General features: G+C 69.0%; 103 protein-coding genes, 1 tRNA gene and 1 pseudogene (2 of these 105 only partly in view). 57 read left to right on the top strand and 48 right to left on the bottom strand.

The features are described from left to right. From AC07NG_RS08930 to AC07NG_RS08890, 9 genes are all read left to right on the top strand, one after another. Positions 1 to 86, top strand: partial view of a twin-arginine translocase TatA/TatE family subunit gene (locus AC07NG_RS08930; RefSeq protein ID WP_058349436.1) — the 3' end only. It extends 139 nt beyond the left edge of the window; 86 of the gene's 225 nt are visible here — the last part of the coding sequence; its start codon lies beyond the left edge, outside the window; it ends in the stop codon at positions 84 to 86. 104 nt (positions 87 to 190) lie between these two features. Further along, positions 191 to 829, top strand: a complete 639-nt coding sequence (gene tatB / locus AC07NG_RS08925; RefSeq protein ID WP_494593418.1) for a Sec-independent protein translocase protein TatB — start codon at positions 191 to 193, stop codon at positions 827 to 829. Beyond that, a complete protein-coding gene (gene tatC / locus AC07NG_RS08920; protein ID WP_110120911.1) occupies positions 826 to 1,728 on the top strand; it encodes a twin-arginine translocase subunit TatC in 903 nt (300 codons plus the stop codon). The genes tatB and tatC overlap by 4 nt, the downstream gene beginning before the upstream one ends. A 43-nt stretch (positions 1,729 to 1,771) precedes the next feature. Then, entirely contained in the window at positions 1,772 to 2,020 is a 249-nt protein-coding gene (locus AC07NG_RS08915; RefSeq protein WP_494593415.1) for a ribbon-helix-helix domain-containing protein, read from the top strand. Further along, positions 2,010 to 2,303, top strand: a complete 294-nt coding sequence (locus tag AC07NG_RS08910) for a type II toxin-antitoxin system RelE/ParE family toxin (RefSeq protein WP_494593413.1) — start codon at positions 2,010 to 2,012, stop codon at positions 2,301 to 2,303. Before AC07NG_RS08915 ends, AC07NG_RS08910 begins: the two co-directional genes overlap by 11 nt. 81 nt (positions 2,304 to 2,384) lie before the next feature. After that, a complete protein-coding gene (gene serS, locus AC07NG_RS08905; protein ID WP_494593411.1) occupies positions 2,385 to 3,680 on the top strand; it encodes a serine--tRNA ligase in 1,296 nt (431 codons plus the stop codon). After that, complete coding sequence (surE, locus tag AC07NG_RS08900; RefSeq protein ID WP_494593409.1) at positions 3,677 to 4,492, top strand: 5'/3'-nucleotidase SurE; 816 nt, start codon at positions 3,677 to 3,679, stop codon at positions 4,490 to 4,492. Before serS ends, surE begins: the two co-directional genes overlap by 4 nt. Beyond that, positions 4,492 to 5,151 (top strand): protein-L-isoaspartate(D-aspartate) O-methyltransferase, encoded by a 660-nt coding sequence (locus tag AC07NG_RS08895; RefSeq protein WP_494593407.1) that lies wholly within the window; start codon positions 4,492 to 4,494, stop codon positions 5,149 to 5,151. The genes surE and AC07NG_RS08895 overlap by 1 nt, the downstream gene beginning before the upstream one ends. A gap of 105 nt (positions 5,152 to 5,256) precedes the next feature. Next, on the top strand, positions 5,257 to 7,161 hold the full coding sequence (locus AC07NG_RS08890; RefSeq protein ID WP_494593405.1) for a LysM peptidoglycan-binding domain-containing protein: 1,905 nt from the start codon (positions 5,257 to 5,259) through the stop codon (positions 7,159 to 7,161). Positions 7,162 to 7,249: 88 nt separating this feature from the next. Here AC07NG_RS08890 and sodC read toward each other — a convergent pair whose 3' ends face one another. Continuing rightward, complete coding sequence (gene sodC, locus AC07NG_RS08885) at positions 7,250 to 7,774, bottom strand: superoxide dismutase[Cu-Zn] (RefSeq protein ID WP_110120907.1); 525 nt, start codon at positions 7,772 to 7,774, stop codon at positions 7,250 to 7,252. Positions 7,775 to 7,889: 115 nt separating this feature from the next. Between sodC and gyrA the strand changes: the two genes are divergently transcribed. The 6 genes from gyrA (at position 7,890) to AC07NG_RS08855 (ending at position 14,308) form a co-directional block, all read left to right on the top strand. Next, on the top strand, positions 7,890 to 10,646 hold the full coding sequence (gene gyrA / locus AC07NG_RS08880) for a DNA gyrase subunit A (protein WP_494593402.1): 2,757 nt from the start codon (positions 7,890 to 7,892) through the stop codon (positions 10,644 to 10,646). A gap of 22 nt (positions 10,647 to 10,668) precedes the next feature. After that, complete coding sequence (gene coaD / locus AC07NG_RS08875) at positions 10,669 to 11,157, top strand: pantetheine-phosphate adenylyltransferase (RefSeq protein WP_110120905.1); 489 nt, start codon at positions 10,669 to 10,671, stop codon at positions 11,155 to 11,157. Positions 11,158 to 11,393: 236 nt separating this feature from the next. Then, positions 11,394 to 12,251: a peptidylprolyl isomerase gene (locus AC07NG_RS08870; RefSeq protein ID WP_494593400.1), complete on the top strand. Its 858-nt coding sequence runs from the start codon at positions 11,394 to 11,396 to the stop codon at positions 12,249 to 12,251. Between the two features lie 12 nt (positions 12,252 to 12,263). Continuing rightward, positions 12,264 to 13,148: a peptidylprolyl isomerase gene (locus tag AC07NG_RS08865; protein ID WP_492856003.1), complete on the top strand. Its 885-nt coding sequence runs from the start codon at positions 12,264 to 12,266 to the stop codon at positions 13,146 to 13,148. Between the two features lie 68 nt (positions 13,149 to 13,216). Further along, positions 13,217 to 13,684: a peptidylprolyl isomerase gene (locus tag AC07NG_RS08860; RefSeq protein ID WP_110120902.1), complete on the top strand. Its 468-nt coding sequence runs from the start codon at positions 13,217 to 13,219 to the stop codon at positions 13,682 to 13,684. 51 nt (positions 13,685 to 13,735) lie between these two features. Beyond that, positions 13,736 to 14,308: an HD domain-containing protein gene (locus AC07NG_RS08855; RefSeq protein ID WP_494593398.1), complete on the top strand. Its 573-nt coding sequence runs from the start codon at positions 13,736 to 13,738 to the stop codon at positions 14,306 to 14,308. Here AC07NG_RS08855 and AC07NG_RS08850 read toward each other — a convergent pair. Continuing rightward, positions 14,295 to 15,275 carry an endonuclease/exonuclease/phosphatase family protein gene (locus AC07NG_RS08850; protein WP_492856005.1) on the bottom strand — a complete coding sequence of 327 codons (981 nt, stop codon included), beginning with the start codon at positions 15,273 to 15,275 and terminating at the stop codon, positions 14,295 to 14,297. The genes AC07NG_RS08855 and AC07NG_RS08850 overlap by 14 nt on opposite strands. 147 nt (positions 15,276 to 15,422) lie before the next feature. Here AC07NG_RS08850 and queA point away from each other — a divergent pair, with 147 nt between their 5' ends. Both queA and tgt read left to right on the top strand, forming a co-directional pair. Beyond that, positions 15,423 to 16,529, top strand: a complete 1,107-nt coding sequence (gene queA, locus AC07NG_RS08845) for a tRNA preQ1(34) S-adenosylmethionine ribosyltransferase-isomerase QueA (RefSeq protein WP_494593396.1) — start codon at positions 15,423 to 15,425, stop codon at positions 16,527 to 16,529. Then, the gene (gene tgt / locus AC07NG_RS08840; protein ID WP_494593394.1) at positions 16,530 to 17,645 is read left to right on the top strand and encodes a tRNA guanosine(34) transglycosylase Tgt; all 1,116 of its coding nucleotides are present in this window, start codon (positions 16,530 to 16,532) and stop codon (positions 17,643 to 17,645) included. A 777-nt stretch (positions 17,646 to 18,422) separates the two neighbouring features. Here the strand turns inward: tgt and AC07NG_RS08835 are convergent. Together AC07NG_RS08835 and AC07NG_RS08830 are read right to left on the bottom strand one after the other, a co-directional pair. Beyond that, a complete protein-coding gene (locus AC07NG_RS08835; protein WP_494593392.1) occupies positions 18,423 to 19,241 on the bottom strand; it encodes a hypothetical protein in 819 nt (272 codons plus the stop codon). A 183-nt stretch (positions 19,242 to 19,424) separates the two neighbouring features. Further along, positions 19,425 to 19,499, bottom strand: a tRNA-Lys gene (locus tag AC07NG_RS08830). A 227-nt stretch (positions 19,500 to 19,726) separates the two neighbouring features. Between AC07NG_RS08830 and AC07NG_RS08825 the strand changes: the two genes are divergently transcribed. From AC07NG_RS08825 to AC07NG_RS08810, 4 genes are all read left to right on the top strand, one after another. Next, on the top strand, positions 19,727 to 20,977 hold the full coding sequence (locus tag AC07NG_RS08825) for a rhamnogalacturonan acetylesterase (RefSeq protein ID WP_494593390.1): 1,251 nt from the start codon (positions 19,727 to 19,729) through the stop codon (positions 20,975 to 20,977). 8 nt (positions 20,978 to 20,985) lie between these two features. Beyond that, a complete protein-coding gene (locus AC07NG_RS08820; RefSeq protein ID WP_494593388.1) occupies positions 20,986 to 21,960 on the top strand; it encodes an alpha/beta hydrolase in 975 nt (324 codons plus the stop codon). After that, positions 21,957 to 23,399, top strand: a complete 1,443-nt coding sequence (locus AC07NG_RS08815; protein ID WP_494593386.1) for a rhamnogalacturonidase — start codon at positions 21,957 to 21,959, stop codon at positions 23,397 to 23,399. The genes AC07NG_RS08820 and AC07NG_RS08815 overlap by 4 nt, the downstream gene beginning before the upstream one ends. Before the next feature lie 187 nt (positions 23,400 to 23,586). After that, on the top strand, positions 23,587 to 25,410 hold the full coding sequence (locus tag AC07NG_RS08810; protein ID WP_494593384.1) for a hybrid sensor histidine kinase/response regulator: 1,824 nt from the start codon (positions 23,587 to 23,589) through the stop codon (positions 25,408 to 25,410). A 173-nt stretch (positions 25,411 to 25,583) separates the two neighbouring features. On the opposite strand, the gene AC07NG_RS08805 is transcribed toward AC07NG_RS08810, so the two are convergent. The 8 genes from AC07NG_RS08805 to rhmD all read right to left on the bottom strand — a co-directional run bounded on the left by AC07NG_RS08805 (position 25,584) and on the right by rhmD (position 36,501). Continuing rightward, on the bottom strand, positions 25,584 to 27,218 hold the full coding sequence (locus AC07NG_RS08805; RefSeq protein WP_494593382.1) for an MFS transporter: 1,635 nt from the start codon (positions 27,216 to 27,218) through the stop codon (positions 25,584 to 25,586). Between the two features lie 192 nt (positions 27,219 to 27,410). Further along, on the bottom strand, positions 27,411 to 28,520 hold the full coding sequence (gene bglB / locus AC07NG_RS08800; RefSeq protein WP_109099342.1) for a beta-galactosidase BglB: 1,110 nt from the start codon (positions 28,518 to 28,520) through the stop codon (positions 27,411 to 27,413). Positions 28,521 to 28,560: 40 nt separating this feature from the next. After that, positions 28,561 to 32,334 carry a beta-galactosidase gene (locus AC07NG_RS08795; RefSeq protein WP_494593380.1) on the bottom strand — a complete coding sequence of 1,258 codons (3,774 nt, stop codon included), beginning with the start codon at positions 32,332 to 32,334 and terminating at the stop codon, positions 28,561 to 28,563. Between the two features lie 5 nt (positions 32,335 to 32,339). Beyond that, positions 32,340 to 32,675 (bottom strand): L-rhamnose mutarotase, encoded by a 336-nt coding sequence (locus AC07NG_RS08790; protein WP_110122029.1) that lies wholly within the window; start codon positions 32,673 to 32,675, stop codon positions 32,340 to 32,342. A 31-nt stretch (positions 32,676 to 32,706) separates the two neighbouring features. Further along, the gene (locus AC07NG_RS08785; protein ID WP_494593378.1) at positions 32,707 to 33,612 is read right to left on the bottom strand and encodes an amidohydrolase family protein; all 906 of its coding nucleotides are present in this window, start codon (positions 33,610 to 33,612) and stop codon (positions 32,707 to 32,709) included. Positions 33,613 to 33,669: 57 nt separating this feature from the next. Continuing rightward, complete coding sequence (locus AC07NG_RS08780; protein ID WP_487288285.1) at positions 33,670 to 34,419, bottom strand: SDR family NAD(P)-dependent oxidoreductase; 750 nt, start codon at positions 34,417 to 34,419, stop codon at positions 33,670 to 33,672. Further along, positions 34,416 to 35,279 carry a 2,4-didehydro-3-deoxy-L-rhamnonate hydrolase gene (locus AC07NG_RS08775; RefSeq protein ID WP_110122026.1) on the bottom strand — a complete coding sequence of 288 codons (864 nt, stop codon included), beginning with the start codon at positions 35,277 to 35,279 and terminating at the stop codon, positions 34,416 to 34,418. Before AC07NG_RS08775 ends, AC07NG_RS08780 begins: the two co-directional genes overlap by 4 nt. A 43-nt stretch (positions 35,280 to 35,322) precedes the next feature. Continuing rightward, positions 35,323 to 36,501: an L-rhamnonate dehydratase gene (gene rhmD, locus AC07NG_RS08770; protein WP_487288284.1), complete on the bottom strand. Its 1,179-nt coding sequence runs from the start codon at positions 36,499 to 36,501 to the stop codon at positions 35,323 to 35,325. Between the two features lie 212 nt (positions 36,502 to 36,713). On the opposite strand from rhmD, the gene AC07NG_RS08765 reads away from it, so the two are divergent. From AC07NG_RS08765 to AC07NG_RS08730, 8 genes are all read left to right on the top strand, one after another. Continuing rightward, positions 36,714 to 37,547, top strand: a complete 834-nt coding sequence (locus AC07NG_RS08765; RefSeq protein WP_110122024.1) for an IclR family transcriptional regulator — start codon at positions 36,714 to 36,716, stop codon at positions 37,545 to 37,547. Positions 37,548 to 37,579: 32 nt separating this feature from the next. After that, positions 37,580 to 38,341: an L-rhamnose 1-dehydrogenase Lra1 gene (gene lra1 / locus AC07NG_RS08760; RefSeq protein ID WP_494593375.1), complete on the top strand. Its 762-nt coding sequence runs from the start codon at positions 37,580 to 37,582 to the stop codon at positions 38,339 to 38,341. A 4-nt stretch (positions 38,342 to 38,345) separates the two neighbouring features. Further along, complete coding sequence (lldD, locus tag AC07NG_RS08755) at positions 38,346 to 39,485, top strand: FMN-dependent L-lactate dehydrogenase LldD (protein ID WP_492856017.1); 1,140 nt, start codon at positions 38,346 to 38,348, stop codon at positions 39,483 to 39,485. Next, positions 39,485 to 40,279, top strand: coding sequence for a rhamnogalacturonan acetylesterase (locus AC07NG_RS08750; protein WP_494593373.1), 795 nt, complete (start codon positions 39,485 to 39,487; stop codon positions 40,277 to 40,279). The genes lldD and AC07NG_RS08750 overlap by 1 nt, the downstream gene beginning before the upstream one ends. A 322-nt stretch (positions 40,280 to 40,601) precedes the next feature. Beyond that, positions 40,602 to 41,846: an SGNH/GDSL hydrolase family protein gene (locus tag AC07NG_RS08745; RefSeq protein ID WP_492856019.1), complete on the top strand. Its 1,245-nt coding sequence runs from the start codon at positions 40,602 to 40,604 to the stop codon at positions 41,844 to 41,846. Positions 41,847 to 41,922: 76 nt separating this feature from the next. Further along, positions 41,923 to 42,102, top strand: coding sequence for a hypothetical protein (locus AC07NG_RS08740; RefSeq protein ID WP_492856020.1), 180 nt, complete (start codon positions 41,923 to 41,925; stop codon positions 42,100 to 42,102). 322 nt (positions 42,103 to 42,424) lie between these two features. Then, positions 42,425 to 43,687 carry a serine hydrolase domain-containing protein gene (locus tag AC07NG_RS08735; protein WP_494593370.1) on the top strand — a complete coding sequence of 421 codons (1,263 nt, stop codon included), beginning with the start codon at positions 42,425 to 42,427 and terminating at the stop codon, positions 43,685 to 43,687. 31 nt (positions 43,688 to 43,718) lie between these two features. Beyond that, entirely contained in the window at positions 43,719 to 44,486 is a 768-nt protein-coding gene (locus AC07NG_RS08730) for an SDR family oxidoreductase (protein ID WP_494593368.1), read from the top strand. Positions 44,487 to 44,515: 29 nt separating this feature from the next. Here the strand turns inward: AC07NG_RS08730 and AC07NG_RS08725 are convergent, their stop codons facing one another. From AC07NG_RS08725 to AC07NG_RS08715, 3 genes are all read right to left on the bottom strand, one after another. Beyond that, positions 44,516 to 44,932, bottom strand: coding sequence for a hypothetical protein (locus AC07NG_RS08725; RefSeq protein WP_494593366.1), 417 nt, complete (start codon positions 44,930 to 44,932; stop codon positions 44,516 to 44,518). A gap of 117 nt (positions 44,933 to 45,049) precedes the next feature. Continuing rightward, a complete protein-coding gene (locus AC07NG_RS08720) occupies positions 45,050 to 45,895 on the bottom strand; it encodes an arginyltransferase (protein WP_492856024.1) in 846 nt (281 codons plus the stop codon). Positions 45,896 to 46,005: 110 nt separating this feature from the next. Beyond that, positions 46,006 to 46,905 carry a flagellar motor protein MotB gene (locus AC07NG_RS08715; RefSeq protein ID WP_487288271.1) on the bottom strand — a complete coding sequence of 300 codons (900 nt, stop codon included), beginning with the start codon at positions 46,903 to 46,905 and terminating at the stop codon, positions 46,006 to 46,008. Between the two features lie 127 nt (positions 46,906 to 47,032). Between AC07NG_RS08715 and AC07NG_RS08710 the strand changes: the two genes are divergently transcribed. After that, complete coding sequence (locus AC07NG_RS08710) at positions 47,033 to 47,890, top strand: NAD(P)-dependent oxidoreductase (RefSeq protein ID WP_494593363.1); 858 nt, start codon at positions 47,033 to 47,035, stop codon at positions 47,888 to 47,890. 3 nt (positions 47,891 to 47,893) lie between these two features. Continuing rightward, the gene (locus AC07NG_RS08705; RefSeq protein WP_494593361.1) at positions 47,894 to 48,961 is read left to right on the top strand and encodes an alpha/beta fold hydrolase; all 1,068 of its coding nucleotides are present in this window, start codon (positions 47,894 to 47,896) and stop codon (positions 48,959 to 48,961) included. A gap of 480 nt (positions 48,962 to 49,441) precedes the next feature. Here AC07NG_RS08705 and AC07NG_RS08700 read toward each other — a convergent pair whose 3' ends face one another. From AC07NG_RS08700 to AC07NG_RS08680, 5 genes are all read right to left on the bottom strand, one after another. Beyond that, positions 49,442 to 50,332: a 3'-5' exonuclease gene (locus AC07NG_RS08700; protein WP_494593359.1), complete on the bottom strand. Its 891-nt coding sequence runs from the start codon at positions 50,330 to 50,332 to the stop codon at positions 49,442 to 49,444. Continuing rightward, positions 50,308 to 52,656: an NAD-dependent DNA ligase LigA gene (gene ligA, locus AC07NG_RS08695; protein ID WP_494593357.1), complete on the bottom strand. Its 2,349-nt coding sequence runs from the start codon at positions 52,654 to 52,656 to the stop codon at positions 50,308 to 50,310. The genes AC07NG_RS08700 and ligA overlap by 25 nt, the downstream gene beginning before the upstream one ends. A gap of 286 nt (positions 52,657 to 52,942) precedes the next feature. Continuing rightward, positions 52,943 to 53,932: a DUF2891 domain-containing protein gene (locus AC07NG_RS08690; protein WP_494593355.1), complete on the bottom strand. Its 990-nt coding sequence runs from the start codon at positions 53,930 to 53,932 to the stop codon at positions 52,943 to 52,945. Continuing rightward, positions 53,913 to 54,866, bottom strand: a complete 954-nt coding sequence (locus AC07NG_RS08685) for a DUF979 domain-containing protein (protein ID WP_494593353.1) — start codon at positions 54,864 to 54,866, stop codon at positions 53,913 to 53,915. The genes AC07NG_RS08690 and AC07NG_RS08685 overlap by 20 nt, the downstream gene beginning before the upstream one ends. Next, positions 54,863 to 55,531 (bottom strand): DUF969 domain-containing protein, encoded by a 669-nt coding sequence (locus tag AC07NG_RS08680; protein ID WP_494593351.1) that lies wholly within the window; start codon positions 55,529 to 55,531, stop codon positions 54,863 to 54,865. Before AC07NG_RS08680 ends, AC07NG_RS08685 begins: the two co-directional genes overlap by 4 nt. Before the next feature lie 164 nt (positions 55,532 to 55,695). Between AC07NG_RS08680 and AC07NG_RS08675 the strand changes: the two genes are divergently transcribed. The 4 genes from AC07NG_RS08675 to AC07NG_RS08660 all read left to right on the top strand — a co-directional run bounded on the left by AC07NG_RS08675 (position 55,696) and on the right by AC07NG_RS08660 (position 63,286). After that, positions 55,696 to 56,472, top strand: a complete 777-nt coding sequence (locus AC07NG_RS08675; protein ID WP_487288261.1) for a class II aldolase/adducin family protein — start codon at positions 55,696 to 55,698, stop codon at positions 56,470 to 56,472. Between the two features lie 176 nt (positions 56,473 to 56,648). Further along, positions 56,649 to 57,770: an efflux RND transporter periplasmic adaptor subunit gene (locus tag AC07NG_RS08670; RefSeq protein WP_494593349.1), complete on the top strand. Its 1,122-nt coding sequence runs from the start codon at positions 56,649 to 56,651 to the stop codon at positions 57,768 to 57,770. Beyond that, a complete protein-coding gene (locus tag AC07NG_RS08665) occupies positions 57,770 to 60,916 on the top strand; it encodes an efflux RND transporter permease subunit (protein ID WP_492856034.1) in 3,147 nt (1,048 codons plus the stop codon). The genes AC07NG_RS08670 and AC07NG_RS08665 overlap by 1 nt, the downstream gene beginning before the upstream one ends. A 15-nt stretch (positions 60,917 to 60,931) precedes the next feature. After that, positions 60,932 to 63,286, top strand: a complete 2,355-nt coding sequence (locus AC07NG_RS08660) for a thiamine pyrophosphate-binding protein (RefSeq protein WP_494593347.1) — start codon at positions 60,932 to 60,934, stop codon at positions 63,284 to 63,286. Positions 63,287 to 63,417: 131 nt separating this feature from the next. On the opposite strand, the gene AC07NG_RS08655 is transcribed toward AC07NG_RS08660, so the two are convergent. Genes AC07NG_RS08655 through AC07NG_RS08645 form a run of 3 tightly spaced genes read right to left on the bottom strand, consistent with a single transcriptional unit; the run spans position 63,418 to position 64,661 of the window. Continuing rightward, positions 63,418 to 63,780 (bottom strand): nuclear transport factor 2 family protein, encoded by a 363-nt coding sequence (locus tag AC07NG_RS08655; protein ID WP_487288256.1) that lies wholly within the window; start codon positions 63,778 to 63,780, stop codon positions 63,418 to 63,420. A gap of 3 nt (positions 63,781 to 63,783) precedes the next feature. Further along, on the bottom strand, positions 63,784 to 64,146 hold the full coding sequence (locus tag AC07NG_RS08650) for a nuclear transport factor 2 family protein (RefSeq protein ID WP_487288255.1): 363 nt from the start codon (positions 64,144 to 64,146) through the stop codon (positions 63,784 to 63,786). Continuing rightward, complete coding sequence (locus AC07NG_RS08645; protein WP_494593344.1) at positions 64,143 to 64,661, bottom strand: c-type cytochrome; 519 nt, start codon at positions 64,659 to 64,661, stop codon at positions 64,143 to 64,145. The genes AC07NG_RS08650 and AC07NG_RS08645 overlap by 4 nt, the downstream gene beginning before the upstream one ends. A 288-nt stretch (positions 64,662 to 64,949) precedes the next feature. Here AC07NG_RS08645 and AC07NG_RS08640 point away from each other — a divergent pair, with 288 nt between their 5' ends. Both AC07NG_RS08640 and AC07NG_RS08635 read left to right on the top strand, forming a co-directional pair. Further along, positions 64,950 to 65,441: a GcrA family cell cycle regulator gene (locus tag AC07NG_RS08640; protein ID WP_487288251.1), complete on the top strand. Its 492-nt coding sequence runs from the start codon at positions 64,950 to 64,952 to the stop codon at positions 65,439 to 65,441. A gap of 47 nt (positions 65,442 to 65,488) precedes the next feature. Continuing rightward, positions 65,489 to 65,689: a hypothetical protein gene (locus AC07NG_RS08635; RefSeq protein WP_487288250.1), complete on the top strand. Its 201-nt coding sequence runs from the start codon at positions 65,489 to 65,491 to the stop codon at positions 65,687 to 65,689. A 159-nt stretch (positions 65,690 to 65,848) separates the two neighbouring features. Here AC07NG_RS08635 and AC07NG_RS08630 read toward each other — a convergent pair whose 3' ends face one another. From AC07NG_RS08630 to AC07NG_RS08620, 3 genes are all read right to left on the bottom strand, one after another. Then, positions 65,849 to 66,304 carry a hypothetical protein gene (locus tag AC07NG_RS08630; protein WP_494593342.1) on the bottom strand — a complete coding sequence of 152 codons (456 nt, stop codon included), beginning with the start codon at positions 66,302 to 66,304 and terminating at the stop codon, positions 65,849 to 65,851. Positions 66,305 to 66,342: 38 nt separating this feature from the next. Continuing rightward, positions 66,343 to 67,812 (bottom strand): tyrosinase family protein, encoded by a 1,470-nt coding sequence (locus AC07NG_RS08625; RefSeq protein ID WP_494593340.1) that lies wholly within the window; start codon positions 67,810 to 67,812, stop codon positions 66,343 to 66,345. Between the two features lie 64 nt (positions 67,813 to 67,876). Further along, positions 67,877 to 68,521, bottom strand: coding sequence for an alpha/beta hydrolase (locus tag AC07NG_RS08620; RefSeq protein WP_494593339.1), 645 nt, complete (start codon positions 68,519 to 68,521; stop codon positions 67,877 to 67,879). Positions 68,522 to 68,744: 223 nt separating this feature from the next. Here AC07NG_RS08620 and egtB point away from each other — a divergent pair, with 223 nt between their 5' ends. Continuing rightward, positions 68,745 to 70,904 carry an ergothioneine biosynthesis protein EgtB gene (egtB, locus tag AC07NG_RS08615; protein WP_494593337.1) on the top strand — a complete coding sequence of 720 codons (2,160 nt, stop codon included), beginning with the start codon at positions 68,745 to 68,747 and terminating at the stop codon, positions 70,902 to 70,904. Between the two features lie 173 nt (positions 70,905 to 71,077). On the opposite strand, the gene AC07NG_RS08610 is transcribed toward egtB, so the two are convergent. Further along, positions 71,078 to 71,287: a KGG domain-containing protein gene (locus AC07NG_RS08610; RefSeq protein WP_058350544.1), complete on the bottom strand. Its 210-nt coding sequence runs from the start codon at positions 71,285 to 71,287 to the stop codon at positions 71,078 to 71,080. A 402-nt stretch (positions 71,288 to 71,689) separates the two neighbouring features. On the opposite strand from AC07NG_RS08610, the gene AC07NG_RS08605 reads away from it, so the two are divergent. Then, positions 71,690 to 72,256 (top strand): DUF1345 domain-containing protein, encoded by a 567-nt coding sequence (locus AC07NG_RS08605; RefSeq protein ID WP_494593334.1) that lies wholly within the window; start codon positions 71,690 to 71,692, stop codon positions 72,254 to 72,256. Here AC07NG_RS08605 and AC07NG_RS08600 read toward each other — a convergent pair. The 3 genes from AC07NG_RS08600 to AC07NG_RS08590 all read right to left on the bottom strand — a co-directional run bounded on the left by AC07NG_RS08600 (position 72,253) and on the right by AC07NG_RS08590 (position 75,376). After that, on the bottom strand, positions 72,253 to 73,050 hold the full coding sequence (locus tag AC07NG_RS08600; protein ID WP_494593332.1) for an EF-hand domain-containing protein: 798 nt from the start codon (positions 73,048 to 73,050) through the stop codon (positions 72,253 to 72,255). The genes AC07NG_RS08605 and AC07NG_RS08600 overlap by 4 nt on opposite strands. A gap of 71 nt (positions 73,051 to 73,121) precedes the next feature. Next, positions 73,122 to 74,612, bottom strand: a complete 1,491-nt coding sequence (locus AC07NG_RS08595) for an ATP-binding protein (RefSeq protein WP_487288242.1) — start codon at positions 74,610 to 74,612, stop codon at positions 73,122 to 73,124. Further along, complete coding sequence (locus AC07NG_RS08590) at positions 74,609 to 75,376, bottom strand: response regulator (protein ID WP_110121993.1); 768 nt, start codon at positions 75,374 to 75,376, stop codon at positions 74,609 to 74,611. The genes AC07NG_RS08595 and AC07NG_RS08590 overlap by 4 nt, the downstream gene beginning before the upstream one ends. 105 nt (positions 75,377 to 75,481) lie before the next feature. Between AC07NG_RS08590 and AC07NG_RS08585 the strand changes: the two genes are divergently transcribed. After that, complete coding sequence (locus AC07NG_RS08585) at positions 75,482 to 75,943, top strand: EF-hand domain-containing protein (protein WP_494593330.1); 462 nt, start codon at positions 75,482 to 75,484, stop codon at positions 75,941 to 75,943. 6 nt (positions 75,944 to 75,949) lie between these two features. On the opposite strand, the gene AC07NG_RS08580 is transcribed toward AC07NG_RS08585, so the two are convergent. Continuing rightward, the gene (locus AC07NG_RS08580; protein WP_494593328.1) at positions 75,950 to 76,660 is read right to left on the bottom strand and encodes an MBL fold metallo-hydrolase; all 711 of its coding nucleotides are present in this window, start codon (positions 76,658 to 76,660) and stop codon (positions 75,950 to 75,952) included. 75 nt (positions 76,661 to 76,735) lie between these two features. Continuing rightward, on the bottom strand, positions 76,736 to 78,352 hold the full coding sequence (locus AC07NG_RS08575; protein WP_487288239.1) for an amino acid permease: 1,617 nt from the start codon (positions 78,350 to 78,352) through the stop codon (positions 76,736 to 76,738). A 181-nt stretch (positions 78,353 to 78,533) separates the two neighbouring features. Here AC07NG_RS08575 and hrpB point away from each other — a divergent pair, with 181 nt between their 5' ends. Then, positions 78,534 to 80,993, top strand: coding sequence for an ATP-dependent helicase HrpB (gene hrpB, locus AC07NG_RS08570; protein WP_494593321.1), 2,460 nt, complete (start codon positions 78,534 to 78,536; stop codon positions 80,991 to 80,993). Positions 80,994 to 81,034: 41 nt separating this feature from the next. Here the strand turns inward: hrpB and AC07NG_RS08565 are convergent, their stop codons facing one another. Next, entirely contained in the window at positions 81,035 to 81,235 is a 201-nt protein-coding gene (locus AC07NG_RS08565; protein WP_494593319.1) for a hypothetical protein, read from the bottom strand. Between the two features lie 219 nt (positions 81,236 to 81,454). Here AC07NG_RS08565 and AC07NG_RS08560 point away from each other — a divergent pair, with 219 nt between their 5' ends. After that, positions 81,455 to 81,925, top strand: coding sequence for a hypothetical protein (locus AC07NG_RS08560; RefSeq protein WP_492856047.1), 471 nt, complete (start codon positions 81,455 to 81,457; stop codon positions 81,923 to 81,925). Between the two features lie 149 nt (positions 81,926 to 82,074). Next, complete coding sequence (gene gatB / locus AC07NG_RS08555) at positions 82,075 to 83,571, top strand: Asp-tRNA(Asn)/Glu-tRNA(Gln) amidotransferase subunit GatB (protein ID WP_494593317.1); 1,497 nt, start codon at positions 82,075 to 82,077, stop codon at positions 83,569 to 83,571. Between the two features lie 84 nt (positions 83,572 to 83,655). Here the strand turns inward: gatB and AC07NG_RS08550 are convergent, their stop codons facing one another. Both AC07NG_RS08550 and AC07NG_RS08545 read right to left on the bottom strand, forming a co-directional pair. Further along, a complete protein-coding gene (locus AC07NG_RS08550) occupies positions 83,656 to 84,054 on the bottom strand; it encodes a proteophosphoglycan 5 (RefSeq protein WP_494593315.1) in 399 nt (132 codons plus the stop codon). 192 nt (positions 84,055 to 84,246) lie between these two features. Next, positions 84,247 to 84,774 carry an RcnB family protein gene (locus AC07NG_RS08545; RefSeq protein ID WP_487288233.1) on the bottom strand — a complete coding sequence of 176 codons (528 nt, stop codon included), beginning with the start codon at positions 84,772 to 84,774 and terminating at the stop codon, positions 84,247 to 84,249. 179 nt (positions 84,775 to 84,953) lie between these two features. Between AC07NG_RS08545 and AC07NG_RS08540 the strand changes: the two genes are divergently transcribed. Beyond that, positions 84,954 to 85,679 carry a glutathione S-transferase N-terminal domain-containing protein gene (locus AC07NG_RS08540; protein WP_494593312.1) on the top strand — a complete coding sequence of 242 codons (726 nt, stop codon included), beginning with the start codon at positions 84,954 to 84,956 and terminating at the stop codon, positions 85,677 to 85,679. Positions 85,680 to 85,853: 174 nt separating this feature from the next. Continuing rightward, positions 85,854 to 86,132: a sel1 repeat family protein gene (locus AC07NG_RS08535; RefSeq protein WP_487288231.1), complete on the top strand. Its 279-nt coding sequence runs from the start codon at positions 85,854 to 85,856 to the stop codon at positions 86,130 to 86,132. Positions 86,133 to 86,196: 64 nt separating this feature from the next. Here the strand turns inward: AC07NG_RS08535 and AC07NG_RS08530 are convergent, their stop codons facing one another. Then, positions 86,197 to 86,937: a polysaccharide biosynthesis/export family protein gene (locus AC07NG_RS08530; protein ID WP_487288230.1), complete on the bottom strand. Its 741-nt coding sequence runs from the start codon at positions 86,935 to 86,937 to the stop codon at positions 86,197 to 86,199. A gap of 86 nt (positions 86,938 to 87,023) precedes the next feature. Here AC07NG_RS08530 and AC07NG_RS08525 point away from each other — a divergent pair, with 86 nt between their 5' ends. From AC07NG_RS08525 to AC07NG_RS08515, 3 genes are all read left to right on the top strand, one after another. Continuing rightward, positions 87,024 to 88,526, top strand: coding sequence for a GumC family protein (locus AC07NG_RS08525; RefSeq protein ID WP_494593307.1), 1,503 nt, complete (start codon positions 87,024 to 87,026; stop codon positions 88,524 to 88,526). Positions 88,527 to 88,620: 94 nt separating this feature from the next. Then, entirely contained in the window at positions 88,621 to 89,322 is a 702-nt protein-coding gene (locus AC07NG_RS08520) for a P-loop NTPase family protein (protein ID WP_487288228.1), read from the top strand. Continuing rightward, entirely contained in the window at positions 89,319 to 90,581 is a 1,263-nt protein-coding gene (locus AC07NG_RS08515) for an O-antigen ligase family protein (protein WP_110121981.1), read from the top strand. Before AC07NG_RS08520 ends, AC07NG_RS08515 begins: the two co-directional genes overlap by 4 nt. Positions 90,582 to 90,801: 220 nt before the next feature. Here AC07NG_RS08515 and AC07NG_RS08510 read toward each other — a convergent pair whose 3' ends face one another. The 3 genes from AC07NG_RS08510 to crtY are packed head-to-tail and all read right to left on the bottom strand — an operon-like array spanning position 90,802 to position 94,450. Then, the gene (locus AC07NG_RS08510) at positions 90,802 to 91,746 is read right to left on the bottom strand and encodes a phytoene/squalene synthase family protein (RefSeq protein ID WP_494593305.1); all 945 of its coding nucleotides are present in this window, start codon (positions 91,744 to 91,746) and stop codon (positions 90,802 to 90,804) included. After that, positions 91,743 to 93,266, bottom strand: a complete 1,524-nt coding sequence (locus AC07NG_RS08505; RefSeq protein ID WP_492856054.1) for a phytoene desaturase — start codon at positions 93,264 to 93,266, stop codon at positions 91,743 to 91,745. Before AC07NG_RS08505 ends, AC07NG_RS08510 begins: the two co-directional genes overlap by 4 nt. Further along, on the bottom strand, positions 93,263 to 94,450 hold the full coding sequence (gene crtY / locus AC07NG_RS08500; RefSeq protein ID WP_492856055.1) for a lycopene beta-cyclase CrtY: 1,188 nt from the start codon (positions 94,448 to 94,450) through the stop codon (positions 93,263 to 93,265). Before crtY ends, AC07NG_RS08505 begins: the two co-directional genes overlap by 4 nt. A 124-nt stretch (positions 94,451 to 94,574) precedes the next feature. On the opposite strand from crtY, the gene folD reads away from it, so the two are divergent. Beyond that, positions 94,575 to 95,453, top strand: coding sequence for a bifunctional methylenetetrahydrofolate dehydrogenase/methenyltetrahydrofolate cyclohydrolase FolD (gene folD, locus AC07NG_RS08495; RefSeq protein ID WP_110121977.1), 879 nt, complete (start codon positions 94,575 to 94,577; stop codon positions 95,451 to 95,453). A gap of 142 nt (positions 95,454 to 95,595) precedes the next feature. Here the strand turns inward: folD and AC07NG_RS08490 are convergent, their stop codons facing one another. The 6 genes from AC07NG_RS08490 to AC07NG_RS08465 form a co-directional block, all read right to left on the bottom strand. Continuing rightward, on the bottom strand, positions 95,596 to 97,170 hold the full coding sequence (locus tag AC07NG_RS08490; protein WP_494593303.1) for a hypothetical protein: 1,575 nt from the start codon (positions 97,168 to 97,170) through the stop codon (positions 95,596 to 95,598). Next, positions 97,065 to 98,270, bottom strand: coding sequence for a glycosyltransferase (locus AC07NG_RS08485; RefSeq protein WP_494593301.1), 1,206 nt, complete (start codon positions 98,268 to 98,270; stop codon positions 97,065 to 97,067). The genes AC07NG_RS08490 and AC07NG_RS08485 overlap by 106 nt, the downstream gene beginning before the upstream one ends. Positions 98,271 to 98,396: 126 nt before the next feature. Next, entirely contained in the window at positions 98,397 to 98,873 is a 477-nt protein-coding gene (locus tag AC07NG_RS08480) for an Hpt domain-containing protein (protein ID WP_110121973.1), read from the bottom strand. Between the two features lie 90 nt (positions 98,874 to 98,963). Further along, a complete protein-coding gene (locus tag AC07NG_RS08475) occupies positions 98,964 to 99,743 on the bottom strand; it encodes an NAD kinase (protein ID WP_487288221.1) in 780 nt (259 codons plus the stop codon). Positions 99,744 to 99,802: 59 nt separating this feature from the next. Continuing rightward, positions 99,803 to 100,120 carry a hypothetical protein gene (locus AC07NG_RS08470; protein ID WP_494593298.1) on the bottom strand — a complete coding sequence of 106 codons (318 nt, stop codon included), beginning with the start codon at positions 100,118 to 100,120 and terminating at the stop codon, positions 99,803 to 99,805. Positions 100,121 to 100,125: 5 nt separating this feature from the next. Beyond that, entirely contained in the window at positions 100,126 to 101,247 is a 1,122-nt protein-coding gene (locus AC07NG_RS08465) for a DUF2336 domain-containing protein (RefSeq protein WP_110121971.1), read from the bottom strand. A gap of 143 nt (positions 101,248 to 101,390) precedes the next feature. Here AC07NG_RS08465 and glpK point away from each other — a divergent pair, with 143 nt between their 5' ends. The 5 genes and pseudogenes from glpK to AC07NG_RS08440 all read left to right on the top strand — a co-directional run bounded on the left by glpK (position 101,391) and on the right by AC07NG_RS08440 (position 107,138). Beyond that, a complete protein-coding gene (gene glpK / locus AC07NG_RS08460) occupies positions 101,391 to 102,884 on the top strand; it encodes a glycerol kinase GlpK (protein ID WP_494593296.1) in 1,494 nt (497 codons plus the stop codon). Between the two features lie 181 nt (positions 102,885 to 103,065). Beyond that, positions 103,066 to 104,028, top strand: coding sequence for an SMP-30/gluconolactonase/LRE family protein (locus AC07NG_RS08455; RefSeq protein WP_494593292.1), 963 nt, complete (start codon positions 103,066 to 103,068; stop codon positions 104,026 to 104,028). Continuing rightward, positions 103,935 to 105,154, top strand: a pseudogene (locus tag AC07NG_RS08450) (Gfo/Idh/MocA family protein). The gene AC07NG_RS08455 and the pseudogene AC07NG_RS08450 overlap by 94 nt, the downstream one beginning before the upstream one ends. Further along, positions 105,154 to 105,996, top strand: a complete 843-nt coding sequence (locus tag AC07NG_RS08445; RefSeq protein WP_494593290.1) for an alpha/beta hydrolase — start codon at positions 105,154 to 105,156, stop codon at positions 105,994 to 105,996. The pseudogene AC07NG_RS08450 and the gene AC07NG_RS08445 overlap by 1 nt, the downstream one beginning before the upstream one ends. Before the next feature lie 122 nt (positions 105,997 to 106,118). Then, positions 106,119 to 107,138, top strand: coding sequence for a hypothetical protein (locus tag AC07NG_RS08440; RefSeq protein WP_494593288.1), 1,020 nt, complete (start codon positions 106,119 to 106,121; stop codon positions 107,136 to 107,138). On the opposite strand, the gene AC07NG_RS08435 is transcribed toward AC07NG_RS08440, so the two are convergent. After that, positions 107,135 to 107,809 carry a uracil-DNA glycosylase gene (locus tag AC07NG_RS08435; RefSeq protein ID WP_494593286.1) on the bottom strand — a complete coding sequence of 225 codons (675 nt, stop codon included), beginning with the start codon at positions 107,807 to 107,809 and terminating at the stop codon, positions 107,135 to 107,137. The genes AC07NG_RS08440 and AC07NG_RS08435 overlap by 4 nt on opposite strands. Before the next feature lie 12 nt (positions 107,810 to 107,821). Further along, positions 107,822 to 108,424, bottom strand: coding sequence for a LabA-like NYN domain-containing protein (locus tag AC07NG_RS08430; RefSeq protein ID WP_110121965.1), 603 nt, complete (start codon positions 108,422 to 108,424; stop codon positions 107,822 to 107,824). A 10-nt stretch (positions 108,425 to 108,434) separates the two neighbouring features. Between AC07NG_RS08430 and folK the strand changes: the two genes are divergently transcribed. Next, positions 108,435 to 108,962 (top strand): 2-amino-4-hydroxy-6-hydroxymethyldihydropteridine diphosphokinase, encoded by a 528-nt coding sequence (gene folK, locus AC07NG_RS08425; RefSeq protein ID WP_494593283.1) that lies wholly within the window; start codon positions 108,435 to 108,437, stop codon positions 108,960 to 108,962. Between the two features lie 107 nt (positions 108,963 to 109,069). On the opposite strand, the gene AC07NG_RS08420 is transcribed toward folK, so the two are convergent. Beyond that, positions 109,070 to 109,684, bottom strand: coding sequence for a sulfotransferase family 2 domain-containing protein (locus tag AC07NG_RS08420; RefSeq protein ID WP_494593281.1), 615 nt, complete (start codon positions 109,682 to 109,684; stop codon positions 109,070 to 109,072). Positions 109,685 to 109,913: 229 nt separating this feature from the next. Between AC07NG_RS08420 and rpoZ the strand changes: the two genes are divergently transcribed. Continuing rightward, positions 109,914 to 110,273, top strand: coding sequence for a DNA-directed RNA polymerase subunit omega (gene rpoZ / locus AC07NG_RS08415; protein WP_058350513.1), 360 nt, complete (start codon positions 109,914 to 109,916; stop codon positions 110,271 to 110,273). 80 nt (positions 110,274 to 110,353) lie between these two features. Further along, positions 110,354 to 111,595, top strand: partial view of a RelA/SpoT family protein gene (locus AC07NG_RS08410; protein ID WP_494593278.1) — the 5' portion only. The gene runs 1,014 nt beyond the window's last position; the window shows 1,242 of its 2,256 coding nt (coding positions 1-1,242); its start codon is at positions 110,354 to 110,356; the stop codon falls past the right edge of the window.

Below are 111,595 nucleotides of genomic sequence, written 5' to 3'. Positions count from 1 at the left end.
ACAGCAGCCAGGAAGTCGCCGACAACAAGTCCACGGGCGCGCTGCCGCGCACCGAGGCCGAGAAGGAAGACCTGCGCAAGTCGTAAGGTTTGTTTTCGCCGCGCCTTCCCCGGAGGGCGCGGCTTCGTTTTTCCAAATCTCTCGGCCCAGGTCTCCACGGGGGAGCGCCGGGCCGGTCTGAGGCGCTTTCATGCTTCCTGATATCGGCGGCGCTGAGCTTCTGGTTATCGCCGCGGTCGCGCTGATCGTGGTGGGGCCGAAGGATCTGCCTGTTCTTCTTCGCAAGCTCGGCCAGTTCGTCGGCAAGATCCGCGGCATGGCTGCGGAATTCCGCGCCAGCTTCGACGAGATGGCTCGCCAGTCGGAGCTGGACGAGCTGCGCCGCGAGGTCGAGGCCATGCGCGCCGGCCAGTACGCCAATCCGGTGCAGGCCGCGGTTGACCAAGCCAAGGACGCCACGGTCGACGAGGTGTTCGCCGATATCGACGCCAGCCTCAACAGCGGCGCCGTCCAGGCCCATCCCTACGCCGGGTACAATCCCGAGCCGGTCGCCGAGCCTGAAGCCGCCATCGAGGCCCCGGCCAAGCCTGTCCGCAAGCGCGCCCCCAAGGCTGTCGCCGAGCCGACCGTCGAAATCGTCTCCAAGACCTCGCGCGCCAAGGCCGCGTCCAAGGACGTCGGCGTCGCCGCCAAGGCTCCGGCCAAGAAGGCCGCCGCCCCCAAGGCGGCTAAAGCCGTCGCCGCCGGCGGCACGGCCGCGGCCGTCGTCAAGCCGCCGCGCAAGCGCACCACCAAGACCGCCTCTTCCAGCTCGGACATCGTCTCGTGACCAACTCGATCGGATATGATCCCGAAGAGGAGATCGAGGCCTCGCGCGCGCCGCTGCTCGAGCACCTGACCGAGCTGCGCTCGCGCCTGATCGTCTGCGTGGTGGCGCTGTTCGTCGGTTTCGGCGTCTGCTTCTACTTCTCGAACCAGCTGTTCCTGTTCCTGATCCACCCGTTCGAGGTGGCCGCCGGCATGGTCGCCGCCAGCAAGGCGGGGGGCGCGCATCACAATCCCTTCGACCTGATCATGGTGCTGACGGGCCTGAAGGACGCGCCGGCAGACGTCGCCCACCAGAAGTTCGTGTTCACGGCGCTGCTGGAGCAGTTCTTCACCAAGCTGAAGCTGTCGGCGTTCGGTGCGGTGGTCATCACCTTCCCGGTGCTGGCCTGGCAACTCTACCGCTTCGTCGCGCCCGGTCTCTACAAGAACGAGCGCGGCGCCTTCCTGCCGTTCCTGATCGCTTCGCCGGTGCTGTTCGTCATGGGCGCGGCGCTGGTCTACTACGTCATGCTGCCGTTCATCGTCTGGTTCTCGATGAACCAGCAGATCTTCGGCGACGCCATCTCGGTCGAGCTGCTGCCCAAGGTGTCGGACTACCTGACCCTGGTGACCTCGCTGCTGCTGGCCTTCGGCCTGTGCTTCCAGCTGCCGGTGGTCGTGTCGCTGCTCGGCATGGCCGGGATCATCGACTCCAAGATGCTGCGCGGCGGCCGCCGCTACGCCATCGTCGGCGTGTTCATCGCCGCCGCCGTCCTGACCCCGCCCGATCCGATCAGCCAGCTGACCCTGGCGATTCCCATGTGCCTGCTCTACGAGATCGGCATCTGGTGCGTCTGGATCATCGAGCGCGGCCGCAAGAAGCGCGAAGCCGAAGAGAGCAAGGACGTCGTGGCGGTCTAGGCTGTCGTTTGACAATCCGGTCGGCCGGTCTCAGGCTGAATTCATGGCGACCATGAACGTGCCTCTGTCGGAAGACGCCAAGAACTGGGTCGAGGAACAGGCCCGGTCCGAGCGCTACGACACGCCGGCCGATTACGTGCGGGACCTGATCGAGCGGGATCGTACGCGGCACGCCAAGATCCAGGCCATGCAGACGCTCGTGGACGAGGCCTTGGCCTCAGGCGACAGCGAGCACAGCATGCCGGAAATCCTGGAGATCGCTCGGGCTAGGGCAAAGGTCTTTGGCCTATAGGCTCAGCCAAAGGGCCAGGGACGATCTTGTAGGAATCTATATCGAAGGCGTGCGCGCGTTCGGCGCATCCCAGGCCGAGCGATATCACCTGAGCCTGGAGCGGGCCTTCGACTTTCTCGCCGCCTTCCCGCGAGCCGCTCCGGAACGTTCGGAAATCACGCCGCCCGTTCGCGTTCATCCTCACAAGGCGCACCTCATCGTCTACCGAGTGGATGAGCGGGGCGTGCGCGTGCTCCGCATTCGGCATGCTCACGAGGATTGGGGCGGCGACCCTAACGGCTGACCCAGCGCGAAAAGGTTGGCGCCCTTGGCGACGCGCCTTAGAGAAGGGCGTTTCTTAACGACTTCCTTCCGAGCGCTCCCGATGCACGACATCAAGGCCATCCGCGAAAACACCGAAGCCTATGAAGCCGCCTGGTCGGCCAAGGGCCGTTCGGGCGCGGCGTCGGAAGCCGTCAAGCTCGACGCCCAGCTGCGCGCCGCACAGACCGCCCTGCAGGAAGCCCAGGCCAAGCGCAACGAAAGCTCCAAGCTGATCGGCGCGGCCAAGGCCAAGAAGGACGAGGCCGAAGCCGCCCGCCTGATGGCCGAGGTCGAGGCGCTGAAGGGTCGCATGGCCGAAGCCGGCGAAGAGGAAGCCCTCGTCGGCGCCAAGCTGAAAGACCTGCTGGCCTCGCTGCCGAACATCCCCGCCGCCGAAGTGCCGGAAGGCGATGACGAGACCGGCAATGTCGAGCAGCGCCGCTGGGGCGATCGCTCCAAGCTGCCGGCCGGCCGCCTGAACGCCCCCAAGGACCACGTCGATCTCGGCGCGGCGCTGGGCGGCATGGACTTCGAAGCCGCCGCCCGCATGAGCGGCGCCCGCTTCGTGGTGCTCAAGAAGGAGATCGCCCGCCTGGAGCGGGCGCTCGGCCAGTTCATGCTCGACCTGCAGACGGTCGAGCACGGCTACACCGAGATCAGCCCGCCCGTGCTGGTCAAGGACGAGGCCCTGTTCGGCACCGGCCAACTGCCCAAGTTCGCCGAGGATCTCTTCCGCACCACCGGCGACCACTGGCTGATCCCGACCGCCGAGGTCTCGCTGACCAATATCGTGCGCGAGCAGGTCACCGGCGAGGAAGAGCTGCCGCTGCGCCTGACCGCCCTGACCCACTGCTTCCGTTCGGAAGCCGGGGCCTCGGGCCGCGATACGCGGGGCATGATCCGCCAGCACCAGTTCCAGAAGGTCGAGCTCGTTTCGATCACCACGCCCGATCAGTCCGAGGCCGAGCACGAGCGCATGGTCGAATGCGCCGAGGCGGTGCTGAAGAAGCTGGAGCTGGAATTCCGCACCATGCTGCTGTGCAAGGGCGACATGGGCTTCGGCGCGCGCAAGACCTACGACCTGGAAGTCTGGCTGCCGTCGCAGGCGACCTTCCGCGAGATCAGCTCGTGCTCCAACTGCGGCGACTTCCAGGCCCGCCGCATGGACGCCCGCTTCAAGAAGGCCGGCGAGAAGGGCACGCACTACGTTCACACCCTGAACGGTTCGGGCCTGGCCGTCGGCCGCACCCTGGTGGCCGTGCTGGAGAACTATCAGGACGAGGGCGGTCGCATCCATATCCCGGCCGTGCTGCAACCCTATATGGGCGGCCTGACCCACATCGGGGGCGCGGCTTGAGGATCCTCCTCACCAACGACGACGGCATCCACGCTCCGGGCCTGCAAAGCCTGGAGCGTATCGCCGCGACCCTGTCGGACGACGTCTGGATCGTCGCGCCGGAATACGAGCAGTCGGGCGCCAGCCGGGCCCTGACCCTGTCCGATCCGCTGCGGGTGCGGAAGATCGACACCCGCCGCTTCGCCGTCGAGGGCACGCCCACCGACTGCGTGGCGCTGGCCTTCCAGGAACTGATCGAGGGTGCCAAGCCGGATCTGGTGCTGTCGGGCGTCAATCGCGGCCAGAACCTGGCCGAGGATGTCACCCTGTCGGGCACCGTCGCCGGCGCCATCGAGGGCATGGTCCTGGGCGTTCCGTCGATCGCCCTGTCTCAGGCCATGACCTATTTCCACGACGAGGTCGTCGCCCACTGGGAGACCGCCGAGCACTTCGGGCCGGGCGTCATCCAGCGCCTGCTGGAGATCGGCTGGCCGACCGACGTCGTCATGAACGTCAACTTCCCGCCGCTGCCGCCGGAACGGGTCGATGCCGTGGAAGTGACCCGCCAGGGCTTTCGCGACTCGCACTTGCGGCGCATGGAAAAGCGGACGGACCTGCGCGGTCGCGACTACTACTGGACCGGTTTCACCGTGAAGCCGTCCAATCCGCCGGAGGGCACCGATCTGAAGGCCGTGTACGAAGGGCGCATCTCGGTGACGCCCCTGCATATCGACCTGACGCACAACGCCACCGTCGCCGCCCTCAAGGGCGTGCTGGGCGGAGCGCCGCCGAAGCTTGCCCAAAAGCCGGAGAGCCCGGAGCCCGGCCTGTGATGGCGAGCGCCAAGCGCCCGGAAGCGCCCGAAGCGCTGCTGAAGCGGCTGCTGGATGCGCTGCGCGAGCAGGGGGTGACCGATCCCAACGTGCTGTCGGCGATCGAGAAGACGCCGCGCGACCTTTTTACTCCCGACCTCTTCAAGGAGCGGTCCTGGGAGGACTCGGCCCTGCCGATCGCCTGCGGCCAGACCATCAGCCAGCCGTTCATCGTCGGCCTGATGACCCAGGCCCTGACGGTCGAGCCGCGTTGCCGGGTGCTGGAGATCGGCACGGGCTCGGGCTATCAGACCGCGATCCTTTCCCGGGTGTCGCGCCTCGTCTACACGGTCGAGCGCTATCGCACTCTGATGAAAGAGGCCGAGGCGCGCTTCGCCGTGCTCGGTCTGACCAACGTCATCACCAAGTTCGGCGACGGCTGGGAAGGCTGGCGCGAGCAGGCGCCTTTCGACCGCATTATGGTCACGGCTGCGGCGCAAGAAGAACCTAAGGGGCTCCTGGCCCAGCTCAAGCCCAACGGCGTGCTCGTCGCACCCGTCGGACGTGGGCCGGTCCAGAGCCTTCGCCGCTATGCCGGCGACGGGAAGGGGGGCTTCACGGTCGAAGTCCTGTGCGAAGTGCGTTTCGTCCCGATCCTGGAAGGCGTCGCCCGCGAGTAGTGCGGGTTCGGCGTCCACAGGTTCGGTGACGCCGTGCGTGTTTGGTTAAGGTTTGATTCACCCTTGCGGCGGCGACTTGAAGGCTCCGCGAGGAAAGGAGAGGTCATGAGGCAGTTGTGGACGCAAGCGGCGGTCATCGCCCTGACGGCTGGAACGCTCGCGGCCTGCGAGACGACCGGTGCGCAGTATCCCACCCGCGCCAGCGAGGGCGTCAGCCCGCCCGTCGTCCAGGCTCCGCCGGCCGCCCAGACGCCGCCTCCGACCCAGGCTCCGCCGCCTGAGGACGACGCCCCGCCGGTGACCGCCCCGGTCGGTGCCGGCGCCGTGTCGAGCCAGCCGCTGGCTCCGGTGGCGACCGCCGAGATTCCGCCGCCGCCCCCGCCGCCGGCCGACAGCCGTCCGCTGCCGGCGCCCGTGCAGCACCAGCCGCCCGCCCAGCCCGCCCTGCGCCCGGTCGTGGTCACCACGACGAACGGCAAGGTCGTCGACGTCGGCGGCGCGCCGGAGACCTATGTCGTCAAGTCGGGCGAGGGTCTCGACGCCGTCGGCCGCAAGATGGGCCTGGCGCGCGCCGAGCTGGCCAAGCTGAACGACCTCGATGAGCCCTATCGTCTGAAGCCCGGCCAGAAACTGAAGGGCAAGTCGACCAAGGCGAAAGCCTATGTCGTCGAGAGCGGCGACACCCTGAGCTCGATCTCCCGCCGCTTCAGCGTCACCCCGGCCGCCTTGGCCGAGGAGAACGACCTGTCGTCGGGCGCCTCGATCCGCGCCGGGCAGAAGATCCGCCTGCCGCAGGGTTACAAGGACAAGGGTCCGGCCAAGACCACGGTGATGCAGCCGGTTCCCGGAGGCTCGACCTCGCTGGCCGGCGCCGGGCCCGCGCCGACCTATTCGGCCCCGCCGATCGGTTCTTCGCGTCCGTCCACGCCGCCGCCGTCGCGTCCTGTCGTCGCCGAGCGCGAGCCCGAGCCGACCCCGGCCGCCACGACGACGACGACCGTCTCCATCGCCGGCAAGGTGATCGAGGTGGCCGGCAAGCCCAAGATCCACACGGTGAAGTCCGGCGACGCCATCGACTCCATCGCCCGCGACCTCGGCACCACCCGCAAGGACCTGGTCGAGGACAACGACCTGAAGGCCCCTTACGTCATCCGTCCGGGCCAGAAGCTGAAAGGCCCGGCCACCACCGACAAGGCCTATGTGGCCGAAAGCGGCGACACCCTGGCTGGCGTCGCCAAGCGCTTCAACGTCAGCGTCTCGGCGCTGTCCAAGGAAAACAACCTGCGCGCCGGCGCGTCGCTCAAAAAGGGCCAGAAGGTCGTTCTGCCCGACGGCTACAAGGACCGGGGTCCGATCCGTACGACGGTGACCACGCCCGCGCCGCGTCCCGCCGGTTCGACCACGACGGCCCAGGCGCCGGCCAGCTCGCCGCCGACCACCGGCCTGCCGTCGGCGCCGCGTCCCTACACGCCGTCGGGTTCGACCCCGTCGACCACCTATTCGCGCCCGAGCGCTCCGGTGTCGGCCCTGCCGGTGACGCCGCCGTCGGCTCCGTCGCGCCCGATCATCGAGAGCAGCGCTCCGCCGACCGAGGCCGAGATCGCCGCCGCCGGCCGTGGCCGCTTCGTCTGGCCGCTGCGCGGCGACATGATCAACGCCTACGGTCCCAAGGGCCCGGGTCAGCGCTTCGACGGCCTGGACATCCGCGCCCCGGTCGGCACGCCGGTCAAGGCCGCCGCCGCCGGCGACGTGGTCTATGCCGGCAACCAGGTGCCGGGCTTCGGCAATCTCGTCCTGATCAAGCACGCCGACGGGTGGGTGACGGCCTACGCCCACCTGTCCACGACCAGCGTCAAGATGCGCCAGGCGATCGCCCAGGGCGAACAGCTCGGCACGGTCGGCCAGACGGGCGACGCTCCGGAACCCATGCTGCACTTCGAGGTTCGCTTCGCCCCGACCCCGAAGGACAAGGCCAAGCCGGTCGACCCCGCCTTGGTGCTGCCGCGCTAAGCAGCGGCTTCAAGCCCATACGACAACGGCCTCCGGAGCGATCCGGAGGCCGTTCTTGTTTCCACCCGGGAGCCGGGGGAGGGGAGGTCTACTTCACCACCCCGCAGGCGCTGCGCGCGCCGGCGCCGCCGATCGGCTGGCTGGTGTAGTCGTCGGGGCTGGCGTGGATGACGATGGCCGAGCCGTCGGCGTCCAGCAGGGCCGGGCGGCCGCGCCCGCCCTTCAGCGAGACGAGCTGCGAGAAGAACTCGGCGCTCGCCACGCCATCGGCCCCGGCATGCAGGTTGGGTAGGTCGCCATTGTCGTTGCCTTCGGCGTTCAGCAGGCCGTGGACCACGGTGGTCGCCGCGTGAACGTGGGCGCCGGCCGACTTGAAGTCCGGCGTTCCGCAGTCGCCCTTCTCGTGGAAATGCAGGCCGTGCCAGCCCGGCGTCAGGCCCTTGGCCTCGATGCGCAGCAGCACGCCGCGCGGCCCTTCGGTGAGCGTCGCCGTGCCGATCGACTTGCCATCAGCGCCCTTGATGTCGGCGGTCGCCGTGGCGGGCGCTTCGGCGGCGGAGGCCGCGGTGGCGGCGACGAGGCCGGCGGCCAGGAAAAGGGCGGTCAGACGCATGAAACTGCTCCTGCAATCAAAGGGACGCATGGGGCCGCGAAGGTGGCGCCGTCCGTGGTGGAATGCTAACTGTTTCCGACTGTTCCGTGTTCGATTCTGACGGCGAAAAATCCCCTTGAGCGACGATCAAAACACTCTGCCCCCTGAAGGGCCGCGCGGAGACATCGCCCCGATCAACATCGAGGACGAACTGCGCCGTTCGTATCTCGACTACGCGATGAGCGTGATCGTCAGCCGCGCCCTGCCGGACGCGCGCGACGGCCTCAAGCCGGTGCACCGTCGCGTGCTGTTCTCGATGCACGAGCAGGGCCAGACGCCCGAGCGCCCGTACGTCAAGTCGGCCCGCGTCGTCGGTGACGTCATGGGTAAGTATCACCCGCACGGCGACGCCTCGATCTACTTCACCCTGGTGCGCATGACGCAGTCGTTCTCGATGGGCCTGGTGCTCATCGACGGCCAGGGCAACTTCGGCTCGGTCGACGGCGATATGCCCGCGGCCATGCGATACACCGAGTGCCGCATGGCGCCGCCGGCCATGTCGCTGCTGGCCGACCTCGACAAGAACACCGTCGACTTCGCCGACAACTACGACGGCAAGGAGCAGGAACCCACCGTCCTGCCGTCGCGGATCCCCAACCTGCTGGTCAATGGCGCGGGCGGCATCGCCGTCGGCATGGCCACCAACATCCCGCCGCACAATCTGGGCGAAGTCATAGACGCCTGCCTGCTGCTGATCGACGAGCCGGACGCGACGACCGACCAACTGCTCGATCTCGTGCCGGGTCCGGACTTCCCGACCGGCGGCGAGATCATCGGCCGGGCCGCCCCGCGCCAGGCGCTGCTGACCGGCCGTGGCTCGGTGATCATGCGCGGCGTGGCCTCGGTCGACGAGATCCGCACAGGCCGCGAAGCCATCATCATCACCGAGATCCCGTATCAGGTGAACAAGGCCAACCTCGTCGAGCACATCGCCGAGCTGGTCCGCGACAAGAAGATCGAGGGCGTCTCCGACATCCGCGACGAGTCCAACCGCGACGGCATGCGCATCGTGGTGGAACTGAAGCGCGACGCCTCGGGCGAGGTGATCCTCAACCAGCTCTACCGCTTCACGGCGCTGCAAAGCTCGTTCGGCGTCAACATGCTGGCCCTGAACCGCGGCCGTCCCGAGCAGATGGGCCTGCGCAAGCTGCTCGAGGTGTTTGTCGAGTTCCGCGAGGAAGTCGTTGTCCGCCGCACCAAGTTCGAACTCGGCAAGGCCCGTGACCGCGGCCACGTCTTGGTCGGTCTGGCCATTGCGGTCGCCAATATCGACGAGTTCATCCACATCATCCGCTCGTCGAAGGACCCGGCCGAGGCGCGCGAGCGCCTGGTGGCCAAGGCCTGGCCGGCCGGCGACATGCTGCCCCTGGTCGATCTGATCGCCGACCCGCGCACCGTGCAGGAAGACGGCGGCCTGATCCGCCTGACCGACGAGCAGGCCCGCGCCATTCTCGCGCTGACCCTGTCGCGCCTGACCGGCCTTGGCCGTGACGAGATCGGCAACGAAGCCGCGAGCCTGTCCGACGCCATCCGCGGCTATCTCGAACTGCTCTCCGACCGCGCCAACATCATGGCCGTGGTCCGCGAGGAGCTGGTCGAGGTGAAGGACAGGTTCGCCATTCCGCGCCGCTGCCAGATCGTCGACGGCGACGCCGACATGGAAGACGAGGACCTGATCGTCCGCGAGGACATGGTCATCACCGTCACCATGGGCGGCTACGTCAAGCGCACGCCGCTGGCCAACTACCGCACCCAGCACCGGGGCGGCAAAGGCAAGTCGGGCATGGCGACCAAGGACGAGGACGCCGTCACCCGCGTGTTCTCGGCCTCGACCCACGCGCCGCTGCTGTTCTTCACCTCGGGCGGCAAGGTCTACAAGCTGAAGGTCTGGAGGCTGCCGCTGGGCGCCGCCAACTCGCGCGGCAAGGCGTTCGTGAACCTGCTGCCGATCGAGCCGGGCGAGACCATCACCTCGATCCTGACCCTGCCCGAGGACGAAGCCACCTGGGACGGCCTGGACGTGATGTTCGCCACCCGCTCGGGCAGCGTCCGCCGCAACAAGCTGTCGGACTTCGTCGATGTCCGCCGCAACGGCAAGATCGCCATGAAGCTCGATGACGGCGACGGCATTGTCGGCGTGTCGGTCTGCAACGCCGACCAGGACGTGCTGCTGACCACGGCCGCCGGCCGCTGCATTCGCTTCTCGGTCGAAGAGGTGCGTGTGTTCGCCAGCCGCGATTCCACCGGCGTGCGTGGCGTGAAGCTGGCCGACGGCGACACCGTCATCTCCATGGCCGTGCTGCGCAGCGTCGCGGCCACCCCGGCCGAACGCGCCGCCTATCTCAAGCACCAGCGCGCCCTGCTGCGCGCCGCCTCGGGCGAGGAGGGCGAAGACGCCCCGGCGCCGGAGGAGACCGAGGAAGAGGCCGACGAAACCAGCCTGTCGGTCGAGCGCATCGCCGAACTGGGCGCGGCCGAGGAGATCATCCTGACGATCTCGTCGGAAGGCTATGGCAAGCGCACCAGCGCCTATGACTTCCGTCGCACGGGTCGTGGCGGCCAGGGCCTGGCGGCCCAGGATCTGAGCAAGCGCGGCGGCAAGCTGGTGGGCTCGTTCCCCGTCGAGGAGAGCGACCAAATCCTGCTGGTGACCGACGCCGGTCAACTGATACGGTGCCCCGTCACGCAAATTCGTGTTGCGGCGCGGAATACTCAGGGCGTAACCGTCTTCCGCACGGCGGCAGACGAGCATGTCGTGAGCGTCGAGCGTCTGGCGGAAGCCGGCGGCGACGAAGGGCAAGGCGACGCAAGCGGGGCGGATGAGACCCCGTAAGTCAGAGGACGCAGGGGGTTTCATGCGCATTGGCCTCTATCCCGGGACGTTCGACCCGGTCACCAACGGTCACCTCGACATCATCGGTCGAGCGGTCAAGCTGGTCGACCATCTGGTCATCGGGGTGGCTGTGAACATCGGCAAGAACCCCCTGTTCACGCTCGAAGAGCGGGTCGCCATGCTGCAGCGCGAGACGGCCCATCTGGGCGGCGCGGTGATCGAGGTCCGGCCGTTCGACAGCCTGCTGATCCACTTCGCCCGCGAAGTCGGCGCCCAGATGATCGTCCGCGGCCTGCGGGCGGTGGCCGACTTCGAGTACGAATTCCAGATGACGGCGATGAACCAGCAGATGGATCGCGAGATCGAGACCGTCTTCCTGATGGCCGACCCGCGCCACCAGGCCATCGCCTCCCGCCTGGTCAAGGAGATCGCCTCCCTCGACGGCGAAGTCGGCAAGTTCGTCACGCCCGGCGTGGCGGCCGAACTGATCGGGAAGATCAAGAACCGCTGACGCCCCTCTCCCTGAAGGGGGAGGTGGCCTCGCGGAGCGAGGTCGGGTGAGGGGGCTCTCAGAACCGTCCGCGCGACCCCTCATCCGACGGCCTTCGGCCGCCACCTTCTCCCGCAAGGGGAGAAGGATTGTGGGGCCGCCCACAAGTCGTCGAAATCGTCGGCGCATATCGGCAGCGCTTGTCGTACCGCTTCGCGCGCTTTAACGCGGAGCGGGAGATCTGTTCGGGGAAATCCATGAAGTCTGCGTTCCGCGTTCTCGGCGTCGCCGCCCTGGCGCTCGTTTCGGCCTCGGCCGCGCCCATCGCCGCGTCGGCTCAAGTCGCTGGCCAAGTCGCCGAATGGCGCACGCCCGACCCGCAGAACGTGCTGGTGGTCGAGACCAACAAGGGCCGCATCGTCGCCGAGCTGGTTCCCGAAGCCGCGCCCGGCCACGTCGAACGGGTGCGCGAACTGGCCCGGGCCGGCTTCTACGACGGCCTGACCTTCTTCCGCGTCATCGACACCTTCATGGCCCAGACGGGCGATCCTAAGAACGACGGCACCGGCGGCTCCGACAAGCCGGATCTGACGGCCGAGTTCACCTTCCGCCGCGCCGGCACCGGTGGTTCGTTCGTGCCGGCCGGCAAGCTCGGCTCGCTGGAGACCGGCTTCGTGGGGCCGCTGGCCGTGACCAGCCAGTCGTCGATGCTGGCGGCCATGACCGCCGACGGCAAGGTGCAGGCGTGGGGGAACTTCTGCCCCGGCGTGCTGGGCATGGCCCGCGCCGGCGATCCCAACAGCGCTAACAGCCAGTTCTTCTTCATGCGCCAGCACTACCCGTCGCTGGACAAGACCTACACCGCCTTCGGCCGTATTCTGTCGGGCCTCGACGTGGCGCGGGCCATCAAGGCCGGCGAGCCCGTGGCCGATCCGCAGGACAAGATGATCAGCGTGAAGGTGCTGGCCGACATCCCGGCCGACAAGCGCCCGACCGTGCAGGTGATGGACACCCGCAGCGCTGCCTTCGCCGAAGTGCTGAAGAAACGTCAGGCTGAGCTTGGCGTCGGCTTCAACATCTGCGACGTGGAAGTGCCCGCCAAGGTCAGCAAGTAAGCCGAGGTCCTGATGCGCCTGCCGATCGCCGTCGCCGCCGTCTCCCTGGCCGCCTTCGCGGCGGTCGTCCCGGGGGCGCAGGCCGCGTCCAAGGCCAAGCGGGCCAAGGCGGTCGCGGTCGTGGCGGCTTCCGGTCCCAAGGCCGCCGACTGGCGCGCGCCGGCGCCGGAAACGGTGATGGTGATCGACACCAATCGCGGCCGCATCCTGGTCGAGCTGATCCCCGAGGTCGCGCCCGCCCATGTGGCGCGCCTGCAGGAGCTGACCCGGGCCGGCGTCTATGACCGTCGCACCTTCTTCCGGGTCATCGACCGGTTCATGGCCCAGACCGGCGATCCGGAGGACACCGGGCAGGGCAATACCGACAAGCCCAACCTGAAGGCCGAGTTCACCTTCCGCCGCGACCAGGACCTGCCGTTCGTCGTCGCCGCCTCGCCGGCGGGGACTGAGGTGGGCTTCCTGAAGTCGTTGCCGGTGGTCAGCCAGGGCTGGGCCTGGAGCACCATGACCAGCGACAAGAAGGTCGCCGCCTGGGGCACCTATTGCCCGGGCGTGGTCGGCATGGCCCGCGACGACGCGCCCGACAGCGCCAACAGCCAGTTCTTCCTGATGCGCCAGCCCTATCCGTCGCTGGACAAGCGCTACACGGCCTTCGGCCGGGTGATCTCGGGCCTCGACGTGGTGCGGGCGATCAAGACCGGCGAGCCGGTGGCCGATCCGCAGGACGAGATGACCACGGTGCGGTTGCTGGCCGACATCCCCGAGGCCGAGCGCCCGAAGGTGAAGGTGATCGACCCGAAGGGCGCCTGGTTCCAGGGCCAGATCGCCGCCGTTCGCAAGGCGCGCGGCGCGGATTTCTCGGTCTGCGACCTCGAGGTTCCCGTCGAGGTTCGGTAACCGGCTGGTTCACAGCCGCTGTTCGACGGGCTAAAGAGCGCCCAATATTCCACTCCGAAGGGACGACCATGTCGGCTGACCTCGAAAACACCCTGATCCTGACGCTGGAGACCGGCCCGGTCACCATCACCCTGCGTCCCGACCTGGCGCCCGGCCACGTCGAGCGGATCAAGGAACTGGTCCGCGAGGGCTTCTATGACGGCGTCGTCTTCCACCGCGTGATCCCGGGCTTCATGGCCCAGGGCGGCGACCCGACCGGCACCGGCCGCGGCGGTTCGTCCAAGCCCGACCTGAAGGCCGAGTTCTCGGCCGAGCCGCACGTCCGCGGCGTCTGCTCGATGGCCCGCACGCCGGATCCGAACTCGGCCAACAGCCAGTTCTTCATCGTCTTCGACGACGCCACCTTCCTCGACAAGCAGTACACCGTCTGGGGCGTGGTCAGCGAAGGCATGGAGCACGTCGACAGCCTGCCGAAGGGCGAGCCGCCCCGCGCGCCGGGCAAGATCGTCAGCGCCAAGATCGCCGCCGACGCCTAAGTCAAAGAGGGCCCCTTCGGAAACGGAGGGGCCCTTTTCTTTGGAGGCGGCATGACCGTCTATCCTTCCCTCCCGCGCGAGGCCTACCAGGAGCCTCATCGGCGCTATCACACGCTGGTCCATATCGAGGACTGCCTGGCGAGGCTGGCGGCGCTGCCGGACCTGGATCCGCATGAGCGCGAGCTCCTGGCGCAGGCGATCTGGTGGCACGACGCGGTCTACGACCCGCTTAGACCCGACAACGAGGCCCGGAGCGCCGAGCTGGCGCGCCAGGCCATGGTCGCCACGGGCGTCCCGGAAGCCGACATCGCCGAGATCGAGCGGCTGATCCTGCTGACCAAGGGCCACACGGTCGAGCCCGGTGACCGGCTGGGCGCGCTGTTGGTCTCGATCGACCTGTCGATCCTGGGCGCGTCGCCAAGGGTCTATGCCGACTATGCCCGGGCCATCCGCGAGGAGTACGCCGCCGTGCCCGAAGACCTCTATCGGGCGGGCCGGGCGCGGGTGCTGGAAAGCTTCCTGGCCGCGCCGACACTGTTTCCCGACTCCGGCTTCGCGCAGGCGCTGGACGCCGCGGCCCGCCGCAACCTGGCCGACGAGGTCGCCGCGCTCAGCTCCGCTTGAGCAGGATCACCACCGGCCGGTGGTCCGAACCCAGGTGCGGGCCGCGCTTGACCGAGACCGTCTTCCAGTCCTTGCCCGCATAGACGTGGTCGATGGGCATGAACGGGAAGGGGGCCTTGAACAGCCGGGTGAAGGCGCCAGAGGGCCAGGAGGCCAGGGCCAGGGTCCGCCGCTCCAGGCCGAAAAGCTTGTCCTGGCGGCGCAGGCTCCACGACCAGGGTGTGGAGTTGAAGTCGCCGGCGACGATCATCGCCCGCTTGTCGAAGCCGCCCAGCATCTCGGCCAGGCGACGGGTCTGCACCTGCTGGCGGCCGGCGGGGATCGGCCAGACATAGTGGGTGGCGACCACGGTGAACGGCCCCTTCGGGTCGGCCAGGGTGGCCCAGGCGGCCGAGAACGGCCGGTCGCGGTCATAGACGCCGCCCCGGGCGACCATCTTCTTCTTGCTGAAGATCCAGGTGTCGCAGGGCCGGGTGTTGCCCACGCACGAGACGACGAACGGATAGAGCCGGCGCAGCGGGCCGACCAGGGCCCAGGCGCTGCCGCCGCCCTCCTCGACGAACAGCACGTCGGGATCCTGGGCCAGCACCCATTCGAGGGCCTCGGTCGGGTCGTCGTTGGAGGCCCAGGCGTTGAACTGGACGATCTTCAGCGTCGCGGGACCGGGATCGGCCTTGCGGGTCTGGGCGGCGATCAGTTCGGGCGCCATCAGGCCGCCATGGGCCAGCAGGGCCAGGACGCCCATCGCGACGATGGCCCAGCGCTCGCTTCGCCGCGAGACGACCGCGCCGACCAGGGCGCCGGCCAGGGCCAGCACCAGCCAGATCGGGGCGAAGTGGTTGGAGATGTCCAGGCGGTCGCTGAAGGCGCCGGCCAGCCCCGTCAGGCCCAGCGTCAGGGCCAGCAGGACCAGCATCAGGGCGCCGCCGCGGAAGAAAAGCCGGACGAGGTGCAGGATCAGTTGCATGCCCCATGCCTTAGCATGGCTTGGCGACGGCTGTGTAAGCCGGCCGACGATCCTGGCCTTTGGAAAGGCGGTTGCACGGTCGCCGGGCGCCGTGCGGCGGCCGCGCGCCTTGACCTCGCCGCCCCTTCGTGGCCTTGAAGCCGGCCCATGCGCCTTTCCGACTTCGACTTCGACCTTCCCGACGACAGCATCGCCCTGCGCCCGGCCGAGCCGCGCGACAGCGCGCGCTTTCTCGTCGTGCGTCCGGGGCAGGGGCTGGCGGACCACATCGTCCGCGAGCTGCCCGATTTCCTGCGCCCCGGCGACGCCCTGGTGTTCAACGACACCCGCGTGATCCCGGCCCGTCTGTCGGGCCTGCGCGAGGGACGCACGACCGGCGGGGCCGACGGTACGCCCGTCGCCGTCGAGGCCACCCTGCATCGCCGCATCGCGCCGGACCGTTGGAGCGCCTTTATGCGCCCGGGCAAGCGGTTGAAGGCCGGCGACCGCGTGGCTTTCGCCGCCCAGGGCTCGACGCCCTGCGAGGCCGAGCGGCTGGACGCGACCGTTGTCGAGAAGCACGAGGGCGGCGAGGTCGTGCTGGCCTTCGACCTGTCGGGGCCGGACCTCGACATCGGCATCGCCCGGCATGGGATGATGCCGTTGCCGCCCTACATCGCCGCCAAGCGGGCGGAGGACGACCGCGACCGCGCCGACTACCAGACCGTCTACGCCCGCGAGGACGGCTCGGTGGCCGCGCCGACGGCGGGCCTGCACTTCACGCCAGGCCTGCTGGAAGCGCTGAAGGCCAAGGGCGTCTCGCTGCACTTTGTCACCCTGCACGTGGGCGCGGGCACCTTCCTGCCGGTGAAGACTGACGAGGTTTCGGAGCACAAGATGCACGCCGAATTCGGCGAGGTCTCCGCGCAGACGGCCGACGCCCTGAACGCCGTGCACGCCGCCGGCGGGCGTATCGTCTGCGTGGGCACCACCAGTCTGCGGCTGATCGAGAGCGCCACCGGCGAGGACGGGGTGATCAGGCCGTTCGCCGACGAGACGGCGATCTTCATCACGCCGGGCTACCGCTTCCGGGCGGTTGACGTGCTGATGACCAATTTCCACCTGCCCAAGTCGACCCTGTTCATGCTGGTCAGCGCCTTCGCGGGGCGGCAGGCGATGCGCGCGGCCTATGAGCACGCCATATCGACGGGCTATCGCTTCTATTCCTATGGGGACGGCTCGCTGCTGTTCCGCGCCGAACCAGAGACCGTCTAGATGGCCGCCTTCCCCTTCGAGATCCAAGCCACGGACGGCAAGGCCCGCACGGGCGTGCTGAAGACCCCGCGCGGGGACATCCGCACCCCGGCCTTCATGCCGGTGGGCACGGCCGGCACGGTGAAGGCCCTGACGGTCGACCAGGTCAAGGAAACCGGCGCCGACATCATCCTGGGCAACACCTATCACCTGATGCTGCGGCCGACGGCCGAGCGGGTGAAGCGCCTGGGCGGGCTGCACAAGTTCATGCGCTGGGACAAGCCGATCCTGACCGACAGCGGCGGCTTCCAGGTGATGAGCCTGTCGGGGATCAGCAAGGTCACCGAAGAGGCGGTGACCTTCGCCAGCCATATCGACGGTACCAAGCACGTGCTTTCCCCGGAGCGGTCGATGGAGATCCAGGCCGACCTGCTGGGCAGCGACATCGTCATGCAGCTGGACGAATGCGTGGCCTGGCCGGCGGAAGAGGCCAGGGCGCGCCAGGGCATGGAGCTGTCGGCGCGCTGGGGCCTGCGCTCGAAGACGGCGTTCGGGACGCGCGATACGCAGGCGCTGTTCGGCATCCAGCAGGGCTCGACCTTCGAGAACCTGCGCCGCGAGTCCTCGGAGCGCCTGCAGGAGATCGGCTTCGACGGCTACGCCATCGGCGGTCTGGCAGTGGGCGAGGGCCACGAGGCGATGTGCGAGGTCTTGGACTACGCACCCGGCCTGCTGCCGGTCGACAAGCCGCGCTACCTGATGGGCGTGGGCAAGCCGATCGACCTGGTGGAAGCCGTGGCGCGCGGCGTCGACATGTTCGACTGCGTGCTGCCGACGCGTTCGGGCCGCCACGGCCAGGCCTGGACCTGGGACGGGGCGATCAACATCAAGAACGCCCGCTTCGCCGAGGACGAGAGCCCGCTGGATCCGACCAGCGACTGCCCGGCCAGCCGCGACTACTCCAAGGCCTATCTGCGCCACCTGTTCAAGGCCGAGGAGATCCTCGGCCAGGTGCTGCTGTCGTGGCACAACATCGCCTTCTTCCAGGCCCTGACGGCGGCCATGCGCGCCGCGATCGCCGAAGGGCGGTTCGAGCAGTTCCGCCGCGAGTTCGCGGCGCGGCAGAAGGGCGGCTGACGCCTGGCGGCGGACCCCCCTCCGGCCCTCCGGGCCACCTCCCCCAGAGGGGGAGGATCTGGCCAGCGCGGCGCTCTTCAAGATGCTCCCCCTCTGGGGGAGCTGTCGCGGAGCGACTGAGGGGGTAAGCACGGCGGTTCGTCCTCGCGCTTTCGCTACGAGTTGATCGGAGAGGGCGCGGGGCGTCCGGGCCTCGCCCGGAGCTGATTGTGTAATACCGTTTCGACGAAGCTGGAAGCCCCGCGCGATCGTTGTGCCTCAGGCCGGGGCGCGCGGGCCTCTTCCGCCCTTCACCCCTTCCCCGCGCAAGGCTCCCCCGTTCATGCGGCCAGAAGTGCGTCAGGGCGCGAACCCTTGGACGGGCGGAGGTCCATACCGACGGACCAACCGATAGGCGGGTTTACGTCCCCCGCCTTCTCACCCGCTCGATCGCATCACCGTCGCACGCTTCGGGCCGGATCCTTGCGCCCTCTCCCTGCGACGGGACAGCTCTGATTATGCAGCGGGTTTCAGCGCGTCTGATCCAGAGCGCTGAGAAAGTTGTAAGCGGCTGGATTGGTTGGGGTTTGGTCTGAGGTCACGGGGGATAGACGCCCGACAATCCCCGTCAGCCCTCATCTCCGTAAAATCCCCGCAAAAGCGGGGGCCCAGGCTTTTTCTGAAACCCGCGGCGCTCGACGATAAAACACCTGGGTCCCCGCTTTCGCGGGGATTTTACGGGGGAGAGGGGCGCTCCCCCTCCGCCGCTCCGCGACACCCTCCTAGAGGGGTAGGGTCCTACCCCACCGGTCCCTGCGGACCCGTCGGCGGCGCGGGCTGCACCGGGGTCGGGGCGGCCGGGACCACGGGGTAGCGGGGTTTGCGTTTGGCCTTGGCGGTTTCGGCCGGCGTGGGTTCGGCCGGGGGGGCGTGGACGTCGGGGATGGGCTCGACCGTTGGGCCGACCACCGAGGGCGCCGGCTTGGGCGGCGGGGGCGGGGGAGCGTCATTGCCGCCCATGAACGGGAAGCGGCGCTTCTTGGGCTCGGGCTGGGGCTCGCCGCGGTGCTGGGGCGTGGCCGGCGGCATGCAGCCGCGCGCTTCGCCCAGGCCCTTGAGATAGGCGCGGCGCACGGCGCCTGAGGCCATGGCCGACTGGACGAGGCGGTCGTGCTTTTCGGCGCCGGTCAGCTTGCGGACCCAGCCGCGCATCGGGATCAGGTCCTGGGCGGCGCTGGCCATGGCGCCGAGGGCGGCGTCGCCGGCGGCCTTGCGGCCCCGGTCCATCAGGTCCTCGTCCTCGCCGGGCGGGACCTGGTCCATGTCGATGCCCAGGGCCGCGTCGAGCGGCTTGATCAGGGCGGTCAGCTGGCCGCAGCTGGAGGGCATGGGCCGGGCGTAGGGATCCTGCATGGCCTCCAGCAGGGCGGGCGGGATCTTGGTGCGCATCAGGTTGACGTCGCGCAGGGGCGCGGTCACCGCGCCGCCGATGCCGTCCTTGTTGGCCTCGGACGTGGTCTGGATCTTTTCGGGCGGCGGCTCCGGGGCCGGTTCACGGGTGCTGGCGCAGGCGGCGAGCAGGGGAAGCGCGGCGGCGAGGAGGAGCAGACTTCGCATGACGTGACCCTAACGCGCCTGAAGCCAACTCGTCATCCGCCGTTGAAGACGAATCGAGCGGGGCTTCCGAATGGTTGAGCCGAGTTGGCCTCGAACCAAGGCGCAGTTTGGGCGGGAGGGGCGTCGCGGGCGCCCGGGTCCCCGAAGGGGAAACTCAAAACACGTTGGATTTCAAAGGGAAGGTGGTGGGCCGGCTGGGATTCGAACCCAGGACCATTCGATTAAAAGTCGAATGCTCTACCACTGAGCTACCGGCCCGCTGTCGACACGGGGGTGGCCGTGAGAAGCGGCGCGGAACATAGTCGGGCCTCCCATGCGTCGCAAGCCGCGTTTCGTCGGATCGGTCCGGCGGGTCTCACTATTTATCCCACATATTGGTTTGATGTGGCGGCATGTGAAATATCTTGCGCTGAGCGCCGATATTCGGGAATGGTCCGGCGAAGAACGGCGGCCGTCAGCCGCGCGCGAGGGGGAGACCGACGAGGATGCAGCTGAAGCGACGCAGCGTTCTGGCCGGCCTGATTCTGGCGCCCGCGACCGCCGCCCTGGCGGGAGAGACGCCGATGACCGCCCTCAAATTCGACTTTACCAGCAAGCCGCGCGAGGGCTGGACGGCCGTCGCGGCCGATCGCCTGTACGACCCCGCCGCCGGCTACGGCTTCGAACCGGGGGAGGGGCGCTCGTTCTCGGTCGCGGTTCCGGAAGGCGACTGGCGCGTAACCCTGGAGGTGGACGGCGGCGCCGACCTGACCGTGAAGGCCGAATCCCGCCGGCTGATGGCCGAGCAGATCCGCACCAAGGCCAAGGAGCGTCGCGAGGTGGTGTTCGTCGTGAACACCCGTAACCCCGCCCTGCCGCCGCCGCCCAAGAACGCCCCGGGCGGGACCGAGGTGATCCTCAATCCGCGCGAGAAGGGCACGCCCAACTGGGACGACAGGCTGACCGTCGAGTTCTGCGGCCCGGCCCCCAAGGTGGCGCGGATGAGCGTCGAGCCGGCCAGCGTGCCGCGCGTCTTCCTGCTGGGCGACTCCACGGTCACCGACCAGCCCTTCGAGCCGGCGGCCGGCTGGGGTCAGATGCTGCCCAGGTTCTTCGCCCCGACCGTGTCGGTGGCCAGTCACGCCGAGTCCGGCGAGACGATGAAGTCGTTCCTGATGGAGCACCGGCTGGACAAGGTGCTGAGCCAGACGCGGGCCGGCGACTTCGCGCTGATCCAGTTCGGCCACAACGACCAGAAGGAAAACTGGCCCCAGACCTATGTCGAGGCGGCCACGACCTATCGCGACTACCTCAGGGCCTATGTCGGCGAGTTCCGGCGCAGGAAGGCCACGCCCGTGCTGGTGACCTCGATGCATCGCCGGCGGTTCGACGCCGAGGGGCGGATCATCAACACGCATGGCGACTATCCGGCGGCGGTGCTGGCGGTAGGCCAGGAACTGGGCGTGCCGGTCATTGATCTCGCGGCCATGAGCAAGGTCTTCTACGAGGCCCTGGGGCCGGCGCAGGCGCCCAAGGCCTTCGCCGACGGCGGCAAGGACATCACCCACCACGACAACTACGGCGCCTATGAGCTGGCGCGGTGCATCGTGGAGGGGATCAAGGCGGGCGTTCCTGAGCTGGCGCGCCATCTCAGCGCCGACGTCGGATCGTTCGATCCGGCCAGGCCGACCCCGCCCGACAGCTTCGTCATGGCTCCCAGCGCGGCGCGCAGCAGCGCGGCCCTGCGCGGAAATTGAGGTATCCGATGATCGACCGTCGCTCCCTCCTGGCCCTGGCCGGCGCGACCGCCGCCAGCCCGGCCCTGGCGCAAGGCGCCGCTGAGGCTCCGAAGCCGACCGCCTCGCTGCTGGAGATCCAGCCGATCTGGCCGGGCAACGCCCCGGGCGGCGAGAAGGTCACGGCCAAGGAGCAGGTGATCCTGCGCACGCCGGGCGGCGATCCCAACGACACGGCCTTCCTGCACATCACCGATCCGGTGCTGATGATGCGCCGGCCCAAGAACCCCAATGGCGCGGCGATCCTGATGATCCCGGGCGGCGGCTATGTGCGGGTGGCGGTCAGCAAGGCCGGCGGAGCGATCGACCAGTGGATCGCCGACCAGGGCGTGACCGCCTTCGTCATGACCTATCGCCTGCCGGCCGACGGCTGGGCGGCGGGACCGGACGTGGCCCTGCAGGACGCCCAGCGGGCCATCCGCATCATCCGCTCGCGGGCCGGCGAGCTGGGCCTGGATCCCGAGCGGGTCGGGGTCATGGGCTTCTCGGCCGGCGGTCACTTGGCCGGGCGGCTGTCGACCCAGTTCAAGCGCCAGACCTATGCGCCGATCGACGCCATCGACACGCTGTCGACCCGGCCGTCGGTGGCGGGGCTGTTCTATCCGGTGGTGACCATGCAGCCGCCGTTCGCTCACGGCGGCTCGCTGAAGGAACTGCTGGGCGCCGACGCCTCCGAAGCGCGGCGCAAGGCGATCTCGCTGGAACTGGACGTGCCGGCCGACACGCCGCCGACCTTCATCGCCACCGCCGCCGACGACAAGGTGGTGCCGGCCGACAACAGCTTGCTTCTCTATTCGGCCCTGCGCAAGGCCGGGGTGCCCAGCGAGCTGCACATGTTCGAGAAGGGCGGCCACGGCTTTGGCCTGACCGGTCCCAAGGGCCTGGACATGAGCTGGCCTCAGCTCTTGCCGCCGTTCCTGCGCCGGCACGGCCTCTACACGTGACCTTCGACGTCCGGAGCTTCGGGGCCGTCGGCGACGGGCAGGCGCTGGACACCGACGCGATCAACGCCGCCATCGTGGCGGCGTCCGGAGCCGGCGGCGGGACCGTGCGGCTGCCGGCCGGGCGTTACCTGAGCTTCTCGATCCGGCTGGCCAGCGGTGTGACCCTGCAGCTGGACGAGGGCTGCGTGCTGGTCGCCGCCGATCCGGCGCGACACGGCGGGGCTTATGATCCGCCCGAGGACAATCCGCACGACCTCTACCAGGACTTTGGTCATAGTCATTGGCGCAACAGCCTGATCTGGGGCGAGGACCTGGAGGATGTCGCCATCGTCGGTCCGGGCCGCATCGACGGCGAGGGCCTGACCCGCGAGGGGCCGGGCTCGCGCTGGCGCCAGCAGGCCGGCGAGTTTCCGCTGAGCATGGTGGGTCTCTCGGCCGAAGCCATGGCCGAGCTGGTGCCCGAGCGGGCGGCGATGATCGGCCAGGGCAACAAGTCGATCGCCCTGAAGCGTTGCCGAGGCGTGCGGCTGTCGGGCTTCACGATCCATCGCGGCGGCCATTTCGCGCTGCTGGCGACGGGCTGCGAGGACCTGGCGATCGAGACCCTGTTGATCGACACCAACCGCGACGGGCTCGACATCGACGCCTGCCGGCGGGTGCGGATCGCTCACTGCCGGGTCAACACCCCCAACGACGACGCCATCGTGCTGAAGGCCTCGATGGCCCTGGGCGAGGCCCTGCCGACGGAAGACGTCGAGATCGTGGGCTGCCACGTCTCGGGCTTCGACCTGGGGACGGTGCTGGACGGCAGCCTGGGGCGCACGCAAGCGATCGCGCCGGACCAGGACCGGGTCACCGGCCGCATCAAGATCGGCACCGAGAGCAACGGCGACTTCCGCCGCATCCGGATCAAGGACTGCCTGCTGGAGCGCTCGCGCGGGCTGGCGCTGGAGACGGTCGACGGCGGGACCATCGAGGATGTCGAGATCGAGGACGTGCGGCTGGTCGAGATGACCAGCGCGCCGCTGTTCCTGCGGCTGGGCGCGCGGCTGCGCGGGCCGGAGGGGACGAAGGCCGGGGCGCTGCGCCGGGTGCGGGTGCGCAATCTTTCCGGAGCCGAGGCGCGGGCCGACCTGCCGGTGATCCTGGCTGGCCTACCGGACGCGCCGATCGAGGACGTGCGGCTGGAGGGGTTGGAGCTGTCGTTCCTGGGCGGGGCCAAGGCGGCGGGCGTCGAGCCGCCGGACCTGGCCGACGCCTATCCCGAGCCCAGGATGTTCGGCGATCCGCCGGCCTGGGGCCTGTGGGCGCGGCACGTGAAGGGCCTGTCGATCGACGGCCTGGCGCTGAACGCGAATCTGGACGCCCGCGCGCCGGTGCGGATCGACGGCAAGATCGTGCCGCTGGACGCCTTCGCCCGCGCGGCGGCGGTCGGCTAGCCGACGCCTGGTCGCGAGAGCTTGAGCGCAAGCGCTACCTTGGGTGCGGTCCAGCCTGCGGCCTAGCGTCGCGATGGGCGTTTCGAAGGCTTCCGAGGCTTCGATTTTAGCACCTCGGACTCCTAGATGATGGACAAACGGGGGTGGGTCGAGCCGTTCGATCCGTCGCGCCGTCGATCCTGGGGTCATGTTCAGAGCCAGCATCCTTCGCACCCTCGCCACCATCGCCGTCGTGGCGCTCCTGGCGGTCGGGACGGACTACGTGGTGAACGTGGTGCTGCTGGCGCGGCCGTACATCTTCACGCCGTGGATGACGATGACCATCGTCGCGGTCGCCGGCGGGCCGCTCGTCTATTTCCTTCACCACCAGCGCCTGAACCTGAAGGCGGCCAAGCGCGACCTGTACGAAAGCCTGAGGGTGCAGCGCCAGTCGGCCGAGGAGGCCGAACGGCGGCGGCTGGAGGCCGAGCGCGCCCTGGCGCGGCTGCGCGAGCAGGAGTCGCTGTACGGCATCTTGGCCAACAACCTGACCGACGCCCTGTCGCTGTGGAACCGCGAGGGCAAGCGGCTCTACAACTCGCCCGCCATCGAGCGCCTCACCGGCTACACGCCCGAGGAGTTCCTGGTCGCGCCGAACCTGCTGGGCGTCGATCACGAGGACGGGGCCAAGGCGGTGGCGGCCATCCGCGAGCTGAAGGGGCCGGCCGACACCCGCACGCTCGAATACCGTTTCCGCCGCAAGGACGGGACGCGGATCTGGATCGAGAGCACCTATTCGCTGGTGCCGGCCGAGGACGGCGGCGGCTTCATCGCCACCAGCCGCGACGTCACCGAGCGCAAGCGCCTGGCCGAAGACCTGGCCCAGGCCGCGCACGAGGCCCAGTCGGCCGCCGCCGCCAAGGCCGACTTCCTGGCCAACATGACCCACGAGCTGCGCACGCCGCTGACGGCGATCATCGGCTTTTCGGGCCTGCTGCGGCAGTCGTCGGCCCTGTCGGAGACCGACGCGCGGCAGGTGCGGCTGATCCACGAGGCCAGCAACACCCTGCTGGGCGTGATCAACGACGTGCTGGACTTCTCGCGCCTGGAGGCGGGGCTGGAGTTCGACGCCGAACCCTTCCGCCCCTGCGACATGGCCCGCTCGGCCGCCGCCCTGATCGAGACCCAGGCCCAGGAGAAGGGCCTGCCGGTGCTGGTCGAGTTCGGACCGGGTCTGAAACCCCTGGTCGGCGACGCCGCGCGCCTGAACCAGGTGCTGCTGAACTTCCTGTCCAACGCCGTGAAGTTCACGAGCGAGGGGCGGATCCTGATCTCGGTCAGCCAGGAGACCTCGGCGGTCGGCCAGCGCCTGCGGATGGAGGTGCGCGACACCGGCATCGGCGTGCCGGGCGACATGCACGAGGCGGTGTTCGAGCGCTTTATCCAGGCCGACGCCGGCGTCTCGCGGCGGTTCGGCGGCACGGGCCTGGGCCTGGCGATCTGCAAGCGGATCATCGACGCCATGGGCGGCCGCATCGGCGTGGAGAGCACGCCGGGCAAGGGCTCGACCTTCTGGTTCGAGGTCGACCTGCCGATCACCGAGACGGTCGCCGACATTCCGGTCGCCGCCCAGCCGGCGGCGCTGGAACGGCCGGCCCGGGTGCTGCTGGTCGAGGACAATCCGGCCAACCGCGAGCTGATCGGGGCGCTGCTGGCGCCGTTCGACGTCGAGGTCGAGACGGCCGTCGACGGGGTGGGGGCGGTCGACGCCTTCAAGGCCGGCAAGGCCTATGACCTCGTGCTGATGGACGTGCAGATGCCGGTGATGGACGGCCTGACCGCCACCCGCCGCATCCGCGCCCTGGAGCACGCCGGCCGCCACACGCCGATCGTCGCCATGACCGCCAACGTGCTGCCCGAACAGGTCGCCAACTGCCTGGCCGCCGGCATGGACGACCACCTGGGCAAGCCGATCAACCCGATGCGGTTGCTCGAGACGGTGGCGCGGTGGAGCCAAGCGGAAGCGGCGTAAGTTTCCTTCTCCCCTTGCGGGAGAAGGTGTCGGCGAAGCCGACGGATGAGGGGTCTCTCAAACGGAAAACGCCGCGAAAGCTGATCAGCTTTCGCGGCGTCTTGCTTTTGAGAGACCCCTCACCCGACCTCCTTCGGAGGCCACCCTCTCCCGCAAGGGGAGAGGGCTCTTGGTCAGGTGATGTCCGGGATCTGGTCGCTGGCGACCGCCGGTTTGGCCTTGGCGCCGCGACCCCAGAGGGTCTCGTACTTCCAGCCGGTGAGGTCTTCGACGATGGCCTTGGACTCGGGGCTTTCGGCTTCGACGGCGCCGGCGCGGAGGCGTTCGACTTCGTGGACCAGCACCTCGTGGGTCTTGGCGTTGAGGCGGAACTTCCAGGAGATGACCATGCCGGCGATCATCACGATCAGCGGGCCGCCGACCATGACCAAAACGAGGGCGCGGATGGCTTCCGGCGACTGCTGGACGGGCGGGGCGCCCTTGGCGGCCGAGACGAAGCCGCCCAGGCCGATCAGGCTCGTGGTCAGCAGGATGGCGCCCGACTGGGCGATCTTGCGGACGAAGGTCATGACCCCGGCGAAGATGCCTTCGCGGCGCAGGCCGGTGACGGCCTCGTCGACGTCGGGCAGGTAGTTGTAGACGCCCCAGGGCACGAAGTTCAGCGTGCCGCGGCCCAGGCCCGCCAGGATGATCGGCAGGAACAGCCACAGCAGGACGGTGGGGTTGAAGCCCGCCGCGCCGGGCAGGGCGGTGAAGATGTTGCCGTTCAGCGCCGCCACGCCGGCCGAGAAGCCGGCCGGCTTGACCAGGTAGAAGCCCAGGAACAGCAGCAGGGCCGCGCCGACGAAGCTGATGGCCATGCGGTAGGCGGCGGTCGGGCCGGTCTTGATGATCACGCGGATGGCGACCATCACCGAGATCAGCTGGGCCACGTACATCATGGTCATGGCCTGGGAGATCACCAGGGTCGAGCCGACCATCACCGTGGCCACGAACAGCGGGAAGGCGGTGTTGAAGATGTCCTGGCTGATGTAGCCGCCCAGATAGAGCGACAGGTGCTGGCGGAAGGCCTTCAGCTTCAGGGTCGAGAACAGGTCGCGGAACATGTTGACCGGGATCAGGGCGGCCTTGCTCCAGTCCATGGGTTCGGGCTGGATCAGCTTTTCTTCCTCGGTGTAGGGGCGCTCCCAGGTGAACAGCACCACCAGCAGCACCACCAGGCTGAACAGGCCGCCGAAGATGGCCGCCATGATCAGGAAGGTGTTGGGGCTGTCCTTGCCGCCGAAGTGGTTGATGATCAGGGTCGGCAGGTAGGAAGCCAGGATCGCCGAGGTCTGGGCGACCATCATGCGCACGCCGGCGAACTTGGCCTTCTCCTTGTAATCCTTCGTCATTTCCGCCGCGAGGGTTTCCCACGGGATCAGGAACATCGTGTAGACGAACTCGAAGAAGATGAAGGTCACGAGGTAGTAGAGGAACGGCTTGCCGGTGACGAAGATCAGGGCGAAGGCCGGCAGCAGCGGGATGGTCGCCAGCAGGAAGATCTTCCGCCGCCCGACCTTCCGGCCGATCCAGGTGTGGCGCAGGTTGTCGGAGATGTAGCCGATCAGCGGGCAGGTGATCGCCTCGAGCAGGCGCGGCAGGCCCAGGATCAGGCCGGTCTCGACCGGCGACAGTCCGCAGAAGGTGATGAAGAAGTAGGCCAGCCAGCCGGTGATCACGGCTTGCGCGCCGGCCCCCAGCATGTCGCCGGAGCCCCAGCCCCAATAGGTGACCCAGGACGGTTTGCGGGGGTCTGGCGTGGCCATGTTCGTTTCATTCCCAAGGTATTCAGAAAGGCCTCTGACGGGCCTTAGGCGTTGAGCCGTCCCCTTTTCCGATCATCCCCGCGAAGGCGGGGATCCAAGCTGCGTTTCCAGTGCTTGCCCGGTTGGCTCGGCTTGGGTCCCCGCCTTCGCGGGGACACACGGTGGTTGGGAACGGCCCAGAAGTCGTCAGTCCTAGATGAAGGCGCGCTGGAACTCGCCGAGGGCCAGCATGGCCAGCGACTGGCCGTAGGGCATCGAGGTCAGCGGGATGTCCTTGTAGCCCTGGATCGTGTCGAACACCGGGGTGCCGAACGAGACCTGCTGCAGTTCACCGGCGTCGTCGATATTGGCCAGCACGCCCTTGATGGCGCGGATGGCGACGGCTTCGTATTCCTTGCCGATGTAGCGCTTGCGGACGGCCTTCAGGACGCCGTAGGCGAAGCCGGCCGTGGCCGAGGCTTCCAGGTACGAGGTCTTGTCGTTGATGATCGTGTGCCAGAGGCCGGTTTCCTGGTCCTGGTACTCGGTCAGGGCCTTGATCTGGGCTTCCAGGGCGTCGATCAGGAAGGCGCGCAGGCCGTCGCCCGGCTTCAGGTCGAGCAGCTCGATGAATTCCGGGATGGCGATCGTCACCCAGCAGTTCCCGCGCGCCCACAGGGCGTCGGCGAAGTTGTGACGGCCCTCGAAGGTCCAGCCGTGGAACCACAGGCCGGTCTTGCGGTCGGCCAGATACTTGATGTGGACCATGAACTGGCGCTTGGCCTCCTCGACGAAGTCGGGGCGGTCGAGCAGCAGGCCGATCTTGGCCAGCGGCAGCACGCTCATCATCAGCGTGTCGTCCCACAGCTGCTGCGGGTTCTCGCTGTTGAAGACGATGTGCTGGAAGCCGCCTTCCTCGGTGCGCGGACCCTCGTACATGACGTAGTCGGCCCAGGTCTCGAGATAGGGGATGTAGGTGTGGTCGCCGGTGGCCTCGTACAGATAGGCCAGGGTCAGGAACGGCGAGACCGTGTTGATGTTCTTGGTCGGGGTGCCGGCCTCGAAACGGTCGGCGAACCACTTGGTCATGATGTCGAAGGCGCGCTCGTCGCCGTACATCTCGTACTGCTTCCACAGGCCGTAGAGGCCCACGCCGTGGGTCCATTCCCAGTCGTTCCAGCCCTTGGTGTCGATGACGCGGCCGTCGTCGAGGCGCAGCAGGAACTCGCCCGTCTCGTCGGTGATGTCGACGAGGTTGCTGATCAGAAGGGCGATCTTGGCCTTGACGTCCTTGGCCTCGATGCCGTGTGCGAGATTGGGCACGGTAGTCTCCTAAAGGGTAGGTCTGGCGGTAGGCGGGGGCCTACTGTTTGTAGTTCGGCGCGGGGACGCGGGCGACGGGGGCGCCGCCTTCCACGTTGCGCAGCACTTCGAGTTTGACGGCTTCCAGGGCGTCGCCGGGGGCGCCGTCGCTGGTCACGGCCAGGGCGATGGTGTTCTTGCCGTGCTCATCGATGATGCCGCTCGGCAGGACGAAGGTCCGCTGCGGGCCGACATGGGCGATGAACTGGCCCATGTTCCAGCCATTGACGAAGATCAGCACGCGGTAGCGGCCCGGCGAGCGCGGGGTCTTCGGATCGCCGATCGTCAGGCCCAGGGTCACGTCCTGGTCCTTGGGCAGGGCCAGATCGAAGTTCGTCCGATACCAGGTGGTGCCGGCGTAGGGGACGGTGGCGGCCATGTCGGCCTTGGCCCAGCTCTGGTCGGGGAAGCCCGGCAGGTGCCAGCCGTTCCGCTCGCCGTACTGGCCGCCTTCGTTCAGCGAGCCGCGCACTGGATCGGCGATGTCTTCGCCGCCCTTGTTGCCCTGGATCTTCCAGGCGATCGGCACGGCGAAGCTGTAGCTGGTGGGGCTCGACAGCGAGGCCGAGACCAGGCCGCGGGCTTCCTTGTGGAAGTCGTCGGCGTCGAGGTCCCAGTTGTGGCCGTTGTTGCGCACCATCACCGACAGCACGTGCTCGCCATCGCCGCGCAGGTCGTCGGGCAGCTTGAAAGTCGCCACGCCCGTGGTGATCGGGCGGGGCAGGCCGCCGTCCAGCTCGTGCTGGCCCAGGAACTTGCCGTCCAGCCAGACCTGCAGCAGGCCCGCGCCGCCGGCGCCGTAGTGCAGGGTCAGGGTGTCGATGTCGGCGCGGCCCTTGTAGCGGCCGCGGTACCAGACGTCACCGTTGTGGAAGCCGTGGGTGCTCATGTCGAGCGCCGGCTGGCCGGTGGGCGGACGCACGGTGGAGCCGCCGCGCTTGCCCTCGGCCTTGGCCCAGGCGCTGTCGTCGAAGGCCGGGTCGGACTCGGGCGAGCCGGCGGCGGTCTTCCAGTCGAGCTTGGCGAGGTCGGGAACGTTGACGGCGGCAGGGCCGGGGAGGGCCTTGGACGCCAGCAGCGAGCCGCTGGCCGTGGCCTTGGCGGCGACGGCGGCGCCGTTCCAGCGGACGGACTTGACGCCCTTGGGGGCGAAGACTTCCAGCGGGCTATCGGTCTCGGTGTCGCCGGTCAGGGACAGCACGCCGCCCTTGACGGCGGCGGTGCGGACGAGGCCGGGGCCGCGCTGCAGGGTCGGGCCGGCAGGCGTGTCCTGGCGCCAGAAGGTCTGGCCCGTCGCCTCGTCGGCCAGGAGCAGCACGAGCGGCGGACGGCCGCCGCCGGTGATGCGCACGCGGGCCAGGCCCGTGTGCTGGTAGGTCAGCTTCAGGTCGCCCTTGGCGGCGTTGAAGGCGGACGTGACGTCGCCTTCCAGCACCTCGACCTTGGGGGCCTGCGCGTAGCGCAGCACGGTCTCGCCCGCTTCGCCGGCGCGGCCGTAAAGCAGGGCCAGGTCGCCGCCGTTCCAGGGCAGGTGGGTCTGGATTTCCGAGGTCGAATAGACCAGCCGCTGGCCGCCCAGGTCGTAGCTGGCCATCAGCATCTTGCTGTCCTGGCCCTTGATCCGCGAGGGGACCACGTACTCGCCGTCGCGGGTCTTCAGCTTGAAGGTGAAGCTCTCGTCGCCGGTGGCGCTGCTGGGATTGTGGACCACCACATAGAGGTGGCTGCCGGTCTCGGTGTTGATGTTGTGGTAGACGCGGACCTTGTCGTTCGAGACCGTGACGAACTCGCCCTTGTCCATGCGGGTCAGGTCCGGAACCGCGTTCAGGAACTGGCCCATCTGCTTCATGACGCGGGCCTTGTCGCGGAGGCCGCGGGCCTCGTCGATGGCCGAGCCGTAGTCGTAGGAGCTGAACACCACCGGGGCCGGCAGCCAGCCCCACGAGGTGCCGCCATAGGTCATGTAGAAGCTCTGGATCGTCAGGCCGTTGGCGATGTTGGTTCCGTAGAACACCCGCTGATAGCCGATGCCGCGATGGATGGCGGTGCAGTCGTAGTCGCCGTTGCTGCCCCAGTAGTCGAACCAGCCGCCGCCGAACTCGGCGGCGAAGCCGGGGGTGTTGGGGCTGGCCGAGGCGCCGCCCTTGGCTCCGCCGGCGCCGTAGAGGCCCCAGTCGGGCGCGACACCGGCCGCCGACGGCGTGGAGTCGACCTTGCACGAGCCGCCCGGATAGCCGTCGAAGGCGTAGAGGTCGGTCGGACCTTCCACCGTGCCGGGGACCTTGGAGTCCTTGGGCACCCAGTAGCCGTTGCGGCCCTTGTCGTTGTGGAACAGGGGAACGGTGATGCCGTCGGCGCGGGCCTTGTCGGCCAGCCACTGCATGTAGCGCTGCTGCGGGGCGCCGACGACGTCGAGCTCGTTCTCGATCTGGTGGGCGATGACCGTGCCCTGGCCGGTGGTCAGCTGGTGGCGGGCGATGACCTTGTTGATCTGGCTCAGCCACTCGTCGGCGGCCTGGACGTATTCCGGCGCGTCGGTGCGGGCGCGGGCCTGCTGGTTGACTAGCCAGCCGGGGAAGCCGCCGCGCGTCAGCTCGGCGTTCACATAGGGCCCGGCGCGGGTGATGACGTAGAGGCCTTCTTCCTTGGCCATGGTCAGCACGCGGTCGATGTCGCGCACGCCGCTGAAGTCGTAGACCCCCTGCTTGGGCGAGTGGTAGCCCCAGTCGATGTAGATCGCGACGGTGTTGTAGCCGCTGGCCTTCATCTTCTGGAGGATGTCGCGCCACAGGTCGGGGCTGGGCACGCGGAAGGGGTGGAACTCGCCGCCCCAGGAGTAGATGCGGTTGCCGTCGACCTTCAGGGAGTACTTGTCCCAGGTGATCTTGTGCGCTTCAGCCGGCTTGGCCGCGACCGCCTGGTCGCCGCCTTCCTTGAGGACGGTGAAGTGGCGGACCGTGCCGGAAAGCTCGGGCAGCTCCTGCTTCTTGGTCCAGGTGCGGAAGCCGTCCTTGCTGTCGGAGTACCAGTAGCGCTTGGCCATGTACTCGTCGAAATAGACGCGCCAGGCCCCTTCAGGGGTACGCGTGACGGCGGGGCCTTCGAGGAACTTGCCCCAGCCGGCCCAGTCGCCGCCGCCCTTGACCTGCCAGGGGCCGTCCAGCGACGGGGCGGTCAGCAGCTCGATGTACTTGGTGGTCTCGTTCTTGGCGAAGGCCTGGTACTGCGAGCCTTCGCGCACGACGAAGGCGTCGATGTAGTTGGGGCCCATGCCCGACAGCGGGCGCGGCGCGCTCCAGGCGGTCAGGTCGGCGTCCTGGGCGGTGATCCGGTAGGGCTGGAACTGCCCGCCGATGCCGGTGGTCGAGACCGACAGGATCAGGTGCTCGGAGCCGTCCTGGTCGACGAACCACTCGGGCGCCCAGCTGTTGGTGACGCCGGGCACGTCGATTGTGACGTCGCGCAGGAAGGTCCAGTCGACCAGGTCCTTGCTGCGGGCCAGGCCGATCGTGTTGCCGGTCCAGCCGGTGGTGTAGGCGACGTAGTAGAAGCCGTCCTTGCGCTTGAGCACGCTGGGGTCGCGGATCAGACCCTTGGGCGGGGTGTAGGCCAGCGGCTTCTGCAGGGTGAAGCGCGTGCCGTCGGCCGAGTCGTAGATGCTCATGTTCGACTGGCTGGCGTTGGTGAACGCCGTCATGACGTAGCGCGTCGGCTCGGCCAGAGCCGTCGTGGCGAGCAGGGCGGCGGCGAGGCCGAGGAAAGCGGTGCGCTTCACGGTCTTCAGCCCTCGAAGAAGAAGACGGGCTTCAGCGGCCACTCGACGGGCTTGTTGTCGGGGTGGACCTCCATCAGGTCGGCCATGAAGTCCCACCAGCGCTTCATCACCGGCTGCAGGGGCAGGGCGTCCTTGTTGTTGTCCGGCTTCAGGCGCAGCACGGCGAACAGGCTCATGGTCTCTTCGTCGAGGAAGATCGAATAGTCGTAGATGCCCGCGCCGCGCAGGGCCTCGGCCAGGTCCGGCCACAGCTCGTCGTGACGGCGCTCGTACTCGGCGGCGACGCCGGCCTTCAGCTGCATGCGGAAGGCGATCGGGCGACCTTCGATCTTGCTGCTCATGGGGTGTCCTCCGGGCGTCTTTTTATGGTTGTCAGGCGATGCGGTAGATGTCGGCGGCCGTGCCGGCGAACAGGCGCTGGCGGTCGGCGTCGCTGAAATCGGCCGTGATGGCGTCGTAGGCCAAGTAGAAGGCGTCGAAGCTTCCGTGCACCTTCTCGACCGGGAAGTTGCTGGCGAACATGCTGCGTTCGGGGCCAAAGGCCTCGATCACGTAGAGGACGAACGGGCGCAGGCTTTCCACCGTCCAGGCGCGATCGACCATGGCCAGGCCCGAGATCTTGCACGAGACGTTGGGGCGCTTGGCGAGGTCCGCGAGGCCGGCGCGCCAGAGGGCGAGACCCGCCTCGTCGCGGTCGGTCGGCATGCCGGCGTGATTGACGATCAGCGGGATGTCGGGATGGGCGTCGGCCAGGGCGGCCGCCGTCGCCATCTGCGAGGGATAGAGCTGCAGGTCGAACGACAGGCCATGGTCGGCCAGCAGCGCGAAACCCCGGCGCCACTGGTCGTTCAGCAGCAGGTCGGACGGGCCGTAGGTCTTGGCCGGGTCCTCGTGGAAATTGACGATCTGGCGGATGCCGCGAACGCGCGGGCGCTCGGCGTGGGCTTCCAGCAGCAGCTCGACGTTGGGATCGTCCAGGTTGGCCCCGGCGACGATGGCCCCGATGGGCGCGCCGGCCTCGGCCAGGCCTTCCAACCAGTCGGTCTCGGAGAGCTGCTTGTCTGTCGGCAGGCCGCACTCGACGTGAACCAGGCTCTGGACGCGCCAGGGCAGGGCGTCGGCGGCGTAGTCGGCGGGCAGGTAGTCCTTCCCGGCGATCAGGCTCATGTCGCCGGCCGGATTGTTGGGCAGCGGGTCGTCCTGCAGCCAGGAATAGTAGTGCTTGTCGAGGTCCCACAGGTGCATGTGGGCGTCGATGATCGGACCCGCGTACGCCATGGTTCCTCCCTTTGAACCCGCCCGCCCCGAAGGGCGGACGAGCCCGGATACAAAAGCTTAGAAGGTGGTCCGGCCGCCGGACGTGTCGAAGGTGGCGGCGGTGGTGAAGCTGCACTCTTCGCTGGCCATGAAGCAGACCATGGCGGCGCTTTCCTCGACTTCGCCGAGGCGGCCCATCGGGATCTTCGAGCGCATGTACTCGACCTGGCTGGCGGGCAGCTGTTCGAGGATCGGGCTCTCGAAGGTGGCGGGGGTCAGGGCGTTGGCGATCACGCCCTTGCCGGCCAGTTCCTTGCCCAGCGACTTGGTCAGGCCGATCACGCCGGCCTTCGACGCCGAATAGGCGCTGGCGTTCGGGTTGCCTTCCTTGCCGGCCACCGAGGCGACGTTGACGATGCGGCCGTAGCCGGCCGCCAGCATGTGCGGCACCACCGAACGGCAGCAGTAGAAGAGGCCGTTCAGGTTGATGTCGATGACGCGCTTCCAGCTGTCGAGCGGGAACTCGTGCACCGGCACGGTGGCGCCGGTGATGCCGGCCGAGTTGACCAGCACGTCGATCTTGCCCAGGGCCTCCAGGCTGGCGGCCGTGGCGGCCGCGACCTGGGCTTCGTCGGAGACGTCCAGGGCGTAGGTGAAGGTCGCGCCGATCTCTTCGGCGGCGGCCTTCAGGGCCTCGGCGTTGACGTCCCACAGGGCGACCTTGCCGCCTTCGGCGATCAGGCGGCGGGCGGTTTCCTTGCCCAGGCCCGAGGCGCCGCCGGTGATGACGGCGGCGCGGTTTGCAAAGCGGTTGGCGTAGACGGTCACGAGACGCCTTCCTTGGTCCAGGCGATGACTTCCTGGCGCTGGCTGCCGAGCTTCTCGATGCCCAGCTCCATGACGTCGCCGGCCTTGAGGAAGATCTTTTCCGGCTTCTGGCCTTCGCCGACGCCCGGAGGGGTGCCCGTGGTCAGGATGTCGCCCGGCTCCAGGGTGACGAAGCGGCTCATGTAGGCGATCAGTTCGGCGACGCCGAAGATCATCGTCTTGCTGTTGCCGGTCTGCATGCGCTTGCCGTTGAGGTCGAGCCACATGTCGAGGTTCTGGCAGTCGCCGACCTCATCGGCGGTGACGACCCACGGGCCGACCGGGCCAAAGGTGTCGCAGCCCTTGCCCTTGTCCCACTGGGAGCCGAGCTCCTTCTGGAAGGCGCGCTCGGAGACGTCGTTCACCAGCACGTAGCCGGCGACGTAGTCGAGGGCTTCGGATTGCTCGACATAGCGGGCGCGCTTGCCGATCACGACGCCCAGTTCGACTTCCCAGTCGCCCTTCTCGGCGCCCTTGGGCAGCATGACCTGGTCGTTCGGGCCGTTCAGGCACGAGATCGCCTTGGTGAAGAAGATCGGCTCGGGCGGGGGCTCGAGGCCGGCTTCCTTGGCGTGGTCGGCGAAGTTCAGGCCGATGGCCAGGAACTTGCCGACATTGCCGATCGGCACGCCGTAGCGCGGCGAGCCTTCGACCACCGGCAGGGTGGCCGGGTCGATGGCGGCGATCTTGGCCAGGCCCTCGGGCGACAGCTCGGCGCCGGTGATGTCGGACACGTGGCCCGACAGGTCGCGGATCTTGCCTTCGGCGTCGAGCAGACCGGGCTTTTCGGCGCCCCGCGGGCCGTAACGCAGCAGTTTCATGATCTTCTGGCTCTAGGGGGAAATGGGGGAGGAAAGGCGCGGATTACCGCGGATAGGGACGGTGCAGGGCGATGTCGCGGTTCAGCTCGACGCCGAAGCCGGGCGCGTCGCCGAGCTTGAGCTTGCCGTTGACCGGCACGGGCTCGCCGATCAGCTGCGGATGGAACATCGGCACGACTTCGTCGGCCTTGGGCGCCATCATTAGGAACTCGGCGAACGGGCTGTTATGGCGCGTGATGACGAAGTGGTAGCTGTACACCGACGAGCCGTGCGGGATCATCATCACGCCCTTGCTGTCGGCCAGGTTGGCGATCTTGATCAGTTCGGTGACGCCGCCGCACCAGCCCACGTCCGGCTGGATGATGTCGCAGCATTCCATCTCCAGCAGCATGCGGAAGCCCCAGCGGGTGGCTTCGTGCTCGCCGGTGGTGACCAGCATGCCCTTGGGGGCGTTCTTCTTGAGGTCGCGATAGCCCCAGTAGTCGTCGGGGCTCAGGGCCTCCTCGATCCACTTCAGGCCCAACTCGTGAGCCTTGTGGGCCAGCTTGGTGGCGTAGTTGAGGTCCAGCGACATCCAGCAGTCGAACATCAGCCAGAAGTCCTCGCCCACGCGCTCGCGCATGGTGGCCAGTTCCTGGATGTTCTTGTGCAGGCCTTCCTCGCCCTCGGCCGGGCCGTGGTGCAGGGGCATCTTGCCGCCGATGAACCCCATCTCCTTGGCCAGGTCCGGACGCGCGCCCGTGGCGTAGAAGGTCAGTTCGTCACGGACCTTGCCGCCCAGCAGGGCGTAGACCGGCTCCTGGCGCAGCTTGCCCAGCAGGTCGTAGAGCGCCAGGTCGACGCCCGAGATGGCGTTCACGACCAGGCCCTTGCGGCCGTAGTACTGGGTGGAGAAGTACATCTGGTCCCAGATCTTCTCGACCTCGGTCGGGTCGCGGCCTTCCAGGAAACGGGCCAGGTGCTTTTCGACGATGAAGGCGGCCGGTTCGCCGCCGGTGGTCACCGCGAAGCCGATCGTGCCGTCGACGGCCTCGATCTCGACGACCAGGGTGCCCAGCACGTTGATGCCGAAGCTCTGGCGGCTCTGGCGATATTCCGGATAGCGCGACATCGGGGTGGCGATGTGATCGTCGATCCAGTGGCCTTCGCCCTGGTCGTGATAATCAGCGCCGCCGCCGCGGACCACGAAGGCCCGGACATGCTTGATCAAGGGAAGCGGCATCCTAGTGCTCCAACAACGCCCGGTCGCTCGACCGGATCAACCCCAAACCGGGGGAGGGCGCGCCAGCGGGGCCGCCGAACGGCGCGAACACATGTTCGCGCTACCTCCCCAGAACATCGTATGACACGCTCGCCGCGGTAGATCCGTGACCCGAAGAGTCGCGAAGCGAGCCCTTGTCTTGCGTTCCATATTATGAGAGGTAGTGCTACAAAATGAAACCCAGCACGTCAAGGGGAGCGGAACCAGTGGCTGACGACGAAGGCGCGGCGACCAAGAGCCCAAGCGGCAGCCAGACGCTGTTTCGCGGCCTGGACGTGCTCGACGTGGTGGCCGATGCGGGCGCCATCGGCCTGCCGGCCCTGGCCGCGCGACTCGGCCTGACCCGCAGCACCACCCACCGACTGGCCACGGCGTTGGTCGAACGGCGTATGCTCACCCAAACGCCGCGCGAAGGCTATAGCCTTGGCTCCAAGCTGCTCGAGCTGGGCTATCTGGCCAGCCAGCAGATGGACCTGCCGCGCGTGGCGCGCCCGCACCTGGAAAAGCTGTGGGAAGAGCTTGAAGACACCGTCCACCTGGGCGTGCTCGACGACGACCGCGCTCTTTATCTGGACAAGCTGACCGGCCGCCGCCGCATCAACATCTCCTCGCGCGTGGGCGATCGCCAGCCGATCCGCTCGACCGGCCTGGGCAAGGCCCTGGTGCTGGACGACGAGGAAGCCCGCTGGCGGGCGCTCTATCGCAAGGAAGGCCCGGCCGCCGCCGGCGCGCCCAATGAAGAGCAGTGGATCGCGTGGATGCGCGACTACTCCCAGCGCGGGGTCGCCTTCGACCTTGAAGAGAATGAAGACCGCATCCGCTGCGTGGCCGCGCCCGTGCGCGGGGCGGGCGGTCAGATCGTCGCCGCGATCAGCGTCTCGGGCGCTGCTCAGTACATGGACGACGAACGGATGACCGGCCTGGTGGACGACGTCCGCCTGGCCGCCGACGCGATCAGCCGCGATTTGGGCTGGAACGGTAAGCGGGGTTCGGGCGCCAAGACCTGACGCCTCCCGCGCGTATGTATGACGGAGGAACTATGCTTCTGAAGGACAAGGTGGTGCTGGTGACCGGCGCCTCGGGCGGCATCGGCAAGGCGGCCGCCATCGGCGCCGCGCGTCATGGCGCCGACGTGGCGATCAACTACCACTCCGACGAGGCCGGCGCGGCCGACGCCGTGGCGCAGATCGAGGCCCTGGGCCGTCGCGCCATCGCCGTGAAGGGCGACGTGGCCGAGGTCGCCACGGCCAAGGCCTTCGTCGACGCGGCCGTCGAGGCCTTCGGCAAGGTCGACGTCTTCGTCAACAACGCCGGCATCTGCCCGTTCCACGCCTTCCTCGACATGCCGCCCGAGGTTCTTGAGCGGACCATGAAGGTCAACCTGCACGGCGCCTATTACATGGTGCAGGCGGCGGCCAACCAGATGGTCAAGCAGGGCCACGGCGGTTCGATCATCGCCGTTTCTTCGATCAGCGCCCTGGTCGGCGGCGGCATGCAGACGCACTACACCCCGACCAAGGCCGGCGTGCACAGCCTGATGCAGTCGACCGCCATCGCGCTCGGCAAGTACGGCATTCGCTGCAACTCGGTGCTGCCGGGCACGATCGAGACCGCGATCAACAAGGAAGACCTGGCCGACGTCGCCAAGCGCGAATACATGAGCGGCCGCATCCCGCTGGGCCGCCTGGGCGAGCCCGACGACCTGGCCGGCCCGATCGTGTTCCTGGCCTCAGACCTGGCCAACTATGTCACCGGCGCGGCCCTGCTGGTGGACGGCGGCGCGTTCGTGAACCTGCAGTAGTCCCGTGATCATCTCGTCGACCACCGACTTCCGCGAGGCGGCGCGGCGCAAGCTGCCGCGCTTCCTGTTCGATTACATCGACGGCGGCGCCTATGCCGAGCGGACCCTGGCCCGCAACGTCTCCGACCTCGCCGACCTGGCCCTGCGCCAGCGGGTGCTCAAGGACGTGTCCAGGGTCTCGACGGCGACCAGCCTGTTCGGCGTGGAGCAGTCCATGCCGGTGGTGCTGGCCCCGGTCGGCCTGACGGGCATGTACGCCCGTCGGGGCGAGTGCCAGGCGGTGCGCGCGGCTTCGGCCAAGGGCGTGCCGCTGTGCCTGTCGACGGTGTCGGTGTGCGACGTGGATGAAGTGGCGGCGGCTTCCAGCCGGCCGCTGTGGTTCCAGCTCTATGTGCTGCGGGATCGCGCCTTCATGCGCGACCTCCTGGCGCGGGCGGCGGCGGCGGGGGCGAGCACGCTCGTCTTCACCGTCGACATGCCCGTGCCGGGAGCCCGCTATCGCGACGCCCACTCGGGCATGAGCGGTCCGAACGCTTCGCTCCGCCGGATGCTGCAGGCCGTGGGCCGGCCGCAATGGGCGTGGGACGTCGGCCTGATGGGCCGCCCCCATACCCTGGGCAATGTGGCCCCGGTGCTGAAGGGCAATACCGGCCTGGAGGACTTCATGGGTTGGCTGGGGGCGAACTTCGACCCCTCGATCCAGTGGAAGGACCTGGAATGGATCCGCGAGTCCTGGAAGGGGCCGCTGATCATCAAGGGCGTGCTCGATCCCGAGGACGCCAAGGCCGCCGCCGACATCGGCGCCGACGGGGTGGTGGTGTCCAACCACGGCGGCCGCCAGCTGGACGGGGTGCTGTCCTCGACCAAGGCCCTGCCGGCCATCGCCGAGGCCGTGGGCGACAAGCTGACGGTGCTGGCCGACGGCGGCGTGCGTTCGGGCCTCGACGTGGTGCGGATGCTGGCCCTGGGGGCCAAGGGCGTGCTGCTGGGCCGGGCCGCCGTCTACGCCCTGGCGGCCAACGGGCAGGCGGGGGTGACCCAGCTGCTCGACCTGATGGAGAAGGAGATGCGGGTGGCCATGGCCCTGACCGGCGTCAATTCCGTCTCCGAGATCGATCGTTCCATCCTGGCGGAGACCCGCTGATGAAAACCGCCGCCGCCCTCGCGCTCGCTCTCGTGCTGGGGGCGGCGCCCGCCGCCCTGGCCGATCCGAACCGTATCGTCATCGCCAGCGACTCCACCGCCGCCGACTACAGCGCCCGCAGCTTCCCGCAGATGGGCTGGGGCATGGTGCTGAAGTGCTCGCTGAAGCCGGAGGCGGAGATCGTCAACCTGGCCCGCGGCGGCCGCTCGACCAAGACCTTCCAGGAGGAGGGGCTGTGGGCGGTGCTGATGGCGCAGCTGAAGAAGGACGACACCGTCCTGATCCAGTTCGGCCACAACGACGCCGACACCAAGAAGATCGTCCGCTTCACCGATCCCAACGGGGCCTATGCCGACAACCTGCGCCGGTTCGTGGCCGACGTGCGGACGGCCGGGGCCAAGCCGGTGCTGATCACCCCGATCGCCAAGCTGATCTTCAAGGACGGCCAGATCCAGGACACCCACGGTCCCTATTCGGCGACCGTGCGGCGGGTGGCGGCTGAAACGAAGACCCCGCTGATCGATCTCGACAAGGAAAGCCAGGCCGCCCTGCAAAAGATGGGCGAGGCCGAGGGCGCCAAGCGCTTCATGATCTATTCGGCGGCCGACAAGATCGCCAGCCACCCCGAAGGGATCAACGACACCACCCACCCCAACGAGCTGGGCGCGCGCATGGCGGCCGGCATCGTGGCCAAGGGCCTGCGGGGGGCGAAGGTTCCGGTCTCCAAGCTGGTGCTGCCGGGTGTGGCCGACGCCTCGGCGCGCGGCGAGCCCAGCTGCGCGGGGCGGCCTTAGACGGTTCATCTCCCGTAAAATCCCCGCGAAAGCGGGGACCCAGGCGTTTTATCGTCGAGCGCTGCGGGTTTCAGAAAACGCCTAGGTCCCCGCTTTCGCGGGGATTTCACGGAGTGAATGGGGCCGGGAGCCGTTCAGGCAAAAAGAAAGGAGCGCTGGCCAAGCCGGCGCTCCTGCGACCTCAGGGGGAACGAGGTCAGGCAGAACGGGGAAGGATCGAACTCGATCCAACGATCAATTCTCACAATATGGACAATTGATCGATATATTGAGAATATCACTGAAGTGGCGGACGTCAACCGCCGTTGCGTGGGGAAACGCCGTGAAACGACTTCTTCTGTCCGCCGCCCTGGTTCTGGCCCTGGCCCCGAGCGCGCCGCTGCTGGCCGCCCCCTCGAAAGCTTCGAAAGCCCGTCCCGCCGCCGCCGCCGCGACCGCGCCGGCCTGGCGCAGCGCCTGGGGCAATGCGCCGATCGCGCCGCAGGCCGTGGCCCGGCCGGGGGAGGCGCGGGCCTTCACCGACGTCACGGTGCGCCAGGTCATGCGGCTGAACGCCGGCGGCGACGCGCTGCGGCTGCGGCTGTCCAACGAACTCAATGAGCGCCCGCTGGCGGTGGGGGCGATCACGGTCGCCCCGGCCGACGCCGACGGCAAGATCCTGGGCGCGCCGGTCGCGGTGACCGTGGGCGGCAAGTCCGAGTTCACCCTGGCGCCGGGCGCGCCGCTGCTGACCGATCCGGTCGCCCTGCCGGTCAAGGCCATGGACCGGGTGTCGGTGGCGATCTTCTATGTCGGGACCCAGGCTCCCGCCGGCCACCGCGTGCGCCTGTTCGTGGCCCCGTCCGGCAACCACGTCGCCAAGAGCCTGATCCCGGGCGAGGAGACCCTGCGCGGTCCGGGTCTGGTCAGCGGCGTCGAGGTGCGAGGCGCGGGCGAGGCGCAGGTGCTGGTGGCGATCGGCGACTCGATCACCGAGGGCTCCGGCTCGACCGCCAACGCCGACAAGGGCTATCCCGAGCAGCTGGCCCAGCGGCTGGCCGCGCGCGGCGAGGGCTGGAGCGTCGTCAACATGGGCGTCGGCGGCGGGCGGCTGCTGCGCGAGGTGTCGGGACCCAGCGCCCTGTCGCGTTTCGACCGCGACGTTCTGAGCGTGGCGGGCCTGAAGGCGGTGTTCCTGCTGGAAGGCATCAACGACATCGGCCGTCCGGCCCAGCCGGGCTTCGCCGCCGATGCGGTGACGCCTGAAGACCTGATCGCCGGATACCGCCAGCTGATCGCCCGGGCCCACGCGCGCGGCGTGAAGATCTATGGCGGCGTCATCCCGCCGTTCGAGGGCGCGGCCTATTACCACGAGAAGGGCGAGGCCACGCGCCAGGCGGTCAACGCCTGGATCCGCACCAGCGGCGAGTTCGACGGGATCGTCGACTTCGACGCGGTGCTGCGCGACCCGGCCAAGCCCAGCCAGCTGCGCGTCGAGACCCACGGCGGCGATCACCTGCACCCCAACGACGCAGGCTACGCCCTGATGGCCGAGGCTATCGACAAGGCGCTGTTCTCGGCGAAGTAGAAGTCTGGCGTCGGCTTGTCGCGATGGTGGAAAGCGGGCTAGCTCCCCGCAGTATTCTTGTGAGGGGGCTTTTCCGATGAAGACCATCAAGTCGCTGCTGGCCGGCGCGTTCATCCTGGCGGCGCCGACACTGGCCCATGCGGCCGACGGCGACTCGAAGAAGTCGACGGCGGTGTTCATCGCCCTGTTCGCGGTGTTCTGCGGCGTGGGGACGATGTTCCTGGCCGTGGCCGCGAACGCCAAAAAGAAGAAGTAGGCGGTCTTCCCTTTCTCCCTTCCCCCTTGATGGGGGAAGGGTCGGGGATGGGGGTGACTACTGAATCGGCGGCGGCGAGGCGTTTGACGCCGCACCACCCCCACCCTTGCCCCTCCCCCATCAAGGGGGAGGGGATCGCGGAAAACCTCCGCTCCCCTTCCTGACACCATCCCGCTCTTCCAAGGCGTGATTGCACCTGTCGCAATCCCCGGTAAGGTCGCCTCCAAACGGCTGTTTGGGGTGATGTATGGCGATGCAGGGTTTTGGGCGGCGTTTCGGGTTGGCGACGGCCCTGGCCTTCTCTCTGGCGATGGGTGGGGCGATGGGCGCATCGCCCGTCCTGGCCGCCCCGAAGCCGGCGTTGCCGACCGCCGCGCCGCAGAGCGTCGGCGTCTCGCCCGAACGGCTGAAGAGCCTCGACGCCCTGATGAAGAGCCTGGTCGCCGAGGGGCATCTGCCGGGCGCCAGCACCATGCTCATCCGCCACGGCAAGGTGGTCAGTTTCGAGACCTACGGCGTCCAGGCCTATGACGGGCCGCCGGTGACCAAGGACACGATCTTCCGCATCTATTCCCAGACCAAGCCGGTCACGGGCGTGGCGATGATGATCCTGTTCGAGGAGGGCAGGTGGCGTCTCGACGACCCGGTGACCAAGTACATCCCGGAGTTCGCCAACCTGCGGGTCTACAAGGGCGTCAACGCCGACGGCTCGTTCGTCACCGAGCCCGCCGACCGGCCGCCGACCATGCGCGAGATCATGAGCCACACGGCCGGCTTCGCCTATGGCCTCAACCCCGACAATCCGGTCGACAAGGCCTATGTCTCGACCGGGGTGCTGAGCTCCAAGAGCGGCCAGGAGTTCGTCGAGAAGGTCGCCAAGCTGCCGCTCTACGGCCCGCCGGGCAAGCAGTGGAAGTACAGCGTCGGCGTCGACATCCAGGGCTTCATCGTCGAGAAGCTGTCGGGCCAGAGCCTGCCGGACTTCATGCAGAAGCGCATCTTTACGCCGCTGAAGATGCGGGACACCGGCTTCTCGCTGCCGCCGGAGAAGTTCTACCGCCTGGCCGACCTCTACATGTGGAGCGGCAAGGACAAGAAGATCGTCCCGGCCGAGGGCTTCATGGTGCTGGACATCACCAAGCCGCCGGTCGTGGCCTCGGGCGGCGGCGGGCTGGTCTCGACCTGCACCGACTACGCCCGCTTCGCCCAGATGCTGCTGAACGGCGGCGCGCTGGACGGCGTGCGCATCCTGTCGCCGGCGACGGTGAAGCTGATGGCGTCGGATCACCTGCCCGACGCGATCCTGGACGATCCCAAGGCCGGGTTCTCGAAGGCCACCGGCAAGGGCTTTGGCCTCGACTTCATGGTCGTCACCGATCCGGCCCGGGCCGGGACGCTGGCGGGGAAGGGGACCTACAGCTGGGGCGGCGCGGCCGGCACCTGGTTCTGGATCGACCCGGCCAACGACCTGATCTTCCTGGGCATGATCCACGTGCTGGGCAAGGACGGCGACCCGGCCCTGCGCAATCTCGACGAACGCACGGCGACCCTGGTCTACCAGGCGCTCACCAACCCTGAAAAATAAGCCCGGAAGAACGGGCGCGGAGGAAACGCTAATGCTGGAAATGTTCTCCCTCGAGGGCCGGGTGGCGCTCGTCACCGGCGGGTCGCGCGGCATCGGCCGGATGATCGCCGAGGGCTTCCTGCGCTACGGCGCGGCGAGGGTCTACATCACCGCCCGCAAGGCCGGCGCCTGTGACGCGGCGGCCGAGGAGCTGTCGGAGTTCGGCGAGTGCGTGTCGCTGCCGGGCGACATCTCGACCCTGGAGGGCGTGCAGGGCCTGGCGGCGCGGATCACCGAGCGTGAGAAGAAGCTCGATATCCTGGTGAACAACGCTGGCGCGGCCTGGGGCGCGGCCTTCGACGAGTTTCCCGAGGCCGGCTGGGACAAGACCGTCGACCTCAACATGAAGACCCCGTTTTTCCTCACCCAGGCCCTGATCGGTCCGCTGCGCGAAGCGGCCAAGGCCCGCGTGGCCAAAGTGATCAACATCGCCTCGATCGACGGCCTGTCGGTGACCAAGGAGGAGACCTATCCCTACGGGGCCAGCAAGGCCGGCCTGATCCACATGACCAAGCGCATGGCCCTGCGCCTGGCGGCCGACAACATCGCCGTCTCGGCCATCGCGCCGGGCGCCTTTCCCAGCGACATGAACCGCGTCGCCCGCGACCACGCCGACGCCGTGGCCAAGCACATCCCGGCCGGCCGTATCGGCGAGCCCGAGGACATGGCCGGCGCGGCGATCTACCTGGCTTCGCGGGCGGGGGACTATGTGATGGGGTCGACGATCACGGTCGACGGCGGGGTGGCCTGGTCGCGGTAAAATCACCTCTCCCCAGTTGGGTCCAGGGCTCAGCGGGAGAACCGCTTGTCGAGGCACTTCTCCTCGATGACCTCGTCGATGCTCACCCGGTAGACCGCCACGACGACGGCGCAGAGATCCGGGGCGAGCGGACGGGTCGCGGGTCTGTGCTGGGTCTTGGGCGCGTTCAGCAGGGGCGGCTTGGCGGACAGGGCGACGTAGATCCGGCGTTCGCCGTACTGCGAGTTGCCGTAATAGGTCCGGTCATGAGCTTCGCCGGGAGCGAAGAGCCGCACTGCCTTGAACTTGGGGTCGCTCTGGAACCGCGCCAGCGCCGCGTCGACCTTGGCGATTTGCCGGTCGGTTGGCCGCCAGTCGCTCAGGAGCGTGTTTGACCTAACACGATCGCAGCCCGCCAGGACGGCGAGCGAGGCGAGCAGGGGGATCGTGAGCCGTGAGCAATGCAAGACGTTGACCTCGGGGAACTGGGTGTTCCTCCGATCATGAGGTCGCAACCTGCGCCATGTAAATCCAGGGTGTCGCGCGGATGGGTTTCATCCACCGCCGCGTGAGCCGGAGGAAGGCTAGGGCTTCCCCGCCGCCGGCAGTTCGGTCAGCGGCACGGCGTCCGACAGCTCGACCTCGCGCACGGCAGGCGCGGGGGCGGCCTTGGGCGGGCGGGCGCCGCGTTCGCGGGCCGACATCAGCGACCAGCCGCCGGGCTTGAGGATCTCCAGCGGCGAGAACTTGGCCTTGTAGGCCATCTTCTCCGACCCCGGCACCCAGTAGCCCAGATAGACGTAGGGCAGGCCGGTCAGGCGGGCCTGGACGATGTGGTCGAGGATGATGAAGGAGCCGAGGCTCCGACGGACCTCGGTCGGGTCGTAGAAGCTGTAGACCAGCGACAGGCCGTCGGCGAGCACGTCGACCAGCACGCAGGCCACCAGTTCGCCCGGACCGCGATCGACCGACGGGCGGCGGTATTCGATCAGGTGGGTGCGGACAGCGGTGTCCTCGACCATGGCGACATAGTCGGGCCAGGTCATCTCGGCCATGCCGCCGTCGGCGTGACGGGCGACGAGGTAGCGGCGCAGCAGCTCGAACTGCTCCAGCGTGGCCTCGGCCTCGACCAGGTGGCGAACGAGGTCGCCGTTGCGGCTCAGGGCGCGACGCTCAGAGCGCGAGAATTCGTAGTCGACCGCGGGCGCGCGCGCCGACTGGCAGGCGCGGCAGGTCTCGCAGGCCGGGCGGTAGGCGATGTTCTGGGAGCGGCGGAAGCCGACCTGGGTGAGGCCGTCGTTGACGCCGGGGCCGTCGGACAGGGGCAGGTGCGTGAAGACCTTCCGCTCCTGGCGGCCGGCCAGGTACGGGCATGGGGTCGGCGCCGTCAGGAAGAACCGAAGCTGTCGCGTCGGAAAATGCTGCGTCACGTCGTCCCTGTCCCCTTCCTCCGGCCAGGCCCCCGCCTATGCCTCAAGGGTGATTAGGCGGCATGCCGAGCCGTTGTGCAAGCAGGACAAACGCGTGACGCGTCATACGGTCACAGGTTGTCGGGCAGGACGGGCTTTTCGCGCAACAGGACGATGGAGATCCGGCGGTTGCCGGCCAGGGTGGGATCGTCGGCGTAGAGGGGCTCGGAATTGGCCTTGCCCGACACCTGGTAGATGCGGTCGTCGTCGACGCCGGCCCCGCGCAGGATCTGGCGCGAGGAGTCGGCGCGTTGGGCCGACAGGGACCAGTCGCTGTCGGCCTTGCGGCCGCGGGCGTCGGCGCTGGTGTGGCCCGAGACGGTGATGCGGTTGGGCAGCTGGTTGATGACCTTGGCCACGGCGCGCAGCAGCAGGCGGGCCCGGTCGTTGGGCTCCTTGCTGTTTTCCTTGAACATCGAGCGGCCTTCCTGGTCGATCAGCTGGATGCGCAGGCCTTCCGGGGTCTGGTCGATCATGATCTGCTTCGACAGTTCGGCCAGTTCGGGCATGTCCTGCAGCGACTGGCGCAGCGACTGGGCGGCAGAGGCGAAGCTGTCCTGCTCCTTCTTGGCCAGGGCGTCGCGCAGGGCCTGCTCGCTGGCCGAGTCGAGGCTGGCGGTGGTCGAGGACTGGCCGTCCTGGTTGGTCTGGTCGGGAGCCTCGGGGGCCATCTGCTGGACGACCGACATCTTGCCGTCGGCCTTGGCGCCGTCGTCGCCGAGCGAGGTGCCGCCGAGAATGCCGCCCGAGCCGCTGGTGCTGGACGAGATCGAGGCGGGGGCGAAGTAGTCGGCGATGCCCTGCTTCTGCTCGGGGCTCGTGGTGTTGAGCAGCCACATCAGCAGGAAGAAGGCCATCATCGCCGTCACGAAGTCGGCATACGCAACCTTCCAGGCGCCGCCATGGTGACCATGACCGCCGCCCTTCTTGATCTTCTTGATGATGATCGGCGCTTCGCCGGTCGACGCCATCGTGCTTAAGCCTGCTTAACCCTGTCGGGGCAACCTGAAGGCAGGACGTTAAAATGGCGTTGCGATCGCAGGCCCGAGGGGCCAGACACGGCTCCGAAACCGCAGGGTGCGGCAAGGAGTCTCGCGCATGAAGACGGCGTTCATCGGCCTGGGAGTGATGGGCTTTCCGATGGCGGGCCACCTGCAGGCCGCCGGCCACGACGTGACCGTCTATAACCGCACCGCGCAGAAAGCCGCCCGCTGGGTGGAAAAGCACGGCGGCGGCAGCGATCCGACCATCGCCGGGGCGTCGAAGGGCGCGCAGCTGGTCGCCCTGTGCGTGGGCAACGACGACGACGTCCGCGCCGTGGTGGGCGAGATCCTGCCGGCGCTGGAAGCCGGCGCGATCATCGTCGACCACACCACCACCTCGGCCAAGGTGGCCCGCGAGATGGCGGAGCTTTGCGCCGCCAAGGGCGTGGGCTTCCTCGACGCGCCAGTATCCGGTGGCCAGGCGGGGGCCGAGAACGGCCAGCTGACGATCATGGTCGGCGGCGACGAGGGATCTTACGCGGCGGCCGAGCCGGTGCTCAACGTCTACGCCAAGGCCATGCGCCGCATGGGGCCGTCGGGCGCTGGCCAACTGACCAAGATGTGCAACCAGATCGCCATCGCCGGCGTGGTCCAGGGCGTGGCCGAGGCGCTGCATTTCGCCAAGCGCGCCGGCCTGCCGACCGACGACGTGCTGGCGGCGATCTCCAAGGGCGCGGCCCAGTCCTGGCAGATGGAGAACCGCTGGGGGACGATGTCGCGCGGTGAGTTCGAGTTCGGCTTCGCGGTCGACTGGATGCGCAAGGACCTGGGCATCGCCCTGGACGAGGCGGCCAGCAACGGCGCGACCCTGGAGGTCACCAAGCTGATCGACGGCTTCTACGGCGAGGTGCAGGACCTGGGCGGCAGCCGCTGGGATACGTCGAGCCTCGTGGCCCGGCTGGAGAAGAAGTAAGCCATGCGCCGCCTGCTGCTGACCCTGGCCGCCTGCGCGGCCCTGAGCCCCGTCGCCGCCTTCGCCGCTCCGGCCGTCGCGCCTAAAGACGGCGAGTTCGTCGTGAAGGACTTCAAGTTCCGTTCGGGCGAGACCCTGCCGGAGCTGCGGCTGCACTACACGACGCTGGGCGAGCCCAAGAGGGACGCCCAAGGGCGGGTGACCAATGCGGTGATGGTGCTGCACGGTACGGGCGGGTCCGGAAAGCAGTTCCTGTCGCCGCAGTTCGCCGACGAACTGCTGGTCCCCGGCGGTCTGCTGGATCCGGCGCAGTGGTACGTGATCCTGCCCGACGGCATCGGCCACGGGAAATCGTCCAAGCCCTCGGACGGGCTACGGGCGAAGTTCCCGCACTATGATTACGACGACATGGTCGAGGCTCAGCATCGGCTGCTGGTCGAGGGGCTGAAGGTGGATCGCCTGCGGCTCCTGATGGGCACGTCGATGGGCTGCATGCACGCCTTCGTCTGGGGCGAGGCGTATCCGGGCTTCGCGGCGAAGCTCGCGCCCTTCGCCTGCCAGCCCGTGGCCATCGCCGGCCGCAACCGCATGTGGCGCAAGATGACCATGGACGCCATCAAGGCCGACCCGGCCTGGAACGGCGGCGACTATGTCGACCAACCGAAGCAGGGTCTGCGCACGGCGACCGACTTCCTGATCATCGCCGGCGCCTCGGCCCTGCCCATGCAACTGGCCCTGCCGACCCGCGAAGCCACCGACAAGGCCCTGGAGGCCGACTTCGCCCGCCGCATCGCAGGGCTCGACGCCAACGACCTGCTCTATCAGGTGGATGCGTCGCGCAACTACGACCCATCGGAAGGGCTGGAGAAGATCGAGGTCCCGGTGCTGTGGGTCAACTCGGCCGACGACTTCATCAACCCGCCGGAACTGGGGATCGCCGAGCGCGAGGTGAAGCGGCTGAAGCGCGGGCAGTTCGTGCTGCTGCCGGCCAGCGAGAAGACCAAGGGCCACGGCAGCCACACCTGGGCGGTGCTGTGGAAGGACCGTCTGGCGGCGTTCTTGGCTCAGTGATCCTTCTCCCCTTGCGGGAGAAGGTGGCGGCCAGGAGGCGATGGTGAGGTTCTTAGGGCTCCCACCAAGCCATATATACCGAGTGGATTAAAGCATCTGGATTGGCCGTCGCCTGCCCTGCACTTGGATAGTGGCGCCGGTCGCGTCGATCGGGATCATATTTTCTGTAATTGGTGTGGCGTCGATCTCGCTTAATTGAATCTTGAATTCTTCCTTCAAGCCAAAGCGCGTCCGATCTGTTCAGCTTGTCTTCCAAAATAACCATGTGCTGACACTCAAGATATTTGTATCCGGAGTGTCGGGCCCATCGCTGTTGGGCGGTGAAACCGATGACATAAGAGCCGACATATCTGGACGCTGCGATCGCCCAAATCGTGTCGAGATAAGCGTCAACCCGTCGTGCCTGCATCATTTTCGTCGTCCTGCCTCACGACCATGATACGTATCAGGGGGTGAGGTTGACGGTTCTTCGATGACTAGTCACCCCACCAGCGCTAGCCACTCGTCCTCGCGCATCACTTGCACGCCCATGGCCTCGGCCATGCGCAGCTTGGCGCCCGCGCCAGGGCCGGCGACGACCAGATCGACCTTGCGGCTCACCGAGAGCACGACCCGCGCGCCCATGGCGGCGGCGAGGTCCTGGGCGTCGGGGCGGCTCATGGTGTCGAGCTGCCCGGTGAACACCACCGTGCGGCCGGCCAGCCGGCGCTCGGCGCCGGGCGGCAGGACGGGGCGGGGCGGCGGCGGGGCCTTCCTGGGGAGATGGCGGCTCTGCGAGGGGGCATAGCCGCCCTGGTCCAGCCGGCCGAGCGTCAGGCCGATGCGGCCGGGCAGGGCGTGGATACCGCCCGCGCCGGTCTCGATCGCGGCGGCCAGGGCCACCGCGCCGCAGGCATAGGCGTCGCCGGCCGCGTCGTGGTGCTTGAAGTCGATCCCCAGATGGCGGCCGACCACGTTCAGCTTGTGCGACACGAGATCCGGCCAGACGCTGCGGGCCACCTGCACGGTGCACATGTAGTCGAAGGCCGGCGGGGCCACGCCATAGTGCTCGCAGGTGCGGCGGATGACGCTGATGTCGAAGGCCGCGTTGTGGGCCAGCACCAGGGCGCCGTCGAGGTCCTCGCGCAGCCTGTCGAGCACGGCCGGGAACTCGTCGGCGTCGCGCACATGGTTCGGGCCGATACCGTGGAAGGCGATGTTGAACGGCGCGAACCGCATGTCCCACGGCCGGATGTAGTGGTGATCGACGCGGGCGACCGCGCCGTCCTCGATCCAGGCCAGACCGATCGAGCAGGGGCTCGACCGGGTCTCGTTGGCCGTTTCGAAGTCGATGGCGACGACCTTCATCAGCCGGCGACCAGGGCCAGCCACTCGTCCTCGGTCATCACCTGGATGCCGAGGTCCTGGGCGGTCTTGAGCTTGGAGCCCGCGCCGGGGCCGGCGACGACCAGATGGGTCTTCTTGGAGACTGACGAGGCGACCTTGGCGCCCAGGGCCTCGGCCTGGGCCTTGGCCTCGTCGCGGGTCATCTTCTCCAGCGAACCGGTGAAGACCACGGTCTTGCTGGCCACGGCGGTGTCGGTCTTGGGCTTGGCGACGGCCTGGACGTCGAGCTGGGCCAAGAGGTTCTCGACCTTCTGGCGGTTGTGCTCCTCGGCGAAGAAGCGGGCCAGGGATTGGGCGGCGACTGGGCCGACCCCATCGACGGAGGCCAGGTGCAGGTAGTCCTCGCCCGGCGCGCCCTTGGCGGCCTCGGCCAGGCCTTGCGCGAAGGCGTCCCAGGTTCCGTAGCGCTGGGCAAGGGCGGCGCGGGCCGGCTTGGTCAACTTGGGCACCACCTGGCCGATCTTCAGCTCAAGGTCTTCCGACTGCGGCCAGGGATCGGCGGGCACGCCGGCCCGGCCTGCCTCGACGAGCAGGTCCAGCGCCTTGGGGCCGACGCCGGCGGCCGTCGACAGCTCCAGATAGGTCGCGCCCGGCAGGCCCTTGGCGGCGGCTTCGGAGGCGGCCTGCAGGTCGGCGAACTGGTCGAAGTGGCGCGCCAGCACGGTCGAGGTGGTCTCGCCGATGTCGCGGGCGCCCAGGCCGTAGATCATCCGGTCGAGGCCGATGGTGCGGCGGGCGTCGATGCCGGCGATCAGGTTCTTGACCGAGGTCTCGCCGTAGCCGTCGCGTTCGCGCAGGGCGGCCAGCTTCTCCTCGTCGCGGGCCAGGCGGAAGATGTCGGCCGGCTCGTTGATCCAGCCTTCCTCGAAGAAGGCCTGCAGCTGCTTTTCGCCCAGGCCCTCGATGTCGAAGGCGCGGCGGGAGACGAAGTGGCGCAGGTGCTCGACGCGCTGGAACGGGCAGGCGAACTCGCCGGTGCAGCGACGGACCACGGACTCCACGCCGTTGGCGTTGATCTCCTGGGCCAGGGCCGTCTTCAGCGGGCACTCGCAGACGTGCGGGAACTCGTAGGGGGCCGCGCCTTCCGGACGGGCGGCGACGTCGACCTCGACGATCTGCGGGATCACGTCGCCGGCGCGTTGCAGGACGACGGTGTCGCCGATGCGGACGTCGAGGCGGGCGATCTCGTCGGCGTTGTGCAGGGTGGCGTTGGTCACCGAGACGCCGCCGACGGTGACGGGCTTCAGCCGCGCCACGGGCGTGTGGGCGCCGGTGCGGCCGACCTGGATGTCGATGGCTTCGAGGATCGTCTTGGCGCGCTGGGCCGGGAACTTGCGGGCGATGGCCCAGCGGGGCGAGCGGGAGACGAAGCCCAGTCGGCGCTGCCGCTCAAGGTCGTCGACCTTGTAGACGACGCCGTCGATGTCGAAGGGCAGTTGCGGGCGCAGGGTCTCGAAATGGGCGTAGACGTCGAGCAGGCCTTGCGCGCCCTCGACCTTCTGGGCCGGCGGGGCGGTGGTGACGAAGCCCCATTCCTCGAGCTTTTCCAGCGCTTCCCACTGGCCGGCGGCGAAGGGCTCCGACGCCAGGCCCCAGGCGTAGCCGAAGAAGCGCAGCGGCCGGGTGGCGCTGATCTTCGGGTCGATCTGGCGCAGCGACCCGGCGGCGAAGTTGCGCGGGTTGGCGTAGGTGCGCGAACCGGCTTCCTCGGCGGCCCGGTTGAAGGCGGCGAAGGCCTCGAGCTCGACATAGACCTCGCCGCGGATCTCGATCACGTCAGGCCAGCCCGAGCCCTTCAGCTTGTGGGGGATGTCGGCGATGGTCTTGAGGTTGGCCGTGACGTCCTCGCCGACACGGCCGTCGCCGCGCGTGGCGCCTTGGACCAGCACGCCCTTCTCGTAGCGGATCGATGCCGACAGGCCGTCGATCTTGGGTTCGGCGGTGTAGAACACCGGCTCGTCGGCGCCGATGCGCAGGAAGCGGCGGATGCGGGCGTCGAACTCGGTCGCCTCGTCGTTGGAAAAGGCGTTGTCGAGGCTGAGCATCGGCACGCCGTGCTCGACCGGCGAGAACTGGGCCGAGCGCGCGGCGCCGACCTTCAGCGACGGCGAGTTCTCGCGGACGTGCTGGGGAAAGCGCGCCTCGATGTCGGCGTTGCGGCGCTTGAGCTCGTCGTACCCAGCGTCGTCGATTGTCGGGGCGTCGTCCTGGTAGTAGCGCAGGTCGTGGCCGGCCATCTCGTCGGCGAGACGTTCCAGTTCCTCGACGGCTTGGGCTTCGGTGAGGTCGGCGACGGGGATCTGAGACACGGGCAGGCGAATCCGGTTGCGGGCGGCGGGGCACAGTAGAGGAACCTCCCCCTCTGTGGGAGGTGGCCCGAAGGGCCGGAGGTGGGACGTTTTCAGCCGCCGTGCGATCCCTCTCCCCTTGCGGGAGAGGGTGGCCTGCGAAGCAGGTCGGGTGAGGGGTCTCTCAAACCTTGAAGCTGCGTGCAGCGGTCAGGCCGGGCGGAGCGTCCCACATCTGAGAGACCCCTCATCCGACGGCTTCGCCGCCACCTTCTCCCGCAAGGGGAGAAGGATCGCTGCCGGCCGTTCACCCCTCCAGCATCGCCAGCAGGGCGAAGCTCGCCAGCCAGTGCTCGCCCATGTAGTCGCCAGTGACGTGGGGCAAGGCGGCTTGTAGGTGAAGCTCGGCGGCTTCCAGGGCGACGGCCGCCACGGCCGGAGGCGCATCCTTGGCGACGGCGCGCCAGCACCAGGCGCGGGACAGAGACAGGCCGTCGAGGTGGGCGATCTTGCCGTCGGTGCGGTCGCTGACCGAGGGCGGGGCGAACAGCGTCGCCGGTCGGCGCTGGGCGAGGTCGGGCAGGAAGGCGGCGAACCAGGCGGCGAAGGTTTCGGGGTGGAGGCGGCGCATGGCCAGGGCCTCGACCAGGCCGGGCGACAGGAAGTCGTCCCCGGACGGCTCCCAGGCCTGGCAGGCGCGGTCCTGGCCGTACCAGGCTGCCGCCTTGGCCGCGAGCAGGGCGCGGAAGTCGGCGTCGCCGGTGGCGTCGGCGTAGTCGGCGGCCAGGGCCAGGGCGAAGGCGGTGTTGGAGTGCACGCCGGCCCGGATCGGATAGTCGGCGATCGGCAGGAAGGCGCGGTAGCGGGCGACGAAGGCGTCGGCCAGCGGCTGCATGGCCGCGGCCCAGGGCGCGTCGTGGACGAGGAGCTCGGCTTGCAGCTTCAGCAGCCAGGCCCAGCCGTAGGGGCGCTCGAAGCCGCGGCTTTCGGGGCGGGCGAGATAGGCGACCTCGGCGGCGACCTTGCCCTCCGTGAAGGCGTCATCGAACAGGGCGCGGATGGCCGGGGCCTCGGGCAGGCCCGGATGCAGGCGCAGCAGGGTGGCCAGGGCCCAGTAGCCGTGGACGCAGGAGTGCCAGTCGAAGCTGCCATAGAAGATCGGGTGCAGGGCGTGCGGGCCGAGCACATCGGCGTCGCCGGCCATCACGTGGTCGAGCTTGTTGGGATATTCGCGGACGACGTGGCCCAGCGCGGCCTGGGCGAAGCGGGAGACGGTCTCAGCGGAAGGCGAGGACATACATCAGGACCATGTTGATCAGCAGCATCAGCACCGCCGTCGGCGCCTGGGCGCGGATGACGGCGTAGCGGTTCTTCAGCTGGAGGAGGGCGGCGGGGACGAGGTTGAAGTTGGCGGCCAGGGGCGTCAGCAGGGTGCCGCAGAAGCCCGACAGCATGCCGATGGCGCAGACCACGGCCGGGTCGCCGCCGAAGCGGCCGATCACCAGCGGCAGGCCGATGCCGGCGGTCATCACCGGGAAGGCGGCGAAGGCGTTGCCCATCATCACCGTGAAGATCGCCATGCCGAGGCAATAGGCGACGACCACGGCCAGGCGGCTGTCGACCGGGGTGATGGCCAGGGTGATGTCGCCGATGGTCTGGCCCACGCCGGCCAGGGCGAAGACCGCGCCCAGCGCCGCCAGCATCTGCGGCAGCAGGGCGGCCCAGCCGACCAGGTCCATCAGCCGTCGGCCCTCCTGCAGCGGCGCGCCGGCCGGTTGCCTGAAGAGGCGCTGGGCCAGGATCGCGGCGACCACGGCGGCGACGGCCAGGGAGACCAGGGTGGCCTGCTTGGGATCGACAACGTGTTGGCCCTTCCAGGTCAGGGCCTTGAAAGTGAAGGTGCCGGCCAGGACGATGACCGGGATTAGCAGGGCCGGCAGGAACAGCTTGAGGCCGAAGCGCTGGGCCAGTTCGACGCGTTCTTCGGCGGTGGTGGTCTTGGGCTGGCCCACGCCGAGGCGGCCCGTGCCGGCCAGCAAGGCCAGGGCGACGACGAGGAAGCCGTTGCCGAGATCGCCCAGGCGGTCGCCGAACAGGAAGCTGATCGCGAACAACCCCCAGAAGGCGGCGTTGCCCCAGCGCTTGGGGTTGGCCTTGTCGCCGGCGCTCATGGCCGCGAAGGCCGTGAACATGAAGCCGGCGAGCAGATAGACGAGCGGCAGGCCGATCATGCCTTCACCCCCCGCTTCGAAAGCTTGCGATCGAACAGCAGCAGGCGCGCGCCGTGCACCAGGAAGGCGCAGATCGCCGTCGGTATGGCCCAGACCGACAGGTGCAGCGGCTCGACGATCAGGCCGTTCTGGTCGAGGAAGCCGACGATCAGCAGGATCGAGCCGATGGCCATGAAGATGTCCTCGCCGAAGAAGACGCCGACATTGTCGGTGGCCGCGCTCATCGCCTTGACCTCTTCGCGGGTCGCATCATCGAGCGGCGCCTGGCCTTCGGCGGCGGCCTCGGCCATGGGGGCGACCAGCGGGCGGACGGTCTGGGCGTGGCCGGCGATCGAGATCAGGCCCAGCGCCGCGGTCAGCTGGCGGGCCAGCAGGTAGACGATCAGGATCCGTCCCGCCGTTGCGGCCTTCATCGCTCGGATCGCGGTGCGGGCGCGCTCCTGCAGGCCCGAGCGTTCGAGCACGCCGATGGCCGGCAGGATCACCCAGACGATGCTGACATAACGGTTCTGGTTGAACGCCTTGCCGAAGGCGGCCAGCACCTCCAGCGGGCCAAGGCCGGCGGCCAGGCCCGAGGCCATGGCGGCGCAGACCACCACCAGCAACGGATTGAATCTCAAGGCGAAGCCCAGGACGATCACGCCCACGCCGATCAAGGGCAACATGCCGGCCGTCCCCCGTATACGAATCTGGATGGACCGTCCGACGGGCCGGCGGCGCTGGCAAGTCCGTTCCCGTGGAACACGGGTCGCTTGACCCAATCTCTTGACGGGGGCGCCCGTCGGCGCGACGCTCAACTCAACAATGATAACCTACGGGAGCAAACGTCATGGCCGACGGCGCCGGCGCGATCGCCGCATCGATCAAGGACAAGGTCAGCGAGGCCGAATGGCAGGCCCGGGTCGATCTGGCCGCCCTCTATCGGCTGGTCGCCCTGCACGGCTGGGACGACATGATCTTCACCCACATCTCGGCCCGCATCCCCGGGCCCGAGCATCACTTCCTGATCAACCCGTACGGCATGTTCTTCGGCGAGATGACCGCCTCGTGCCTGGTGAAGGTGGATCTGGAAGGCAACGTGATCGACAAGACGCCCTACTTCATCAATCCGGCGGGCTTCACGATCCATTCGGCGATCCACGCCGCGCGGGAGGACGCCCAGTTCGTCATGCACCTGCACAGCGACCAGGGCGTGGCCGTGGCCGCCCATGCCGAGGGCCTGCTGCCGCTGAGCCAGCACGCCCTGATCGTGACGCCGCAACTGGCCTATCACGACTACGAGGGCATCGCCCTGAACCTCGACGAGCGCGAGCGGCTGGTGGCCGACTTGGGCGACAAGCGGCTGATGCTGCTGCGCAACCACGGCACCCTGTCGACCGGCCGCACGGCGGCCGAATGCTGGCTGGGAATGTTCTTCCTGGAGCGCGCCTGCGCCCAGCAGGTGATGGCGCTCAGCGCAGGACGCGAGCACGTGCTGCTCGCTCCGGAGGCGGCCCAGGCCGAAGTGCGAAGCCAGACCGGCATGGGCCTGGGCATGATCGCGGGCCTGGCCTGGCCGGGGTGCCTGAGGCAGCTGGATCGCGAGTCCCCGGGCTACACGGACTAGCGCGTTCAAGGCGGCGCCTTGGCGACTGGCGTTACGTCAAAGCGCCGCCATGAAAGTGTTGCGTCGATGAAATAAACCGTAATTCTAGTGTCACTAGACGCGGGTCTAGGGTGAGGTCATATGTCGCCGCAACCTAGACTTTGAGGCCCGGTTCAACGGGGCCGGAGCGTACCTTAGTGATCCGCAGGCACTTCTTCCTCATGGCGGCCGGCGTCGCCCTGGTTCTGATGATCGTGGCCGGCGGCGCCAAGCTTCTGCTGGGCGGCAAGGCCGAGGGGCAGGGCGGTCCGGGCGGCCGCGCCACAGCCGTCTCGCAGGTCAAGGTCGACAGCCGTCCGTTCACCGATCGCATCGAGGTGCTGGGCGTGGCCAAGGGCCGCCAGTCGGTGACCATCACCTCGAACACCACCGAGATGATCACCGCCGTCCACTTCCGCGACGGCCAGCAGGTGGTCCGCGGCCAGGTGCTGGTGACGCTGAAGGACGACCAGGAAAACGCGGGCATCGCCGAGGCCCAGGCCAACCTGAACCAGGCCGAGCGCGCCTATCAGCGCTGGAAGACCCTGGCCGACAAGGGCATCGCCCCGCGCGCCACCGCCGAGCAGTACCAGGCCGCCTACGAGACGGCCAAGGCCAGCGTCGCCTCGGCCAAGGCCCAGCGGCTGGACCGCGTGATCCGCGCGCCGTTCGCCGGCCGGGTGGGCATTTCCGACGTCGCGCCGGGCACGCTGATCGCGCCGGGCACGGCCATCGTCAGCCTGGACGACGCCTCGGTCGTGCGCGTCGATTTCGCCGTGCCGGACCGCTACCTCGCCACCCTGCGCGAGGGCCTGCCGATCCAGGCCGCGCCCGACGCCCTACCGGGCGAGACCTTCCAGGGCCGCATCGCCCAGATCGACACCCGCATCGACGAGACCACCCGCGCCATCAAGGCCCGGGCCGAGTTCCCCAACCCCGGCGGCCGGCTGAAGCCGGGCATGCTGGTCAAGGTCGCCATCGACCAGGGCGTGCGCCAGGGCCTGGCCGCGCCGGAGGCGGCCGTGCAGTTCGAAGGCCAGCAGGCCTCGGTGTTCGTCGTCGCCAAGGGCGACAAGGGCCATGTCGCCCGCCGCACCAACGTGACCACGGGCCTGACCGCCGGCGGCTATGTCGAGATCCGCTCGGGCCTCAAGGCCGGCGACGTGATCGTGGCCGACGGCCTCAACCGCGTGCAGGACGGCGGCGCGGTGCGTGACGTCAACAAGCCGGCGGGCCAGCCTGGCCAAGACCACGCCAAGCAAGACCGCAAGGCCGGCTGATGCTTTCCGACATCTCCGTCCGCCGCCCGGTATTCGCCGCCGTCGCGGCGATCATCCTGTGCGTCATCGGCCTGGCCGCGTTCGGCTCGCTGCCGATCCGCGAACTGCCCAATGTCGATCCGCCCGTGGTGTCGATCTCGACCGCCTATCGCGGCGCCTCGGCCGAGGTCATCGAGGAGCGCATCACCCAGGTGATCGAGCGCCAGGTGGCCGGCATCCAGGGCATCGACCGGGTCAACAGCTCCTCGCGCGACGGCCGCTCGCAGATCAGCATCACCTTCCGCCTGGACCGGGACCTGGACGCCGCCGCCAACGACGTTCGCGACGCCGTCAGCCGGGTGTCGGCCAACCTGCCCGACCAGGCCGATCCGCCGCAGATCGCCAAGGCCAACGCCGACAGCTCGCCGATCATCATCCTGAACCTGACCTCGACCACGCTCGATCCGCTGGAGCTGGCCGACTACGCCGACCGCTACCTGGTCGAGCGGATGTCGACCATCGACGGGGTGGCCCAGGCCAACCTGTTCGGGGCCAAGATCTACGCCATGCGCATCTGGCTGAACGCCGACGCCATGGCCGCCCGGGGCGTGACGGTCAGCGACGTCGAGGACGCGCTGAACGCCCAGAACCTGGAACTGCCGGCCGGCTCGCTGGAAAGCAGCGCCAAGGACTTCACGATCCGCGTGGCCCGCGCCTACGCCAAGCCCGAGGACTTCGCGCGCCTGCCGCTGCGGCCCGCCGACGCCAGCGGCTTCGTGCTGCGCCTGTCGGACGTGGCCCGCATCGAGGAAGGGCCGGACGAGCGCCGTCGCCTGTTCCGCGGCAACGACGTCGACCAGGTCGGCATCGGCCTGACCCGCCAGTCGCAGGCCAACGACGTGGCCATCTCCAAGGCCGTGGCCAAGGAAGTCGAGGTCATCAACCAGACCCTGCCGGCCGGCACCAAGTTGGTGGTGGCCGTGGACAACTCGGTGTTCACCGCCGAGGCCATCCACGAGGTGTGGATCACCATGGGCATGTCGGTGGCCCTGGTGGCGCTGGTCAACCTGATCTTCCTGGGCAGCTGGCGCTCGGCGCTGATCCCGTCGATCGTCGCGCCGATCTGCATCCTGTCGACCTTCATCATCCTGGCCCCGCTGGGCTTCTCGCTGAACCTGCTGACCCTGCTGGCCCTGGTGCTCGCCGTGGGCCTGGTGGTCGACGACGCCATCGTCGTGGTCGAGAACATCCAGCGCCGGGTGGACGAGGGCGAGCCGCCGCTGATCGCCGCCCAGCGCGGTTCGCGCCAGGTGTTCTTCGCGGTGGTGGCCACCACCATCGTGCTGATCTCGGTGTTCGCGCCGCTGATGTTCCTGCCGGGCTATATCGGCCGGCTGTTCGTCGAGCTGGCCGTGGCCATCGCCGCGGCCGTGGCCTTCTCGGCGCTGCTGGCGCTGAGCCTGTCGCCGATGATGGCCTCCAAGCTGCTGAAGGGCGCCCACGGCGGCGGCTGGTTCAACAAGCGCATGGACTGGGCGATGGGCAAGCTGCGCGACAGCTACCGCGCCTCGCTGGAAAGCCTGCTGGGCGGGCGCGCCGCCACCTTCGCCGCCGGCGGGGCGGTGATCCTGCTGGCCGGCTTCGCGGCGCTGCTGTTCGTCAGCCTGCCCAAGGAACTAGTGCCGGCCGAGGATCGCGGCCGTGTCGACATCCAGATCAGCGCCCCGGAAGGGGCCGGCTTCGACTACACCTCGGCGATCGGCTCGCGGATCGAGAAGATCATGGGCCGCTATCGCGACGACGGCGTCGCCGAGCGCACCATCCTGACCATCCCGCGTTTCGGCCAGAGCCAGTTCAACTCGGGCAACGGCGTGGTGGTGCTGAAGGGCTGGGGCGAGCGCGACAAGACCGCCGACCAGGTGGCCGCCGAGCTCAACAAGGACCTCTCCAAGATCACCGGCGTGCGGGCCGTGGCCAGCGTGCGCGGCGCCTTCCAGCGCGGCGGTGGCGGCGGCGGCGGTGGCGGCACGAACGTCGACCTGATCGCCGTCGGCAACGACTACGTCCAGCTGGCGAACTGGCTGAAGCCGATCCTCGACGCGGCTCAGGCCAATCCGGGCTTCTCGCGTCCGCGTATCGACTACGAGCCGACCGCGCCGCGCCTGTCGGTGCAGATCGACCTCGACAAGGCCGCCACCCTGGGCGTCTCGGCCCAGGCCGTGGGCCGGGCGCTTGAGACCATGTTCGGCTCGCGCCAGGCGACGACTTACATCAAGAACGGCCAGGAATACGACGTCATCCTGCAGACCGAGCTCGACCAGCGCCGCAGCGTGGCCGACCTCGACAAGCTGCAGGTGCGCACCAACGCCGGCGGTCTGGTGCCGCTGTCGACGGTCGTGAAGACCCAGCTGCGGGGCGACACCCCCGACCGGCCGCGCGTCGATCGCCTGCGCTCGGTGACCCTGACCACCCAGCTGTCGCCCGGATTCACGGTCGAGGACGCGGTGAGCTTCTTCCAGGCCCAGGCCGCGGCCCATCCGACCCCCGGCGTCAGCGTCAAGTGGGGCGGCCAGGCCAAGGACTATCTGGAAGGCTCGGGCGGCATCGCCATCGCCTTCGGCCTGGCCCTGCTGCTGGTGTTCCTGGTGCTGGCCGCGCAGTTCGAAAGCTGGATCCACCCGGCGGTGATCATGCTGACCGTGCCGCTGGCGGTGCTGGGCGGCCTGTTCGGTCTGCTGATGGCCGGCTCGACCATCAACACCTACAGCCAGATCGGCCTGATCATCCTGGTCGGCATCGCCGCCAAGAACGGCATCCTGATCGTCGAGTTCGCCAACCAGCTGCGCGACGAGGGGCTGAAGGTCACCGAGGCGGTGATCGAGGCGGCGGCCCTGCGCCTGCGCCCGATCATCATGACCTCGATCGCCACGGCCATGGGCGCCTTGCCGCTGCTTCTCTGGACAGGAGCGGGGGCGGGAAGCCGCCAGACGATCGGGGCGGTGATCTTCTTCGGCGCCATCGTGGCGACCCTGCTAACCCTGTTCATCGTTCCGGTGTTCTACAACCTGCTCGCCCGCTTCACGAAATCTCCGGAGTGGACGGCGCGGCAGATCGAGGACTATGAAGCGCGCGAAAAGGCGGGCGAGGGGCATACCTCACCCGTATAAAACGGGTGAGGAAGCATGGCTGACGGGTCTCTGACGGCCAGGCGGCAGGAAATAGCGCTGCTGCGGCGTCTCGAGGAACGCATTCTCTGGCTGGCGTCGTGGACGATCCACAACGCCAACCACCTGCGCGAAAGCCGCGACGGGCTGAAGGTGGGCGGCCACCAGGCTTCCTGCGCCTCGATGACCACCCTGATGACGGCGCTCTACATGAAGGCGCTGCGGCCGCAGGACCGGGTGGCGGTCAAGCCGCACGCCAGTCCCGTGTTCCACGCCATCCAGCACCTGTTCGGCCGCCAGAGCCTGGACAAGCTGAAGGCCTTCCGCGCCCTGGGCGGCGCGCAGTCCTATCCCTCGCGCACCAAGGACGTCGACGACGTCGACTTCTCCACGGGGTCGGTGGGCCTGGGCGTGGCGGTGACGGCCTTCGCCTCGCTGGCCCAGGACTATCTGGCCGCGCGCGGCTCGGTGAAGCCCGAGAGCATGGGCCGGATGATCTCGATGCTGGGCGACGCCGAACTGGACGAGGGCAACATCTACGAAGCCCTGATCGAGGCCTGCAAGCACGACCTGCGCAACACCTGGTGGATCGTCGACTACAACCGCCAGAGCCTGGACGCGACGACCAAGGACCGGATGTTCACCCGCTACGGCGAGATCTTCGAGGCCGCCGGCTGGACGGTCGAGACGCTGAAGTGGTCCAAGCGCCAGAGGGAAGCGTTCGAGCGGCCAGGCGGGGCGGCGCTGAAGGCCTGGATCGAGACCGCCCCCAACGACCTTTATTCGGCCCTGACCTACCAGGGCGGGGCGGCCTGGCGCGAGCGCCTGACCGCCGACCTAGCCGGCGAGCCCGACGCTCTGGCCCTGATCGCGGGCTACAAGGACGTCGATCTCGGCGAGCTGATGACCGAGCTGGGCGGCCACTGCCTGGAGACGATCCTGGAGGCCTTCGAGCGGGCCTCGCAGGACGACGCGCCGCGGTTCTTCATCGCTTATACCGTCAAGGGCCTGCGGCTGCCGTTCCAGGGCCACAAGGACAACCACGCCGGCCTGATGAACCCCACCCAGGTCTCCGAGCTGCGCGAGCGGCTGGGCGTGGTCGAGGGCGAGGAGTGGGACGCCCTGTCGGGCCTGTCCGCCGCCGAGCGCACGGCGCTGAAGGGCCTGGTGGCCCGCGCGCCCTTCGCGGCGGCCAACAACCGTCATTACGACGCGCCGAGCGTTGTGACGCCGAGCGCCGACGAGCTGCTGGCGGCGGTTGCGGGCGGCGGCGAGCAGTCCACCCAGGCGGCGTTCGGCAAGGTCATGTTCGACATCGCCGCCCGCAAGGACGAGTTCGCCGGCCGGGTGGTGACCACCTCGCCGGACGTGACGGTGTCGACCAACCTCGGCGGCTTCGTGAACCGGCGTGGTGTCTTCCATCGCCGGGCGCATGAGGACGTCTTCAAGCGTCGCCGCATACCCTCGGCCCAGGTGTGGTCGATGGGCGAGACCGGTCAGCACGTCGAGCTGGGCATCGCCGAGAACAACCTGTTCATCGCCCTGGCGGCCCTGGGCCTGACCGCGCCGCTGTTCGGCGAGCGATTGTTCCCGGTCGGCACCCTCTACGACCCGTTCATCGCCCGCGGGCTCGATGCCCTGAACTACGCCTGCTACCAGGACGCCCGCTTCCTGCTGGTCGCAACGCCGTCCGGCCTGACCCTGGCCCCCGAAGGCGGCGCGCACCAGTCGATCGGGTCGCCCCTCATCGGCATGAGCCAGCCGGGACTGGACGCTTACGAGCCCGCCTTCGCCGACGAGACGGCGGTGCTGATGGCCCACGCCTTCGAGCGCATCCAGGCGGTCGATGGCTGCTCGACCTATCTGCGCCTGTCGACCCGGAGCATCGCCCAGGCCGAGCGTGCGGACGAGGCCTGGCGGACGGGCGTGGTCGAGGGGGCCTACTGGCTCAAGCGCCCGGCGCCCGATACGCGGCTGGCCGTGGTCTATTGCGGGGCTCTGGCCCCCGAAGCCCTGGAAGCCCACGCGGCCCTGCTGGAGGACGAGCCGGGCGCGGGCCTGCTGGCCGTCACCTCGCCCGACGTGCTGCACCGCGACTGGACGGCGGCGGGTCGCTCGCGCTGGACCGACGGCGCGGCGCGGATCTCGACGATCGAGCGGCTGCTGGCCGACCTGCCGCGCGAGGCTGGTCTGGTGACCCTGATCGACGGGGCGCCGGCGGCGCTGTCGTGGCTGGGCTCGGTGCGCGGCCATCGCCTGCGGGCGTTGGGCCTGGAGACCTTCGGCCAGTCGGGGGACTTGCCGGATCTGTATGGCAAGTACCGGCTGGATGCGGAGGCGGTTCTGGACGCCTGCGCGGATCTGCTGGCTTAGGGGAGGACCCCCTCCGGCCCTCCGGGCCACCTCCCCCAGAGGGGGAGGATCTGGCTGGCGCGGCGCTCTTCAAGATGCTCCCCCTCCGGGGGAGTTGTCGCGGAGCGACTGAGGGGGCGCCGAAGGCGCTTCTACCGCGTCCCAGGATCCGGCTGCGGGTCGATGCCCACGATCAGGCCGTCGCGCAGCAGATAGGCGATCACGGCGCTGTTCTGCGACCACAGGCGGCCGTCGGGGCGGCGCAGGGTGATCTCGACGTCGGCGTGGACCCAGCCGTCGGCCTGGGGCCGTACGCGCATCAGGCCGATATCGACGCCGGCCATGGCGAACTGGCGCTGGAAATAGCCGCGCGCGGCCTCGACTCCCACGACGTCGCCGCCTTCCAGGATGTTGGCGAAGGCGATGTCGGGGTGCAGTTGGGCGACGACGGCCTCGAGGTCCCGGCGGCGCGTCGCGTCGAAGTGCCGGGTCAGCAACACTTCAGCCTTTGCCATGCCTCACGCCTCGTCACGCTCTTCGGCGACATCCATGCGCGCCACCCGGCTCGCATGGAAGGTGTAGATATGTCGCACGAGGATGTCGGACCAGAGACGGCCCTGCAGATTGGTGACGATCTGCTTGGCGGCGACCGCCACCCGGTCGTCGTCCAGCGGGATGAAATCGACCGGATTGGCCTCGACCCGCACCATCGCGTCGCGACGGGACCAGAAGTCGCGCATCGCCTCCAGACCCTGCACGCGGCCGCCGCCGATCTGGTCGGGCCAGTCGATCGCGGGGTCGAGCTCGGCGCAGAAGGCCTCGAAGTCCCCGCGGTTGAAGGCCGCGTAGAGCCGGGTCAGGAGGGCGACGCGGTCGTTCATTGAGCGGGAGCGGCCGGGGGCGTCGGTTTGTAGCCCGTCTCGACCTTCAGATAGGCGATCAGGTCGATCCGGTCCTTGGGATTGGCCAGACCCGCGAAGGTCATCTTGGTGCCGGGCAGGGCGGTGCGCGGATTGGCCAGCCAGTGGTCCAGGTGCTCGGCGTCCCAGGTGAAGCCGGCGGCCTTCACGGCGTCGGAATAGGCGTAGCCGGGGTGCGCGCCCGCCTTGCGGCCGAAGACGCCGTAGAGGTTGGGGCCGGTCATGTTGGGACCGCCTTCGGTAATGGTGTGGCAGGAGCGGCAGAGCGCGAACTTGCTCTGGCCGTTCAGCAGGTCGCCGGTGTTGTAGGGGGCGGGGAGGGCGGCCACGGCGGCGGCCTTCTCGGCGTCGGTCGGCGGCGGGGTCGCGGGGGCGGCGGGCGCCGAGGCGGTTTCGCCGGAAGTCTCCCCCTTGGGCGAGCAGGCGGCCAGAGAGACGCAGAGCATGGCCGCGGCCACGACGGTGAGGGTACGCATCACAATCCCCGATAGGCGTTATGTCGCAAGGCTTGCGACGCCGCGCCGCATTCAAATCCAAGCCGGTTTCTGACCCGTGAATTCATCGTGGAACGACGTTATTCGGTCAAGGTCTTGCCGCAGTCTTTTGGGACTCCCTGCGACAACGCACGCTATCTAGCGAGATTCGCAGGGGAAATGTGATTTCGAGAACCGTGGGTATGCACGGAAGAATTTGACCGTTGTTAACCATGATTCTACCCAAGAGAGGCGGGGGCTGATCCCGCGCCCAAAAAAGCGGATAGCGTCATGGACTGGAACGAGGAACGTACCGCCACGCTTAGGAAGCTGTGGCTCGAAGGATTGAGCGCAAGCCAGGTGGCCCGGCAACTCGGCGGCGTCAGCCGCAGCGCCGTCATCGGCAAGATCCACCGCCTGGGCATCACCGCCCGCGAGACCCCGGTCCGGCCGCGCACCGTCGCTGTCCGCGTCTCCCGCCAGGCTCCGCGCGCTCGCGCCGCGGCTCCGGCCCAGGCCCGTCCGGCGCTCCGCCCGCAGACCGCGGTGATGGAAGACCTGACCCCCACCGCCGGCATTCTCGACCTGTCGATGCACTCGTGCCGCTGGCCGATCGGCAATCCGGACGCCGGCGACTTCGGCTTCTGCGGCCGCGAGACCGCCAGCAAGCGCGCCTCCTACTGCCCGGATCACACCCAGGGGGCCTTCCGTCGCTTCCAGTCGCCGTCCGACATCGACGCCTGGACCCGCCAGAGCCTGCCGCAGGAACGCCGCGTCCTCTGACGCGCCTCGACAGCTTCTCACAAACCCTCCCAATTCAGGGACATCCCATGATCCTCATCGAGAACGCCGCCGGCAGCAGCCAGGTGATCACGATCATCGAAGAGTTCGCCGGTCACTCGACCTCGCGCGACCTGCAGCCGGGCGACGCCGCCCGTATCCCGGTCGGCCAGTTCAAGTCGATTGTCGTCCGAGAAACCTATCCGGAAGACTGGATGAGCCGAGTGCGCAGCCGCCAGGCCGCTGCCTAGTGAGATCGCATAACGACCGGATCTTCGCGGAACAGCGCGCTCGCCCGTAGGGAGGCTCGAGCAGGCGCTGAGGATCGCGACCCCGGCCGAAGTATCCGTACCAGTACGAGCCCCGCGAGCCGCTCTGGCTCGCGGGGCTTGTTCGTTTTGGACGTGAGCTCAGCAGCCGCCTTCGGCGATGGCGGCCAGGCGCGCCTCGCCCAGCACCGCGGTTGCGCCGTCGCCGTCGCCCGACACCGCTTCGAGGGTCAGGCGCAGGCGGGCCTTGCCGGCGTCCAGGCCCTGGCGGTCGACGCGGAAGCCGAAGCTCTGGGCCGGATCGCCCTTGCCGGTCGAGAAGGCGGTCTGCGGAAAGACGGCCGTGCGGCCCAGGGTCTGCACGCCCTGGGCGGTGACCAGGGCGAAAACGAGGTCCACCTGGCCCGAGCGGGGCGGGGTGTAGCCGTCGACGCGGGCCACCAATTGCAGGCCGGGACAGCGTTCGGCGGCCGCGTCGCGGGCCAGGGCCGCCTCGGCCGGGCGGCCGACGACGGCCGTGGCGTTGGCGTTCGCCGAGCAGGCGAAGACGCCGAGTGAGACGGCAAGGGTGGGGGCGAGGGCGAGGAAGCGCGACATGATCCTGTCTCCTGCCTCAGCTTCGCCCCCGCCTGTGGTCAAACGATGACGATCTCGACCTTGGCGTTGGCGACGGTCTCGGGGGCCGGCGCGCCCGACTTGGAGTCGACCGCGATCAGCCGGACGCGGATGTCGTCGCCGAGCGTGACGCCCGCGGCGGTCAGGGCCTGCAGGGACGGGGTGAGGTCGGTAGAGGCCGAGATGCCTTCGCCGCCGCCGTGGCCGGCATGGCCCTCGGAGCCGAAGAAGCCGATGGTCGTGACATAGCCGGGATCGCCCTCGCGCGATCCGCCGCCGCTGCCCGGGCCGTCGATATAGACCTTCACCTCGACATTGTCGGACGGCGGGGTCAGGCCGCTGATCAGGGCCAGGACGCGCGAGCCGAGCAGGGCCTGGGGCGTGCCCCCGGTCTGCGGCTTGGTCGCGCCCAGAAACGCCTGGCGGTCGCCGCCGGCCTGGGCGCTGGCCAGGAACTGGGCGCCGGTGTCGGTCGAGCGCTTGCGGGCGGCCAGGGAGCGCACGCCGAGGTCGGAGGCCGCGGCGGCCGAACCGCGGGCGAAGATCTGGGTGATGCGCTTGTCCGAGATCTGGCTCGCCGCGGCCACGCCGAGACGGGTGGGCGTGGCGCCGTAGGTGTAGCCCAGGGCCGTGACCTGCTGCACCTGGTTGGGGGTGGTCGACCACCACGAGCCGTTCGGGGCCAGGTAGTTGTTCTGGAAGACCATGTTCTGCCAGAGACCTTCCTGGGTGTTCTGGCGGCCCAGGCCGTTCCAGCGCCACCAGATGCGGTCGATGTTGCCGTGGTGCATCTGGAAGATCGGATCCATCGGCGAGCGCGTCGTCGGCATCCAGCCGCCCAGCCGCACGTGGACGAGGTTGTGCGGCGTGGATTCGAGCACGCCCTGAGTACCGGTGCGGGTGGTGATCCAGCTGGGGTCGAGGTTGTTCTGGCCGCGCGGGCGCGAGGTGCCGAACACCTCGTAGTTGGTTTCGTTGTAGATCCTGTCCATCACCCCCTGGCCGACGATGTCGTCGGTCAGGACCACGCCGTTGTTGCGCGTCGGCTCGTACAGCGAATTGGTCTGGCCGTTGTAGGTGGGCTCGGAGAAGGCCTGGGGCACCTTGCGGTTGGCCGTCCAGTCCCAGTAGGGCATGGCGAAGCCAAGGTAGCCGGTGACCGAGCGGATCATCCGCTCGTACATGGTCACGTAGCCGCGGTGCCAGGGCAGGAAGTACCAGTTGCCGTGCGGGCACTTGTTGAAGCCGCGGTCGGTGCCATGGATGTTGGCCATGTCGGTCCAGGTCGGACCCTGGCCGGCGGTGCGGGCCTTCAGGATCCGCACCCCGTCGCGCAGGGCCACGACCGTCGGGTCGTTCAGCTTCAGCGAGTTGATTTCCTTGCGCACCGGCAGCGGCGCGGCGAGGGCCGACAGGCCCGGCGCGGTTCCGGCGAAGACGGCGCCGCCGCCAAAGCCGACAAGTTTGAGCATGTTGCGGCGCGTGGCCATGGCCGATCCCCCCGTTTTTGCGGTCGTTGGGTTCGACTATGCCGCAATGTCTCGGAAATGCAATCTATGCGGGATTGTCCCGCGCCTGCGCGCCCGAGTGTCCGGCCGTGGCGCGGATCAGGTCCGACAGCAGGGCGCGGCCGCGCGGCCAGGCGCCGTGGCCTGACTCGACGTTGATGTGGCCCGCCCGGCCCAGATCGACGAAGCGCGAACCCCAGCCGCGGGCGAAGGCCTCGGCGCGGTCGATGGCGACGTAGGGGTCGTCGCGGCTGGCCACCACCAGGCTGGGGAAGGGCAGGCGGCTGCGGGGAATGGGCGAGAAGCCGATCAGCAGGCGGCCCGCCGGCCCCTCGCGATTGACGTCGGCCGGCGCCACGAGCAGGGCGCCTCGCACGCCGCGTCCGCCGGTGACCTGGGCCAGGTGGCCGACCAGGGCGCAGCCCAGGCTGTGGGCCACCAGGATCGCGCCGGGGCGGCTGCGCACGGCCTCGGCCAGGCTGATGGTCCAGTCGCCGAGGGTCGGGCGCTCCCAGTCGGTCTGGTCCACGCGCTCGGCGTTGGGCAAGGCCCGCTCCCAGTGGCTTTGCCAGTGGTCGGGACCGGAATTGTAGAGACCTGGCACGATCAGGATCGGCGGGTCGTCCGAAGCGATGGACGGCGCGTCGCCAGGACGTGGCGGTTGAGGAAAGGGGGGCGAGGCGAAGGACATCGCTAAACTCTTCAAGACGGGGCGCCGCCGGAGCGGGTTTGGTCCGCTTGTCGCTCTCGCAGCCCGCGTGGAGCAATCCAGATCAATTCAATAGGAATTGAGAACTGCTGATGACACCATGCTGGCAGCAGATGGCATTGCCCTCGTCCCGCGGAACGCCCAAGCTCCCGGTTCGTTGTGAACAACTGTCCGCGCCAGCGGAGCGTCTTCGCCAGGAGCGTGCATGAGTCCCGACGACACCCTGGTCCTGTCCGCCGTCGCCGCGACCGCCGACACGCCCCTCGCCCGCTACCGCGCCGTGCGCGAGCGGACCGAGGCCCTGGCCGCGCCGCTGTCGCCCGAGGATCAGGCGGCGCAGTCGATGCCGGACGCCAGCCCGGTCAAATGGCACCGGGGCCATACGACCTGGTTCTTCGAGACCTTCCTGCTGGCGCCGTTCCAGCCGGGCTACAGGCCGTACGACCCGGCCTTCGGCTACATCTTCAACTCCTATTACGAGGCCCTTGGACCGCGTCAGCCGAGACCGCAGCGCGGCCTGATCACCCGTCCGTCCTGCGCCGAGGTCGGGGCCTATCGCCGTCATGTCGACGCGGCCATGGCCCGCCTGCTGTCGGGGCCGCTGTCGCCGGAGATGCTGGAGCGGCTGGAGCTGGGCCTGGCCCACGAGGAGCAGCACCAGGAGCTGCTGCTGATGGACATCCAGCACCTCTTCGCCCAGTCGCCGCTGCAGCCGGCCTATCGCGAGCGGCCCGATCCGCCCCGCCCGGCGGCCAAAAGCCTGGGCTTCGTCGGCTTCGAGGGCGGGCTGGCGACGATCGGCGCCGAGGAGGGCGGCTTCGCCTTCGACAACGAGCGGCCGCGCCACCGGGTGTTCATCGAGCCCTTCCGCCTGGCCGACCGGCTGTCGACCAACGGCGAGTGGCTGGGCTTCATGGAGGACGGCGGCTACGAGCGGCCGGAGTTCTGGCTGTCGGACGGCTGGGCCATGGTCCAGGTCCAGGGCTGGGAGGCGCCGCTCTATTGGCGCCGGGAAGAGGACGGCGACTGGACCGAGTTCGGTCTCTCCGGTCGTCGCCCGGTGGATCTGGCCGCGCCGGTGGCGCATGTCAGCTATTACGAGGCCGCCGCCTTCGCCCTGTGGTCGGGCGCGCGCCTGCCGACCGAGGCCGAGTGGGAACTGGCCGCGCGCTCTGACGAGCGGCTGGAGCAGATGTCGGGGGAGGCCTGGCAGTGGACGGCCAGCGCCTATGCGGCCTATCCGGGCTTCCGACCCGGCGCCGGGGCGCTGGGCGAGTACAATGGCAAGTTCATGGTCGGCCAGATGGTGCTGCGCGGCGGGGCCGCCGGCACGCCGCCGGGCCATGCGCGGGCCAGCTATCGCAATTTCTTCCATCCTGGCCAGCGCTGGATGTTCGCCGGCGTGCGCCTGGCGCGCGACGGGGCCGGCGGGCGTGAGCGGACGATGGACAAGAGCTTTCGAGACGACGTTCTGGCCGGCCTGGGCGCCAGCCCCAAGAGCCTGCCCAGCAAGTACTTCTACGACGCCGAGGGCTCGCGCCTGTTCGAGGCGATCACCGAGCTTCCGGAATACTATCCGACCCGCACCGAGACGGCGCTGCTGCGCGCCATCGCGCCGGAGATCGCTGCCCGCATTCCGCAGGGCGCGGCGATGATCGAGTTCGGCAGCGGGGCCAGCACCAAGACGCGGATCGTGCTGGACGCCGCGCCGCAGCTGGCGGTCTACGCGCCGATGGACATCAGCGCCTCGGCCCTGGACGCCGCCGCCGCCGCCATCCGCACCGACTATCCGGACCTGGAGGTGGCGCCGGCCCTGGGCGACTTCACCCATCCGCTGGGCCTGCCGACGGCGGCGCGAGGACGGCCCACGGTCGGCTTCTTCCCCGGCTCGACGATCGGCAACTTCCCGACGGACGAGGCGGTCGAGTTCCTGAAGGCGGCGCGTGGCCTGCTGGGTCCGGGCGCGCTGTTCGTGGTCGGGGCCGACATCGCCAAGGGGCAGGACGTGCTGATCCCGGCCTATGACGACGCGGCCGGGGTGACGGCGGACTTCAACAAGAACCTGCTGGTCCGGATCAATCGCGAGCTGGGCGGGCGGTTCGACCTCGACGCCTTCGCGCACAAGGCGGTGTGGAACGCCGCCGAAAGCCGGATCGAGATGCATCTGGTCAGCCTGAAGGACCAGACGGTGGAGATCGCCGGACGGTCGATCGCCTTCGAGGCCGGCGAGACCATCCACACCGAGAATTCCTACAAGTACGATCCCGAGGCCTTCGCCGAGATGGCGGGCCGGGCCGGCTGGCGCGTCGAGGCGCGCTGGATCAGCGAGAACCCCGCCTTCGGCGTCTTCGCGCTGCGATCCTGAGGGTTAGCCGGAGAAACGGCCTCACTACGAAAAAATAGCAAACTGCGGCCGGCTGCTGGAGAGCAGACAGCCCAAGAACCCGGATCGGTCAGCCGATCCGGGTTCTAAAATCCTGATACGTGCGCCGCTACGCTCTGCCGCGCCGCCCGTCCCCCCCCTCGGCCGCGGCATTGCTAGAGGTCGCGAGCGCCGAGGCGGCCGCCGCCGCGCGACGAGGAACCGCCCTTGCGGCCGGCGTTAGCGGCCAGGTCGCGGTCCTTGGCGAAGCTGCGTTTCTCGCTGGGGACGCTGGCGCCGCCTTTGCGAGCTATCTCGCGGCGGCGTTCCGGATCCATGGCGGCGAAGCCTCGGCGGCCCCGGGGCCGTTCGCTGTCGAGGTCCATGTCTTGCTCCTAATCGGGACTGGTCACGGGAGGAAACAGGCCCGGTCCGGCGCCGTATGGCCGATCGTCTCCCGGCTGCACCGGAGGCGGCTGCTGCGGGACTTCGTCGGGCGTAGAGCCCGGCGGTTCGTCCGGCGTTTGCGGCTCCAGAGGCGGCGGGGAGTCGGGGTCGGTCATGGCGTCGTTCCGGTGTTCCGGTGAAGTAACCGGTGAAGCCGAGTTCGGTTTCACGTGTCAGGCGAGACAAATGAGGCGTTAAGGACGATTGTCGCGCGAAAAGGCAGGTTGAGAGTGATGAGCAAAGGCGCCTTGAAGGTGAAAAAGACCTCAGTGTTTACAAGGCATTGGAAGCTTCTGGCGGGCTTCCTGGCGGGGCTTTTGGGGTGGGGTTTGGCCCGCCAAATGAATCTGCCCGGAAGCACGCATATTTTGATCGGCTGGGACGTTGGGGCGCTGATCTACGCCGTTTTGCTGTGGCGCCTGTTCCTCACCGCCGACGAGGCGAAGGTTCGCGCCAAGGCCGCGGCCGAGGACGAGGGGCGTTCGATCATGCTGCTGATCGTGCTGTCGGCGATCGCCGCCAGCCTGGCGGCGGTGGTGGCGGCGATGATCGGCGCGCGCTCCGCGGCGGCGTCGGTCAAGGACCTGACGGCGGCCTGCGCGGGGGTGACCCTGCTCTTGTCATGGATCGTGCTGCACTCGGTGTTCGTGCTGCACTACGCCCACCGCCACTTCGGCGGCGGGCCGGGGAAGGGCGGGTTCGGCTTTCCCGGAGAGCCGGCCCGCACCTACAAGGACTTCGTCTATCTGGCCTTCAGCATCGGGGCGACCTTCCAGGTCTCCGACAACGACGTGCGCACCGGGAGCTTGCGCAACCTCGTCACCGCCCACGCGGTGACGGCCTATTTCTACAACACCGCGATCCTGGCGCTGGGGATCAACATCATCGCCGGGGTGGTCAGCGGCTAGCCGCGGGGCGGCGGGCCGCCGCGGCCGCGACCACGACCCTTGCCGCCGCGCTCGTCGCCTTCGCCGTCGAGGATCTTCTGCATCGCGGTCTTGGGCAGTTCGGCCAGGGTCAGGCGGCCGTCGCCGTCCTTGTCGAGCAGCTTGAAGCGCGAGATCGCGGCCTTGGTCGCCTCGTCGCGGGTGATGCGGCGGTTGAAGTCGGCGTCGGCGCCCATCACCGGCTGGGGTTCGGCCAGCAGGGCGAAGGGCGTGGCGCCCAGCAGCATGTTGCCAAGGCCGTTGGGACGCCGGCGCGGGCCGTCGCCGTCCGGACCGCCGCCTTCGCCGCCGCTCGGGGCTTCCATGGCCTGCTGCGGCATGGCCGAGGCCTGGACGATCTCGGGCGCGATGTTGCGCTCGTAGGCCGAGACCTCGAAGCCATCGACGACGCCCGACTTGTCGACGTCGAGCCGGTCGAAGAAGCGCAGGGAGTCGGCGACGAACTCTTCGCGGGTCAGGGCGCCGTCATGGTTGGCGTCGGCGCCGGCGAACCAGGCCGCGACCGGATAGGGCTGGCCGGGATCGGCGCGGAACGGCTCGCCCGCCGGGCTGATGAACACCTGCTTGCCGCCAGGGCCGCCGTTGGGACCGCCCGGGCCGCCGGGACCGCGTCCGTCCTCGCCCGGAGGCGGGCCGAAGCCGGGGCGACCGCCGGGACCGCCATTGGGGCCGCCCGGACCGCCGCCGGGGGGCGCGCTGGCGCAGGCGGCGAGCGACAAGGCGGCGAGGAGAAGAGGCAAGGCGCGTGCGGTCATGGAAGAACTCCTTCCCACCGCTTGAAGCGGCGCCGCGTTGCGCTCTGATGTCGCCGCAGCAATAGTCCAGTCTAGGCGGGCAGGGTGACCTTGGCGCGCAGGCCGCCTTCGGGACGGTTCGACAGCGAGACGTCGCCGCCGTGGGCGCGGGCCAGCGAGCGCACGACGGCCAGGCCAAGGCCGATGCCGCCGGTCTCGCGGTTGCGCGAGGGCTCGCCGCGGAAGAAGGGCTCGAACACCCGCTCCAGCTCAGCGGCCGGCACGCCGGGACCGTCGTCGTCGATCTCGATCACGGCGCAGTCGTTCTCGCGATAGACCCGGCCGCGGGCCGCGCCGCCGTACTTCAGGGCGTTCTCGACCAGGTTGGTGACCAGGCGCTTGAGGGCGATCGGGTCGCCCTCGACGACGATCTTCTCGCCTTCCTCGGCCGTGGCGTTTCCGCCCGTCTCGGCGGTCTCGTCCATGACGCTTTCCAGCAGCGAGGCCAGTTCGAGCTTGGTGCGCTCGGCTTCCCGGCTGGTGTCGCGGACGAAGGCCAGGGTGGCCGAGATCATCGCCTCCATCTGGTCGATGTCGACTTCGAGCTTGTTGCGCACGTCTTCCGGCGCGGCCTCGATGCGGAAGCGCAGGCGGGTGAGCGGCGTGCGCAGGTCGTGGGCGATCGCGCCGATCATGGCGGTGCGGTCCTCGACGTAGCGGCGCAGGCGCTCCTGCATGTTGTTGAAGGCGCTGGAGGCGGCGTTGACCTCGGCCGAGCCGAACAGGCTGAGCGGCGGCGCGCGGGGGTCGCGGCCCAGGCGCTCGGCGGCGGCGGCGAAGGCGGTGATCGGGCCTGCCAGGCGGCGGGCGAACAGCCAGGCCAGCGGCGAGACGGCCAGCACCGACAGGGCCAGGATCAGCAGGATGCGCTGCTGCCAGCTGTCGAAGCGGAAGGTGGGCTTGGGCTCGACCACCATCCAGCGGCCGTCGGCCTGGCGCACGCCCAGCTCGAAGTCGCCGAACAGGAAAGGCTCGTCGCGCATGATCGCCGCCAGGCGTTCGACCGACGAAGACATTCGTGGGGACATGCCGGGCGGGGGACCACCCGGGCCGGGCATGCCGCCCACGCCGTCGGGTCCAGGGCCGGGTCCAGGACCGGGGCCACCGGGACCGCCAGGGCCGCCGCCAGGACCGCCCTGGGGCGGGGGCGACTTCTGCCGCTGGGTGCGCACGAAGAAGCGCGGACCGTTGTCGGTGAGGATCGAGATGCGCTCGACCGGCAGGTTGAGCTCGCGGCCGATGGCGGCCTTGAACTCGGCCCGGCGCGGGGAGTCGTCGTTGTCGAGCTTCATGCCCGAGCGATGACGGATGACCAGGGGGCGTCCGTCGCGCGGGTGCACGATCTGGCCGGTCTTCAGCGCCCGGGTGATCTCGCTGAGGCGATAGAACTCGGGCGGGGGCGGCGGAAGCGTGAAGATGACCCCGATGGCGATCAGCTGCGCCGCCACCAGGGTGACGATCACAAGTCCCAGGGCCTGGGCGAACAGGGGAGCGTCGCGTCGCCCCGGGACTGCGAACTTCATGGCGTGCGAGTGACCTTGGGCGTGAACATATAGCCCTCGCTGCGGATCGTGCGGATCAGTTCGCCGCCGCCGCCGTCGTCCAGCTTGCGCCGCAGACGGCTGATCTGGACGTCGATGGCGCGGTCGTAGGCGTCGCTGTCGCGGCCGCGGGCCAGGTCCAGCAGCTGGTCGCGGGTCAGGACCCGTTGCGGACGCTCGACGAAGGCGCGCAGCAGCGAGAACTCGCCGCTGGACAGGTTCACGACCACCGACTGCGGCGAGCGCAGTTCGCGGCGGACGAGGTCGAGACGCCAGCCGGCGAATTCGCAGGCCGCGCCCATGGTGTCGTCGCTGGAGCGCGGCTCGGCGCGGCGACGCAGGACGGCGCGGACGCGGGCCAGCAGTTCGCGCGGGTTGCACGGCTTGGGCAGGTAGTCGTCGGCGCCGAGTTCGAGGCCGACGATGCGGTCGGTCTCTTCGCCCATGGCCGAGAGCATGATGATGGCGGGGCCGTCCTGCGCCGCGAGGCGGCGGCAGATGGCCAGGCCGTCTTCGCCCGGCAGCATGACGTCGAGCACGACGAGATCGACCGGACCCTTTGCGAGGGCCTGTTCCATCGTGCGGGCGTCCTGGGCGCTGTCGACGACATAGCCATGGCGGACGAGGAAGTCGGACACGACGTCGCGAATGCCCGGATCGTCATCGACGATCAGGATGCGGGCGCCGGCGCCCTTGGTGGTGTCCGCGACAGCGGCGGACTGTGCTGTGGTCGGGGAGGTGTCCATGACGGTCGTCCTTTCATGCCCCTGTCACCGTCAGATTTCACGCTTGCAACAGGCGCGCAACCTGATCGTGACTCCCTAGCGTCAAATCGCCACGGAGCATTTTCCATGAACCGACTCGCTACCGCCGTCTTCGGCTTGTCCCTGCTGGCCGCCGGGGCGGTCCATGCCCAGCCGGGCCAGGGCGGACCTGGGCGCGGCCCGGACGCCGACGGCGACGGCGTCGTCACCGCCGCCGAGTTCGAGGCCTCCGCCCTGCAGCGCTTCGAGCGTCTGGACGCCAACAAGGACGGCGTCGTCGACGCGGCCGAGATCGACGCGCTCAAGAAGCGCTTCGAGGAACGCGAAGGCGGCAATGGCGGCCCGAGCGGGGGTCCGCCCGGGGGCTTCGGCGGCCGGATGCTGGCCCAGTTGGCCGCGCAGGACGCCGACCAGGACGGCAAGATCACCAGGGACGAGGCCCTCGCCGCCGCCCGCGCCCAGTTCGCCAAGGCCGACAACAACCACGACGGCAAGCTGACCGGCGACGAGTACCGCATGGGACCGCCCGGCGGCGCGCCGCGGCAGTAAGAGGCCTCAGCCCGGCGAGCGGTTCACCGGAGCCGCGTAGCCGGGCCCCTTCATGGCGGCGACCGCCCGGTCGCCAACAAAGGGATTGTTGCGGCGCTCGGCGCCGAAGCTCGACATCGGGCCGTGGCCCGGCACGAAGCGCACGTCGTCGCCCAGCGGCCACAGCTTGCCGGTTATGGCGTCGATCAGGTCCTGGTGGTTGCCGCGCGGAAAGTCGGTGCGGCCGATCGAGCCCTGGAACAGCACGTCGCCGACCTGGGCGAACTTGGTCTCGCGGTGGAAGAAGATCACGTGGCCCGGCGTGTGGCCCGGGCAGTGCAGGACCTCGAACTGGGTCTCGCCCAGGGTGACGACGTCGCCGTCCTCAAGCCAGCGGTCGGGCACGAAGATGCGGGCCTCCGGCACGCCGTACATCTCGCCGCTCTCCTGGATGCGGTCGATCCAGAACTGGTCGTCCTTGTGCGGGCCTTCGATCGGGACGCCGGTGCGGACCTTCAACTCGGCCGCGCCGCCGGCGTGGTCCATGTGGCCGTGGGTGATCCAGATCTTCTCCAGCGTCAGGCCCTGGTCGGCCAGGGCGCGCAGCAGGCGGTCGACCTCGCCGCCCGGATCGATGACGGCGGCCTTCTTGGTCTTGGAGCACCAGACGATCGTGCAGTTCTGCTGCAGCGGCGTGACCGGTGCGATGACGGCGCTGATCGGCGACGGGTTGGTCACGGGGGCGGGCTCCAAACGAAAACGGGCGGGACCCGAAGATCCCGCCCGTCTGAACTAGAGACTACTGTCGGCAGATCAAGACCGTTCCTCGGGCGAACCCGGGGCCGGAGCGCCCGGCATCGGCGGAACCGAAGTGCCCGGCGCCTCGGCGGCCAGTTCCGGCACGTCGATCAGGCCGCGGCCCAGGTGGCTCTTGCGGATGCCGTAGGCCAGGTAGATCACCAGGCCCAGCGCGCCCCAGATCGGCAGCACCAGCATCGCTTCCAGCGGCAGGTTGAAGTAGAGCGCCGCGCAGCCGACCATGGCCAGCGGACCCACGACCCAGACCAGCGGCGTCTTGAACGGACGGTGGCGCTTGGGATCCTTCACCCGCAGCACCATCACCGCGATCGCCACCATGAAGAAGGCGAACAGGGTGCCGGAGTTGGAGATGTCGGCCAGCTGGCCGACCGGGAAGAAGGCGGCCGCGATCGCGACGAACACGCCGGTGACCATGGTCACGATGTGCGGGGTCTTGAACTTCGGGTGGATGGCCGCGAGCTTCTCCGGCAGCAGGCCGTCGCGGGCCATGACGAAGAAGATGCGGGTCTGGCCGTAGATCATCATCAGGATGACCGAGGGCAGGGCCAGGTTGGCGGCCAGGCCCAGCAGGTTGCCGACCACGGGCCAGTTGATCTCGCGCAGCACGTGGGCGAGGGCTTCGTTCGAGCAGACCAGGCTGTCCTTGTTGGCGGCCAGCGAGCAGGCGGCCTGGAAGGCGGCCGAGCCGGGCTGGATGGCCGAACCGTCGGCGCCGAGCACGGGCTGGGCGCCGATGGCGCCGATCGCGCCGGAGGCCACCAGCAGGTAGAAGACGGTGCAGAGCGCCAGGCTGCCGATCAGGCCGATCGGGACGTTGCGCTGCGGGTTCTTGGTCTCTTCGGCGGCCGTCGAAACGGCGTCGAAGCCCACATAGGCGAAGAAGATCGAGGCGGCGGCGCCGACGATGCCCATGCCGCTGGTGCCCTCGGGGCCGAACCAGCCGTTGGGGGCGAAGGGCGAGAAGTTGCCGCTCTTGATGGCCGGGATGGTCAGCACGATGAAGGCGGTCAGGGCGGTGACCTTGATGGCCACGAGCACGGCGTTGACGCGGGCGCTTTCGGTGGTGCCGATGACCAGCAGGGCGGTCACGGCCAGGGCCACGACGATGGCCGGGATGTTGACGATGCCGGCGCTGAAGTCGGCGACGGGAATGAAGCCGTGCATCGACCAGGCCGGACCGGCTCTAAGCAGGGCTGGCCACTGGAACCCCAGGGCGTTCTCGATAAGGCCGAGGAAGTAGCCCGACCAGCCGGCCGACACGGCGCTGGCGGCGACGGCGTATTCCAGGATCAGCGCCCAGCCGACCATCCAGGCCAGCGGCTCGCCCATCACGGCGTAGGAGTAGGTGTAGGCCGAGCCCGAGACGGGGACCATCGAGGCCAGTTCGGAGTAGCAGAGCGCGGCGATGGCGCAGACGGCGCCGGCGATCACGAAGCTCCAGATCATCCCGGGGCCCGCCTTCTGGGCGGCCGCAGCGGTCAGAACGAAGATCCCGGTGCCGATGATCGCGCCTACCCCCAGCAGCGTCAGCTGGATCGGTCCGAGCGAGCGATGAAGGGATTTTTTCTCAGCCGTCGCTAGGATCGCATCAAGCGATTTTACGCGCCACATAGTTCCTCCTGGATAGGCAAGACTCCCCCCCGGGGGTCGCCTTTAGAAAATTTTGCGGACGGTGACCCGTTTATGAGCATGGGGTCAAGGCCGCGCCGCCGAAGCGCGTAAATGTTCTCCCGTGGGCAGGCTAGTCCAGTCCTGCTTGGCGTTGATCCCCAGCCCAGCTAAAGCCGGCGCGATGCTGCCCATTTTTCAGGCCATTCCCGCGCTCAAAGGCGCCTTGAGCGACCGCGAGACCGCCGTTCTCGTCGCCCCGCCCGGGGCGGGCAAGACCACGGCCGTTCCCTTGGCGCTGCTGGGGGAATCCTGGGTCGGCGACGGCAAGATCGTCATGCTGGAGCCGCGCCGCCTGGCCGCCCGGGCGGCCGCCGCGCGCATGGCCCAGACCCTGGGCGAGGCCGTCGGCGAGACGGTGGGCTTCCGCGTGCGCCTGCAGTCGAAGGTGTCGGCCAAAACGCGCGTCGAAGTGGTCACCGAGGGCGTCTTCACGCGGATGATTCTCGACGATCCGGGCCTGGACGGCGTGGCCTGCGTGATCTTCGACGAGTTCCACGAGCGCAGCCTCGACGCCGACCTGGGTCTGGCCCTGGCGCGCGACTCCCAAGGCCTGCTGCGCGACGACCTGAAGATCCTGGTGATGTCGGCCACCCTGGACGGCGCCCGCGTCTCGGCCCTGCTGGGCGACGCGCCGGTGGTCGAGAGCCAGGGGCGAATGTTCCCGGTCGAGACCCGCTATCTGGGCCGCGACGACCGCCCCCAAGCAACAAGAATGGGCCTCGAAGAGCGGGTCGGCCGAGCGGTCGAGCGGGCTCTGGCCGAGGAGACCGGCAGCGTGCTGGTCTTCCTGCCGGGCCAGGGCGAGATTCGCCGGGCCGAGAGCTGGCTGGCCGAGCGCCTGCGCCGTCCCGACGTCGATCTGGCGCCGCTCTACGGCGCGCTGGACCCGGCCGAGCAGGATCGCGCCGTGCAGCCGGCCCCGGTCGGCCGCCGCAAGGTGGTGCTGGCCACCTCGATCGCCGAGACCAGCCTGACCATCGAGGGCGTGCGGGTGGTGATCGACGCGGGCCTGTCGCGCGTGCCGCGCTTCGATCCGTCCAGCGGCCTGACCCGGCTGGAGACCGTGCGCGTGGCCCGCGCCGCCGCCGACCAGCGCCGGGGCCGGGCCGGCCGCACCGAGCCGGGCGTCTGCTACCGCCTGTGGGACGAGCCGGAGACCCGCGCCCTGACGCCCTTCGCCCGGCCCGAGATCCTGGAGGCCGACCTGTCGCGCCTGGCCCTCGACCTGGCCCGCTGGGGCGCCAAGGACGCCGAGGGCCTGGCGTTCCTCGACCCGCCGCCGCGCGCGGCCTTCAGCGAGGCGCGGTCGCTGCTGACCCGTCTTCAGGCGCTGGACGCGGCCGGCGGACTGACGGCGCACGGCAAGGCGCTGTCGAACATGCCGCTGGCCCCGCGTCTGGCCCACATGGTCGCCCGCGCCGCCGCTTCCGGACAAGCGCACCGCGCCGCCGAGATCGCCGCCGTGCTCAGCGAGCAGGGCCTGGGCGGGCGCAGCGTGGATCTGCGCCAGCGACTGGAGGGCTTCGGCCGCGACCGCACGCCGAGAGCCCGCGACGCCCGCGCCCTGGCCGAGCGCTGGTCGCGTCAGGCGGGCAGGCCCAGCGGGGCCGATCCCCTGGACGACGCCTTGCTGCTGGCCGAGGCCTATCCGGAGCGGGTGGCCCGGGCGCGCGGCAAGCCGGGCGAATATCAGCTGGCCAGCGGCCGCGGCGTCTATCTGGAGCCGACCGACGCCCTGGCTCGCGAGACCTGGCTGGCCGTGGGCGAGCTGGGCGGCGGCGAGGCCCGCGACCGCATCCTGCTGGCCGCGCCGCTTGATGAAGACGCCTTGCGCGCCGCCTTCGCCGACCGCCTGGTCGCCGAGGACCGGCTGGAAACCAGCGGCGGCGGCAAGCTGCGCGCCAAGCGCCTGCTGCGCCTGGGCAAGCTGGTGGTCGACGAGAAGATCATCGACAGGCCCGACCCGGCCCTGATCGCCGGCGCCCTGGCCGACCAGGTGCGGGCCGACGGCCTGGCGGCCCTGAAGCTGGGCGAGCGGGGCAGGGGGCTGCTCGACCGCGTGGCCTTCCTGAGGGCTAACGATGGAGACGCCTGGCCGGACCTGTCGGAAGCGGCCCTGGTCGCGCGGCTGGACGAATGGCTGGAGCCGCTGCTGGCCGGCCGCTCGTCATTGGCCAGCCTCGACGAGGGCACGCTGGAAGCGGCGATCAAGACGCTGATCCCGTGGGACATGCAGGGCAAGATCGAGGCCCAGGCCCCGGCGCGCTTCACCGCCCCGACCGGCTCCAGCTTCGCCATCGACTACGGCGCCGAGGGCGGCCCGCGCGTCGAGGTGCGGGTGCAGGAACTGTACGGCGTCGCCGAGCATCCGGCCGTCGCCCACGGCAAGGTCCCCCTGACCCTGGCCCTGCTGTCGCCCGCCCACCGCCCGATCCAGATCACCAAGGACCTGCCGGGTTTCTGGAAGGGCTCCTGGCGCGAAGTGAAGGTCGAGATGAAGGGGCGGTATCCGCGCCACGTGTGGCCGGATGATCCGGCCAGCGCCGCGCCGACGACGCGGGCGAAGCCGCGGGGGACGTGAGGCGACGATCGCGCAGGCCTCGGATCGACCTGTAGAACGCTCTATTGCGCTTGATCGACGGTCAGCGTCGTTTTCACGCCAGCCTCCGGAGCGCCGTCCATACGGGCGCGGCGATCGGCCTCCTTTTGCTTGTCCTTCTTGGCTTGATCATGATGCCACTTGATCGAGAAGAACATGCCGACGCCCAGCACGATGATCTTGAGTGGGAAGAAAACGATAGGAAACAGGTTTTCCCAGTCCACGACTTCACTCCACCAAGATTTTTGAAAAATGCTGCGCGTCGCTTTTCTGAAGCGTGGGGTGTCTACCAACTTTGTTCGTTCAGGTGTCGTGGACAAAGTGTCCAACCGCGATAGCCAGCTTGGTGTCGGCTCCCTCCTCGGAGCGAGCGCGGGCTCGACACCACCTTGGGGCGCGCTTATGGCTAAGCTTTCGTGTTCGTGGAGCGTTGGGGGAATTGGATGCGTAGGTTTCTGATGTCGCTGAGCGTCGTGGCGGCGCTGGCCGGAGCTGTGTCTTCGGCCCAGGCCGGCGAGCACAGCGAGGCGATGGGTAAATGCCTGGTCGACTCGACGTCGCCGAAGGATCGCGAGGCGCTGGTCGTGTGGATCTTCGCGGCGATGAGCACGCACCCCTCGGTGGCGGCCTACGCCAATATTACGCCGGAACAGCGGACGGCGATGTCCCAGCGGACCGCGACCATGATGCAGCGGCTGATGCTCGTCGACTGCCGCAAGGAAACCACCCAGGCGCTGCGCGAGGACGGCGCCGACGCGATCGGGCAAGCCTTCGAGGTTCTGGGCGGGACGGCGATGGAAGGGCTGATGAACGACCCCAAGGTCGCTGCGAGCCTGGCGGAGCTGCAGGGCTTCATGGATGAGAAGGCGTTCGAGGGGCTGATCAACGAGGCGGCCAAGCCCGCCGCCAAGTAGTGGTGGCACGGCCGGCGCGAGCAGGAGAATTCCGCTCCGAACCTTGCCTTCAACGACCCCTGCGGTGCATGAGGAACCCCTGACACGGCGAGGCCTGCTTCGCCGCCCGCGCTAACCGGCCTTCCGGCGACGGAGGGAGGATAAGAGACATGACCGAAGCTGCTTCGAAAGTGATCAAGGGTCGCACCGGCGACTGGGAAATCGTGCTGGGCCTCGAGGTCCACGCCCAGGTGGCCAGCAAGTCCAAGCTGTTCTCGGGCGCGGCCGTCGGCTTCGGCGCCGGTCCCAACGAGCAGGTCAGCCTCGTCGACGCGGCCATGCCGGGCATGCTGCCGGTGCTGAACGGCTTCTGCGTCGAGCAGGCGGTGAAGACGGGCCTGGGCCTGAAGGCGCAGATCAACCTGAAGAGCCGCTTCGACCGCAAGAACTACTTCTATCCCGACCTGCCGCAAGGCTATCAGATCAGCCAGTTCGACCAGCCGATCGTCGGCGAGGGCGTGGTCGTGGTCGAGCGTGACGACGGCACGACCTTCGACGTGCGCATCGAGCGCCTGCACCTGGAGCAGGACGCCGGCAAGTCGCTGCACGACCAGGACCCGAACGCCACCTATGTGGACCTGAACCGCGCGGGCACGGCGCTGATGGAGATCGTCTCCAAGCCCGACATGCGCACCTCGGAAGAGGCGGCCGCCTACGTCAAGAAGCTGCGCACGATCCTCGTCTATCTGGGCACCTGCGACGGCGACATGGAGAAGGGCAACCTGCGCGCCGACGTCAACGTGTCGGTCTGCCGCCCCGGCGACTACGAGAAGTTCCGCGAGACCGGCAGCTTCAAGCACCTGGGCACGCGCTGCGAGATCAAGAACGTCAACTCCTACCGCTACATCCAGCAGGCCATCGAGTACGAGGCTCGCCGCCAGATCGAGATCCTGGAAGACGGCGGCGTGATCGACCAGGAAACCCGCCTGTTCGACCCGACCAAGGGCGAGACCCGCTCGATGCGTTCGAAGGAAGAGGCGCACGACTATCGCTACTTCCCCGATCCGGACCTGCTGCCCCTGGTGCTGGACCCGGCCTGGGTCAAGTCGATCGAAGAGACCCTGCCGGAACTGCCGGACGCCAAGAAGGCGCGCCTGCAGAGCCAGTACGGCCTGTCGGCCTACGACGCCGGCGTGCTGATCATCGAGAGCGACCGCGCCGACTACTTCGAGGCGGCCGCCAAGGGCCGCGACGCCAAGCTGGTGTCGAACTGGGTGACCAACGAGCTGCTGTCGAAGCTGTCGTCGGGCGGCCACGAGATCGCCGCTTCGCCGCTGCCGTCGTCGGACATCGCCCAACTGGTCGAGCTGATCGAGAACGGCACGATCTCGTCGAAGATCGCCAAGGAGGTCTTCGAGCACATGTGGGCCGGCGAAGGCCGTCCCGCCGAGATCGTCGAGAAGCGCGGCCTGGTCCAGATCAACGACACCGGCGCCATCGAGGCGGCGATCGACGAGCTGATCGGCGCCAACCCCGACAAGGCCGCGGCAGTGAAGGAAAAGCCCCAGGCCATCGGCTGGTTCGTCGGCCAGGTGATGAAGGCCACCGGCGGCAAGGCCAACCCGGGCACGGTCAACGACCTGCTGAAGGCGAAGCTGGGTCTCTGACCCTCAAGCCTTGCGGACAAAATGAAAGGGCCCGTCGCGCAAGCGGCGGGCCCTTCTCTTTTGGGGGACTCGAACAGCCACGCTCTATTGGGGCGTGGACGGGTCCTGCGGCGTCGCGGACGAGGAGGCGGCCGCGTCGTCGGCCGACTTCTTGTGCTTCTTGGCCTTCTTGGCGGGCTTGGCCGCGTCCTCGGCGGCCGGGGCGGTGGTGGTCGAGGTGTCGCCCGGCGCGGTGGCCGAAGTGGGCGAAGCCGCGCCCGTGGCGCTGTCGGCCTGCGGCGTCGTGCTGTCGGTCGTGGCCGGCACCGTGGTCGAGGCCGACGGGTCGGTGGTCGTGGTGGTCGACGAGCCCCAGCTGCCGGCGCCGGTCGAGGGCGGGGTCTGGGACGACGGATCGGCGGGGGTCTGCTGGGCGAGGGCCGATCCGGCGTAACCGGCGGCGGCGAGGGCGAGGACGGCGGCGGTAATGCGCAAGCTCTTCATCGGTAAGCGCCTTCGTGGCTGCGGCGTCGGACTGTGACGCGGAGCGAACGCTGGGGGCGGCTTGCGGCCGAAATGACCCCGCAATCGGGCTTTGCGGCCGCATGCATGACGCGCGCGCGGCGAGCATGGCGCAAAAACGGCGCCCCAGGTGGAGTTCCCGGGGCGCCGCAAGAGCTTCTAGATACCAGTGATCTAGTTGTTGATGATCTCGAAGATCAGGCCGGTGGCGATGGCCGCCAGCACGTAGTCGTTGCCGGTGCGGTACCAGTAGTAGCCGCGCGGCGGGTGACGCAGGTGATAGCGGCCGTAGTCGTGAACGACGTAGCCGCCGCCGCGATAGTAGGGCGGCAGGTAGCCGCCGCGGCGCCAGGCGCTGTAGCCGGGGCGATAGTCCTGACGGCCGTAGTAGTGGGCCGGCGGGGCGCCGTAGTACCAGCGGTTCTGGTAGTAGTAGCCGTTGTAGCGACGGTCGTCCCAGCCGCGGTTGTCGCGACGGTCGTCACGGCGGTCCCAGCGGCTGTCGCGGCGGTCATCGCGCCTATCGTCGCGGCGATCCCAGCGGCCATCCCTACGATCGTCCCGACGGTCATCGCGGCGGTCGCCGCGGTCGTCATGACGGTCCCAGCCGCCGCGGCCCTGCGCCGAGGCGTCGGTGGCCATGGCGGCCATCGGGCCGGCGACCGAGGCCACAGCGGCGATGGTGAGCAACAGACGTTTCATGTGGACGTCTCCTTGTGGTCAGCGGTCGCCTTCCGGCGGCCAAGTCCCTCGACCTTGATGACCACGATGAGCTCCGCCGTCTGAACCCTCGCTGAACGGTCATGTCAGGATGCGTCTTGGCGTCGCGCGCCCGCATGGCCATGTTGGCGCGCAAGAACAGAGGTTCTCGGGAGACGCGCATGACCAGCCCCATCGAGCTGCACTATTGGCCCACGCCGAACGGCTGGAAGATCTCGATCGCCCTGGAGGAGATGGGGCTGCCCTACGAGATGGTCCCGGTGAACATCGGCACGGGCGAGCAGTTCAAGCCGGAGTTCCTGGCCATCAGCCCCAACAACCGCATGCCGGCCATCGTCGATCCGCAGGGACCCGACGGCCAGCCGCTCTCGATCTTCGAGTCCGGCGCGATCCTGCAGTACCTGGGTCGCAAGACCGGCCAGTTCTATGGCGAGAGCGAGCGCGACCGGGTCGGCATCGACCAGTGGGTGATGTGGCAGATGGGCGGCCTTGGCCCGATGGCCGGCCAGACTCACCATTTCCGCCAATACGCCCCCGCCATCATCGCCGACCAGAGGCAGCTGGCCTATGGCGCGATCCGCTACACCAACGAGACCCACCGCCTGTACGGCGTGCTCAACAAGCAGCTGGCGGGGAAGGATTTCGTCTGCGGCCAATTGTCCATCGCCGACTTCGCGATCTGGCCGTGGGTCGTGCTGTGGAAAAATCAGGGCATCCAGATCGAGGAATTTCCGGATTTGAAGGCCTGGTTCGACCGGGTCGGCGAGCGTGACGCCGTCCAGCGCGGCTTCAAGCTGGGGGCGGAGCTTCGCGCCGGAGGCCTGCAAGCGTCTGGAAAAGCTGCGGAACAGGCCCGCAGTGTTCTGTTTGGCCAGCGGGCTCGTTAACCAACCATATACCGGAGTTTATCAGGCGTAACTTCAATGAACGAGGCGTGTATTCGCGCCTCGATTCATGATCTCTGCGCGCTTAACTATATGTTCAGCGAGCGAGGTTTTCTCTGTGTTCATGGCCGAGCTGAACCACTGGGGTGAGCTCGGGAGGACTGGGGAATTGAAGTCATGATGATGAGCATCGAACCGCCCGCCGCCGTGATGGGCCTGCCGCTGCCGAGCGCCGAGTCGACCGGCGACGAACTGTTCCGCATGGGCATGCTGTATTCGACCGGCCAGGGCGGCGCCCCGCTGGACTACGTCTCGGCGCACATGCTGTTCAACCTGGCTGCCATGCGCGGTTCGGTCGAGGCCAAGGTCTATCGCAAGGAACTGTCGCAAGAGATGGCCAGCGAAGAAGTCGCCGAAGCCCAACGCCAGGCGCGCGAATGGCTGGCTCACGGCTGAACCACGGTTCAGCCGTTCTACCTCTCGGGCCGGACGCCTCTGGATCCGGCCGTGATTTTCTAGACTAGTTGCTTAAGCCGTTGATCGCGTAGCTGAAGCTGATCGGCAGCAGGTCGCGCAGATACTGCTGCATGAAGAGACCCGCCTCGGACGCACCGCTCCGGGGCACGTAGACGATGTCGAAGCGGCGAAGAGGCACCAGGTCCACGCCGCGCGGATCGGTCAGGCCCTGCAACAGGTTGGCGGTGCGCATCATGGCCCGGCCATCGGGGCCCCGCCGGATGATGATCACCTGGCTGCGCTTGGACGAGCTCTTGAAGCCGCCGGCCTGGATGACGGCCCGCAGGGCGTCGCCGTCGCCGGTCATGTCGTAGACGCCGGGATTGCCGACCTCGCCGCCGACGAACACCTTGAGCGGCGCCGTGCTCTTGACCGAGACCTGCACCTGCGGACGCAGCAGCTGGCGGCCATAGGCCTGGGTCAGCGAGGTTTCCAGTTCCTCGATCGTGCGGTCGGCGGCCATGACCGGACCGACCAGCGGCAAAGCGACGCGGCCGTCCGGCTGAATCACGGCCGACTTATTAAGCTCCGTGGCCGAAGGTACGCTCACCTCGATCTCGTCCCCCGGATAGAACCGGTAGGCGGGCTCGGCCTCGCTCCAGTCGGCGTAACCGATATTGGGAAACTGGCCGGTGGGCCGCGCGGCGGGCGTGATCGGCTCGCCGTCGATGTGGCCGCAAGCCGATAGGCCGCCGCTCGCGAGCGTCAGGGCCAAGGCGGTGGAGAGAGCGATGCGCCGATCCATGCGACGGTTCTTACCAAACATAGGTAACCAAACCTTAAGCCCGGAAGCCCCAGGGTTCGATTGAAGATTGGACCCATTGGATTCGCATGTCGACGAGCGCCTGGACCAGCGTGCCGCACGACCCGCCGTCGCGACGCGACTGGGCGGCCCGGGCCCGCTATGCGCCGACGGACTTCATCACGCTGCTCTGGCGTGAGCGCTGGCTGATGCTCGGCGTGTTCCTGGTGATCCTGTTCCTGGGGGCGGCCTTCGCCTTCACCCTGAAGAAGACCTACACCGCCAGCTCCAGCCTGTTCGTGCGCCTGGGCCAGGAATACGTCTACGAGCCGCGCGCCGGCGACGCCGCCCGCGGCGCGGTGCCCGACGTCGACCAGGTGATCCAGTCGGAAAGCGAGATCCTGGGCAGCGGCGAGTTGCGCGAGCGGGTGATCCGCAAGCTGGGCTTCGCCACCGTGTTCCCGGACGCCGCTGGCAAGTTCGCCGCGGCCAATCCCGAGCAGAAGCGCAAGATGATCGCCCAGGGGCGCGACAGCGTCGGCCGCAGCCTGAAGATCGAGACCGCGCCCGACAACTCGATCATCCGGCTGGCCTACCAGCACCAGGATCCCGAGACGGCCGAGAAGGTGCTCAACACCCTGCTCGAAGAGTACCTGATCTATCGTCGCAGCCTGCTGATCAACGACGACGACAAGGTGCTGTCGCGCCAGCGCGACAGCTTCCAGCAGCGCCTGGCCGAGACCGACACCGCCTACCAGGCCTTCCTGCAGAGCAACGACATCGGCGACTTCACCGCCCAGAAGACGGCCCTGACCCAGCTTCAGGCCCAGGTCGAGGGCCAGAAGTATTCGATCGAGGCCCAGCTCCAGGACCGCGAGGGCCGTCTGGCCTCGGTGCAGTCGGAACTGTCGCGCACGCCTTCGGAAGCCGTGCTCTATCGCGACCAGGACATGTCGGCCTCGACCAAGCTGGCCCAGCTGAAGCTCGATCGCGAGAACCTGCTGTCGCGCTACCTGCCGACCGCCCAGCCGGTGCGCGACATCGAAGCCCAGATCGCCCAGCTGGAGCAGGGCGTGGCCAGCGGCCGCACCAACGGCGAGGGCGCGCGCCGCAGCGGCCCCAACCCGATCTGGCAGACCCTGGCCTCGACCCGCAACGACCTGGCCGCCGAGGTCGCGGCCCTGAAGCAGTCGCAGGGCGCCTACGCCCTGCAGGCCCAGGAAGTGAACCAGCGCCTGCTGCGCCTGGCGGAGCTGGAGCCCGAGTTCAACCAGCTGACCCGCGACCGCGACGTGCTGTCGTCCAACGTCCGCGACTTCACGGTCAAGGAACAGCAGGACGAGGCCCAGCGGCAGATGTCGGCCGAGAGCAGCGACAACATCCGCATCGTCCAGCGCGCGGTGGCGCCATCGGAAGGCAAGAGCCTGAAGAAGCCGGTGCTGGTGCTGGCCATCCTGTTCGCCGCCTTCACCGCCGCCTGCGCGGGCCTGGTGCGGATGCTGCTGCGCCCGGGTCTGCAGACCCCGGCCTCGGCTTCGCGCACCCTGGGCCTGCCGGTGCTGGCCACGGCCGGCGTCAAGCGAGCGGCCTAGAGGTTCGTTCCGGCATGGGCGATTTGGTCGCCTTTCGCGCGAACATGGTTAGGCATTAGTTTCTACGGTCTTCAACGCGCGGCGATTCGGACGAATGGTGGATTTGAACGTCGAGATGGCTGAACTGTGGGGGTCGCTCGGCGCCCCCGCGGCCGGCCGTGCGCACGTCGTCCAGTTCGTCTCGGCCCGGCGGGGGGAGGGGACCTCGACGGCCGCCCGCGAGTTCGCCCGCTTCGCCGCCAAGCGCGCCGGCCGCCGCACCTGGCTGATCGACTTGGATCTCACCACCTCGCCGCAATACCAGGCCATCGCCGCCGATCCGGAGCGCTACGGCCCGCTGGGCTCGGGCGCGGCCGCCAGCCCCGACGGCTCGATGTTCTTCACCGTCCAGCCGCCGGCGCCGAAGCCGGACGGCGGGGTGTGGCCCGACGCCAAGTACGTGGCCGCTCACAGCGTCGGCGGACCGCGCTTCTGGGTGACCCGCTTCAAGCGCGAGGCCCTGCGCGGCCGCCAGAAGGCCCACATCCTGCCTGGCGTGGAATACTGGGCGTCCCTGCGCCGCCACGCCGAGATCATCGTCGTCGACTGCCCGTCGGCCGACCGCTCGCAGGCCGCCCTGACCATCGCCCAGCACATGGACCAGACCGTGCTGGTGGTCAGCGCCCAGGAGGCCGACGTGCGGCCGCCGGGCCTGCTGCGCGACGCCCTGGCTTCGGCGGGCGGCCGCTGCGCCGGGGTGTTCTTCAATCAGGCCTCGGTGACGCCGCCGAGCTTCCTGCGGGCCATCCTGCCGTGACTTCGTCCTACGGCGGGCCGGTCAGCGTCGCGCCGCCGAGGCTCCTCTTCCCCCAGATCGCCATCTTCGTCGGCTCGGTGCTGCTGCTCCTGCTGTTCAGCGGCGGCTGGGAGCTGCCGCTGGTGGGCGAGAACGCCGACGAGGCCGGTTCGGCCATCCTGCGCGTGGCCTATCTGCCGGCCTATGCCGCGGGCTTCGCCCTGATCGCCCTGGACCCGCGCAACAGTCTCCGCGTCTCCGTGCGCCAGCCGTTCCTGTTCGCCCTGATCGGCATCGTCTGCCTGTCGGTGTTGTGGTCGATCGCGCCGGACGTCACCACCCGCCGCGCCTTCGCCGTGACCTGCACCACCCTGTGCGGCGTCGCCCTGGCCGGACGCTTCCGCTGGCGGGAACTGGCCGAGGTGATGGCCGCGACCTTCGCGGTGCTGATCGTGGCCTCCTACGTGGTCTGCATCGCCGTGCCGCGCATCGGAGTGATGACCGAGCTCTTCCCCGGCGCCTGGCGCGGCCTGTGGCGCGAGAAGAACGGCCTGGGCGGCATGATGGCCTTCGGCTTCTGCATCCTGTCGGCGGCAGCCTTGCTGAACCCGCCGCGGGCCAAGCTGTGGTGGGGTTTCGCGGGCCTGGCGGTCGGGCTCGTGCTGATGTCGACCTCGAAGACCTCGCTGGTGTCGCTGATGCTGGGCGTAGCGGCCCTGGGCTTCGTGCTGATCGCCCGGCGCGGGCCGGCGGCGGGAGCGGCGGCGACCTGGACGGCGGTGACCGGCGTCGTGCTGCTGGCGGCCTTCCTGCTGCTGGCCTCGGACGTGTTCTTCGCCATCCTGGGCAAGGACGCCACCCTGACCGGCCGCACCAAGATCTGGAGCGCCGCCATGGTCGAGATCCAGGACCGGCCCTGGCTGGGCTACGGCTATCACGCGGTCTGGGGCGACAAGAGCGGCTGGGGGCCGTTCGCCTGGATCAGCAAGAACGCCGGCTTCCAGGCCCAGCACGCCCACAATTCCTGGCTGGAGCAGTGGCTGGGCATGGGCCTGTTCGGCCTGGCCGCCTGGGGGCTGTTCTACATCCAGACCATGGCCCTGGCCCTGCTGGCCGTGTTCCGCGACCGGGGGGCCTTGCTCGCCTTCCCGTTCCTGGTCGTCTACAGCCTCGTGGCCCTGACCGAGAGCATCGCGGTGGCCTACAACGACTTCCGCTGGGTGCTGTTCGTGGCCCTGGCGGCCAAGCTGGCGTTCCCGGATCGGGAGCTGGAGCGGTAAGGGACGTTTCTCGCGGCCCCTCTCTCATGGAGAGAGGGAGGGGCCCGCGCCGTAGGCGTGGGAGGGTGAGTGGGTAGGCGAAGCCCCTGGACGATCTTGGCGCTGTTGCGGGCGATGTGCCGGCACGCCGGCTGAAGGTGTAACCACTCACCCTCCCATCGCTCCGCGATGGGCCCCTCCCTCTCTCTAAGAGAGAGGGGATCGGTTGGCGGCGATGGCCCTAGATCCTCGACCACAGCGCCGGCCGCTGTGGCGGCGGTCCCAGCCGGTCCAGGGTCGCCGAGCGCAGGGCGACAATCCCGCCTTCCAGCGCCCGCCAGGCCTTCATCCGTCCACTGACGACCACGCGCTCGTCCCAGGCCGCGGGGCCGGCGGCGACCACGTCGAGGCCGATCTGGCGGTAGACGCCGCGGGCGGCGGCGATGGCCCAGGCCGAGCGGACGGGCAGGTCACGCAGGCCCCAGCGGGCCGAGGCGTAGTAGGGCTCGGCGGCCTCGACCAGGCGGCGGGCGAGGGCGGCGACGTCGTCCCGACGGGCCGGGTCGGTCAGCTGCTCGACCGAAAGGTCCAGCTCCGCCAGCCAGGCGCGGGGCACGTAGACGCGGTCGTTGCGGGCGTCCTCGACGATGTCGCGGGCGATGTTGGTCAGCTGGAAGCCCAGGCCCAGGTCCTGCGCGCGGCGCAGCGTCGGCAGGTCGTCGGCCGCCACGCCCATGACGATGGCCATCATCGCGCCGACCACCCCGGCCACGCCCCAGCAATAGGCCAGCAGGTCTTCCAGCGTCTCGTAGCGGCGGCCCTCGACGTCCATGGCGAAGCCGTCGATCAGATCGAGGGCGTAGCGTTCGGGGATGCCGCGCCCCAGGGCCACGGCCTGGAAGGCGGCGAACACCGGATCGGTCGGCGTCTCGCCGGCCAGGGCGGCGCGGGTCTGGGCGTAGAGGGCTTCGAGCCGGGCCGGGGCGTCGGCGACTGGGCTCATGCCGTGGCCCAGGGTCTGGCCGTCGATCACGTCGTCGCAGTGCCGGCACCAGGCGTAGAGCATCTCGGCGTCGGCGCGCGTCTCGGCGTCGAACAAAGCCGCGGCGGCGGCGAAGCTCTTGGACCCCTTCTGGATCGCCTCGCGGCTTTGCGCCTCGATGTCCTGGGCTTCGAGCGCGCTCATTCGGCGGCCGGGGCCAGGGTGGCGAAGTCGTCGATCATCAGCCCGGCCGTGGCCTTGGCGCTGCCGACCACGCCCGGAATGCCCGCGCCCGGATGGGTGCCGGCGCCGACGAAATAGAGGTTGGGGATCACGTCGTCGCGGTTGTGGGTGCGGAAGAAGGCGCTCTGGGTCAGGATCGGCTCCAGCGAGAAGGCCGCGCCCTTCCAGGCGTTGAGGTCCTTCACGAAATCGTCCGGCGTGATGAAGCGGCTGGTCACGAGATCCGCCGAAAGCCCCGGAATGTAGTGCTTTTCCAGATAGGCCAGGATGCGGTCGCGGTATTTCGGCCCTTCGACCGACCAGTCGATGTCGGCCGTCTGCAGGTTGGGCACCGGCGAGAGGGCGTAGAAGGTCGAGCAACCTTCCGGGGCCATGGCCGGGTCGCTGGCGGTCGGGTGGTGCAGGTAGAGCGAGAAGTCCTCGGCCAGGGCGTTCTTGCCGTAGATCTCGCCGATCAGCTCGCGATAGCGGTTGCCGAAGCAGATGGTGTGGTGGCGGATCTCGGGGTGCTGGGTCTTGAGGCCGAAATAGACCACGAACAGCGACGGGCTCCAGCGCTTGGCTTCCAGCGCCTTGCCGACCTTCTTGCCGCGCGGGTCCTCGCGCAGCAGGTGGCGGTAGGTGTGCATGACGTCGGCGTTGGAGGCGACCGTGTCGAAGGCCTCGAAGCCCTCCTTGGTGATCACGCCGGTGACGCGGCCCTCGCGGACGGCGATGCGTTCGACCGGGCGCGACAGGTGCAGCTTGCCGCCCAGGTCCTGGAACAGCTGGGCCAGGCCCCGCACCAGGGCGTGGGTGCCGCCGCGCGGGAACCAGACCCCGCCGCGCCGCTCGAGCGCGTGGATCAGGGCGTAGATCGACGAGGTGGCGAAGGGGCTGCCGCCGACCAGCAGGCTGTGGAACGACAGCGCCTGGCGGACGTGCTCGTCCTTCACGAAGCCGGCGACCTTGTCATAGACGCTGCGCCAGGCCTGCAGCTTCATCAGCGAGGGGGCGGCGGCGATCATGCTGCCGAAGTCGAGGAACGGCACGGCGCCCAGCTCGACATAGCCCTTCTGGTACAGCTCTTCGGAATAGTCGTGGAAGCGGCGGTAGCCTTCGACGTCGGCCGGGTTGCGGGCGGCGATCTGGCGGTCGAGACCTTCCTGGTCGTTGACGTAGTCGAAGACGTCGCCGTCTTCCCACAGCAGGCGGTAGAACGGATCGACCGGCAGCAGCTCGACATAGTCCTCGATGCGCTTGCCGGAGAGCTCGAACAGCTCCTTGAGGCAATCGGGGTCGGTGACGACCGTGGGGCCGGCGTCGAAGGTGAAGCCGTCCTGCTCCCAGACATAGGCCCGGCCGCCCGGCTTCTCGCGGCCCTCGAACAGGGTGACGTCGAAGCCCTGTGACTGGAGTCGAACCGCCAGGGAGAGGCCGCCGAAGCCGGCGCCGATCACGGCCGCCTTCGGACGGGGCGGGAGCGAGGCGTGGGCGTTCATGCGTCTTGTCCTCCGAACACGGAACTTTCGCGGATGCACTTCATGGCGGCCGGGATCGGCACCGGCGGCTTGCCGATCAGGATCCGCGCCTGATCGCGCCAAGTCAGTCTCGCGGCATAGAAGCGCTGAATCAGCGGCGCCGATAGCCGGTAGAAGCGCTCCAGCACCCGATAGCGCTCTTCCGGCGCGCAGGCGCGAAACAGCATGCGGTTCAAAAGGCGCAGGAACCGGCGCTTGCGCCACACGGCCTTGGACTGGCTTTCGACGCAGGCGCGCACCGTGGCGCTGGTGATGCGGGGCAGGGCGGCGATCCTGTCGGCCAGGCGCGCGGCGTCGGGCAGGGAATAGCCGGTGGTCGGCTGGAACAGGGCGGCGCGCAGGCCGACCTCGGCCACCTGCGGCCGGGCTTCCGCCCAATAGGCGTCGATGTCGCCGCCCAGGGCGATGGGCAGCACGCCGTGCTCTTCGCGCTCGACCGCCTCGATGCTCCAGCCCTGGCCCTTGGCGTAGTCGGCGATGGCCTCGGAGAGGGCGATGCGGTCCAGCGCCGGGCCGTCGCTGTAGCGGGTGTCTTCGACCAGCAGGCGGCGGGCGTCGAGCGGCAGGACGTAGACGAAGCGGTAGCCGTCGGTCTGCGGCACCGTGGCGTCCATGATGATCGGGGCGGTCAGGCCGTGGGGCGCGGTAAGGCGCAGGTCCTGGCCGACGAACTTCTGCCAGCCCAGGGCCAGGCGCTTGCTGCGCCGCGCGCCGCGGCCGTCGATCACCGCGCCTGCGACGATGCGGCGGCCGTCGGCCAGCGTGACTTGATGTGGATTGACGTCGACGACCGAGATGTTGGTCCAGGCGTCGGGGCCGAGGGCGCGCGTGACCACTTCGTGCAGGCGACGCGAGGTGATGGCCAGATAGGGCGTGGGCAGGCGGCGGCTATGGGCGGGAAAGCGCACCTCGTAGCCGCTCCAGCGATGGGCGATCAGCGGCCGCAGCCAGCCGCCGATGGCGGCGTCGACGTCGGTCTCGAAGTGGCACCAGGTGTGCTGGCCGCCGATGGTCGCGCCGCGCTCCAGCAACAGCACGCGCAGGCCCGGCCGCAGCGCCTTGAGGCGCAGGGCGATCAGGCTGTTGGCCAGTCCGCCGCCCACCAGGACGACGTCGGCGCGCAACGCGGCGGACGGAGATTCCATCCCCTCGGCTCTAGCACGAAAGAATGACGTCCACGCCAGAGCGTTCGCATGAACTTGGCGCGGGTTCACCGGTTGCACCTGGGCGGGCGAGGGGATAGGGGAGCGCGCACAGGAGCGCCCCCACATGACCCAAGCCGCCATCATCGACGGGAAGGCCTTCGCCGCCCGCCTGCGCGAGACCATCGCCGCCGAGGTCGCCGGCCTGAAGGCCGAGCATGGCCTGACCCCCGGCCTGGCCGTGGTGCTGGTGGGCGAGGATCCGGCCAGCCAGGTCTATGTGCGCAGCAAGGGCGAGCAGACCCTGGAAGCGGGCATGCATTCGGAAACCCACCGCCTGCCGGCCGAGACCTCGCAGGCCGAGCTGCTGGCCCTGGTCGAGCGCCTGAACTCGGATCCGGCCGTGCACGGCGTCTTGGTGCAGTTCCCGGTGCCCGACCACATCAGCCAGGCCGCCGTGGTCGCCGCCATCTCGCCCGACAAGGACGTCGACGGCCTGACCGTGGCCAACGCGGGGCGCCTGGCCAGCGGCCTGCCGGCCCTGACGCCCTGCACCCCGACCGGCTGCATGATGCTGCTGCGCGACCAGCTGGGCGACCTGTCGGGCAAGCGCGCCGTGGTCGTCGGCCGTTCGAACCTGATGGGCAAGCCGATGGCCCAGCTGCTGCTGGCCGCCGACTGCACGGTGACCATCGCCCACTCGCGCACCAAGGATCTGCCGGCCGTCGTCCGCGAGGCCGACATCGTCGTGGCGGCCGTCGGCCGTCCGCAGATGGTCAAGGCCGATTGGGTCAAGCCGGGCGCGGTGGTCATCGACGTCGGCATCAACCGCATCCCCAAGGACGACGGCAAGACCCGCCTCGTGGGCGACGTGGCTTTCGACGAGGTCAAGGACGTGGCCTCGGCGATTACGCCGGTGCCGGGCGGCGTGGGGCCGATGACCATCGCCTGCCTGTTGGCCAATACGGTGCTGGCGGCCAAGCGGCTGAACGGGATCGGGGAATAGAGATTAGACCCTCTCCCTGTGGGAGAGGTGTCGGCGAAGCCGACGGAGAGGGAAGGGGCTGAGGACTGTCAGCTTCGCGGAAGCTGAAAACGGCCCCCCTCCGGCGCTTCGCGCCACCTCCCCCAGAGGGGGAGGATCTTCCTCAATCGGCCCGTCGATAGACAATCAGCGACGACTTGCTGAGCTTAACGGTCTTCACCGGCCGATAGCGCCGCGCCAGCTCCGCATCGACGATGCGGACGACGGCGAAGTTGAAGTCCTTGGCGCGGGGCGTGCGGTCGACGATGACGCCGGGGCGGGTCGCCAGGATGCGGCGCACCTCGGTCTCCTGGTCCATGCCGACGGCGCCGTGCTCGCGCAGCAGGTTCAGGTGGCCGGCGAACGGCCAGCGCGAGGGCAGCGGCGCGCCGGTCAGGTGATAGAGGATGCTGTCTCCGTTCCAGACCCACAGCCCTTGCGACAGGCCCGGCCGGATGGCGGCCAGCAGCTGCCCCATCTCGTGCGCGTCGCCGCGCTTGGCCTTGCCCTTCACGAAGGCGACGCCGTCGGCCGTGACGCCCAGGGCGATGACGGCCGAGGCGATCACGATGCCCAGCCGGCGCTGACGGGGCGCGAACAGCGGGGCCATGGCCAGGGCCAGCGGCGCCAGCAGCGGCAGGGCGTAGTGGTCGAAATAGGTGCCGAAGATCAGGTAGCCGCCCAGCGCCGCCGCCAGCCAGCCGATCGCGAAGCCGAACGCCGTCCGGCCGCCGGGGCGCGCGCGCCAGCCGCCGATCCAGGCGGCCAGGCCGACCGCCAGGAGCGGCGGGGCCAGCAGGCGGGCGGCCTTCAGCAGGCGAGGGGCCAGTTCGGCGTCGCTGGCCTCGGCCCGAGCCCCGATCGACAGGAAGTTGGCGTAGACGAAGGCCTGGGCCTCGCCGCGCCAGGCGTAGAAGGCCAGGGCCAGCAGGGTCGGCGCCAGGGCCAGGCCGATCCAGAGGGCGGCGTCGGCCGCCAGGCGCGTCCAGGACCGCGAGGCGCGCCACGAGACGCCCAGCAGCAGCACGCCAAAGGCGAAGCCCTCGAACACCACGGTGTATTTCAGCTGCAGGCCAAGGCCGATCAGCAGCATGGTCAGGCAGCCGAGGCGGCGGATCCTGCGCGGGTCGGCGTTCAGCGCTCGATAGGCCGCCAGGGCCGCGCCGGCGACGAGCAGGTTGTAGAACACCGGCGCCTGGCCGCCCCAGCCGCCGGCCAGCGGCAGCATCAGGAGGTAGACCACGCCCGCCGCGGTCGCCGCGACGATCCCGGCCGCGGGAGCGGCGAGACGGGCGATCAGCAGGGCGGTTCCCGCCGCGAACAGGGTCGCGACCACTTGGTACTGCACGATCCCGTCGCCGCCGAGCAGGCGGATGGCGGCGAAGAGCGTAAACAGTCCGACCGGCTTGCGGTCCCAGATGTCCACATAGGGCAGGGCCCCGTGCAGCATGCGGTCGCCGACCAGCAGGTAGAAGTTCTCGTCGACATGGAGCAGCGGGTTGCCGAATTGCCAGGCGCGGATCGCGAAGGCGGCGGCGACCAGCAGGCCGCCGGCCAGGAACCAGGCGCGGCGGTCGGGAGCGGGCGAGAAGGTCAGGCGCGGCTCTCCCCGGCCAGGGGGGAGGCGGTCTGGGTTTCGGCCTCCGGGGTTTCGGGAATGTCGCGCCAGGTGACCCGGCGCGAGGCGTGGTAGTTCCACAGCGCGCCCAGCACCGCGCCGCCGGCCCCGGCCAGCGCCCAGGACACGCCGATGGCGTTGAGGCCCGCGCCGGCCAGGTCGTTGATCAGCGCGCCGCCCAGGCAGGCGGCGTAGAAGCTGAGCAGGCCGCGCCACAGGGCCGCGCCCCGCAGGCGTTTGTCGCGGAAGGTCAGGACGTTGTTGAGCCCGAAGTTCCAGGTCATGGCGGCCAGTATGGCCAGGGTCTGGCCGCTCCAGAAGGCCATGTCGGCGGCTTGGGTCGCGCCCAGCACGCCCAGGTGGACGACGAGGCCGCTGGCCCCGACCGCCAGGAACTGGAAGAGCCGCGCCGAAAGGACGCCGTTGGTGCGCTTCTCGGCCAGCAGGCCGATCAGGTCGAAGGCCACCCGCAGGTCGAGCTTGGACTCGCCGCCGGCGCGCGGCAGCAGGGCGGTGGGAATCTGGGCGACGGCGGGACGGCGCGTGCCCGAGGCGACCACGTCGACCAGGATCTTGAAGCCGACGCCTGACAGGCGTGGGCGGACGGCCTCGTACCAGTCACGGTTCATCAGGAAGCAGCCGCTCATCGGGTCGGCCAGGCGCAGGCCCAACAGCAGGCCGGCCAGGTTGACGCCGCCCCGGCTGATGGCGTGGCGGACGCCCGACAGGCCTGAACCCGCGCCGTCGAGATAGCGGCTGGCCACGACGAGGTCGGGCTGCTGCGCGCTCATCCTGCGCAGCATGGCGCCGATCAGGCGCGGATCGTGCTGGCCGTCGCCGTCCATCACCGCCAGGGTCTGGCCACGAGCGGCGTCCCAACCGGCGATGGCGGCCGAGGCCAGGCCGCCGACGCCTTCACGCTTGAGGAGGCGGATGGCGGGACGGCGCATGGCCACGTCCAGCACGGCCCGGGCGGTGAGGTCGTCGGCGGAGTCGTCGACGACGATGATCTCATGGAAGACGTCGGCGAGGTCGGCGCTCAGCGCCTCGAGCACGCCGCCGATGGCCTCGTGTTCGTCGAGGGTGCAGATGACCACCGAGACCTGCGGCCGGTTCCAGTCGGCGGCCGCGGGCGAGGCGGCGCGGCGCGCGGGACGGATGGTGGTGGTGTGCTGACCCATGGGAACGGCGCTCCGTTGGAAGGAGCGTCAGGTTCCCGGAGAACTCTGCCGGCAGTTTGTTGTGTTGGTATCGGGCGTCAGTCGAGCTTGTTACAGCCTTGACGCAAATGAGGATTCTGGCCGGCGTTATCCGGCCAGATATTCCGCCACGCGGCCTTCCAGTTCGACCGCCAGGGCGCGGCCGACCGGGTGCTCGTCGGTCTTGATCTCGTCGCGCACGCAGGCCTTGATCGCGTCGATGTGAGCATCGACCAGGAACATCGGCGCCTGCAGGCGGGTGGCCGGATCGTCGATCAGCTTGCACAGCGAGGCCGCCAGGCGCGTGATCAGCGGGAATTCGTAGGTGGCGCCCAGGCCCTTCAGGTCGTGGGCGCGCAGATAGAGGGTCTCGACCGTCTGGGCGGTGAGGCCGTCGGCCCGAACGCCCTGGCGGGCGGCTTCGAGCTTGGTGATCTCGTCGTTGAGCCATTGGGCGAAATTGCCCGACAGGCTCTTCAAGGCCGCTTCGGCCTTGGCGATGGCGGCCATGTCGATACCGCCACGCCCGCCCACCTTGAGCTTGAGCATGTTCGGCACCTGGATAACCTCAGCGGGCTTATTCATCGGGTCGCCTCCCCGTCGGCGTTACTTCGGGAACGGTCACATGCCAGGCGTTAAGAATGAGTGAGATCGCGATTTCACCCACACGAAAGCTTACGCAGAGAACTGTTCGGTCAGCACACGCTCCTCGAGACTGCGGCCCGCGTCGAACAGCATCGACAGGGTCGAACCTCGGTCTTCGGAAATGTGCACCTCGACGACGTCGCGGACTTCATAGTTGTCGGCCACGGCGCTGACAGGCCTCTTATCGCATTCCAGGACCTCGAACGTCACCCTCGCGTTCTGCGGCAAAAGCGCGCCCCGCCACCGCCTGGGTCGAAAAGCGCTGATCGGGGTCAGGGCCAGCACCTGGGCGCCGATCGGGATGATCGGTCCGTGGGCCGACAGATTATAGGCGGTCGAGCCGGCCGGGGTGGCCACCAGGGCCCCGTCGCAGACCAGTTCGCCCATCCGCACCTTGCCGTCGATCGAGATGCGCAGCTTGGCGGTCTGGCGCGTCTGGCGCAGCAGCGAGACCTCGTTGATGGCGAGCGCCCGGTGCTGGCGGCGGCGAGAATCGATGGCGACCATGGCCAGCGGATGGATGACGGCGCGCTCGGCGGCGTTGATCCGCTCCAGGAGGCCGTCCTCGCTGTACTCGTTCATCAGGAAGCCGACCGAGCCGCGGTTCATGCCGTAGATCGGCTTCTGACTGAGGATGGTCTCGTGCAGCATCTCCAGCATGAAGCCGTCGCCGCCCAGGGCCACGACGATCTGGGCGTCCTCGCCGGCGTCGCCATAGCGGGCGGTCAGGCGCTCGCGGGCCTCGATGGCTTCGGGGCGGTCGCTGGCCTGGAAGGTCAGGCGAGTCGAGTAAGGCTGGGCTTGGAACATGCCGGCCCAAGTGGCGGGATCACCCGGCGCTTGTCAAACAACAGGCGGGGAAGCCTTCGTCAGGCGACGTTGGCGGGCTGCGCCAGGCGCCGGCGGATGGTGTTCATCGTCCCTCTGCCGGGGTGGGCGAGCGACAGATAGCCCAGGCTGAATTCGTAGTAGACAGCGATGGTCTCGCCATCGACGGTCAGGGAGCCTTCGACGAAGTCCTCGTCGGGAACCCAGGCGGGCAGGCTCAGCGCGCCGCCGAGCCGACGCGCGATTTCGTCCAGCCAGGGACGAAACGGCGTAGTGAAGTCGCAGGCTTCGCCCCAGAAATGAAGCGTCCAGCCGTACCGGTCGTCGTGTCCGAGCGAAGCGGGGCTGGGGAGGCGCACCGAGGTCAGGCGGCGCTGACGGCCTGGCGGAAGGCCATGGCGGCGATGTCCGGGCGGAACGGGCCGAAGGCGCCGCTGGCCTTGCGGGCGGCTTCCGCGCCGCCGCCGGGACGGCCGCCGTTCAGCTGGCGCACGTGCTCCAGGATGGTCGGGAAGACGCTGCGATCGATGCCGACGGCCGAGCAGGCCAGGGCCAGCAGTTCGGGACGGTTGCTGTCGATGGCGCGGCGCACCTGGCGCACGTCGAAGCGGCCAAGGCGCGCCATGGCGAAGACGAAGAGGGGCAGGCGGCCTTCGCGCAGCACGCGCAGCAGGTAGCCGGGGCGCAGCTGGCCGGCGGAGTCGAGCTTCTCGACCAGGGCCGCTTCCATCTCCTCGCGGTCGGCCTCGTCCTCGACGGACAGGGCGCCGACGGCGGTGGGCTGCAGGCCAAGATGCGCGGCGTGGGTGGCCTCGTCGACGGCGGCGCGCAGCTTGACCGGGTCGAGCTCGAAGCGCTCGGCCAGGGAGTCGCGCAGGGCGCGGCCGACCCACAGATAGAGCTGTTCGGCCAGCAGGGGCGACAGGCCCGGGTGGCGGACCAGGGGCGAGCGCAGGGCCACCACGTCCTTGGCGTGGCCGACCAGGCGGCCCATGGCGTCCTGGCTGAGCTGGGCGGTGGTGTTGCCGGCCAGGGCGGTCAGCACGGCAGGCTCGGCCTGCGAGAGGATGGCCTCGACCACCGGGGCGCGCAGGCCTGGGCGGCGGGCGACCTCGATCTGGTGCTCCAGCGTGGCCTGGACCAGCAGGCGGATCAGGTCGTGGTCCTGCAGCACGGGGCTGCGGGCGATGATCGGGCGGGCGATCTCGATCTCGTCGAGGGCCAGGATGTTGACCAGGGCGGACGGCGCCCAGGCCGCGTCGGCCAGGCGTTCGGCCAGACGCTGACGGATGTCGCGCTCGGCCTCGACCACCAGGGTCATGAAGATCGAATCGAGCAGGATCTGGATTTCGGGCGCGGCGGGCTTGCCCTGCGCTTCGCCGGTCTCGCAGAGATCGATCACCCCGGAGAGCAGCCGTTCGCGATCTTCCGGCTCGCGGCTGCGGGCCAGGGCTAGAAGTTCGGCGGTCTGTACGGCTTGGCTCACGACCCTCCTCGGGCGCCAAACGAGACTATGGGCACCTTGGTGTTTCCAGATGAAAACATGCTTAAACAGGTCAAGCCACGGAACCGAGAGAATAGCGGCGCTCTGTCGCAGGTGAAGCGGGCGTCTTGAAAGAGGAAACGCGTATGGGGCGAGCACTGATCCTGGCGCTGGACCAGGGCACCACGAGCACGCGGGCGATCCTGTTCGACAGCGAAGGGGCCGCCGTGGCCGAGGCCGGGCGTCCGCTGCGCCAGAGCTACCCCAAGGACGGCTGGGTCGAGCACGACGCCGACGAGATCGCCGCCGCCTGCGTCGCCGTGATCCGCGAGGCGGTCGAGAAGTCCGGCGCCGACCTCGACGCGGTCGTGGCGCTGGGAATCACCAACCAGCGCGAGACGGTGGTGGTCTGGGACAAGACCACCGGCCGGCCGATCCATCCGGCCATCGTCTGGCAGGATCGCCGCACGGCCGAGGCCTGCGAAAAGCTGCGCAAGGACGGCAAGGAGGCCGAGGTCACGGCGGTCACCGGCCTGCTGCTCGACCCCTATTTCTCGGCCACCAAGATCGCCTGGCTGCTCGACAACGTGCCCGGGGCGCGGGCCAAGGCCGAGGCGGGGCAACTGCTGGCCGGCACCATGGATACGTGGGTCATCTGGAAGCTGACGGGCGGCGTTCGGCACGTCACCGACGCCACCAACGCCTCGCGCACCCTGCTGTTCGACATCCAGGCCCAGGACTGGTCGCAGCCGATGCTCGACCTGTTCGGCGTGCCGCGCTCGCTGCTGCCGCAGGTGCTGGACTGCGCCGCCGACTTCGGCGAGGTCGGCGCCCAGGTGCTGGGCCGGCCGCTGCCGATCCGTGGCGTGGCCGGAGACCAGCAGGCGGCGCTGATGGGGCAGGGGTGTATCCGCCCCGGCGAGATGAAGGCCACCTACGGCACCGGCTGCTTCATGCTGATCAACACCGGGACGACGCGCCCGGTCTCGGCCTCGCGGCTGCTGACGACGGTGGCGGCGCGGGTGAACGGCCAGGCGACCTATGCGCTGGAAGGCTCGATCTTCGTGGCCGGCGCGGCGATCCAGTGGCTGGGCGAGGGGCTGGGCATCACCGGCGGCCCGCGCTCGGCCGAGGCCTTGGCCCGCTCGGCCAAGGCCGACCATGGGGTCGTTGTCGTGCCGGCCTTCACCGGCCTCGGCGCGCCCTGGTGGGACGCCAAGGCTCGGGGCGCGATCTTCGGCCTGACCCGCGACGCCGGCCTGCCCGAGATCGCTTCGGCGACCTACGACGCCTGCGCCCTGCAGAGCCGCGACCTGATCGAGGCCATGCGCGCCGATGCGCCCGACGCCTTCCTCGGCGAGGCCCAGCTGCGCATCGACGGCGGCATGTCCAAGAGCGCCTGGTTCAGCCAACGCCTGGCCGACCTGACCGGCCTTCCGGTGGCGCGGGCCAGCTACCAGGAGACCACGGCCCTGGGCGCGGCCCTGTTCGCGGGGCTGGGGGCGGGGGTCTACGATTCGGTGGAGACGGCCGCCAAGGCGCGCCCGGCGGCCGAGGACCTGAAGCCCGCCATGGCCGTCCACGCCCGCGAGGCGGCCTATGCCTGCTGGCTGGACTGCGTGCCGCGCGTGCGTTCCTGAGGGAGCGCCGCAAATCTCAAGACGTGTCGACAAGCGTCTCGCCAACCTGGGCGGGCATTGTTATGACATCGCTGTCAAAAGCAATAACCGCACAAGGGAGGCCTCACGCATGACCGCGACGCGCCGCACCGTCACGCTGGCTCTTGGAGCCGGCGCCGCACTCGCCGCCGGAGGCCTTTCCATGTCCGCTCAAGCCGCCGCCCCGACCGTGGGCGCCATTCGTCGCCTGTCGCCCGCCCTCGACGCCGTGGTCGCGCCCGATACGAAGATCGAGATCCTGGCCGACGGCTTCGTCTGGTCGGAGGGACCTGTCTGGGTGAAGGACGGCCAGTACCTCGTCTTCTCCGACGTGCCGGCCAACATCATGTACCGCTGGAGCCGGAAGGACGGCAAAAGCGTCTTCCTGTCGCCATCGGGCTATGACGGCCCGCCGACCAAGATCTTCCGCGAGCCGGGTTCGAACGGCATGGCGCTGGACGCCAAGGGCGACCTCCTCGTCTGCAATCACGGCTATCGGGCGATCACCAAGCTCGACCTGAAGACCAAGGCCAAGAGCGTCGTCGTCGACCGCTATCAGGGCAAGCGCTTCAACAGCCCCAACGACCTGGCCGTGGCCAAGAGTGGCGCGATCTACTTCACCGATCCGCCGTATGGCCTGGAAGGCCTCGACGCCTCGCCGGCCAAGGAGCTGAGCTTCAATGGCGTCTATCTGCACCGCGCCGACGGTTCGCTGGCGGTGGTCGACGACAAGCTGACCTTCCCGAACGGCGTGGCCCTGAGCCCCGACGAGAAGCGCCTCTATGTGGCGGTCTCCGATCCGGAAGGGCCGGTGATCATGGCCTACGACCTGGGCGCCGACGGCCTGCCGACGTCGCGCAAGGTGTTCTTCGACGCCGCGGCTCTGCACAAGGCCGGCGGTCCGGGCCTGCCCGACGGCATGTGCCTGGACACCGAGGGCCGCCTCTACGCCACGGGCCCGGGCGGGGTGCTGGTGATCACGCCGGCGGGCGAGCTGATCGGCGTCATCGAGACCGGCGGCCCGATCGCCAACTGCGCCTTCGGCGAGGACGGCAAGACCCTGTTCCTGACCGCCGACAAGACCCTGGCGCGGGTGCGGCTGAAGACGACCGGCCTAGTCTGGTAGCGAAGAAGGGAAGGGCGAGGTGATGAACAAGCGCACGTTCCTGCAGGCCGGCCTCGCCGTCGGCGCCATGGCCGCCACGGCGCCGGCCGCCGCCCTGGCCCAGGCGAAAGCCGAGGGCCGAAAGCTGGGCTATGCGGTGCTGGGCCTGGGCTACTACGCCACCCAGATCATCATGCCGCGCTTTTCCGAGTGCGAGCATTCCAAGCTGGTCGCCCTGGTCAGCGGCTCGCCGGAGAAGCTGGCCAAGTACGGCGCACAGTACGGGATCCCGGAAAGCGGCCGCTATTCCTACGAGACCTTCGACCGCATCGCCGACAATCCGGCGGTCGACATCGTCTATGTGATCACCCCCAACAGCCTGCACCGGCCGTTCACCGAGCGGGCGGCCAGGGCCGGCAAGCACGTGATGTGCGAAAAGCCGATGGCGACCTCGGCCGCCGACTGCGAGGCGATGATCGCCGCCTGCAAGGCCGCCGGCCGCAAGCTGATGATCGGCTATCGCAGCCGCTTCGAGCCGCACAATCTGGACGCCATCGCCCTGTCGCGTGGCGGGGCGCTGGGTCCCGTGCGGACCGTCGTCGCCGACCATGGCTGGACGGCCAGCGATCCAACCATGTGGCGCGTGAAGAAGGCGCTGTCGGGCGGCGGCAGCCTGATGGACATCGGCATCTACAGCCTCAACGCCGCCCGCTACCTGACCGGCGAGGAGCCGATCGCGGTCAACGCCATGGAATCGACCGATCGCTCCAACCCGGTGTTCGCCGAGGTCGAGGACACCATCAACTTCCAGCTGCTGTTCCCGTCCGGGGCCACGGCCAACTGCGTCTCGACCTACAGCGCCAACTGCAACCGCTATCGGGTGTCGGGTCCCAAGGGCTGGGTCGAGATCGATCCGGCCACCAGCTACGAGGGCCAGACGATGCGGGCCAATCTCGACGGCCAGGCCAGGCCCCGCACGCCGCCGGCGACGAAGAAGAGCCAGTTCGCCGGTCAGCTCGACCACCTGTCGGAATGCATCCTCACCGGCCGCGACCCGATCGTGCCGGGCGAGGAAGGGCTGAAGGACCTGCGGATCATCGAGGCCATCTACAAGGCGGCCCGCGAAGGCCGGACGGTGAAACTGTGATGCGCCGCCTGATCCTCGCCGCGACGATCGCTGTGGCTATGCCTGCCCTGGCCTGCGCCCAGCAGCGCGTGGCCCTGTGGCCCAATGGCGCGCCGGGCTTCGAGGCGCGCAAGGCCATTCCCGAACAGGCGGCCGAATACTGGGCCAAGTCGATCAACGATCCGTCGGTGACGGCGTATCTGCCGCCGGCCGACAAGGCCACGGACGCGGCGGTGATCGTGCTGCCGGGCGGCGGCCACAAGATGCTGGTCATCCACCCGGAAGGGACCGACGTCGCCAAGGTGCTGAACCCGATGGGCGTGGCGGTGTTCGTGCTGAAGTACCGCCTCAGCCAGGAAGAGGGCTCGCCCTACACGATCGACCACGCCCGCCAGGACGCGGTGCGGGCCGTGCGGCTGGTGCGCTCGCGCGCCGCCGAGTTCGGGGTGGATCCCAGGAAGATCGGCCTGATGGGCTTTTCCGGCGGCGGCGAGGTCGTCGATCTGGCCGTCTACGGTTCGACCGCCAAGGACCCGAAGGTCGATGCGGTGGACGCGGTCAGCGCCCGGCCGGACTTCCAGGTGCTGATCTATCCGGGCCCGACCGGCATTCCCGACAAGATCCCGGCCGATACGCCGCCGGCCTTCATCCTGGCGGCCGACGACGACGAATGCTGCTCGGCCCCGCCGGTGGAGCTGTTGCAGAAGTTCCGCGCCGCCAAGGTTCCGGTCGAGTTCCACCTGTTCCAGAGCGGCGGCCATGCCTTCAACATGGGCTTCCGCACCGACAAGGCGGCCATCAAGGTCTGGCCCGAGCGCCTGCGCGATTGGCTGAGCGACAACGGCTGGACGGCGCGACCTTAAGTTCCGGTCAATCCAAGGGTGTGAAGGTCGCCGCCGCCAGGGGAGGGCGTCTTGGGGACGGCTCGCTCCAGGTGCGGCGCGGATCGTACGCGCGGCGATTTCAGTGTCTGGAGTGCGTGACGATGACCGTGACCTTGTCGGGCCGCCCGGTGCGGCGCCAGGAAGACCTTTCCGCCACGGCGCAATTGATCCTTTCGCTCATTCCCTCGGGCGCGGCCTGGCTGGAGTGGGCGATCAGCCCCGGCGCGCGGCGGTTCGACTATGTGGACGAGAGCGGACTGATCGCGGATCTCCAGTCGGGTCTTCATGGCGTCGGTCAGATCGTGCTGCCGGGGCTCGGCCTTGCGGTCAGCCCGCTGAAGCTGATGCAGATCAGCGCCGCCGACCTGAAGGTCCTGATCGCCGCCGAACAGACCGGGTCGGAACCCGACCTGGCCAAGGCGCGCAAGGTGCTGACGAAGGCCGGCCTGCTGACCCTGGCCGACTATTGGACGGGCCGGGCCCTGCTGTCCGAGCTCGGCGTCGGCGACGCTTCGGTGTTCCAGTTCATGGACAGCCAGGGCCAGGCCGCGATCCTTGGACTGGTCGAGACCGTGCGGCGCGCCGGCCGGACCATCGTCCGGGAGGCGGCGCTGTTCGCCCTGGGCAAGGCCTGCTCGGCGGTGGAGTTCGCCGACCATGTCGAGATCTATGTCGGCCTGGTGGTGCGGGCAGGGCAGACGGCGTCGACCTCGGAAGCGCGCGTCGCCCTGGTCGAGGATGCGTTGGCGACGCTGCGGCCCTGGCTGTTCGAGCGACTCGAAGGGCCGCTGATCGTCGGTCCGAAGGATCAGGTCACGGTCGCCCTGGCGCTTCGCAACTGGATCCTCTCGGGCAGGACCTTGGGCTTTGGCCGGTTGTCCCTCGGGGCGCGTGAGATCGTCGCCTTCCAGGCGCAGGCGAACGCGGCCACGATCGTCGAGGCGGGGCGGGCCTTGACCAAAGCCGTGGCGGTCCTGCTGGAAACCGTTCAGCTCCGCGGCGGCGTGGTGGAGCAGGACGGCGCCATGCGCTTCCGATTGCAGGATGACCGATACGTCGCGGAGGTCCGGCTCGACGCCGACGGCGCCCTGACCCTCGACCGCATCAGGGCCAAGGCCTAGTCGGCAGCGTCCACATAGGCCTTCACCCGGGCGAACAGCTCCTCGAACATCGGCGTCGTCAGGCGTCCGGTGTTCGTGTTGAGCCGCGAGCAGTGATAGCTGTTGAAGATGCGGTAGGGACCGGCCTGGAATTCCGAGCCGTGGCCTGGAATGCCGGCCGAGGCCTTCAGGCCCAGGGTCTTCAGCACATTGCGGCGAGAGACGTCGCCCAGCGTGACGATGGCCTTGAGGTTGGGGAACATGTCCAGCCGCGCCTTCAGGAAGGGGCGGCAGGTGTTCTCCTCGGAGGTCTCGGGCTTGTTGCCGGGCGGGGCGCAGCGGACGGCGTTGGTCACCGCGCAGCCGACCAGCTTCAGCGAGTCGTCGATGCGCGCCTCGAACTTGCCGGTGGCGAAGCCGTACTTGATCAGGGTGTCGTAGAGCAGGGTCCCGGCGTAGTCGCCGGTGAACGGGCGGCCGGTGCGGTTGGCGCCCTTGCGGCCGGGGGCCAGGCCGACGACCAGCAGGCGCGCGTCCTTGTCGCCGAACGACGGGGCCGGACCGTTGAAATAGTCCGGATAGAGCGCCTCGTTCTCGCGGCGATAGGCCACGAGGCGCGGGCACAGCGGGCAGTCGCGGGGCGGCTCGGCCGGGGAAGGGACGACCTCGCCGACGATGTTGGAGTGCTGCATGGCCTTTAAGTCTCAGTATTCGTCGTCGGCTTCGCGTTCGGCCGGGGTGCGGGCGTCGGCGGTGGTGTAGCGCTGTTGCGGCGCGCGTTGCGGGCGGCCGATGATGTTGCCCAGGTCGTTGAGGTCGACGAAGTTGTCGGCCTGGCGGCGCAGGTCGTCGCTGGTCATCGGCGGCTGGCTCTTCATCGTGGAGACCACGGTGACCCGGCGGCCCTTGCGCTGCACGGCCTCGACCAGGGCGCGGAAGTCGCCGTCGCCCGAGAACAGCACCAGGTGGTCGACCGTGTCGGCCATCTGCATCATGTCGACCGCGATCTCGATGTCCATGTCGCCGCGCCAGCGCTTGCGGCCCTGGCTGTCGGTGTATTCGCGGGCCGGCTTGGTCACCAGGGTGAAGCCGTTGTAGTCGAGCCAGTCGACCAGCGGGCGGATCGGCGAATAGTCGTCGTTCTCTGCGATGGCGGTGTAGTAGTAGGCCCGCACCAGCAGGCCGCGCTTCTTGAACTCGTCGAGCAGCTTGCGGTAGTCGATGTCGAAGCCCAGCGCCTTGGCGGCGGAATAGAGATTGGCCCCGTCGATGAACAGCGCCAACCGCTCGGTCGGATAGAAGGTCACGGGTAAATCCTTGAAATATCGGCTTGATCGAAATGGTCTGGACGCGGCCGTGGTCGTCGCCCTCGGCTGCAATCTGCCTGGAGCCTATACGAGTCGCGAGGCCTTGTTGGAAGCGGCGGTTTCGGCGCTGGCCGACGAGGGCATGGCGGTGGTCGCCCGCTCGGGCTGGTGGACCTCGGCCGCCTGGCCCGATCCGACCGGGCCGGCCTATCTGAACGGCGTCGTGCTGGTGGAGACGGCGTTGGCGCCGGCCGAGGCGCTGGCGGCCCTGCATCGCATCGAAGCCGAGTTCGGTCGCGCCCGGGCCGAGCGCAACGCCGCCCGCACGCTGGATCTTGATTTGATCGCGCACGGCCGGACGGTGACGGACGGAAACCTCGTCCTGCCGCATCCGCGCGCCAACGAGCGGCTGTTCGTCATGGGGCCGCTGGCGGAGGTGGCGCCCGGGTGGGTTCACCCTGTGCTCGGGCGGATGGCGGCTGAGTTGGCGGCCGAGGCGAGCGTGGGGGCTGACGCTCGGCCGTCCCCCAATCCGTAAAACCCCCGCGAAAGCGGGGGCCCAGGCGTTTTATCGTCGAGCACCGCGCGTTTCAGAAAAAGCCTGGGCCCCCGCTTTCGCGGGGGTTTTACGGGGAGAGGTACAGATCACCACGCATAGCCGTGCAGCCGGATCTCCCGCGCGAAGATCTTCTCGATCCGCACGGCCTGGCGCAGGCTGAGCACCTCGCGGTAGGAGCGCCGATCCGGACGCCAGCCGCTCTTGGCCTTCACCGGCAGGCGGCCCGACCACGGCACGCCCAGTTTCTCGAACACGTCGCCCAGTTCGCGGTCCAGGTGCTCGTAGCGCAGCACCCGGTCGACCAGCGGCTTGCCGGAAAGCCGGCTGGCATAGAGCGGCAGGTTCAGGGCGTAGTCGCCGGCGGCCAGATAGCGGTCCAGGCACAGCTCGCGATCGCCGCCGTGGGAGGCCGAGTTCCGCTTCATGAAGTAATGCGACAGCGTCTTGTCCCACGGATTCCGCTCCACGCAGAAGGTGAAGTAGTCGCGCCAGAGGTCGGGAACCTTGGCGGCGACCTGGGCCGCCGACATGTGGTTGGTGAAGCCGGCGGCGTTGCGCGGCTGGTGGCCGGGTTCGGGCGGATGGACGGGGGTGACGACGTCTTCCGGGCCGCACAGGCTCGACAGATAGGCCTCGATGCTGGTGCCGGCGGTCTTGCGGGTCTTGATGAAGATGAAGCGGTGGCGGTGCGAAATGATCATGGCGACAGGGTCGGCGAACGCTGTTGCGGCCGATTTTCGGGATTCTGGACCTTGTCGCGGGCCTGTATCGAAGCGACTTCCCGATCGTGACCGTTGTTGCGACTGGACTTTGCGCCGGGGAGGGGGCATACACGCCGCCTCGCGAAAGCTGGGTTACAGCCGAAGCGGCGTTGCGTGACGCCGCACGGAGCCCTATTTTGCAAGAGCCAACGCTCAGCCCGAGGAATTCATGGCCCGCGTCACCGTCGAAGATTGCGTCGAGAAGGTTCCGAACCGCTTCGCGCTCGTCCTGCTGTCGGCGCACCGCGCCCGCGGCATCTCGGCCGGTGCGGCCCTCATGGTCGATCGCGACAACGACAAGAACCCGGTCGTCGCCCTGCGCGAGATCGCTGACGACGTGATCGATCACGAGGGGCTCAAGGAGCACCTGATCACCACGCTGCAGCGCGTCGACGAGCACTCGGAAGCCGAGGAAGAGGCCGAAACCCTCGCCCTGCTGGCCGATCCGACCCACATGCAGATGAGCGAACTGGAACTCGTTCGCGCGCTGCAAAGCGACCGCGACGGCGGTCAGGAGGAGCGGTACTGAGCCCCGACGGCGCAGACCCTCTGATCATTGAAGCGGCGCCCGCCGCCGCTACGCCCGAACGCGCGCCCGAATCCTTTCCTTTGCTTGGAGGGGAATCGGGCGCGTCTTCGTCTGAGCCCGCCGTCGAACCGACGGTCGAGGCTCCGCCGGCCCCCAAGCCGCGCAAGTTCCTTCGCCAATACGAGCTGATCGAACGGGTCCACGCCTACGACCCGACGGCCGACGAGGCCCTGCTCAACCGCGCCTACGTCTTCGCCATGCGCATGCACGGCAGCCAGACGCGCGCCAGCGGCGATCCCTACTACGCCCACCCGATCGAGGTGGCGGGCATCCTCACCGAATACCGGCTCGACACCGCGACCATCGTCACGGCGCTGCTGCACGACGTGATCGAGGACACGCCGGTCACCAAGGAGGAGATCGGCAAGCTGTTCGGCGAGGAGATCGCCGAGCTGGTCGAAGGCGTCACCAAGCTTTCCAAGCTGGAACTCCAGGCCGAGCACACCCGCCAGGCCGAGAACCTGCGCAAGTTCATCCTGGCTATCTCCAAGGACGTCCGCGTCCTGCTGGTCAAGCTGGCCGACCGTCTGCACAACATGCGGACGCTGCATTTCATCAAGGCCCAGGCCAAGCGCGAGCGCATCGCCCGCGAGACGCGCGACATCTACGCGCCCCTGGCCCGCAACATCGGCTGTCACCGCATCTGCACCGAGCTGGAGGAGCTTTCCTTCCAGCACACCAACCCGGTCGCCCGCGACGCCATCGTCCGCCGGCTGGAAAAGCTGCGCGAAGAGCAGGGCGGGGCGGTCCAGCTGGTCAGCCAGGAGATCCAGGCCCGCCTGGAATCGGCCGGCTTGCCGGCCCGCGTCTTCGGTCGCGAAAAGGCGCCCTATTCGATCTGGCGCAAGCTGCAGCGCAAATCGATCGGCTTCTCGCAGATGTCGGACATCTACGCTTTCCGCGTGATCGTCGACAGCGAGGAAGACTGCTACCGCGCGCTCGGCGTCGTCCATCGCGCCTGGTCCAGCGTGCCCGACCGCTTCAAGGACTTCATCTCGACGCCCAAGCGCAACAACTACCGTTCGCTGCATACGACGGTGGTCGGCCCGCGCGGCATGCGCATCGAGATGCAGATCCGCACCGAGTCGATGGACCGGGTGAACGAAGAGGGCGTGGCCGCTCACTTCCGCTACAAGGACGCCTCCTACGGCCTCGACCTGGAAGGCATGGAAGCCGCCGGCGGCCGCGATCCGTTGGCCAACCTGCGCCAGCTGGTCCAGGTGCTGGAGCACGGCGGCGACAGCGAGGAACTGGTCGAGCAC

It is taken from the genome of Caulobacter sp. GW821-FHT10C03 (genome assembly GCF_059415485.1).
The sequence above is the reverse complement of the archived record's forward strand: the minus strand, read 5'-3'. Positions and strand labels throughout refer to the sequence as shown.

Excerpts from the sequence above, each read along its gene's own strand:
- tatB (WP_494593418.1), top strand. The coding sequence starts at position 191 with ATGCTTCCTGATATCGGCGGCGCTGAGCTTCTGGTTATCGCCGCGGTC.
- AC07NG_RS08915 (WP_494593415.1), top strand. The coding sequence starts at position 1,772 with ATGGCGACCATGAACGTGCCTCTGTCGGAAGACGCCAAGAACTGGGTC.
- serS (WP_494593411.1), top strand. The coding sequence starts at position 2,385 with ATGCACGACATCAAGGCCATCCGCGAAAACACCGAAGCCTATGAAGCC.
- AC07NG_RS08895 (WP_494593407.1), top strand. The coding sequence starts at position 4,492 with ATGGCGAGCGCCAAGCGCCCGGAAGCGCCCGAAGCGCTGCTGAAGCGG.
- AC07NG_RS08890 (WP_494593405.1), top strand. The coding sequence starts at position 5,257 with ATGAGGCAGTTGTGGACGCAAGCGGCGGTCATCGCCCTGACGGCTGGA.
- sodC (WP_110120907.1), bottom strand. The coding sequence starts at position 7,774 with ATGCGTCTGACCGCCCTTTTCCTGGCCGCCGGCCTCGTCGCCGCCACC.
- coaD (WP_110120905.1), top strand. The coding sequence starts at position 10,669 with ATGCGCATTGGCCTCTATCCCGGGACGTTCGACCCGGTCACCAACGGT.
- AC07NG_RS08870 (WP_494593400.1), top strand. The coding sequence starts at position 11,394 with ATGAAGTCTGCGTTCCGCGTTCTCGGCGTCGCCGCCCTGGCGCTCGTT.
- AC07NG_RS08865 (WP_492856003.1), top strand. The coding sequence starts at position 12,264 with ATGCGCCTGCCGATCGCCGTCGCCGCCGTCTCCCTGGCCGCCTTCGCG.
- AC07NG_RS08860 (WP_110120902.1), top strand. The coding sequence starts at position 13,217 with ATGTCGGCTGACCTCGAAAACACCCTGATCCTGACGCTGGAGACCGGC.
- AC07NG_RS08855 (WP_494593398.1), top strand. The coding sequence starts at position 13,736 with ATGACCGTCTATCCTTCCCTCCCGCGCGAGGCCTACCAGGAGCCTCAT.
- AC07NG_RS08850 (WP_492856005.1), bottom strand. The coding sequence starts at position 15,275 with ATGCAACTGATCCTGCACCTCGTCCGGCTTTTCTTCCGCGGCGGCGCC.
- queA (WP_494593396.1), top strand. The coding sequence starts at position 15,423 with ATGCGCCTTTCCGACTTCGACTTCGACCTTCCCGACGACAGCATCGCC.
- tgt (WP_494593394.1), top strand. The coding sequence starts at position 16,530 with ATGGCCGCCTTCCCCTTCGAGATCCAAGCCACGGACGGCAAGGCCCGC.
- AC07NG_RS08835 (WP_494593392.1), bottom strand. The coding sequence starts at position 19,241 with ATGCGAAGTCTGCTCCTCCTCGCCGCCGCGCTTCCCCTGCTCGCCGCC.
- AC07NG_RS08825 (WP_494593390.1), top strand. The coding sequence starts at position 19,727 with ATGCAGCTGAAGCGACGCAGCGTTCTGGCCGGCCTGATTCTGGCGCCC.
- AC07NG_RS08820 (WP_494593388.1), top strand. The coding sequence starts at position 20,986 with ATGATCGACCGTCGCTCCCTCCTGGCCCTGGCCGGCGCGACCGCCGCC.
- AC07NG_RS08810 (WP_494593384.1), top strand. The coding sequence starts at position 23,587 with ATGTTCAGAGCCAGCATCCTTCGCACCCTCGCCACCATCGCCGTCGTG.
- AC07NG_RS08805 (WP_494593382.1), bottom strand. The coding sequence starts at position 27,218 with ATGGCCACGCCAGACCCCCGCAAACCGTCCTGGGTCACCTATTGGGGC.
- AC07NG_RS08790 (WP_110122029.1), bottom strand. The coding sequence starts at position 32,675 with ATGAGCAGCAAGATCGAAGGTCGCCCGATCGCCTTCCGCATGCAGCTG.
- AC07NG_RS08785 (WP_494593378.1), bottom strand. The coding sequence starts at position 33,612 with ATGGCGTACGCGGGTCCGATCATCGACGCCCACATGCACCTGTGGGAC.
- AC07NG_RS08775 (WP_110122026.1), bottom strand. The coding sequence starts at position 35,279 with ATGAAACTGCTGCGTTACGGCCCGCGGGGCGCCGAAAAGCCCGGTCTG.
- rhmD (WP_487288284.1), bottom strand. The coding sequence starts at position 36,501 with ATGCCGCTTCCCTTGATCAAGCATGTCCGGGCCTTCGTGGTCCGCGGC.
- AC07NG_RS08765 (WP_110122024.1), top strand. The coding sequence starts at position 36,714 with ATGAAACCCAGCACGTCAAGGGGAGCGGAACCAGTGGCTGACGACGAA.
- lra1 (WP_494593375.1), top strand. The coding sequence starts at position 37,580 with ATGCTTCTGAAGGACAAGGTGGTGCTGGTGACCGGCGCCTCGGGCGGC.
- AC07NG_RS08750 (WP_494593373.1), top strand. The coding sequence starts at position 39,485 with ATGAAAACCGCCGCCGCCCTCGCGCTCGCTCTCGTGCTGGGGGCGGCG.
- AC07NG_RS08740 (WP_492856020.1), top strand. The coding sequence starts at position 41,923 with ATGAAGACCATCAAGTCGCTGCTGGCCGGCGCGTTCATCCTGGCGGCG.
- AC07NG_RS08735 (WP_494593370.1), top strand. The coding sequence starts at position 42,425 with ATGGGCGCATCGCCCGTCCTGGCCGCCCCGAAGCCGGCGTTGCCGACC.
- AC07NG_RS08730 (WP_494593368.1), top strand. The coding sequence starts at position 43,719 with ATGCTGGAAATGTTCTCCCTCGAGGGCCGGGTGGCGCTCGTCACCGGC.
- AC07NG_RS08715 (WP_487288271.1), bottom strand. The coding sequence starts at position 46,905 with ATGGCGTCGACCGGCGAAGCGCCGATCATCATCAAGAAGATCAAGAAG.
- AC07NG_RS08710 (WP_494593363.1), top strand. The coding sequence starts at position 47,033 with ATGAAGACGGCGTTCATCGGCCTGGGAGTGATGGGCTTTCCGATGGCG.
- AC07NG_RS08705 (WP_494593361.1), top strand. The coding sequence starts at position 47,894 with ATGCGCCGCCTGCTGCTGACCCTGGCCGCCTGCGCGGCCCTGAGCCCC.
- AC07NG_RS08690 (WP_494593355.1), bottom strand. The coding sequence starts at position 53,932 with ATGTCCTCGCCTTCCGCTGAGACCGTCTCCCGCTTCGCCCAGGCCGCG.
- AC07NG_RS08685 (WP_494593353.1), bottom strand. The coding sequence starts at position 54,866 with ATGATCGGCCTGCCGCTCGTCTATCTGCTCGCCGGCTTCATGTTCACG.
- AC07NG_RS08680 (WP_494593351.1), bottom strand. The coding sequence starts at position 55,531 with ATGTTGCCCTTGATCGGCGTGGGCGTGATCGTCCTGGGCTTCGCCTTG.
- AC07NG_RS08675 (WP_487288261.1), top strand. The coding sequence starts at position 55,696 with ATGGCCGACGGCGCCGGCGCGATCGCCGCATCGATCAAGGACAAGGTC.
- AC07NG_RS08665 (WP_492856034.1), top strand. The coding sequence starts at position 57,770 with ATGCTTTCCGACATCTCCGTCCGCCGCCCGGTATTCGCCGCCGTCGCG.
- AC07NG_RS08660 (WP_494593347.1), top strand. The coding sequence starts at position 60,932 with ATGGCTGACGGGTCTCTGACGGCCAGGCGGCAGGAAATAGCGCTGCTG.
- AC07NG_RS08655 (WP_487288256.1), bottom strand. The coding sequence starts at position 63,780 with ATGGCAAAGGCTGAAGTGTTGCTGACCCGGCACTTCGACGCGACGCGC.
- AC07NG_RS08650 (WP_487288255.1), bottom strand. The coding sequence starts at position 64,146 with ATGAACGACCGCGTCGCCCTCCTGACCCGGCTCTACGCGGCCTTCAAC.
- AC07NG_RS08645 (WP_494593344.1), bottom strand. The coding sequence starts at position 64,661 with ATGCGTACCCTCACCGTCGTGGCCGCGGCCATGCTCTGCGTCTCTCTG.
- AC07NG_RS08640 (WP_487288251.1), top strand. The coding sequence starts at position 64,950 with ATGGACTGGAACGAGGAACGTACCGCCACGCTTAGGAAGCTGTGGCTC.
- AC07NG_RS08635 (WP_487288250.1), top strand. The coding sequence starts at position 65,489 with ATGATCCTCATCGAGAACGCCGCCGGCAGCAGCCAGGTGATCACGATC.
- AC07NG_RS08630 (WP_494593342.1), bottom strand. The coding sequence starts at position 66,304 with ATGTCGCGCTTCCTCGCCCTCGCCCCCACCCTTGCCGTCTCACTCGGC.
- AC07NG_RS08625 (WP_494593340.1), bottom strand. The coding sequence starts at position 67,812 with ATGGCCACGCGCCGCAACATGCTCAAACTTGTCGGCTTTGGCGGCGGC.
- AC07NG_RS08620 (WP_494593339.1), bottom strand. The coding sequence starts at position 68,521 with ATGTCCTTCGCCTCGCCCCCCTTTCCTCAACCGCCACGTCCTGGCGAC.
- egtB (WP_494593337.1), top strand. The coding sequence starts at position 68,745 with ATGAGTCCCGACGACACCCTGGTCCTGTCCGCCGTCGCCGCGACCGCC.
- AC07NG_RS08610 (WP_058350544.1), bottom strand. The coding sequence starts at position 71,287 with ATGGACCTCGACAGCGAACGGCCCCGGGGCCGCCGAGGCTTCGCCGCC.
- AC07NG_RS08605 (WP_494593334.1), top strand. The coding sequence starts at position 71,690 with ATGAATCTGCCCGGAAGCACGCATATTTTGATCGGCTGGGACGTTGGG.
- AC07NG_RS08600 (WP_494593332.1), bottom strand. The coding sequence starts at position 73,050 with ATGACCGCACGCGCCTTGCCTCTTCTCCTCGCCGCCTTGTCGCTCGCC.
- AC07NG_RS08595 (WP_487288242.1), bottom strand. The coding sequence starts at position 74,612 with ATGAAGTTCGCAGTCCCGGGGCGACGCGACGCTCCCCTGTTCGCCCAG.
- AC07NG_RS08590 (WP_110121993.1), bottom strand. The coding sequence starts at position 75,376 with ATGGACACCTCCCCGACCACAGCACAGTCCGCCGCTGTCGCGGACACC.
- AC07NG_RS08585 (WP_494593330.1), top strand. The coding sequence starts at position 75,482 with ATGAACCGACTCGCTACCGCCGTCTTCGGCTTGTCCCTGCTGGCCGCC.
- AC07NG_RS08575 (WP_487288239.1), bottom strand. The coding sequence starts at position 78,352 with ATGTGGCGCGTAAAATCGCTTGATGCGATCCTAGCGACGGCTGAGAAA.
- hrpB (WP_494593321.1), top strand. The coding sequence starts at position 78,534 with ATGCTGCCCATTTTTCAGGCCATTCCCGCGCTCAAAGGCGCCTTGAGC.
- AC07NG_RS08560 (WP_492856047.1), top strand. The coding sequence starts at position 81,455 with ATGCGTAGGTTTCTGATGTCGCTGAGCGTCGTGGCGGCGCTGGCCGGA.
- gatB (WP_494593317.1), top strand. The coding sequence starts at position 82,075 with ATGACCGAAGCTGCTTCGAAAGTGATCAAGGGTCGCACCGGCGACTGG.
- AC07NG_RS08550 (WP_494593315.1), bottom strand. The coding sequence starts at position 84,054 with ATGAAGAGCTTGCGCATTACCGCCGCCGTCCTCGCCCTCGCCGCCGCC.
- AC07NG_RS08545 (WP_487288233.1), bottom strand. The coding sequence starts at position 84,774 with ATGAAACGTCTGTTGCTCACCATCGCCGCTGTGGCCTCGGTCGCCGGC.
- AC07NG_RS08540 (WP_494593312.1), top strand. The coding sequence starts at position 84,954 with ATGACCAGCCCCATCGAGCTGCACTATTGGCCCACGCCGAACGGCTGG.
- AC07NG_RS08535 (WP_487288231.1), top strand. The coding sequence starts at position 85,854 with ATGATGATGAGCATCGAACCGCCCGCCGCCGTGATGGGCCTGCCGCTG.
- AC07NG_RS08530 (WP_487288230.1), bottom strand. The coding sequence starts at position 86,937 with ATGGATCGGCGCATCGCTCTCTCCACCGCCTTGGCCCTGACGCTCGCG.
- AC07NG_RS08525 (WP_494593307.1), top strand. The coding sequence starts at position 87,024 with ATGTCGACGAGCGCCTGGACCAGCGTGCCGCACGACCCGCCGTCGCGA.
- AC07NG_RS08520 (WP_487288228.1), top strand. The coding sequence starts at position 88,621 with ATGGTGGATTTGAACGTCGAGATGGCTGAACTGTGGGGGTCGCTCGGC.
- AC07NG_RS08510 (WP_494593305.1), bottom strand. The coding sequence starts at position 91,746 with ATGAGCGCGCTCGAAGCCCAGGACATCGAGGCGCAAAGCCGCGAGGCG.
- AC07NG_RS08505 (WP_492856054.1), bottom strand. The coding sequence starts at position 93,266 with ATGAACGCCCACGCCTCGCTCCCGCCCCGTCCGAAGGCGGCCGTGATC.
- crtY (WP_492856055.1), bottom strand. The coding sequence starts at position 94,450 with ATGGAATCTCCGTCCGCCGCGTTGCGCGCCGACGTCGTCCTGGTGGGC.
- folD (WP_110121977.1), top strand. The coding sequence starts at position 94,575 with ATGACCCAAGCCGCCATCATCGACGGGAAGGCCTTCGCCGCCCGCCTG.
- AC07NG_RS08485 (WP_494593301.1), bottom strand. The coding sequence starts at position 98,270 with ATGGGTCAGCACACCACCACCATCCGTCCCGCGCGCCGCGCCGCCTCG.
- AC07NG_RS08480 (WP_110121973.1), bottom strand. The coding sequence starts at position 98,873 with ATGAATAAGCCCGCTGAGGTTATCCAGGTGCCGAACATGCTCAAGCTC.
- AC07NG_RS08475 (WP_487288221.1), bottom strand. The coding sequence starts at position 99,743 with ATGTTCCAAGCCCAGCCTTACTCGACTCGCCTGACCTTCCAGGCCAGC.
- glpK (WP_494593296.1), top strand. The coding sequence starts at position 101,391 with ATGGGGCGAGCACTGATCCTGGCGCTGGACCAGGGCACCACGAGCACG.
- AC07NG_RS08455 (WP_494593292.1), top strand. The coding sequence starts at position 103,066 with ATGTCCGCTCAAGCCGCCGCCCCGACCGTGGGCGCCATTCGTCGCCTG.
- AC07NG_RS08445 (WP_494593290.1), top strand. The coding sequence starts at position 105,154 with ATGCGCCGCCTGATCCTCGCCGCGACGATCGCTGTGGCTATGCCTGCC.
- AC07NG_RS08440 (WP_494593288.1), top strand. The coding sequence starts at position 106,119 with ATGACCGTGACCTTGTCGGGCCGCCCGGTGCGGCGCCAGGAAGACCTT.
- AC07NG_RS08435 (WP_494593286.1), bottom strand. The coding sequence starts at position 107,809 with ATGCAGCACTCCAACATCGTCGGCGAGGTCGTCCCTTCCCCGGCCGAG.
- AC07NG_RS08420 (WP_494593281.1), bottom strand. The coding sequence starts at position 109,684 with ATGATCATTTCGCACCGCCACCGCTTCATCTTCATCAAGACCCGCAAG.
- rpoZ (WP_058350513.1), top strand. The coding sequence starts at position 109,914 with ATGGCCCGCGTCACCGTCGAAGATTGCGTCGAGAAGGTTCCGAACCGC.